This is a genomic window from Asprobacillus argus (assembly GCF_032248395.1).
Lineage (GTDB): Bacteria > Bacteroidota > Bacteroidia > Flavobacteriales > Flavobacteriaceae > Polaribacter > Polaribacter argus.
On sequence record NZ_JAVTTO010000003.1, the window covers coordinates 288,356 to 403,698 of the forward strand.

Here is a 115,343-nt window from a genome sequence, read left to right on the forward strand (position 1 = left end):
CTATGGCGCTGCCTGGTAATTATAAGGTTACATTAACTGTTGGTGATGCCACTACCTCTCAGAATTTCACTATTCTCAAAAATCCAATTTCTGAAGCTTCTTTTGCTGATACAAAAGCTCAGTTTGATTTTATCAATGAGATCAATAAAAAAATGACTGAAATTCATACGGCTTTGGAGAATGTCAAAAAAGTGAGGTCTCAGGTAAAAGCACTTAAAAAGTCTATCAAGGATAAAAAGAAGCATAAAGCTATGCTAGATTATGCTAGTGCGTTGGTAAAAGACATGACGAAAGTGGAGGAGACATTATACCAGACTAAAAGTAAGAGTAATCAAGATCCTTTAAATTTTCCAATACGTTTGAACAACAAATTAGGGCATTTGAATTCTCTAACCAGAATTGGAAACTATGCTCCTACGCAACAGGCTATTGATTTTAAAAATGCAATTACCAAAGACATAGACAAAGAGCTTGCAAAATTATATGCCATGTTCGATGTCCGCGTAAAGGAACTTAATAAAAAAGTAAAAGAGAGTCAGATCGATCTGATTCAATTAGATTAATAAAAATAGCTTGCAAGAATATTTATAATGTCAGTTCGAGCGGAGTCGAGAACTTTTAAAGTTTTGGGTTTCGACAACATCTCGACTCCGCTCGATGTGACATCCTATTTATTTGGTATTCTTATTGGCAATAAATATTCCGTAAATGATACTGGCTACAATCTTGGTAGCAAAGAAACGCTTCCATAGTCCGTTGTTAAAGTTTGTATCTGCCACGCCTTCCCAGTTAAAGGAAATTACATCTTGAAAACTATAGATCAGTAACGAAACAAAACTAATGGCGATTAAAAAAACAACCCCTACTTTAATTGCATTGATCCAAAAAGATCCTTTTTTAATTTTATCTGTAAATGTCATTATTTCAATTTTTCGTTGTTGTGATGACGATCGTGATCGCGTTTGGTTTTAATATCTAATTTTTTCTCAAAAGATTCCTGTAAGTTCACACCTGTTTGATTTGCTAAACATAACACCACAAACAATACATCTGCCAGTTCCTCCCCTAAATCTTTGCCTTTATCAGATTCCTTTTCGCTTTGCTCTCCATAACGACGCGCTATAATTCTGGCCACTTCTCCAACCTCCTCAGTTAGCTGCGCCATATTGGTCAATTCATTAAAATAACGGACGCCATGGTTTTGGATCCACTCGTCTACCTGTTGTTGTGCGTTTTGTATGTTCATCTGAGTAGTGTTCGTTTTAACAATGTAAAAATACCAAAGTTATTTGTTTTGTTTCTTCAATGTTTTGGTTTAATTTTAGAATTCCTTATAACCTCATTTATGTTACGAAAAATAACTGCTGCACTTGTCATATTGGTCTTCTTCTTCAATTGTAAAAATGCTCCCAAAAAAGAAACAACTCCTGAAAAGCCTATCTACGTTTCTTCTGACGCTGGAAAAAAGTGGAATGTATTCGGAGTAGCCATTACTGGAAAGATCTTAAGTGAAGAGACGGATGGTGCCTATACGGTAATTATGACAGAAACCCCTCCGGCTGGTGGACCGCCAAAACATGTTCATAAACATGAGGACGAATTATTTTATGTCTTAAAAGGAACTTATGAATTCTATTGCGGAGACCAAACCATGACGGCTAAAAAAGGAGATATGGTGCGCTTACCTAAAGGAATTCCACATCATTTTAAAAATATAGATTCTATAACCGGAATTACCATGAATACCATTACTCCTGGGGGCTTTGAACATTTCTTTGATGATATTGCAGCCATTGCTAAAAAACGAAAACCAACACGACAGGAAATAGATTCTATTGCCAATACCTATGGGATGCGTTTTTTAAAGAATTAAAACGCAACATATCATTATTATTACTTTATGCTTATCGTGTAGAGATGCCCAATGATTATCTAACGAAAAAGATGATGTAGTTATCGAAATATATCTTTTGATCTCTACAATAGTGTTAAAACCTAAAAGGTACGACATAACTTCTTTTTCATAGGTTATTTCAAATCTATTAAAAAGTTCTGAATAACCCATTCATTCAATTGGTTATCGAAGATAAAAATGTTAAGTTTGGATAAACCAACGTTATGCACAATAGCAAAAAGAATTAAGCGTTAAAAAAAATTAAAGAAACTGTATAATGAAAAAAGCAATTTTACTATTTACCATTTTATTATCAATTCTAAGCAGTTGTAATAAAGATGATAATAACAATCCAGAGGAATGTTACTCAAATACTAATGCACAGACTATAGTTCATGACGGTCTCAACAGAGAATATGTGCTTTATATACCTAGTTCTTACGATGGTGCTACAGCAGTACCACTGATGTTCAATTTCCACGGGTTTGGTGGTAGTGCCAGTGACTATATGCTTGAGGCTGACATGCGCTCATTAGCGGAAACAGACACTTTTATATTAGTTTATCCACAAGGTAGTTGTCTAGATGGTTCTTCTCATTGGAATGCTTGCCCAACGGGTAATGGCAACAAAAGTAATGCTGATGATTTTGGATTTGTAGAAGCAATGATTAATGAAATTTCTTCTCAGCACAATGTTGATCTTGAACGAGTTTATGCCGCTGGCTATTCCAACGGAGGCATGATGGCATATGGGCTTGCCAATTACAAAAGTGATTTAATTGCTGCAGTGGCATCCGTTTCTGGATCTATGCTAGATTGTACTGGACCTACCAGTCATCCTATGCCGGTAATACATCTTCATGGAACTTCTGATGGCGTTCTCCCCTATAACGGGAGTAGTGACTGGAGCTCTGCCCAAAGCACGTTGGACCATTGGATTAATTTCAATAATACAGTTTTAACCCCAACCGTAACAATTAACAACAATATTGAACATTATGTTTATGATCAAGGAGATAGCTTAGTTTCTGTTGAGCATTACAAATATATTGGTGGAGACCATGTTTGGTTTAGCCCAACTTTTCAAGGGCAGAACACATCTGAATTGGTTTGGGATTTTGTGTCACGATATGACATAAATGGATTGAGATAAAGAAAAAAAGTGCATAACAATGTATATAAAAAATAGGCGAAACAGTAGTAAATTCAAGGCTATTGGCTCGTGTCAAACTAATTGCTTAACCAAAAGTTTCTTGCTTCGTAATCGCTTACTTTTCATATACTAAACGTTAGCGGTAATTTGAGCCCAAATCAAAATGAGAGAACAAATATCAGTTGATAAAGCAATCACTAGAGGACATTTAATGATAAATCTTCCTGTAATGATTATTATGTTTGGTACTCCAGGAGTTTCAATGTATTTGTTTAGTGAAAAATTAATTCCAAACTGGAGTATTGGAATTAGTTTTTTTCTTGGATTTGGACTTGCTTGGGCCTATTGGAGTTACGCAATTACTAAATGGCGAATTTGGGCATTTGAAAACGTTAGAAACGTCCACGAATTGAAAAAAAAAGCTATTGAACAAGGTTTAGTCTGGAAAGACAATAGTTGGTTTAATAAAACGGAAATAAAAACCGCCTCTGACCAACAAAAATGGACTGAGTTAGAGAAAAAGTTTGAAAAAAAAGATATTTTTAAAGAAGACCGCTCCGTTCCAAGTCAATCTATTATTTATTATTCTAAAATTAAAAATACATATGAGTTTCTCTTAATGCTTTTATGTCTAGTTGGTGGACTATATTTATTGATAAAACCCGACAGTTATATTTTGGGAACATTACTAACCTTAGTTGGAGGATATTTCGGATTTAAAGAATTAAAACAAGTTCTTGACACTAATCCCCAGATAAATCTAGACAATAATGGAATTAAAACTATCAACACCGAATTCAAAAGTTGGAGTGAAATAAAAAATGAAGAAGTTTTAATGGAAGGTACTGGAAAAAGTAGAGAGTTTTACTTAATTTATGATTACAATGAAGGATTTGAAAAATTAAAAATCGACGATTTTAACATAAGTCCTAAAAAATTAGAAAATTTAATACGAACATATAGAATAAGAAATAATAAAAACTACCGCTAACACCGTATATAATTTATTGCTAGTTCTAGCTTACTTACGAAAATCCTCGCGGATTTTCTATTCAGTTTTTATTTGCTAAATTATGTGCTTAACCTCGCAACAAACCATATACAAACACGTAACGAAACTACTTTTTCAACAAGCTTAAAAACTCATTTCTCTCGATCTCTCTAGCTCCTAAACTGGCTAAGTGATCGTTATATATTTGACAATCGATCAACTCGTATCTACCCGACCATACTAAATAGACAAAGGCTATTTTTGAGGCATTAGATACTTTGGAGAACATACTCTCTCCGCAAAATACATTTCCAATTTGCAGGCCATATAAGCCTCCTACGAGTTCATCATCTTTCCATATCTCAACAGACTTGGCATGTCCGAGTTTGTGTAATGCTATATAAGCAGTTTCCATCTCATCTGTGATCCAGGTACCAAAATCATCTTTTCGTTCTATATGTTTGCATGCATGTATAACTTCCTCAAAAGCGGTGTTCTCGGTAATCGTAAACGCTTTTTTACGAATGGCTTGATGCAATGATTTAGACACTTTAAGTTCATCAGGAAACAGTACCATTCGCTTCTCTGGACAATACCAAATAATTGGCTCTCCTTCTGAATACCAAGGGAAGATGCCCTTTTGATAAGCGTATAGTAATCGCTCTGGAGATAGATCTCCTCCTAAGGCAATAATTCCTTCAGGAGATGCTAATTCATAGGGTGGGAATTCAATTTTTTCGGTCAGCCACATCATACGGTAAAGATACTATCATTCATATAAAAATGATTTTGTTTTCTCTCTTCATTTTGTCTTAAAAAACCAACAAGCCCGTAATATAAATGATACTCCCAACGACCATGGCAATTAAGGTATACGGGAGTATTTCCTTGGCTTTTAATTTGGTAATACCCAATAAAGGTAACGCCCAAAATGGTTGTAACATATTGGTAATTTGATCTCCATAGGCCAATGCCATAATTGCTTTAGGTAACGGGACTCCTAGTTGCAAAGCAGATTCTACTACAATCGGTCCTTGTACCACCCATTGCCCACCACCACTGGGCACAAATATATTTACCAAACCTGCACTAAAAAATGTAAATATAGGCAATGTAGTTGCGGTTGATACTGACACAAAGAAGTCTGAAATTTGCGTAACCATTCCCGAGCTGCTCATAATACCCATAATCCCGAAGTACAAAGGAAACTGAATGAGTATTCCAGAAATATCCGAGATAGATTCTCCTACAGCATTTGTAAATTTCTTAAAGCTTCCGTGTAATAATAACCCCAGTCCTAACATGAAAAAATTGATCAGGTTAGGTGTGATCTTTAATGATCTGATATCATCAAAATATCGAAATCCGAAGGTTACTAAAATGAGTATTCCAAATCCAATGGTCAAAATCTTGGAGCTATCTAATTTATCTGCTTTGGTTGACTTTTCTTCTTCAATCTCCATCTGATATTCTGGCAGATCAATTTTTGTCGGGCTTGCAATCTTTCCTAAAAAGAAAAACAACCCCGTAATTGCGATTACTACCACAGCAAAGACAACCAGGTTCCACCAACTAAAAACAGTTTGACTATAGTCAATAACGCTTGGAATTTGATTCAGTATTTCTGGGGAAGAAACCTCCTTCATGATTCCGGCAATATGTCCATCTTCATTGATCTTGATCGGTGCCGACCCAGAGATCCCTCCGTGCCATACCATTAAACCCATATAGCCAGCTGCTCCAATTATTGGATAGTTCAACTGGATATTATTTCGCTGTGCATGTTCTGCTACTTTTCTGGCTAAAAGTGCTCCAAAGATCAACCCTAAACCCCAGTTAAAAAATGCCACTAGCATCGTAGTACATGCTACAATAGCCGCTGCACTTGAGGTAGTATTACAGTATTGTGTTACTTTGAGAATAGCATTACTAATAGGTTTACTCAACACTAAAACATGTCCTAAAACAAGTATCAACATCATTTGGTACGCAAAGACCAATAATGAATTTGACCAAATTCCCTGTTCCCAAAAACGGAATACATCAATAGTATACGCTCCTAAACCTACATCCATAGGTCTTGTGAATAACAAAGCAAGTACAATAGTTACGAGTGTTAGAAGAATTGCTATCGTAAAAGGTGATGGCAAATAGTTCTTAAAAACATTCTCTATTGCTTTGGTGATTCTCATTCTTTAGACGCGTCTCCTATATTGGTTTTAAAGTTTGCTATCTGCTGTTCTAGAACAGTGTCAATTCTAGCACTGTCCGTATTATATTTTAAATCAATTGCATTCTTTTCTGGAAATTGTTCTATCATCACGGTAGTAGATGGAAAAGCAAAATCTACACCTAATTCTTTCGCTAATTTTACAATAGCCATATGAATTTGATGCCTTGACTTCTGTTCTGTAGCCCATGCTAAATCTTTCAAGTACATATTCATCATAATCAACAATGCGGAATCTCCAAAGCCATTGAATTCGACAATATAGTTATCTGACTTAGTATCTGGATGGGCAAGTATAATTTCACGAACTCCTTTTACAAATGCCTCAATTAACTCTGGAGGGGTATCATAACGAATTCCCAATTGGGTATTATATCTTCTATATAAACGCAATCCGCTATTATTAATAACCATCTCAGATAGTTTACTATTAGGAATCTGATAAATTGACGTATCCGCAGCTCTTACTCTGGTAGACCTAAATCCTACTTCTTCTACAGTACCTACTACTTCACCTGCTTGTACCCAATCACCAATATGAAATGGTTTATCGGTAAAAATCATGACTGTACCTATCAAGTTCTTCACTGTATCCTGAGAGGCAAAAGCAATGGCTAAACCTCCGATAGAAGCACCGGCGATCACCGCCGTTGGGTTTACACCAAAAAGTGTAATGATTTTTAGTACACCAACAACTACAATTAAACCGGTTAAAAAGTTTCCTAAAATAGGTACTAACTGGTCATCTAATTTACTATCTGTTGTTTCTGTAAAAGCCTCATATAAAATAACTAACACCTTCGCTAATTTCAAGAATACATAGATCCAAAAAACAGTGGCCGCGATGTTAATAGAGAGTAAGAACCATTTATTCACTTCTAAACTGAACTGTAATGATGGAAAAATTTTATCCACTAAAGCTAAGGCCACTAATAAACTTATTGGGTGTGCTAATTTTTTTAGTGCCTTATTAATGGAAGGCGCATGTTCCTTAATGAATCGATACAATATCCTTTGTAAAATAAAGAAGGCTATTCTTCTTGCGATATAATAGATCAATATGGTTAACAATAATAACACGATCAATGCAGCATATTGCCAAACTTCGACTCCTAAGAATTTCTTATGCCCATAGCCAGGAATGACCTCTTGAATTCGATCTATATACCAAGGAAAAACGGCTTCATATAGCATATCTATTTTATCTACAGTTTCCGCCGAATAGTACCAATAATTCCCTCGTTTTTCAACCGAGATCAGTGGCATTCTTTCTGGAAAAAGCACATATTTATAAAACTTGCTATATCCTATAGTATCGTTATAGTCAGGATTATTGGGGATTTTGTTAAAATCTATTTGAAGTCCTTTTCCATCTAATACTCTCTTTATTTTAATCGCTGTAGCGATCGCTTCTTTTTCTGAAAGCCCATATATGGTCTTTGCGGATTTCTCTGGTTGATAACTATCCTGTTGCAAATAGTAAATATGTGTATAGATAGTAGCATTAGGATTGTCAAGATTAACGCTATCCTTTACTTGAGCTACTGTACTTAATGAAAATAAGAACGCTAGTAGAAATATTTTTCTCATTGGTCAAATGTTAAAAATGTATTAAAAACAATTGTCAAATTTAAACCTTTTCTGAGTACTTCGGTCTTAAAAGCATTAATAAATAACACATTAAACCTTCAGAAAATGAAAAAATTAGCATCACTATTAGTACTTGTTTTTGCTTTTACCATGACTGCTCAGGCACAAAAAAAGTATAAGAAGAAACATAAAGAGAAAATGACTGCAGAGCAACAAGCGAATTTAGCAGTAAAGAAAATGGCTTTGGCTTTAGAATTAAGTGCATCGCAACAACGTCAAGTAAAGCCTTTAATATTAGCTCAGGTTAACGACAGAAGAGCTGCATATGAAAAAATGAAAAAGCACCGTGAAGAAAAGAAAGAACTTTCTGCGGATGAGCGTTATAAATTAGCGAATGCAAAATTAGATAACCAACTTGCTTTTCAGAGAAAAATGAAATCTATCTTAAATGAAGCTCAATTTGAGAAGTTTAAGAAAATGAAAAAAGGTAGAAAGATGAAAAGAGGAAAGGCTATGAAGCGTAAAAAAATGATGAAAAAGCACAAGGAACACAAAGAACGAAAAGAAAAGAAAGAAGAATAGTTGAGTTGATTAATGTAGAAAGCTCGGTCCTTATTTAAAGGGTCGGGCTTTTACTTTTTAAACCAACTTGAATATTCTACATAATTATTAGCGATCCTATCTATTTCTCCTGATATCAACTCTTGAGAAATATCCTTTACTTTTTTGGCAGGAACTCCTGCATATATACTTCCACTTTCTACGCGGGTGTTTTTTGTTACTACGGCTCCGGCCGCGATAATCGAGTTGCTTTCCACAACACAATCATCCATAATAATACTACCCATTCCTACCAATACATTATCTTGAATAGTACATCCGTGTACAATTGCATTATGACCTATAGATACGTTATTACCAATTGTAGTTGGTGATTTTTGATAGGTGGCATGGATTACTGCTCCATCCTGAATGTTTACCTTATTCCCAATTTTTATATAATGGACATCTCCTCTAATTACCGCATTGAACCACACACTGCATTGTTCTCCTATGGTTACGTCTCCAACGATTACTGCATTTTCGGCTATATAACAGTCTTCTGCTATTTGTGGATGTTTTCCGTTTACCGGCTTAATTACTTTCATGTATGTTTATTTAAAATAAGATAAGAGTCTTCCTTTTTTGGAAGAAGATACTAGAATTTCCTTTCCGTTTGATACTACAACACTCCCTCCTTTTCCTTTTTTGTATTTGGTAACGGCGTTGATATTGACCAAGTAGGATTTATGGATTCGAGCAAAAGGATACTCACTTAAAACATCCTCAAAATACTTCAAGGTTTTACTCACCAGTTTTTTAGAATTCGCTAGATGGATCTCTGTATAATTATCATCTGCTTTGCAAAAAACAATATCATTCACATCTAACACTTCAAAACCATCTTGTTGTGGAATCGTAATCTTTCCTTCCGCAGAAGTAATATTTGGTTTCAATATTTTATGTTCCAAATCATTTTCTTTTTCTTTAATTTCTGTCACATGATTCACTGCCTTTATCAACTCATCAATAGAGATGGGCTTCAGCAGATAGTAAGAGGCGTGGCTATTCAATGCTTCAATAGCATAATGATCATAGGCCGTAACAAAAACGGTTTCAAAAGTTCTGTCTTCTACTTTTTCCAATAGGTCAAAAGCATTCCCAAAAGGCATCTCTACATCTAGAAAAACCAAATCCAATTCATGTTTTTGAATCAATTCATAAGCCTCTTCGATATTGCTTGCTTCTCCTTTTAAGATTACATTGGGGCAATACTTCCCGATATAATTTCTCAGTATTTCACGGCTTACCGCCTCATCTTCGACAATAATTGCATTAATTTTCATAGCTAGTTTTTTCTTAGTAATAGTTCTACTTTAGTTCCTTCTCCGGTATCAAACAGATCACTTACCTGTACGGAAATTCTGTCTTCGTACATATCGTTTAGAATGGCTACTCTATTTTTAATGGTGCTCATTCCTTTCGACTTTTGTTTTAGTTGATTCTTTGTTTTTAACGCCATTGATTTCTTTCTTCCTACACCGTCATCTTGAATACAGATTTGTACCGTATCCACATCTTTTTGAGAAATATTGATCGACAGCTTTCCCATTTCTTTTTTATAGCGTAATCCATGCCAGATCGCATTTTCAATATATGGTTGTAACAGCATTGGTGGGATTGAAAATTGATCTAAATCTATTTCTTTGTCAACATCAACGGTATAGTTAAACTTATCTTTAAATCGATTGTGCTCTAGCTTTACATACAACTCTAATAATTCAATCTCTTTGGATAACGGAATAAAATCTTCATCCGAATTTTCCAATACGGAACGCATTAATACTGAAAACTCTGATAAGTATCTATTTGCGTTACGCTCGTCGTTCACCGCGATAAAACTATTCACAGAATTCAAGGCATTAAAGATAAAATGCGGATTCATTTGAGAACGCATGGACTTTAGAGCCAATAAGTTATTCGCCAGTTTCTGCTGTCTATTACTTCTGAATAACAAGGAAGCAACGGTGACTAAACCAATGAGGCCCGCTATTAAACTATAGATAAGGATCAACTGATTTCGATTGCGTTCTTCACTTAGCTGCTGATCCTTGTATGCCAGATCTATTTTGGTACTTTTAAAGGCTTTATCCTTTTCTAAACTAGCGATCCGGTTTTGATTGTCCGCAATTTTCCGGGCAAACCGTTTGGCCTGCGCAATCTCCTGCTCCTTCCTTATATATGCCTTGTCTACGAGTGCCACATAGTCTTGATAACTTTTTAAAGCTTTATCATAATCTCCAACGGTGGCAAAGGTTTCTGACAATTTACGGGTAGCATCTTTCTTTATTTCTAAGTTATCTGGTCGTCCTGGGTTGTTAATACTGTTTTGTAAATACGGAATGGCCTTTTGATAGTCTTCCTTTTGCGTATAGGCCCTTCCTATTTTATAGTTTAATGATTGAGGAGTGATCGTATTCGCACTTGATGAAAATGTGAGCAAAGAATCTTGCTGGGAAATTTCCAATCCATCAAAACTTATGAACCCTTCTAGGTTCGATAATTTTTGTTGTTTAGTAACAGCGCCATTAAAAATAGGGCGATCATTTGCGTCATAATCAATGGATATGGAATCTTTTTCTAAAATATCATTTAATGTAATCTTTCTGAGCTGAATTTCGTCATCAAATTGGCTATTGGAGTTATAAAAATCCGCAACTTTATCCTGTACTTTTAAGGATCGTTTTAAATTCTCTGTTTTTGCCGAGTTAATAGAGTTTGTAAAAGACTTCTTTGCTTGAATCAGATTTCCTTCTGCTCCATATACCTCTCCTATTTTGGAGTTCAAGTCCGTAATCTTAGATTTAATATCGTTATCTGTCGCTATTTTTAACCCTTTTTGATAACTCTCTTTAGATTTTGGATATTCTTTTAATCCAAAAAATGCGTCCCCTAAACCTTCATAGGTCAGAATGCTTTCATATTTGGTTAGTTTCTTATTTAGAACTTCGTCAAACGTTGTTTCCGCCAGTGTATAGTTTTTAGAAACCACATAGGTTTGTCCCAATAAGATATTTGTATTAGCGCTGTACTTATAATTTAAGGAGTTTACGTAATTGGCAATAGCTAAATCATACTGCTTCCAATAGAAATAAATATTTCCAAGAGTGGTATAGGTTGCGGCATTCCGATTATTAGTTTCTTTTTCTGCCAAAATATCTTCAATAAAAGAAAGGCTTTTATCTATATTCTTTTCCTTATAATACTTCGCAGAATCAAGATTTACATTATACTCATCAACCTTAGGTTCCTCGCTAACGCTCATTCTAAAATAGCTCTTTTCAACTCGCTTATTTCCCTTTCTAGATCTTCTATTTCCATAAAACTCTTTAACCTCCACCTTAATATCCTCATCGTTTTTTATCGTGTAGAAAACTGTTTCAAAATCCGGATGCACTATCACTAATTCATCCCCTCTTCTAGCTGTTATTCGATAGGTACCAAAATTCGGGCGGTAACGGAATAACTCACCATTTATAGTTACTTCAGCATTTTCAATAGGTTTTTGAGTGTTCTTATCTATAACCTTTAAAGAAACCTCAAAAGGCCTATTGTACTGTCTAGTTTCTTGAGATATTCCAAACCGAAGTCCTATGAGAATGAATAATACGGATATGTAAATCTTTTTTGCCATACTTTAAATATGAATGTAAACATACACACAAAAACGCATTCAAAAAAACCCGTTTACTAGCCAAACCCACCTTTTCACACTCCAAAATCCCACTTTACTAAAAAGTAGGTCCTGTTTACTCACTCAAATGTTCCATTCACTCATTCCCCATTTTTTTTAAACAAAGTTGGCCCTAGAATTGTAGTAGCTAAAGCCAACAACATTAAAACACATGAAAATGAAAAAAGCAATCTTACTTTTATTTGTACTTACCAGCTCTATTGGTTTTAGTCAACACAGTAACAATTCAACACTGAACAAACCTTATATAGAGGTGACTGGAAAAGCTGAAAAAGAGATCGTTCCAGATGAGATCTACATTAGCATCACCCTTAAAGAGCGCATGGCGCGAAGTAAAAAAGTAACCATTCAACAACAAGAGAGTGATCTTAAAAAACAATTGGCGGTGATCGGTATTCCTATCGAAAATCTATCTATTTCTGATGTCAATGCAACTATTTTAAAAACGGGTTGGTTTTCGAAAGATATTCTTGCCACGGCTAATTATACACTTAAAGTGAATGACGCTTCAAAGCTTAAAAAAGTATTTGAAACATTCAAAAAATCGAAAGTACATCGATCTCATATTAAAAAAGTAAGTCACTCGGATATTATCAACCTAAAGAAACAGAACAGAATAGCCGCGATTAAGGCCGCTAAAGAAAAAGCAGACTATCTATTGACAGCCGTTGGAGAAAAAGTAGGAAGGCCTATGTTAGTAAATGAAAACACCTATCATAATGGTATCGGAAGAAACCTAAATGTGTCGAATGTCTATGCTAAAGCGGAAGGGTTCTATAATGATCGCGCCAAAGACAAAGCTCCTGTTCAATTTGAAAAAATAAAGATTGTTTCTACGATCTATGTAAAATTTGAAATTAAATAAAACCAAACTTTTAATCGTCTGTAACATTAAAAAATAAACATCATGAAAACATTCCCATTAAAAGTAACCATTACAGCATTGATCCTATTTCTGCAAGTAGGATACGCTGCAAATCCTACGAAGGAAGATCCTATTAAAAAAGAAACCATCAAAGTGGCTTTGCTACTAGATACCAGTAACAGTATGGATGGGTTGATCAAACAAGCAAAATCACAATTATGGTCTATTGTAAATGAACTATCCTTTGCCAAATATGGTATGCGAAAACCAGATCTGGAAATCGCATTATACGAATATGGCAACTCAGGATTACCAGTTCGGGAAGGATACATAAGACAAGTCCTACAATTTAGTAGTGACTTAGATGACATCTCTGAAAAATTATTCTCTTTAACCACCAATGGAGGTAACGAGTTTTGTGGGCAAGTGATCCAGACGTCTTTAAAAGAATTGGATTGGGGGAAGAATGAGAATGACCTTCGATTTATTTTTATCGCCGGAAACGAGCCATTCACACAAGGAAAAATAAACTATAAAGATGCGATTACCGATGCAAAGGAAAAAGACATTATTATCAATACTATTTTCTGTGGTGAATACAATAACGGCATTTCTGGAAAGTGGAAAGATGGAGCAGATCTTGGTGGGGGTGATTATATGACCATCAATCAAGATAAAACAGTAGTGCATATTGTTACGCCTTATGATGATAAGATCATTATTCTAAACAAAAAATTAAATAAGACCTATATCTACTTCGGAACAAGAGGATATGACAAATACGCGAATCAATCCGTGCAAGATGGTAATGCTATGAAAGTATCTAAAGAAGTGAGCGTAAAAAGAGCTGTAAGTAAGGGCAGTAGAATGTATAAAAATTCAGGCTGGGATCTTGTAGATGCTGATGATGCTAAAAAAGTCGATTATGAAAAGTTAGACAAGAAAACCTTACCAAAGCATTTAAAGAACAAGTCTGCGAATGAGATCAAATTATATGTACAAGAGCAGTCTAAAAAAAGGAAAGATATTAAGGCGAAAATTCAGGAATTGAATAAAAAACGTACTGCATATATCGCCAAAAAAAATAAGGAAAACATGAAAAAGGATGAGTTAGAAAGCGTGCTTATTAAAGCAATTAAGAAGCAAGCAAAACGTAAAAACTACTCATGGTAGCGATTTGTTAGTTGGTTGATTTACCCGCGAGAGCATGCTATGGTTCTTGCGGGTTTTATTTTACCAGCAGACGCTGCCCAATAGATAATGTATTACTCTTTAAACCGTTCATCTCCTTAATGAGGGCTACTGAAATATTAAACTTCTTAGAAATGGAGTATAAGGTATCTCCTTTTTTCACTTGATAGTAATCCGGAATTTGTTTCTTTAGTTTCGGCTCCTTTTTTGGCTTCTTCTTTTCATCTTTTACAAACCTGGCCATATCTCTCTTTTTCAATTTATCAAATTCATACAATTTATAATCTTGTATGATCTTGATTAATTTTTTAGGATACTTTTTATCCGTAGCATATCCTGCTTTTTTTAAACCTCTTGCCCAACCTTTATAATCTGTTTTTCTTAGTTTAAATAATGAAGCATACCGTTTTCTTCCCGATAAAAACTTTGAATGATCTTTATAAGATGTCTGCACATATCTGTACTTCCTGAAGCATTCTCCTTTTTCATCATCATCATGATATACACGCTCACCTTTCCAACCTCTATGGCATTTTATTCCAAAATGATTCTTGGATTTTAAAGCTAACTGACTTCTTCCATTCCCAGATTCCAAGATACCCTGTGCTAAGGTAATACTAGCCGGAATCTTATACTCGATCATTTCCAATACCGCTATGGGTGCATACTCTCGAATATATTTTAATGTATGTCGATTTAGCTTTTTATTTCCTTTTTCAAGCTTCCTAACATGTTGTATTTGCTTTACAGATGGTAACTTCTTTGGTTTGGGCTCATTTACTACTACCCCAGGCTTTCTTTTTTTCTGTGTAGTTCTTCTACTCGAGCTACAGCTTGCCAAAAATGCCAATAACAAAACCGATATGATAATTCTTAACTTCATGAATTGATCTGTAATTCTTTATTTTTCTTTGCCAACATTGTATTAAATCCTTCAATACCTTGCAGACCTCCTGTGTGGATCATCAATATACTACTTCCTTCTGAAAACTGACCTTTTTTAATCATATCTACAACCCCAAACACCATTTTTCCAGTGTATATTGGATCTAAAGGAATGCCTGTTGCATCTTTAAATTGATTCATAAAATGAATTAATGACGGCTCATATTTTGCATATCCTCCAAAATGATAATCGGTTTGCAATTCCCAGGTGTTATTGTCACCGACGTATTGCTGAATTTCCTTTGTCAAAAAATCACCTTTCAATGCTGGAAATCCGATCACCTTCTGATCTTCATTCGTACTTCTTATCACTCCAGAAATAGTCCCAGCTGTTCCCACACAACAACAAATATAATCAAACGACGCATCTTCATTTGTTAAAATTTCTTCGCATCCTTTTATCGCCAAGTCATTGGTTCCTCCCTCAGGAATCAAGTAAAAATCTCCATGTTTTTCTTTCATACTCTTTATGAAAGCACTTTCTTCTTTATTTCGATATGCTTCTCTAGAAATAAAATCAAAATGCATTCCATTTTCACAAGCCTCACGCAAGGTGGCATTTGAGCGCATTGTTTCTTTTACATCTCTACCCAATTCTTCGCCTCTAATAATACCGATCGTTTTTAATCCATATAGTTTACCTGCCACTGCGGTGGCAGCTATATGATTGGAATAGGCGCCTCCGAATGTAAGGATGGTTTTCACCCCTCGATTCTTAGCTTCTAGTATATTGTATTTTAGTTTTCTGAATTTGTTCCCTGAAACGAATGTGTGGATTTCATCTTCTCGCTTCATGAATACCTCTATGTTCTTTTCTCGAAGCGTAGGCAAGAGGACTTGCTGATTTCTAGTATGTATGTCAGCAAAAAACATCGTTAAGAGTATGCGGTTACTTTTCCTTCAATTTCTTCCCACTGCTCCATTAGGGCATCTATCTTGTCTTTTTTACTTTGATAGGTATCAAAAAAATCAGGTTTAGAAGATACTTCTTCATAGTTTTCTGCCAGAGCAATATCTATATCGGCAATTTCTGATTCCAAATCGGAGATCTGACTTTCGATCTTAGAGAGCTTATTCTGCAATTTTCTCAGTTCTTTTTCTTGTTCTTTTGAAAGTCGATATGCATCCTTTTTGGAAGTTGATTTTTCTGCTTTTACTACGGTTCTTTTCTCTGCTTCGCGTAAGTTTTCCATTTTGTGCTGCTCTAAGAAGTAATCAATATCTCCTAAATACTCTTTGATTACTTTGTCCTTAAAGCCGTACACCGTATTTGTTAAACCTTGTAAAAATTCTCTATCATGCGATACTAAAATAAGCGTACCATTAAACTTTTGAAGTGCTTTCTTAAGTACATTTTTAGAAGCAATATCCAAATGGTTTGTAGGCTCATCCATGATCAATACATTGAATGGAGATAACAACAATTTACATAGAGCCAATCTATTTCGTTCTCCTCCAGACAACACTTTCGCTTTCTTATCAACTGCTTCTCCTCCAAATAAAAATGCTCCCAGCATATCCCTAACGCGCATGCGGTTCGAATCTGTAGCCGCATCCTCCATAATTTCTAAAACCGTTTTCTCTGGCGGAAGATACTCGGATTGATTCTGTGCGAAATACCCGATCTCTACATTATGCCCTAACTTCAAATCACCTTGAAATGGAATCTCGCCAACTATCATTTTAGCAAGTGTAGATTTCCCTTGTCCATTTTGTCCCACAAAGGCTATTCTACTATTTCGTTCAATCAATAAATCTACATTTTCCAGCACATGGTTATCCTCATAACTTTTAGATAAATTTTCTGCCTCCACAATAATCTTTCCTGGATCTCTTGAGATGGCAAAACGAACATTCATTGTGGCATTATCTTCTGCATCCACTTCAATTCTTTCTACCTTATCTAGTTTCTTAATCAGCGATTGCGCCATGGAGGCCTTATTTGCTTTGGCTCTAAACTTGTCTATTAGTTGCTGCGTTTGCTTGATCTCCTTTTCTTGATTCTTCTGTGCCTGTAACTGCTTTTCTTTAATCTCAGCTCTCAGCTTTAAGAATTCTGTGTATGGTTTTTTATAATCGTAAATCTGGCCAAGGGAAATTTCAATAGTTCTATTGGTAACATTATTCAAAAACATCTTATCGTGAGAAACCAATACTACAGCTCCTGCATAGGATTTTAAAAAGTTCTCTAACCAAATAATAGATTCTATATCCAGGTGGTTCGTCGGCTCATCCAGCAGTAAAATATCATTGTTTTGCAATAATAACTTCGCCAACTCTATACGCATACGCCATCCTCCAGAAAATGTATCGGTAAGTTTATCAAAGTCTTTACGCTGAAAACCTAATCCTTGTAATATTTTCTCTGTATCGCCCTGATAATTATATCCACCTAATAATTCATAGCGTTCCGTTAATTCGGTTAGGTCAACAATAAGTTGGCTATACGCCTCACTTTCATAATCTGTTCTTGTTGCCAACTGCTCATTAATAGAAGCTAGTTTTCCTTCAATTTCTATAATTTCTTCAAAAGCTTGATATGCTTCCTCAAGTATAGTTCTCCCTTGTATAAAATCAATATCCTGTCTTAGAAAACCTATACTAATATCTTTATCAAAGGCCATGGTACCGCCACTGCTATCAATATCTTTTGACAACACTTTTAACAAGGTGGATTTCCCAGCCCCGTTTTTACCTATCAATCCAATTCTATCACCTTTATTTAGCTTAAAAGTGATTCCAGAGAACAAATCTGTTCCTGCAAAGGAAACCGTTAAATTGTGGACGTTTACCATTAAAAATTCGTAATTTTGTTGTGTGCAAATCTAGGCAAAAAAATACATTATCTCATGTTTAAAAAAGGGACAAAAATCTATAGTATTGCAAATAACAAATGTCCAAAATGTCACGAGGGAAGCTTCTTTCTGCATGGATTCACGTTCATTCCAAATAAGATTACGAAAATTCATAAAAACTGTCCTCATTGCGACCTAAAGTATATGATAGAACCCTCGTTCTTTTACGGAGCGATGTACGTAAACTATGGTATTACAGTTGGACTTTCTATTATTACTTTTTTGATTGCAAAATTGGTTTTTGATGTGACGTTGCTGCAAAGTTTTGCTGCTATTTTGATTGCACTAATAGTATTGGCTCCTTTGAACTTACGATTATCCAGAATTCTTTGGATCAATATGTTTGTTTCCTATCAAGAAGAAAAATAACCCTATTCAAATCTTTTGATATCGATTTCCAAATCTAAAGGTTGCTTATGCTCTATATGAGCATATAAATTGGCAGCCACAGTTGGCGCAATCATTACTCCTCTTGTTCCTAGGCCATTAAGCACGGCTATCCTTGCATTCTTTGGATGTATTCCTATCATAGGCCTTCGATCCTTCACCGTTGGACGAATACCAGCAGTTTGATCTATTATTGTGTAGGGTACGGTAATCACATTCTTGAGTTTCTCAATAAGTTCTATTTTACCTTCTTCAGATGGGACACCTGTCTTATCTTTCCAATTAAATGTTGCCCCCACCTTATAATGATCATCACCTAAAGGCAACACAAATAATGTAGATTTTAATAAGAAATCAATCTTAAGTTCTGGTGCATGAATGGTAATGAGTTCGCCTTTTGCCTCGTTTAACGGTAAATAATTAAAATATGGGTTGTGCACAATTCCATAGCCTTCAGTAAAAACAATATGATACGCTATTGCATCTCCATACTCAACTCCATCATCTGTATTGCTTATTTTATCATACTGGAACCGTTGATACCTAATTTGATCTGCTTCTTCTAAATATTTTCTATATGCTGTAACCAATGTATGCGTATCAATTCTTCCAGTTTCGAGCACTTCTCCAAAGCCAAAACTACCCACAATACCAGGTATTGTCCCTTTTGATATTTTTGCGTTCATATATTGAGATAGCCCTGGTTTATCCGAAGCTGCAAACCAATTGTTTTGATCTTCAATAGACTTAAAGGCTTTCTTGGTTTTAAACTTTCTATCGATCTGAACATGTAACTTCTCTTCTAAAGACTTATAGAAAGGCAGTGCCAATTGAAGTTGCGCTTCTGCATTCCATACTGGAGTGAATCGCTTTAAAATGACTGGATTGTAGACTCCACCAGCAACTAGTGAAGAGGTTTGTGAATCATCTTCGTAGACTATGAATGTTTTGCCATTCTTAGATAATTGCTCGGCAAAGGCAATTCCCGCGAGTCCCAATCCTACAATAATATAATCCACTTTCGTTCGATTCATATGTCAAAAATACTAGATTCCAATAAAAAAGCGCTTGCAAATGCAAACGCTTTTTTTTATCATTTTTAGAAATTAGATGGATTAGTAATTCCACATATCCATTTCTTTATTTCTAATATTGTCTTTTATTTTCTGAGCTTCCAATAACTGGAATAACGAATTCCCTCTGATATAATCTGAGATCTTTCTATTTCCATAAATATTTTCTTCTCTAACAATTACAGAGTTAAATCGTCTAGCGTTCAATAAGTGATCGTATGAGATCGGATTTGAAGCATTCTTAGGATTAAATACCTTAGCATCGTGTAATACCTCTCTTGCCGTTGGGTAAAAGATCCAGAACAACTCGTATAACTCATCGTCGTCAATTTCTTGAACACCTAAGGTTAATACATCTTTACCCATTGGAGCTAGCCCTAGTAAACGATACTTTAATTCTCCACCTCTTTTATCAAAATACCACATTCCTTTGATCATATATGCTTCAATATCTCTCGTTTGGATATTAAATGTATCTACATAATCTCCGTTTTGTCTGGTATTTACCAACTTCTCCTTGATATCTTTTTCAGTAACTTTAGAGGTAAAGAAAGAATCAGAATATACATCTTTGATCTTTCCGCTCTTAATTCCTTTTAATAAAGTATCAAATAAAGAACGTCTATCCGTAGAAATATTAGCAGTATCAATTGGGAAGTAATATGGTAAATTGATTTTTTGATTCAAATCCACATATTCCCATACTACCTTAGACCATAAGATATCTCTATCATCGATATATCCATATGCTAAAGGTGCATCATTATCCGCCGCTTTTCTTTCTTTGGATTTTTTCCCAATTTCATCCACCGACTTTGCATTTAATAAATTAGCCTGTGCGCTTACATAACCAGTGGTTAGTAAGGCTACAATTGCGATATATATATGCTTCTTCATACTACTAAACTTTATACTTCTAATTCGTAATTTCTATACTTACAGGTAATACTCTCTTTAATTGATAACTCGAATTACCTCTAATTGTTGCTTTGATATCAAAAATAGTGATTACATCACCTCTTCTTGCCTTTGCCAAAGCAGCCTTAGCTCTTGCATTTAATTTTGTTCCAGTCACTTTTACTGCTAACTGACCCGGTACTTTTACCGTAAATCCTTGAACATCTAACTGTAGGTCGAATACGAAATCTGGTAAACCAGCACCAATGGGCGTGTTTCCTAAACTTGATTTTGGCATTCTTACCACTCCGAAATCCCCACGAACAGTTCCCATTGCCGCAGGAATATCTTTAATTCTAAACTTCTTTCTAGACGTAACTGTCTTTGTAGGACTTATTTTACCATTAACAACTATTTCTACTTCATTTTGAGTATTACTCGGTCTCATGATATATTTACCAACTCCTGTCTTTCTCAATCCAGTTGCATTTGCTGTGATGTCTTTATCTCCAACACCTGGTAATGAGATAGAAATCGGGTTATCTAGGCCACGATATACTACATTCATTTTATCCGCAGAAATAACCGCTTCGTCAGGTTGAGCAATTACAGAATATTTACTGGTAAAATCAACTGGAACTTCCTTGTTATCTTGCATGAACGTAATGGTTCCTTTTATAGTTCTTTCACCAATGTTTCCAGCCGGCATATCTAACATTACCTGCCCATTTTGAACATTATTTGTAATATCCCTATTCCCTAATGTAACTTTCGTTGGAACCAGTGTAGCATCATATCTACCTAACACCACTTGCCCTGTAACACGTTCTCCAGCAAAATAAGCGGTCTTATCTAAACGTACAATACCTTCATAATTGGTCAAAGAAACTTCGCTTTCAAGTTGACCTCCCAATAAGCTCGTATAGATCTCGGCTTCTGTATTTTTCACATCTCCTTGGATTTGCGTCATATTTGCCAAAGAGGTGATCATCGGCATTCCTTCATACCTACTCTTTAACCAAGGGATATCTGGTGAACCTTCTTCTCTAGCAGATTCTGGGTCTGTATTAAATCGTTTATTAATATTTGTAATTAAATCTTGAGAAGCACCCGAACCTAAAATCGCTAGAACTTGTGTTCTATAATCATTGATTTCCTTTACAAATCGTTCTCCTTCTGGAGTGAATTTATCTCCTTTAAAGAACATTTCATCTAATCTGTCGCCATTACTCATGGACTCATAGTTCTTCTTATCTTCTTCAGCAGTATCTAATAGAAGTGAATCCTTTAACGCTTCCATATACTGAAATAATCCATCTGACAACGTATGTATTTGTTGTGCCTTTGTATTTAGATCCGCAAACTTTTCTGGTTGATCTGAAGCTTTTGTATTTAAAGATGATAAGATATGGTCGATATTTACATTATTCGATCTATTTGCATCTTCAATTTTTTCTTTCATAAAGCCAAAAGACGATAATACCTTTTTATCCATCTGCATTGCAAGCATCGCAATAAAGATCAGATACATCAGGTTGATCATCTTCTGCCTTGGGGATAGTTTTCCTCCTGCCATAATAATTAGTTTTTTACGTTATTAATTTATTTAACTAATTATTTGCTTGACATTGCAGATAACATACCACCATATACTCCATTTAACGAAGATAAGTTTGTTGCTAAAGATTCCATTTGTTCTTTTAATCTTTCTGAGTTCTCAATCATAGTATTGTTAACCTCAGCTTGCTTGTTCGCATTTTCCATTTGTACCTGATACAAACCGTTTAACGATTCCATTTGAACAGCTGCCAACGACATTTGCTCATTGTATTTATTTGTAGAAGAAATAGACTCAGATGCTGCTGATAATCCTTCCGCTGCTCCCTGGAAGTTTTTCATGCTTGTACCTAAACTTTCCATTAAACCAGCATCAATATTTGCTTCTTGTAATAAATTATCTAATTTTTGAGCTAATAGCCCTTGTGCATCAGTCGGTTCAGAATCGCCATCTAACCCTCCTAATTCAGGATATACTTTTGTCCAGTCTAAATCCTCATCTACTGGTTCAAATGCCGAAATAAAGAAAACGACTGCTTCTACAGCCATACCAATTGTTAACATTAATCCCCCTGTTAAAGGACCAATAGACATATGTTGGATTTTAAATAATGCTCCAAGGATTACAATTGCGGCACCGATTCCGTATGCCATATTAAATAATTTCTTTGTTGATTTTGATTGTGCCATAATTAAGTTTTAATTCAGGAGTTTATAATTATTATTTGTTTTTACCTAAGTAGCTTTGTACAGTTCTAAAGCCAATATAACTTCTGGCTGTATCTGCATATTCGAAGTCTCTTGAGCCAACCTCAAGGAAATAAGCTACGTCTTTCCATGAACCACCTCGAATGATTTTTCTCTTGTTTTTAGTGTCTTCTACATTTGGATTCATTGTAGATCCTAAGTAGTATGAAGAAGGATTGTAAGCAGTATTTGTCCATTCTGATACGTTTCCTGCCATATTATACAAGCCGTAGTCATTAGCGTTGTATGATTTTGCTTCTACTGTATATAATGCACCGTCTACCGCATAATTACCTCTAACTGGTTTAAAGTTTGCCAAGAAACATCCTCTATCGCTAGTAGTACTCGGACCTCCCCAAGGGTATTTAGCGAATTCAAGACCGCCTCTGGCTGCATATTCCCACTCTGCTTCGGTAGGAAGTCTGAAAGAAGGTACTGGTAATGTTCTCTTTCTACCTCTAATTCTATCGTTTTTATATTTTGTTCTCCAGTTACAGAAAGCTTTTGCTTGGTACCAATTTACACCTACCACAGGATAATCTCCATATGCTTGGTGATAAAAATAGTCCTGGTGCATTGGATCGTTGTATGAGTAATTAAAGTCTCTAACCCATACCGTTGTATCTGGATATACATTTAACAATTCTGCTTTTAAGAAGTCTTTTCTATCTCCTCCATGCTTTGCAGCCGCTGTACCATCAAACCAGAAATATCTGTAATTCAAATGTTTCTTATTGAAAATTCTGATACCGTTAGAAGATTCTTCTTTTTTGATATATAAAGAATCCATTACCTCTACATAGTCTACATCAGGATATTCAGAAGGCTCCCAAATGATATCGTTCTCCCAACTTAATGGGCGAACAGAATCGTATCCTACTTCGTAATAGTTCTCAAACATATATTTATCATATGCATTTGCTCCTGTAGTGTCAATCACTTTAAAAGCAAAATCATGAATTCCGCCAGAAGGCAAAGAATCACCCGCTGATACAAATTCAGATTGTAGTGCTAATTTTGTTCTTACAATAGAGTCTCTAACCCAAAACACAAATTGCTTATATTCTGAATTTGTGATTTCAGTTTCGTCCATGTAATAAGATTTAACAGTAACGGTTCGTGCCGGGGCATCCATCGTTCCTATAATATCCTCATCTTGCTTACCCATTGTAAAAGAACCTCCAGGAATCAGGGTCATTCCGTATGGTTTTTCTGTAAACCATTGTCCTTTTGTTTTAATACCTACCAGTTCTCCTCTATCATTAGATCCACAACTGTAAATAAGTATTAGTAATAAAGTATATAATGCTGCTTTCTTCATATTATTATTAAATCTTCCAAAAAAAAGTTCGTAAACCTATCATTTTTTTTGCTAAAATACAATCAATCTAGGAGTATTTTTAGACAAAGTTTTTTCTATCTTTAAATTAAATCATTTTTCTCATCGCTGAGAACCACCTTTCTGGTATTTTTTCATTCATCGTTTCCAAGTAATCTTGGTATGTACATGGTATTAACGCATGTCTTTTGTATTTATTATCTTTTATCAAATTAATCTCCATCCACCATCTTCCTGTTTTGTCACTTTTATAAAAGTTTATAGGCTCGTCATTTTCTAATAGAACTGTGAATTTCTGATAATTATCTTTAGTGCAATAAGGATAATCTTTCGCTCTCACATTTACGCCTTCAATAAAATACCAGATCATCTGAGCTATCAAATGAGCAGTTTGGTGATTTCTGTCATGTCTAGAGTTGTACTCGTAAATACCGAACGATGAAACTTTATCGCTTATACCGGCATATCTAGAAATAGCACAAACTTCCTCTCCATAAAAACCATTTGGTGACACATTATTATTGGCGGGTGCCTCACTTTGCCTGACACTTCCAATATCAATACTTACGATATCAGCATCTCTAAAAACGGGTTCAACCACTTCTAAATTCTTCGCTTCTCCCAACCTATATAGATCAAAATGAAGGCTCTTTAGAAGCGCTATCTCTTCTTGAGAATTAAAATAAGTCTGATATCCTATATTACTGTAATTGAATAAGTTATTTGGTTCCTGCATAATAATCTTGCTCAAATAACTTTTAGAAGAAAGCGCATCATCTAAAGCTCCCAAATCGAACATACTATCCACGGCCACTAAATTCACTGTTTGCTCCAGATCATCATATGCTCTATAATTAGCAAAAGTCAGATCCTGGCCTCCACCAATGATAATCGGAATGATATTCTTCTTTAAAAGTGATGTGGTAACTTCTTTTACTGCAAAATGGGTATCGGATGTAGCATTTCCTTTTTTAATGTTTCCAAGATCCGCTATAGTCGTTGACCAATTCCCTAAAAAAAGTTGATACAAATGTTTTCGAATAAAGTGTAAATCCTTTCCGCTCCCCAAATTGTCTTCTGCATTTCTATCTTCTTCTACTCCAAAAATCGCAATGCGAACATCGTCTAGTTCGGGTTCCAAATTATTGGCCGAGTGGGCAATTATAGTACTTCCTATAGTTTGAGAATTCAACAACACAGAATGCGCTATCGTAGCATCGTCAACAGGAGTTAGAAAATCAAAATTCATTCAGGAAGAATTTATAGTCGCAAAGTACTTAAATATTATTTCTTTTTAGCTACTTTTTTCTTTGTAGTTTTCTTTTTTGGTGTTTTTGCTTCAATCATTTTAACGGCTTCCTCCTTAGAAAGCTTTTCGATATCTGTAGTCTTAGGTAATTCTATCTTGATCTTTCCCTTTAGGACATGAAATCTTCCCCAACGGGCTTTTTCCACTCTAATACCAACATCTTCCCAATTGTGAATCAGTTTTTCTCTTTCTTTCTGCAATTTATCTTCAATTAATTGCTCTAGGTCCGCTTGGCTTAAATTGTCAAAATCATATTTCTTGTTCACATTAATGAACATTCCATTCCACTTTATAAATGGACCGAATCTACCTACACCTTTCTGAATACCCATTCCCTGATAGTTTCCTATAGGAGCATCTGCTTTTCGTTTTGCTTCTATTAGCTCGATAGCTCTATTCATATCTACCGACATCGGATTCTCTCCTTTATCTAGAGAAATAAATTTACCATCAAACTTTATATAAGGACCAAATCTACCATTGGCAACAATCACCTCTAAAGATTCATATTCTCCTACTGTTTTAGGTAGCTGAAAAAGATCTAAAGCTTCTTCAAACGTGATACTATTCATTGTTTGTTCTCCTTGCAAACTGGCAAACTTAGGCTTTTCTTCATCCGAAGCTTCCCCTATTTGTACCATCGCACCATATCTTCCTAAACGAACGTATACGTTCTTTCCACTCTCCGGGTCGATTCCTAATAATCGTTCTCCTTTTGCTCTTTCAGCATTGGCCGCTACATCTTCTACCGTTGGATGAAAATCTTGATAAAACTCTTTTATCATGGCTGTCCAATCTTCTTTCCCATCTGCAATTTCATCAAACTCACTCTCTACTTTAGCGGTAAAACCAAAATCTAGAATATTAGAAAAATTCGCTACCAAGAAATCATTTACAATGTTTCCAATATCGGTTGGCACTAACTTTCCTTTATCCGAACCAACTCTTTCAGTAAGCATGTTTGAACTCAACTCATTATTAGCCAATGTAAGCTGCTCATAATGTCTTTCTTTACCTTCAATGGTTCCTTTTTCAATATATTCTCTTCGCTGAATGGTGGATATCGTAGGTGCATACGTAGATGGTCTACCAATTCCAAGCTCTTCCAATCTTTTAACCAGAGAAGCTTCCGTAAACCTATAGGGTGGTTTCGAAAACCTTTGTGTTGCAGTTATAAAACTATTGTGCACAGATTCTCCTTCATGCATAGCAGGTAACATTCCCGCTTGCTCATCCTCCTCATTGTCTGTTCCTTCTAAATATACTTTTAAGAAACCTTCAAAAGTAATTACCTCTCCATTCGCAGTGAACAACTTCTCGTTCTTGTTATTCTCTATCTTAACAACAGTTCTTTCCAACTGTGCATCGCTCATTTGAGATGCTATTGTTCTTTTCCATATTAATGCATATAACCTATCCTGATCATAATCTACAGAAACAGCGTTTCTCTCTAAATTGGTCGGTCTTATCGCCTCGTGTGCTTCTTGAGCTCCTTTAGATTTTGTAGAAAAATTTCTAGGCTTACTATATTCAGAACCATAGGCAGAAGTAATCGCATCTTGTGCCGAATTTTTAGCATCCTCTGACAAGTTTACGCTGTCAGTTCTCATATATGTGATCAATCCTGCTTCATACAAGCGCTGTGCCATCAACATAGTTTTAGCTACTGGAAAACCTAATTTTCTGGAGGCTTCTTGCTGTAAGGTAGACGTGGTAAATGGTGCTGCGGGTGTCTTTTTGGCTGGCTTTTTTTGAAGCTCAGCAATTTTATGTTCTGCGTTGATACAAGATTTTAAAAACAACTCTGCAGTTTCTTTATCCTTAAAATTGCTTGCTAACTTAGCTTTGAATTTTTTACCATTTGCATTGGTGAACTCCGCGTCCACTCTATAAGATGCTTCCGTATTAAAATTTTCTATTGCTCGTTCTCTTTCCACAATAAGGCGGACTGCTACAGACTGAACTCTTCCTGCGGATAAACCTCCTTTCACTTTTCTCCATAACACAGGCGATAATTCATATCCCACCAATCTATCCAAAACTCTACGAGCTTGCTGTGCATTAACCAAGTTGTAATTGATATCTCTAGGATTTTCAACCGCCTTTAGGATTGCTTTCTTTGTGATCTCGTGAAAAACAATACGTTTTGTGTTTTCTGCAGTAAGCTTTAACTGTTCCGCTAAGTGCCATGCAATTGCCTCTCCTTCACGATCCTCATCACTTGCTAGCCAAACCATTTCTGCCTTTTTTGCTAGATCTTTTAACTTCTTAACCACCGCTTTTTTATCGGTAGATACTATATATTTAGGTTTAAAATCCCCATCTACACTTACCCCTAACTCTTTAGAGGGCAAGTCTGCAATATGCCCAAAACTTGACTCAACTTGAAAATCTTTCCCAAGAAATTTCTCTATTGTTTTTGCTTTCGCAGGTGACTCAACAATCACTAAATTCTTTGCCATATATCGTTTCAATTATCTCTATATACACCATATCATACATGATGTTTAAGGATTGCAAAAGTAGTTAGTTTTTTTTTATTAACTTTTTTAATGTTGATTTTAGATTCTATTTTAACAAAACATTACACCCTAATTTTCTGCCAATTTGTCATAATTTTTGATTTTTGGTTGTATCTTTGTACATCATTTTTTGAGTATGGAACAGATCGAAAAAATTATAGACGAGAAGATACAAGGCCAAGCCCTTGTTACTGATAATAAAAAAGAGAACACTAAAAAACTCTTTATAGAAAGCTATGGATGTCAAATGAATATGAATGACAGTGAAATTGTAGCTTCCATTTTAGCAAAAGAAGGATTTAATACTACGCAAAACCTTGAAGATGCAGACCTGGTATTAGTTAATACATGTTCAATTCGAGAGAAAGCAGAAACTACGGTTCGAAATAGATTGAGAAAATACAACGCTGTAAAAAAGATCAATCCAACTATGAAAGTAGGGGTTCTTGGCTGCATGGCTGAACGCCTGAAAGAGAAATTTCTTGAAGAGGAAAAAATTGTAGATCTGGTTGTTGGACCAGATGCATATAGAGACTTACCTAACCTTATAGAGGAGGTAGATGCTGGTAGAGATGCCGTAAATGTAATCTTATCTAAAGATGAAACCTATGGTGATGTATCTCCAGTACGCTTAAATAATAATGGAGTGTCAGCATTTGTATCTATTACTAGAGGGTGTGATAATATGTGTACTTTTTGTGTTGTCCCTTTTACCCGAGGAAGAGAGCGTAGTAGAGATCCTAAAAGTATTATCGAAGAGGTTCGCGAAATGCAAGAAAAAAATTTCAAAGAGATCACATTGTTAGGACAGAATGTTGATAGCTACTTGTGGTATGGAGGAGGTTTGAAAAAAGACTTCAAAAAAGCTTCAGAAATGGCACAAGCGACAGCTGTCGATTTCGCTCAATTGTTAGATCTGTGCGCCATTGAATTTCCCAAAATGCGCTTTCGCTTTTCTACATCGAATCCTCAGGACATGAGCTTAGATGTTATTCATACTATGGCGAAACATAAAAATATTTGTAAGTATATACATTTACCTGTTCAAAGCGGAAGTAATACAATGCTGAAAGCCATGAACAGACAACATACACGAGAAGAGTATATGGAACTGGTAGATAATATCTTTCGAATTATCCCTGAAATGGCATTATCTCAAGATATGATTGCTGGATTTTGCGGAGAAACGGAGGAAGATCATCAAGATACTTTAGCGTTGATGGAACATGTAAAATATGACTTTGGCTTTATGTTCGCTTATTCAGAAAGACCAGGAACATTGGCTGCTAAAAAAATGGAAGATAATGTTCCGCATGCCACTAAAAAAAGACGCTTGCAAGAACTCATTGATTTACAATTAAAACACAGCTTATACAGAACACAACAGCATTTAGGGAAGACAGAAGAAGTTTTAATTGAAGGTACCTCTAAAAAAGATCCGAATAAATGGAAAGGAAGAAACACCCAAAATACAGTAATTGTATTTCCTAAGGAACATTATAAATTGGGTGACTTTGTAAATGTAAAAGTTGAAGACTGCACCTCAGCAACATTAATTGGAACTGCGGTAGATTATTCAGATAATAACTAGACTATGGAAAATTTACAGGCAATAAAACAACGTTTCGGGATCATTGGTAACGATCTACTCTTAAATCGTGCTATTGAAAAATCAATTCGCGTGGCACCTACAGACATTTCTGTATTAGTTGCAGGAGAAAGTGGAGTTGGTAAGGAAAGTATCCCTAAGATCATTCACCAATTATCACACAGAAAACATGCAAAATATATTGCAGTAAACTGTGGAGCTATCCCAGAAGGAACGATTGATAGTGAACTGTTTGGTCATGAGAAAGGCTCCTTTACGGGAGCCACACAAGACAGAAAAGGATATTTTGAAGTAGCTGATGGCGGAACTATTTTTTTGGATGAGGTAGGAGAACTTCCACTGACAACTCAGGTTCGTTTATTGCGTGTTCTAGAAAATGGTGAGTTTATAAAGGTAGGATCTTCTAAAGTTCAGAAGACAGATGTACGTATCGTTGCAGCGACCAATGTAAATATGCAAGAGGCAATTGCTAAAGAAAAGTTCAGAGAAGACTTATATTATAGACTTAGCACTATTGAGATTCATTTACCTGCATTGAGAGATCGTAAAGATGACATTCACCTTTTATTCAGGAAATTTGCGGCAGATTTTGCTCAAAAATATAGAATGCCTACGATTCGATTAGAAGAAAATGCTGCGAATCTTTTATTAAACTATCGTTTTCCAGGGAACATCCGACAACTCCGAAATATAGCAGAACAAATCTCCGTTGTGGAAGAGAACAGAATGATTTCTGCCGAAAAACTGAGTCAATACCTACCGAACCACCAAGGAAATTTACCAGCCGTCATAGGTGGAACTGGTGCAAGTAATGATTTTGCTACCGAACGAGATATCATGTATAAGATACTATTCGACATGCGAAATGACATCAACGATCTCAAGAAGCTTACGTTGGATATCATGCAGAATGGGAATATTGAAAAGGTGCAAGAGGAAAATCATCAGTTATTAGAGAAAATATATGAGGAGCAAACAAAAGAAAGTGCTCCGGTAGAGGTTCTTCAAATACCAAGTGTACCAAATACACAGAGCAATTATGATTTTGTCGAGACTATAGAAGAGCAAGAAAGTCTTTCTTTACAGGATAAAGAGATCGAAATGATTAAAAAATCTTTAGAAAAAAACAATAACAAAAGAAAATTGGCTGCAAAGGAATTAGGGATTTCGGAACGAACTTTGTACAGAAAAATCAAACAGTACGATCTATAACCTGTATATTTCGATGCAATTTTCTATCTTTCGATTTCATTGCTGCATAGAGAATCATTGGAAGCAACAAAACATTTTGACTTTAATATGAAAAAACAACTTTTAATAGCACTACTTATTATCTCAACTTTAGGTTTGGTTGGTTGTGGAGCATATTCTTTTACTGGAGGTAACGTTGGCGATGCTAAAACAATTCAAGTAGATTATTTCCCAAATCAAGCAGCACTTGTAGAACCGCAACTAAGCCCTTTATTTACACAAGAGTTACAAGATCTTTTTATTCGTCAGACGAGCTTGAGCTTAGTCCCAAGTGGTGGAGATATGCGTTTTGAAGGAGAGATCACAGGATATCGTGTCAATCCTATGAGTGCAACCTCTCAACAAACGGCTGCTCAAAATAGGTTGACCATTTCAATAAATGTTCGTTTTTTTAACAGATTAAAACCTGATGATGACTTTGAAAAGCAGTTTTCTTTTTACTCAGATTTTGCTGCGGATGCACAATTGACGGGAAGTGTACTAGATGCTGCTCTCGAAGAAATTATAGACAGACTTACTCAAGATATATTTAATTCCTCTGTTGGGAAATGGTAATAACACCTCAAGAATACATATCAATTCTAAAAAATCCTGAAACACTTGAAGTAGATCAGCTACAAGGAGTAAAATCTATTGTAGAATCGTACCCTTATTTTCAATCTGCTCGCGCTATCTATTTGAAAGGTTTAAAAGATCAGGATAGCTATAAGTATAACAGCGAGCTCAAAGTAACTGCTGCCTATACTAATGACAGAACATTGCTTTTTGATTTTATTACCTCTAAAGCTTTTGATCCTCAAAACAACATTCATAATGCTATTCAGCAAAAATTATTGTCAGAGCAACCTAAGGAGGTTCCTATTGAAAAGGAACTAGAACTTGGAAAACCTTTGACCTTTGCTAAAACAGAGACGCATTCATTCAATCAATGGCTTCAGCTTTCCGTTAAAAAACCTATTGTCAGAGGCGTTTCGAATACTAAAGAAACTGTAGTTGATAAAGAATCTATTATAGATCGGTTTATTAAAAGCAATCCAAAAATTTCACCTGCGAAAAAAGGAGAGGAAATCGACATATCAATACCAAAAAATAGCTCTGATTCTTCTTTAATGACAGAAACATTAGCTAGAGTCTATTTAGAGCAAAAAAAATATGATAGTGCCATTAAAGCTTATAAGATTTTAAGTTTGAAATATCCAGAAAAAAGTGGTTTCTTTGCAGACCAAATTAAAAGAGTAAAAAATTTACAAAAATATAGATCATGAGTTATACGGCATTTTTAATATTAATCATTATCGTTGCGATTGCTTTAATATTAATTGTTATGGTACAGAACCCAAAAGGTGGAGGATTATCTTCTTCTTTTGGAGGTGGAGGAGCACAATCTTTAGGTGGTGTTCAGAGCACAAATAATTTCCTAGACAGAACAACTTGGACATTGGCTATTGCTATGTTTGCATTAATTTTATTGGCAAACTTCGCTATTCCAAGAGTCAATAGTAATACAACAAACATTGATAGCAAAATAGACGGAATAGAGAATACAACAACTCCAACAACGCCTCCAGCTACGAATGACTCATTACCTAAGTAATTAGAGAACGAACAATATTTGAATGCCAACGTAAATGACACGTTGGCATTTTTTTTACAACTCCTTTCAAAGAATAAAACAGTACTTTGAAAAAATGTCAGTTTTCGCGCAATGGCATAGTTTCTGACTACTTTTTACAAGAAAATTTAAAATAAATACTCAAAATTTATATACAATGGGAATACACATTAAACCTCTTGCAGATAGAGTTCTTGTAGAACCTGCACCAGCCGAAACTACAACAGCTTCAGGAATCATTATTCCAGACAATGCTAAAGAAAAACCGCAACGCGGAACTGTTGTAGCTATTGGCACTGGAAAAAAAGACGAGCCTTTAACCGTGAAAGTTGGAGATACAGTGTTGTACGGGAAATATGGTGGTACCGAATTAAAATTTGAAGGAAAAGATTATTTAATGATGCGTGAAAGCGACATCATGGCAATTGTTTAATTTTTAAACGAATAAAAAACTAACAAAATGGCAAAAGATATAAAATTTGATATTGAAGCACGCGATGGATTAAAACGTGGTGTAGACGCATTGGCAAACGCTGTAAAAGTAACACTAGGGCCTAAAGGAAGAAATGTGATCATTTCCAAGTCTTTCGGAGCACCGAATGTAACCAAAGATGGTGTTTCTGTTGCTAAAGAGGTAGAGCTAGAAGATGAGCTTGAGAACATGGGAGCACAAATGGTAAAAGAAGTAGCTTCTAAAACCAATGATCTTGCAGGAGATGGAACTACAACAGCTACCGTATTAGCACAAGCTATTGTAAAAGAAGGATTAAAGAATGTAGCCGCTGGCGCAAATCCAATGGATCTTAAAAGAGGAATTGACAAAGCTGTTTCGGCAATTGTAGCCGACTTAAACAAACAATCTAAAGAAGTAGGTAACTCTTCTGAAAAGATTCAACAAGTAGCTGCTATATCCTCTAACAATGACAATACGATTGGAGACCTAATCGCAACTGCTTTTGGTAAGGTAGGTAAAGAAGGTGTTATCACCGTAGAAGAAGCAAAAGGAATGGACACCTATGTGGATGTTGTTGAAGGAATGCAATTCGACAGAGGGTATTTATCTCCATACTTCGTAACGGATGCTGACAAAATGGTTGCAGATCTAGAGAATCCATATATTTTATTATTTGATAAAAAAATCTCTAATTTACAAGAGATTCTTCCAATATTAGAACCCGTTGCACAATCTAGCAGACCCCTATTGATTATTGCAGAAGATGTAGATGGTCAGGCACTAGCTACATTGGTGGTAAACAAATTACGTGGCGGATTAAAGATTGCCGCTGTAAAAGCTCCAGGTTTTGGAGATAGAAGAAAAGCCATGTTAGAAGATATTGCCATCTTAACTGGAGGAACAGTGATCTCAGAAGAAAGAGGGTTTACCTTAGAAAATGCAACTTTAGATCTTTTAGGAACTGCCGAAACAGTAACCATAGATAAGGATAACACTACCATTGTAAATGGATCAGGAAATGCTGATGCTATTAAGGCAAGAGTAAACCAAATCAAAGCACAGATAGAAACGACTACTTCTGACTATGATAGAGAAAAATTACAAGAGCGTTTAGCAAAATTAGCTGGCGGTGTTGCTGTATTATATGTAGGTGCTGCCTCTGAAGTAGAAATGAAAGAAAAGAAAGATAGAGTAGACGATGCATTACATGCAACCAGAGCTGCTGTAGAGGAAGGAATCGTTGCTGGTGGTGGAGTTGCCTTAGTTAGAGCTAAAAAAATGTTAGAGAAAATAACAACAGATAATTTAGACGAAACCACAGGAGTTCAAATTGTGAACAAAGCTATTGAATCTCCTTTAAGAACTATTGTTGAGAATGCTGGTGGAGAAGGATCCGTGGTAATAAACAAAGTTCTAGAAGGGAAAAAAGACTTTGGATACGATGCAAAATCTGATCAATATGTAGACATGTTGGAGGCGGGAATTATCGACCCTAAGAAAGTAACAAGAGTTGCGCTTGAGAATGCAGCTTCTGTTGCGGGTATGATTTTAACTACGGAATGTGCATTAGTAGACATTAAAGAAGATGCGCCTGCAGCGGCTATGCCTCCAATGGGTGGAGGAATGCCAGGAATGATGTAATTTCTTGTATAGTATATGTATAAAAACCTCGGAAATTTCCGAGGTTTTTATTTTGGAATAGTTTTTGTATCTTAAAATCAAGAAAAAACTAAAACTATGAAACTAAAACTAACCGCCCTAACTTTTGCATGCGTCCTTATTTCATTGACTTCTCTGGCTCAAAAGAACTTAGCAAAAATTGACTCCAGCTATGTCAACTATTTTCAGGACACACGAGAAACGCCATATCTACATCTAAATAAGACGTCATTTTTAAGTGGTGAAGAAATATGGTTCAGCGCATATGTAATAGAACAAAACTCGCAAAGACCACATCCTACTACTTCCAATTTATATATATCCATATTCGATGCTTCTGGCAATCTAAAAGATCAACAACTTGTTCATGTTAAAAAAGGATTGGGGTATGGTAGCATCAATATAGATTCAACTTTTACCAAGGATCACTATTATTTAAAAGCCTCTACTAAATGGATGAAAAATTTTAAGGAAGACCAGTCTTTTTCTCAAAAAATCAAAATCGTCTCGTCTCCTAAAAAGAAAATAACAGAAAGCACAAAGTCTGAAAAGGACTATTTCGAATTCAAACTTTTTCCAGAAGGCGGGCATTTAGTTGCGAACACAATAAATAATGTAGGGATCTTGATCAAAAACGCGAATAACAAGGGTCAAAAAATTCAAAAAGGTGTAATTAAAGATGAACAGGGAAATATTCTTAAAACGTTTATAACCAATCATCTTGGTTTTGGAAAAGTTAAACTTTTTTTTAGTGAAAATAGTACATATACATTCGAAGCCACACTTGAAAATGGTTCTATTGTATTCGCAAAAACACCCAAAATATCTTCTCAAGGAATCTCTTTACAAGTAGAGAACAATGAATCAAAACAATTGAAAATCAATATCGGCACCAATGAAAATACTTTAAAAAGGATAGCAGGAAAAAAATATACTGTAGTAGTACATAATACAAGAACTTACCTGAAATACGCACTCCCCATTAACAGCAGCATGACCAATTATTCGCTCTTATTAAGAAAAGAGCAATTACCGAAGGGCATGAACATCATTACTGTATTTAATGAACAAAGCATCCCTCTTGTGGAGCGTCTTATTTTTATTAATGATGATACGCTATACAGCAACGTCTCAATTGACAAAACCTTTTATGGTAAAGATTCTATTAACATCAGTTTTGAAAATAAATCTAGTGAAAGTGTCTTTTTAAGTGCTTCTTTTTTACCTCACGAAACAAAGGCTTATAACCCGAAACACTCCATTAGGACTGCTATCTTATTAAAACCATATATTAAAGGTGATATCGAAAATTTCCAATATTACTTTCTTAAAAATGACAGAAAAAGACGTGTAGACCTAGATCTATTATTGTTAACTCAAGGATGGAGTAAGTATAGTTGGGATCACATTTTTAATGCACCTCCTAAACTATATAACCCTTTCGAATACGGTATAGATATTACAACAAACGTTAATAAACGATTAAATAAAAAACAAACTGTATTGATGTATTCTCCTGAGAATAAGCTCGTAAGAGAAATCAAGAACCTTGAGAGTTCCTACATTTTAAAAAATTCGTTCATCAAGAAAAATTCTATTATCAATTTTGCTTTAAAATCAAAAACGGGGCTATTCAAAATTACACCTGTAATGTCTTATTCGAATAGTTCTTTATCCGATTCCTTTGCACCTAGCACTACTTTTCTTGAGAAAAGTGAATTAGAGATTTCAAACTTTAAAGATTTGTCTAAGGATATTGAGGTATTAGATGAAGTCGTGGTTAAGGCTGCCAAAAAAAGAGAATATGAAAATGATGCGTATGGATTAAATACAATGTTGTTAGGAATCAAAATGGAGAACCTTATCATCTCTTCAGGAGAAACTGTTTTTGACTTTTTAAGACTTAGAGGATATAACATATACACGACAGTAAATGGCAATGTTGTAATAGGCGCAAGAGGCATTTCTAACTTAGGTTCGAGAGGTCTAGGGGCCCAATCCAGCGGAGACGAAAACTTTGCCCCTGCGGAACAAGAAGAGGAAAATCTATTTAAGACAGGTGTTAGAGTTTTTCTAAATGGAGAAGAGGTATCACAAAATTTATGGATAGTCGAAAACATCTATCTAAACACTGTTAAGGAGATATTCTACGGAAGAAATCATGACAATAGAAGTTCAGAACAGGTACATATCTTTACATTATCTCCGTTAGAGTACGATGTTAGACGTGCAGAATATACCAAAGTAAAGCTACCAATTGGTTTTGCAGTAGAAAAGAAATACTATAGTCCCAAATACCCAACTTTTTTCGATGACACTTATAAAAATTATGGAGCAATTTTCTGGAAACCCAACGTTGTTATAAAAGAAAGTTCGAAAACTAGTATTACTGTTCCAACTCATTTACAAGATGCCTTCAACATATATATCGAAGGAGTTTCTGAGTCAGGTAAATTGATCTCTATAAAAAAGACCATTGAGCTTAAAAATTAGGTTCTAGTTATAAATAATAGGATTGGGGTAAAACAACGCCAAAGCAAACCAATAACTGTTAAACGATTTTGTTACTTTTAGCTTTTGGCCAGCTCTAGGGCCTTCTATTGCCTCTCCGGTAATTAACCATTTATTACCTTCGTTATCAGTAAAGAATGAGCCCGATCCATTAAAATTGTATGTAAATGTTAAATTATTTTGTGAAGTATTTAACTCAAATGAATTAATAATATGTTCATTTCCTACCACCAAAACATTTTTCCCTCCAAAACCATCTTTCACTGCTTTTCCCCCTACAAACTTATCGAAGGTATATGCTTTAGATAGGTTACTAATTAAAACCGCATGCACACGTTGCTTATTTGGCAGAGCAGGATTCAACGGGTCGAGTGGAAATAGGAAAAAATCCTGATCTGTTCTGTATGGTCCGTAAGGGTAACTATTATAATTTCTATTTAAATTTTGTTCATTCGCCAATACCTTGGTATTGGGATACATTGTTTTCCAGGTATCCCAATTTGTTTCTAAAATTTCTTGATTTCTTGGCACCTCTCCAATAGACTCACCGTTGACACACTCTAACGTCAATTGAGACCAATTACTTTCTGTCAAACGATCGTATAATATTAAATTAGTATTGTATAACAGTCCAGAAACACCAAAGGTGGTCTCTATACCTCCTACTTTTGATTCCCACGAAAAAGCAGATCCTGTTAAAGGACAATAATTCAAAGTGAATTTCTCCCCTCCAATTTCATCATTTACTACTTCATGCCAGTCCAATATTCTATGCGGATATGCTCGTGCTTCACCTCCTTTTATTATCCCTATAACCAAATCATTGGGCAGCATATATGTATTTACTACTGGGTTATTTGCTTCGAAAAAAATAGGAGCATCAATAGAAGGAATACCATCTCTTCCCGGACCACCATCTATTACTTTATTCACAGGTATTGACCAAAAATTTGTGTTATTCCCTCCACCGGAATTGCCTCCGCCTGAATTGCCTCCACCGGCTGTTCCATCATCACTTCCTCCAGAGGAGCAAGCATAAATGGTAAGCAATGCCATTAAATAATATGTGAGTCTTGTTTTCATATTGTGTTGTTTATTTGGAGTCCTCTTTTCTTCGATAATTGAATCGAGACCCCAGTACTTATTCGATATGTAGGTGTTAGTTGTGTTCCTCTCACATTGGCATATAAAGGGACTTCTAACCTCGTTGTAAAGAGTATCTGAGGAGTTAGGTTTATTGAAAAATCTGGAATCAAAAAGACCCAATTCCCGCCTGTACTCGTAATTTCATTTCCATCGATCATATCTCTTTTAACATCTCTAAACTTAAACGATATGCTTGGCACAACAATCTGTTTGAACAAAAGAAATTGATCTGATACACTTAAAAAAGCTTGAAATTCATTTCCAAACTTATACTTACTGGAACCTAAATACTCATTGTTAGTTCCAGTAGATCTATACGTTAATCGAGTAGAGAAATTCATAGATTGCCTAAAGCTAAATCGCTTAGAAAAAGAGGTGATATAAATAATGTCTAACGCATTACTTCCTGGCTGCAAATCAGCATTCAACGTGATTCCTGCATCATTCTTATTCGTCGTAGATCCAATCGGCAGCTTAGCTCCCGCACCCACAGATATCTCATAGTCGGATTTATTAACAATTCTGTACCTTCCAAGAACAATCGCATCACCTATCCCAGATGTTTGATCCAAATTTGAATTACCAAATTGTGTTATATTTCTCCGTTGATTTACCCATGTAAATAAACCTTCTACAGAAAGATTATCAGAGATGCTATAACCTAGGTTTACCAGAACAGAATGTGTGATACGAAGCCTAGAATCATCATTTAGAGATTCCCTTCCGTCGTTCAACGTATTAAGATTATTGTAATCGTAAAACATTCCGATTTGCCAGGTCCCTTTTTCCAAAATAGGAAGCCCTATATTATTAGACAAAGGCACTCCTCCGGAGCAACAAGTTTGTGAGGTTGCGTAGGTAATGCTCAAAAGCATAAAGAATAATACCAGTCTAATTTTCATTGTCTTCAAATATCCTATTTGAACGTCGTAATTATCAATTAATCCTTACAAAAAAGAAAGCCTTAAGTTAAACTTAAGGCTCTCATAATGATTAATGTTTGTGTTCCTTTTCGGAATGATCATGCTCTTTCTTCTTAGTAACTTTTCGCAAGTTCATGTGACAAACTGGACATTTACCTTCCTCTTTATAGGTTTTGCCTTTTTCACAATCCATAGGGCATTGATACACCTCTTTTTGGCTTAACTCCACCTTCTCATGTTTCTCTTCTTTCTTTTCTGTCTTACAAGAAATAGATACCCCCACAAAAACTATCAATACAATGGCAACTATATATTTTTTCATTGCTTCTCGTTTTTATGGTTATCAACTACTTTCTTATCTCGATACTTACAGCAAGGATCAATACTGTTGTATACATGATCTTTGGCGCGTATACCCTTCGTGTCATGTCCAACAGCAGCAATATTCTTCTGAATCGTCTTTACATCTGTTTTGCGTTCATCAATAATCAACGAAAGCATATGCGTCTTCACATTCCATAGAGCAAACTTTACACCTTTGGTATTTAATGCTGCTTTTTCTATTCTTTTCTTGCACATCATGCAAACACCATCCACTTCAATAGATACTTTCGCATTCTTTCTTTTCTTCTGTGCTTCTGCCGAGAGACAGATCATTAAAAATGATAATATAAAAATTGTTTTTTTCATCGTTAATCTAATTTAAATCGTAATCCTGTGTAAAACATTCTCCCAAAAATCGGCCCATAAACAATTGTTGTATCGAAATGATTTCCAAAAGGATCATCGTTAGCTAAAATAGGGCTTTTTTGCCTAAAATTTGTCAGATTCTCTCCTCCAATATACACTTCAAATTGTTTCGAAAACACTTTGGTAACCTGTGCATTTAACAAACTATAACCTTCAGAGTTCTCTGAAAGTTGATATGGAACCGGGTTACTTGATGTATCTGGTAATCTTTGTGATCCAATATGATTGTACGTTATATCAAATTTCCATTGCTTATCTTCTTCTTTTTTGTCTGTTTCATAAGACATGTTTGCAAAAAATCGATCTTTTGGCGTTAATGGTTTTATCAATTTCCCTGACTGATAATCAGTTGCAATATCATAATATTTATAGGCCAAACGAATGTTTAAACTTTCTGCTAATTTGTAATTTACTTCAGTTTGAAAACTATTTGCATAGCTTTTTCCATTCAAGTTATAGAAGGAAATTTCTTGAGGATTTTCCCAATCTACCACCACTTGATTTTGGAAATTGGTTCTGTAAAAATCAAATGTAATATCTCCTTTTTTATCGAACAACATAAAACCTTGGAGATATGAAACTCCATAATTCCAAGCTACTTCGGGATCTAATCCATAGATTTTCCCATTAGAAGATTGAATGTTTATTTGCCTAGAGCTGCCAAATAATTGTTGATTTTCCGCAAAGATATTAGCGCTTCTTCGTCCTTGACCGATAGAAGCTCTAAATACTCCTCTTTCCCATGGCACATAACGAACATGTAACCTTGGTGTAACAAAAGTACCTAGTAAATTATGACTGTCTACTCTGATTCCCGCGGTCAAACTAAAATCATCTGAATTATCATATGCATATTCGAAAAAGGCACCAACGGAATTCTCATTTCTACGATACATATTTAGATTTACCAACTCTTCATAGGAATCATGAGTAAAACTAATTCCCGTAGAAAATTTACTTCGGGTATCTCCAATAATGGAATTAAAAAGCAAGTTGGAATATATACTTTGATGTTTAATATCATATACATTCAACCCAAAATATGAATCCTGTTCGTGATTGCTATAGGCAAACTGAAACCCAAAACTCTGGAAGGGTAATTCAGGAAAAACATATCCTAGTTTTGATGAAAAGTCAAACCTTTTAGTATGAATCTCACTTCCCCAAAAGTTTGTAGTTCCCTTATCAGTTTCTGGATTAAAATCTAATTCTCCTGTTTGCTTTTCATCATCCATATATCTGAAATTGATAAAACTTACCCATCCTTTTTCAGGATCCGTATATTGCCAACGGTTCATCACATTAATTTGTTGCATTAACGGAAAATCAAGAAACCCATCACTATTATTGTCAAACTTTTCACCTCTATAATTACCATGTATATACACACCTGTCTGCCATTTTTTAGATACTCTTTGGTTAAAATGTGTATTCAATTCTAATCTACCTCCTAAAGAACCATAGGCATTCAAGAAAAATTTCTTATCCGTAAATGGTTTTACTAGTTCTGCATTTATTTGTCCAGAAATACTTTCGTATCCATTAATAACACTTCCTGCTCCTTTAGTAATCTGAATACTCTCTACCCAAGTACCTGGTGTAAATGTTAAACCATACACTTGAGCCGCACCGCGTATAGAGGGAATATTCTCCTGCGAGATTAAAAGATAAGGACTCTTAAGTCCCAACATTTGAATCTGTCTTGTTCCTGTTAGTGCGTCAGAAAAGTTAACATCAATTGACGGGTTTGTTTCAAAACTCTCCGCAAGATTACAACAGGCAGCTTTGAGAAGTTCATCACTATTAACAGTAAATACATTTGCCGTCTGAATAAAAGATTTTTGCGTTGCTTTCTTCTTGCTTGAGATCTTAATCTCATCTAGTTCATTTTCAGGGGTCAAAAAATGATGTATCGGTTTTAAACTCGCTATAGTTAACGTGTCCGTTTTATAGCCCACATAACTTATCACCAACTTTTTATACGTAGGTTTATACGGAATTTCAAACCACCCTTTTTCATTGGTTGTACTTCCTACTGTGGTATTTAACCAATAGACGTTTACACCGAAAACACCTAAATTATCTTTAGGGTTACTCCTATCCATAATCATCCCCTTAAATGTTTGCTGTGAGAATGATTGTATTGAAATCAGCAATAGTATGCTGATTATTATTTTTTTCATTGTTGAATTTAATTTTAATTTATAACATGACTTTTTCCATCTAAAAAAGATGAATGTTTTACGTTAAAATTAAAATCAGATCAGAAAAGTTTGGTGCAATACCTGAATATCGTCATCGACATCCGGAGGCGGAGGTTCGGAAAGAATCTTGTTAATGATTATCCGTTCCTCGAAAGAATTAATATAAGAAACCGCAAAATAAACTACCGCAGCGAATTCCTTTGTGTTGAATTTAAATGTTATCGTTTTATCTAAAACCTCTGGTTCTATAATTTCTACAACATCTTTGCAGCAATCCTTTTTTATAGTTTGTTCATCTTCACAGTCATCTTCAGCAGGCATCATTCCGCAAGCACTCGACTTTCCAAAATAAGAGACGTCTACCAATGTTGAACCACAAAAATGTGACGTAATTGCATAAGAGTTAGACACTACTAATATCATTAATGCCAAAAAGATAGCTTGTATTTTGAGATAAACTTGCTTCATTTATTGATGCAAAGTTACTACATGATTTTTAAATAGAATTGTTAAAGTTTATGAATTCCGAAGTTTTTGATAGTAAAATGCTGGTAAAAGCAACAATAAAAACAGTGGTTGAATTATAAATCTTCTCACATAAAAAGGAAATAAATACCCGGATCTAAATTCATCTCTCAATTGTAAAACGAATACAAAAATCAAAATCATAAAAGCGATCATTAACAGAGATCCTGTGAATTTCACATGTTTCTTTTTTTTGAATAGGAGATAGATTATAGCAATAGTGATCAATGAATTCAATGTATACCTAAAGAGCATATCGACCACCAAATGCCAGGTATCAATCTCTGGCATTGTTTTATATAAATAATCGTTTTGGAAATAAACAATTAACGGGTCATAAAACAAGTCCATCTCATATGCTCGTATCAAAAAAAGCAATACGAGTAATACAACAATCAACGCTATTCTAACTGGTCTTGTCATTTTTTATAATTAGAAAATTTATGAACCCATAATACCCACAGCAAGAACGTAAACCCATATATGATCAATGGAAAAATAACATTATGAAGTAAAATCTGGTTATCAGGATACTTGTGCAGCATAATAGTCAAGAACGCTATCCTTAAGATATTAATTATATATATAAGCACACTACCAACAATAGCATACAGTATCGTAGCTTTAAGTGTTCCTGGAAAGGCTATAATAAAAGCAATAAATAAAATAATAATGCTAATCGAATTGCATCCTTCTATTACTCTGGCTGTATACTGCCCATCTACAATTAATTTCACGGACATTTCCTCTTCGTGCTGCATGTTTGCAACGTTATACCCAAAAAAACTCAAGACATCTTCTGTTTGTTCGGCCACCTTTGTAGTAATAGGAGCGCAAACAAATACATCACCTTTTTTTTGTGTTTTTTGTAAGTAAAGTGAATAAAAAACGAATAGTATAAAATAACTAGCAAAAAATTTAAGTAAAAAAAGAATGACCTTTCTTTGTTTCATTGATGAGTAATTTTAATTTATTTTTGCAATCTTATTTTTTGCTGCTTACTTAACAAATATAAAAAAATATGAGCATAGATAATTTAAAAACTCAGGTAAATCAAATCATTATTTCAGATTCAAGTAAAGAAGTTAAGCTTCAAAATATTTGTGATCTGCTAGAGAATACTGTCTCTTATTATGACTGGGTGGGTTTTTATTTTAAAAACGGAAATAAAGAAGAGCTTAAATTGGCTCAATATACGGGAGAACCTACAGAACACACGATCATTCCTTTTGGAAAAGGGATTTGTGGTCAAGTAGCCGTCAGTAACGAAAACTTTGTTGTACAGGATGTCTCTTCTCAAGACAACTATATTTCTTGTGGTTGGAAAGTGAAATCCGAAATTGTAATTCCAATTTTTGTAAACGACGAAAATATTGGACAAATTGACATTGATTCTCACAGCGTGAACCCTTTTACAGAAAAGGATGAAGAGCTTCTTGAGTATATTTGTGATAGAGTTTCTACAATCCTATAGTGCTTTCTGATCTTTTTGCGTTTTTTGGATATGTAAAAAAAAATCCCTTTATTTGTTTCAATCTTTTTAAACCCCCTATAATGAAAAGAACTAGACAACCTATTGGCTTGTTTATAAACAGGCTGCTTACGCTTAAAAAATCCAAAAACAATTTGAAGAGTTACAAGAATTACACCTCAATGGTGGATAATTTTTTGTCTAGAATGCAAGCAGAATAAGGATATTTTCATATCCTTATTTTAGCTTGGATTTAAATTGTTTTAACAATTCACATTTAGTAGATTTGTGTGCTTAACAACACAACATATGAGCAACACAAAAACTATTAAATCTGCATTGATTTCTGTCTTTCACAAAGACGGATTGGAGCCTATTGTGAAAAAACTGAAGGAATTAAATGTTAGCATTTACTCCACAGGAGGTACAGAAAAATTCATTACCGATCTTGGCATTGATGTAATTCCTGTCGAAGACGTGACTTCATACCCTTCAATCTTAGGAGGGCGTGTTAAAACGTTACATCCTAAAGTATTTGGCGGAATATTAAACAGACAAGATCATGAAGGCGATATTGCCGAAATGGAAGCGTTTCAAATTCCACAATTAGATCTTGTAATTGTAGATTTATATCCTTTTGAAAAAACGGTAGCTTCAGGTGCCGATGAACAAGATATTGTAGAGAAAATTGATATTGGCGGCATCTCTTTAATACGAGCGGCGGCAAAAAACTTTAAAGATACTTTTATTGTTTCTTCTATGGATCAGTACGATTCGTTTTTAACATTGATCTCAGAAAACAAAGGGAAAAGTTCAATATCTGATAGAAAAAAGTTTGCAGCCAAAGCGTTCAATATTTCTTCTCATTATGATACCGCTATTTTTAATTATTTTAATGAAGACGAGGTCGTATTCAAAGCAAGTGAAATGACATCAAAGACCTTACGATATGGAGAGAACCCTCATCAAAAAGGATATTTCTTTGGAGATTTAGAGGCAATGTTTGACAAATTACATGGTAAGGAGTTAAGCTATAATAACTTGCTAGATGTTGATGCTGCGGTGAATTTGATGAATGAGTTTGCAGGTGAAGCGCCTACGTTTGCTATTTTAAAACATAATAATGCTTGCGGTTTTGCGCAAAGAGATACTATTCACCAAGCATATGTGGATGCTCTAGCTGGCGATCCTGTTTCTGCTTTTGGAGGAATCCTTATTGCCAACGGAAATATTGATAAAATAACTGCCGAAGAGATTCATTCTCTATTTTGTGAAGTAGTAATTGCTCCATCATTTGATGATGACGCTTTAACAATCTTAAAAGGCAAGAAGAATAGAATTATTTTGATTCAAAAAGAAGTTGAATTACCAAATCAAATAGTGCGTACTTCTTTAAATGGCTTGTTAGTTCAAGATAAAGATGGTAAAACCGATAGTATTGAAGATTTATCATATGCCACACAAAATAAACCGACAGAAAAAGAGTTAGAAGATTTAATCTTTGCCTCTAAAATCTGTAAGCATACCAAATCTAATACGATCGTTTTGGCTAAAAACAAGCAGCTTTGTGCAAGCGGAACAGGACAAACCAGTAGAGTTGATGCCCTAAGACAAGCAATAGAAAAAGCGACTAATTTTGGTTTTGATCTAAACGGAGCAGTCATGGCTAGCGATGCTTTTTTCCCGTTCCCTGACTGTGTAGAGATTGCGGATAATGCAGGAGTAAAAAGTGTGATTCAGCCAGGTGGATCTATTAAAGATCAATTAAGCATAGATTACTGTAATTCAAATAGTTTATCTATGGTATTTACAGGAACAAGACATTTTAAACATTAATTTATTAATTGTATTTTAAACAAGTAATTTTAGTAGATTTGTAAGAATACACAATACACAAAGAATATTTTATGGGTTTTTTCGATTTTATGACGGAAGATATCGCGATCGATCTAGGAACTGCAAATACGTTAATTATACATAACGGAAAAGTAGTGATAGACAGTCCTTCAATTGTGGCAAGAAATCGAATGACCGGGAAAATTATTGCAACAGGTAAAGAAGCCAGTTTAATGCAAGGAAAAACGCATGAGAACATTAAAACCATCAGACCTTTAAAAGATGGTGTTATTGCAGATTTTCAAGCATCGGAAGAAATGATCAAGGAATTTGTAAAGAAGATTCCCGCAATCAAGAAAAAATTCTTCCCACCTGCCTTAAGAATGGTAATATGTATTCCTTCTGGAATTACTGAAGTTGAAAAACGTGCCGTTAAAGATTCTGCAACGCATATGAATGCTAAGGAGATCTACCTGATCTACGAACCTATGGCTGCGGCTATCGGAGTTGGAATTGATATTATGGAGCCAAAAGGAAATATGATCATTGATATCGGTGGCGGTACCACAGAAATTGCTGTAATTGCGTTAGCAGGTATTGTATATGACCAATCCGTAAAGGTAGCTGGAGATCTTTTTACCAATGATATTATGTATTATATGCGAACACAGCATAACCTGTATGTAGGTGAATCTACGGCTGAAAAAGTAAAAATAAATATTGGCGCTGCCACTGAAGACTTAGATACTCCTCCAGAAGACATGTTAGTTCAAGGAAGAGACCTTTTAAGTGGTAAACCCAAACAAGTACAGGTGTCTTTTAGAGAAATTGCAAAAGCTTTGGATAAATCCATTCTTAGAATTGAAGATGCCGTTATGGAGACCTTATCAAAAACTCCTCCAGAGTTGGCTGCAGATATTTATAATACTGGTATTTATCTTGCAGGTGGAGGCTCTATGCTCAGAGGTCTTGACAAAAGACTTTCACGTAAAACCGATTTGCCAGTTTACGTTGCAGAAGATCCTTTAAGAGCTGTAGTACGAGGTACAGGTATTGCATTAAAAGAGCTAGACAAATACAAAAGTGTTTTAATGAAATAGCCTTAAAACTCGTTTTGTCTTATGCAGCAACTTATCTATTTTATCCAGAAGTATAAATACTTTCTATTTTTTCTTCTACTAGAATTCGTTGCACTCTTTTTCACGATAAACAATCATTCTTTTCATAAAAGTAAATTTATAAGTTCTGCAAACTCTTTAACTGGAGGTTTGTATGAAAAGGCCAGTGAATTTTCAGAGTACTTAGATCTCAAAACAACAAATGAAGGGTTGGCAAAAGAAAATACACGTTTAAAAAATGAGCTTGAAAAAATCAAGAATAGTGTTGATTCAACTGTTACTTCTACTGTTAACGATTCAACAGTATATTATCAAAAATATACATACACATTAGCCAAGGCTATTAATAACAAGTTTAGCGCTACTTTTAATTTTTTAACCTTAAATAAAGGAGAAAAAGACGGAATTAAAGTGGAAATGGCAGTTACCAATGACAAAGGTATCATTGGAATTACCGATCAAGTATCTGGTAACTATACGCGCGTTCGTTCTATCTTGAATAAAAATAGTAGTATCAATGCTCGAGTAAAAGGTGATAGCATCTATTTCGGGAATTTAAAATGGGATGGTAAAGACATTCGAATTTTGCAATTAGAGAATATTCCAAGACAGGCTGTTGTAAAGGTCGGAGATACCGTTATAACAGGAGGGAAATCGACCATTTTCCCAGAAGGTGTTTTAATAGGTACCGTGAGCAACATTAACGCTGCGAATTCAACAACTTCTAGCACCATCAATGTTCTACTTTTTAATGATATGAAGAATATTAGGCATGTCTATGTGATTTCAAACCTTGACAAAGACGAAATAAGAACTGTAGAAAACAACAACAATGAATAGAATTTATTTGATTATTGGGTTGGTTCTACTCTTGTTTTTCCAAGTGTTTATTTTGAACAATATTAACTTTTTAGGATATATAAATCCCTACCTATACGTGTTATTTGTTTTTGTTTTCCCGGTAAGTAAGAATAGATTCCCTTTACTTTTTATGGCCTTTTTATATGGTTTGCTTGTAGATCTATTTTCAGATTCAGGAGGGATCCATGCTTTTTCTTTGCTCTTTGTTGCGTATATAAGGATCCTATTAATAAAGACCATCTTTCAAAAATCAGATACAGATTTATCCCTTTTTAAACTTAAATCCGAGTCTTTTGGAAAAGTTTTTAACTATGTGGTAATTTTAACAGTTATACATCACTTTATATTGTTTTCTTTAGCTAATTTTAGTTTCCAGAATTTTTCTGGTGTACTTTTGAATACGCTTTTTTCTAGCGTTTTTACGTTGATATTGTATTTTTTTGGAACCTTTATTTTTAGTAAAAAATCTCAATGAAAAGGAGTTTTTTGTTATACTTTTTAATTACTAGTATTGGCCTACTTTTTATAGGAAGGCTTTTTCAGCTGCAGTTATTACAAAATTCTTCCGATCAGGTAACACAAAATTCATCTGTAAAAATTATTTTTGACTATCCCGAACGTGGATACATTTATGACAGAAACGGCAAGTTACTTGTTGCCAACCAGTTGTCTTATGATGTAATGGTGGTGCCTAATGAAGTAAAACCACTAGATACTCTTGAATTTTGTTCCTTACTTAAGATTGACACAGCGTACTTCAAGAAAAAGTATCGAAGAGCTCGAAGATATTCTCCTTGGCTGCCTTCCGTTTTTCTCAAGCAGCTAGCAAAAGAAGATTTTGCTTATCTACAGGAAAAATTACACAAGTTCAAAGGATTTTATATTCAAAAAAGAATTATCAGAGATTACCCTATTAAGTCTGCTGCTAATGTTCTAGGGTATATAAGTGAGGTTAACGAAGAGATCGCCAAAAAGAATGATTACTATCAACAAGGTGAACTTATCGGTGCTTGGGGTGTAGAAAAACAATATGAAAAAGTACTACGTGGCATCAAAGGCAAGAAGCATTTGCAAAGAGACCGTCTTAATAAAATCATTGGTCCTTACAGAAACGGGATATACGATTCTCTTCCTGAAAATGGAAAAGATGTTACATTGACTATCGATAGTGAATTGCAACAATATGCCGAGTTTTTAATGAAGGGAAAACGTGGTGGAATTGTAGCAATTGAACCAAATACGGGCGAAATACTTGCGCTAGTAACTGCTCCGAGTTATGACCCAAACATGATGGTGGGTAGAAAACGTTCAAGGAATTCTGTACTCCTTTTTGGAGATACTATTAATAATCCAACCTACGATCGAGGCTTACAAGCAATCTATCCTCCTGGATCGCCATTCAAATTATTAAATGCATTGATTGGATTACAAGAAGGTGTCATTAACGAACAAACACCTTTTTACTGCTATCATGGATATAGATATGGCAGAAAAAAAGACGACATTATGGGCTGTCATTGTGAAATATATGGAAAGCCCATTCGTTTGCACACGGCCATATCTAAATCTTGTAATAGCTATTTTGCCAACACCTACAAACGTATCGTAGAAAAAGATAATGACCCAGAAAATGGACTTACCAATTGGAGCAATCATGTCAAAAGTTTTGGTCTAGGAAACTATTTAGGTTACGACCTCCCTTCTGGTCAGAAAGGGTTGATTCCGAATGGAAAATATTACAATAAGATGTATCGATATAAGTGGAATGCTTCTACTAATATCTCTAATGCCATAGGTCAAGGAGAAATTTCTACAACTCCAATACAATTGGCAAATGTTACTGCGGCCATTGCAAATAGAGGCTTCTTCTACACCCCTCATATTGTTAAGAAAGTTGGTAATCAAGCAATGAAAGATTCGGTCTATTCTGTCAAGAAAATGACCTCTATAGCGCCAAGGTATTTTAAGCCAATTATAGATGGCATGGAAGAGGTTTTTGAGACAGGAACTGCTAAATGGGTAAAAATAGAAGGTGTTGAGATTTGCGGAAAGACAGGTACTGCTGAGAATTCTGCAAAGGTTAATGGCGTCATGGAACAACAACCAGATCATTCGATTTTAGTTGCGTTCGCTCCAAAAGAAAATCCAAAGATTGCCATTGCTGTTTTCATCGAAAATGGAGGGTTTGGATCTCAAATCGCTGCCCCGATTACAAGTCTTATGATAGAAAAATACTTGTTTAAAAAAGTAAAAAGAAAATGGATCGAAGATTATATCTTAAAAAAAGATCTCTATCCTATATATAACCGACAACTTACAAAAGAGCAGATCGTTGAGAGCGGAACGGAATAATATTTTTTATGGTATAGATTGGACATTGATCATTGTCTATATGTTGCTGGTCAGTTTTGGCTGGATGAATATTTATGCTGCCTCTTCTGATAATGACTCTGAGTTATTTGATTTTTCTACAAAATATGGAAAGCAATTATTGTGGATATTATTAAGTATTCCTCTAATCATAATTACACTTTTTTTTAATTCAAAGTTTTACGAAAAGTTTGCCAGTATATTCTATATGGTTTCATTGGTGAGTCTGGTAGGTTTATTCCTTTTTGGAAAAAATATCAATGGGGCTACTTCTTGGTATAATTTTGGCGGCGCAAGCCTACAACCTTCCGAGTTTGCCAAGGCTTTTACTGCGCTTGCTGTTGCCAAATTAATGAGTGATCGAAAATATAATTTAGGGCTACTTAAAAATCAGATCAAGGCTTTTATTATTATTTTCCTCCCAGCTATTTTAATTGTTTTACAACCAGATGCTGGATCGGCACTAATATACCTGTCCTTCTTCTTTGTTTTAAATAGAGAAGGACTAACATTAGCATATCTTATAGCGGGTATTTCTGCGATCGTACTTTTTATTTTAACTCTGGTTATTGCTCCCTGGTTACTTACGCTAATTCTTTTCTCCATAATTACATTATTTGTACTCTATGCCCTTTATAAGAATAGTCGTTTTTTACGGTTTAACTGGATAAAAGTTCTTGGACTTTATACCGTTATTGGTGCATTTATCTTTAGTTCAAGTGTTATTTACAATGATGTCTTTGAGCAACATCATAGAGATCGATTTGAAATTTTATTAGGAAAGACATCCGACACTCAAAGAATTGGGTATAACACCAATCAATCTATTCAGACTATTAGTTCGGGAGGCTTAGCCGGTAAAGGATTTCTAAAAGGAGATAAAACGCAAGGTGATTTCGTACCAGAGCAGCATACAGATTACATTTTTAGCGTTGTTGGTGAAGAATGGGGTTTTTTGGGAAGTACCTTGGTAATAGTTCTGTTTATGATTCTTCTCTATCGAATAATCTACCTTGCGGAAACTCACAACAATAAGTTCGGTAGAATCTATGGATACGGACTAGCATCCATTCTTTTTTTCCATCTCATTGTTAATGTGGGAATGGTTATTGGGTTACTGCCGACAGTAGGGATACCACTTCCTTTTTTCAGTTATGGCGGCTCTTCGTTATGGGGCTTTACGCTATTGCTCTTCATCTTTATTAAATTAGATGCTCATAAGAACTACGATTGGTAATTGCACCTACCAATAGGCATAAAAAAAGCGCTCTGAAAAAATCAGAGCGCTTTTTTAAATATATTTAACTATTAAAATCTTACAATGCAGCCACGTGCTTTGTTAATTTAGACTTTAAATTTGCAGCTTTATTCTTATGAATAACATTGTTCTTAGCTAATTTATCTAACATAGATACAACGTTTCCTAACATTCCTTCAGCTTCCTTCTTATCTTCAGTAGCACGTAAATCTCTTACAGCATTACGAGTCGTCTTATGCTGATACTTATTACGTAATCTCTTCGATTCGTTACTTCTAATTCTTTTTAATGCAGACTTATGATTTGCCATGTCTTTATATTTGTTTATTAAAACTTTGTAGTCCGTACGGGAATCGAACCCGTGTTACCAGGATGAAAACCTGGCGTCCTAACCCCTAGACGAACGGACCATTAACAATTTCAAGATAAATAATCCCTCGATTGCGGATGCAAATATACAACGTTTTTAAAATTCTACAATATTTTTTTAAAAAAATTAATATGCTTTCGCAAATAACACCCTTTTCCCTGATTTACTGCCCGTTAAAACGCATTTTCCTTCTTCTTGTTTGGCATCATTTGGGATACATCTTATCGTTGCTTTGGTTAATTCCTTGATCTTATCTTCCGTTTCTATCGTCCCGTCCCAATGTGCAGATACAAATCCTCCTTTATTTTCAATCACCTCTTTAAACTCTTCAAAAGAATCTACTTCAGTAATATGATCGTCTCTATATGCCACAGATCTTTCAAATAAATTTGTCTGAATCTCTTCTAATAATTCTAAAATATAATCAGATAAACCATCTTGGGAGACTGTTTGTTTTTCTAATGTATCTCTTCTAGCTACTTCAACAGTATTATTTTCAAGATCTCTATTTCCTACAGCGACTCTTACCGGCACTCCCTTTAGTTCATATTCGGCAAACTTTGCACCTGGTCTCAATGTATCTCTATGATCAAACTTTACAGAAACCCCCTTAGCATGTAGTTCCTTGACTAGTACGTCTACTTTTTCCGAGATCATATTTAATTGTTCTTCTCCTTTATATATAGGAACAATCGCAACTTGAATAGGTGCTAGCCTTGGAGGTAATACTAATCCAAAGTCATCTGAATGCGTCATGATTAACCCTCCTATAAGTCTCGTTGAAACTCCCCATGAAGTAGCCCAAACATATTCTTGTTTTCCTTCTTTAGACGTATATTTTACGTCAAATGCTTTCGCAAAGTTTTGCCCTAAAAAGTGAGATGTTCCTGCTTGTAACGCTTTTCCATCTTGCATCAAGGCTTCAATGGTATATGTTTCTAATGCCCCGGCAAAACGTTCGCTTTCAGATTTAGCTCCCTTGATAACTGGCATTGCCATAAACTTTTCTGCAAACTCAGCATACACTTCTTGCATTTGCTTTGATTCTTCTATTGCTTCAGCTTCCGTTGTATGTGCAGTATGTCCTTCTTGCCATAAAAACTCAGCTGTACGAAGAAACAAACGTGTACGCATTTCCCAACGCACTACATTCGCCCATTGATTGATTAATAATGGTAAATCTCTATGAGATTGAATCCACCCTTTATAGGTATTCCAAATGATAGCTTCTGAAGTTGGTCTTACAATTAATTCTTCTTCCAGTTTCGCCTCAGGGTCTACCCTTAACTTTCCTTGGTTATCAGGATCGTTTTGCAATCTATAATGTGTAACAACAGCGCATTCTTTAGCAAATCCTTCAGCGTTTTTTTCTTCAGCTTCAAATAAACTTTTTGGAACAAACAAGGGAAAATAAGCATTCACATGCCCCGTCTCTTTAAACATTCTATCCAACTCCTTTTGCATATTCTCCCAAATAGCAAAACCATAAGGTTTAATAACCATACAGCCTCTCACCGCAGAATTTTCTGCTAAATCAGCTTTGATGATTAACTCATTATACCATTTAGAATAATCTTCTGCTCTCTTTGTTAATTTCTTACTCATATAAATTATCTATAATCTTTATCTGTTTTCCTCTTTTATATGGAAACTTATAAATCCTCGCAAAATTAGCATAAAAAGATGAGTGCATTAACAAAGATTCAAAATTTTATTACCCTGTAAATGCTAAACTTACGATCTATTATTGAACTTTGGCACAACTATTGTGTAGTGTAGTATAGTGAAATTTATGTTAAATTTGTTTCACTAGCTAATAGTAATCATTCAAAATCATTTAGTTATGCGACCCAACATTACTCTACTCAAAAGCACAAAGTTTTTAGTCTATACTCTTTTAGTGAGTTTTCTAGCATCATGTGGCACCTACAAATCTGCCTATGATGATGGAATCTATGCTTCCAAAGAAAAGGAGACAGGAACCAAAGTAGTTGTTGTTGGTTCAAAAGAGCATAAAGAACATGAAGAAAATTATTTCACGTCTGAGGTAGATAGACTGGACCGCGTAAACGGAACAGATATCTTAACAGATATTGATAGTTATACTTCGTTACAGGATGAAGATGATCTATTAGTTGAGAGTGACACTTTGGAGTATACAGAAAATGCTGGATCTTGGGATTCTGGAAGTAATGCTACTGTGATAGTAGTCAATAACAGAGGATTCTATGGTGATTATTGGTGGAACTGGAGATGGAACCGTTGGAATAGATGGAACCGTTGGGGTTATGGATGGAATGCATGGGGTTGGAATACCTATGGATTTGGAGGGTTCTATGATATTTACTGGAACCAGGGGTTTTATGGTGGATTTTACGATCCTTTCTGCCCTCCATACTATAGATATTATGCTCCCTTTAGAGGAAGTAGATACTTTAACAATGGTTATTTTAGGTATGGAAGAAGAGGAAATTACCTTGCTAGCAATACCAGAAGGTATAATACATCTAGAAGAAACTTTACAGCGAACACAAGAAGAGGGTTCTCAACACGAAGAAGTACTTCAACTATTAGAAGAAGTAACGGTGTAAGAACGAGAACTAATTCTATAAGGTCTAATACCAGACCTAGACGAAGCACCTATACAAAGCCAAGAACACGTACTAGAAATACATATACAAAACCTAGAACAAGAACACGTACTAGGAACTATACGAAGCCCAGAACGAGAACAAGAAGTTCTTATACAAAGCCAAGAACGCGCACTAGAACAAGAGCATCTGCTCCATCTAGAACTAGATCACGATCTTCTTCAACAAGAAGTTCTTCAAGAAGCAGAAGCACTAGTCGCAGTAGAGGGAAAAGAGGTTAAAAATACTTTACATATAAATAGGTTAAGTCTTTATTTTAGGTAAAGGCTTAACAACCTACCAATAACATTAAACATTTTACAGATGAAAAAAATTACATTCATCTTAGCCTTAGTTGCAACAAATCTAGGGTTGAGCGCTCAATCTTTGGGCTATGAAGATCTATCTATTTTATTTTCTCAAGACGAACGAAACGGCACAGCAAGGTTCGTTGCAATGGGAGGAGCTTTTGGAGCATTAGGAGGAGATGTTTCTGCGATCAATATTAATCCAGCCGGGCTGACGATTTTTAGCCATAGCAGTTTATCCGCTTCTTTAGGTACAAGAAATACCGATTATAGAACTAATTACTATGGCAACAGCAACACCACCAATCAGGACTATTTTACATTGGCAAATGCTGGTGCTGTACTGGTCTATGAGGATTTCAACAATTCCGATTGGACAAAATTTGCGATGGGTTTCAATTACAGAATTAAAGCGGACTTCGAAAATACATTTCTTGCTTCAGGAAATAGCGGATTTGCTTCATTCGACTCATACCCTCTAGATACCAACAATCCTGCTTTAGTATATGATGTCGCAGAAAATCAAACATATAACAACAATTATACAGGAGATATTGCTGAGTATAACTTTGCTATTGCAGCACAACACAAAGATAATTTGAACATCGGAGCTTCTGTAAACACCTACAATCTTAGGTTTAATCAACGCTCTACTTTACAAGAAACAAATAATGACGGTAATGGAAATGCTTTATATGCAGATTTCTATCAAGAAGCTTTTACAACCGCAACTGGATTCTCATTAAGTGCAGGTTTCCTCTACAGAGCAAACGACTATTTCAGATTTGGAGCGTCTTACCAAAGTCCAACTTGGTATACCGAGATTATTGAAGAAACCAATATTGTAAACAATGACGGTTTTTTCGGAGATACACAAATTGAAGTAAGTAATGACAATGTAATTTATGACAACACAGCTGGAGGGTTTCTTCCTGCGCAAGGATTCGTATACAAATTGAGGACTCCTAGTAAATTTACTGCAAGTGCAGCCATTGTTTTTGGAAAAGTTGGATTGATCAGTTTTGATTATACAGCAAGAAATTATCAAAACCTAAATCTATCTGGAGCTAATTTTTCAGTTGAAAACCAATTTTTTCAGAACCAATTGAGAAACACCAATAGTTTTAATGTTGGTGCTGAGTGGCGATTTAATGAACTAAGTCTTCGCGGTGGATATATGTACCAAGAAAGTCCAGATGCCAATGCGATCGACTCTGACAATTTAAAAAGATACTCTTTAGGTGCTGGGTATTCTTTTGGAGATTTTAAATTAGATTTTGCATATAGTAATGATAATAGAACTGGCTTATATAATTTCTACCCTCAGTTCAATCAAGTGAACGCTGCAGACATAGAAATTGACAACAGACGGATTACTGCTACCTTAACAATTAGTTTGTAAGAATAAGACGACTTAAAAAAATCCTGATTCTCAGAATTTTTTTATGCTATAAAACATATAACTACATTCAGTTTTTTACGCTAATTTTGCAATTCTATTTTATATACTATAAAGAATGAGCACAATTAGCTTACATATAGAAGAAACTAATAATCCGTCAATTATAAAATTTGTTAGTTCTCACATCCTAATTAATGGAGGTAGTTATGAGTTTAACAATATTGACGAAGCAAAGAATTCTTCATTAGCACAACAATTATTTTATTTGCCTTTTGTTAAAAAGGTATATATCACAGCGAATTTCATCGCTATCCAAAGATTCGACATTGTAGAATGGAGCGATGTTCAAGAAGAAGTAAAGGAACAAATAACAGTATACTTAGCGTCAGGAAACAATGTAGTTAACGAAGTTTCGGACAGCAAAAAAGAGGCTATTGAAGTATATGCCGAAGTAACTCCAAATCCATCTGTAATGAAGTTTGGAACCAACAAATCATTGACTACTGCAGATGTTGAGTATAAAAATATCGATGAGGCAAGTGCTTCTTCTCCTTTGGCTGCATCCTTGTTTAATTTTCCTTTTGTAAAAGAAGTATTCATTTCAGATAATTATGTATCTATATCCAAGTACGACATGGTCGAATGGAATGATGTGTATCCAGAGTTAAGAACCTTTATTAGAAATTATCTTCAGGAAAATAAGACGATTATTAAAGAATTACCTAAAGAGGATAAACAAACTTCACCTGAAGTTGAAACTCCTGCTGCAAAGCTAGAAGGTACTCCTGGAAAAATTGTTGATATTTTAAATGAATATATTAAACCGGCAGTGGCTTCTGATGGTGGAAATATCGCGTTCAAATCATATAATGAAGATAGCAAAGTGGTAAGCGTCATTTTACAAGGTGCTTGCAGTGGTTGTCCATCTTCTACTGTTACCCTTAAGAATGGAATTGAAACGATGTTAAAAGAGATGTTACCAAATCAGGTTAACGAAGTCGTAGCTATTAACGGATAACTCCATACCATGTCTAAAACCATTAAACCATATAAAGACTCAGAGCTAGGAAAAAAAGAACAGGTAGCTCAAATGTTCGATAACATTTCCGAAAATTATGACGGTCTAAATCGTGTTATTTCCTTTGGAATTGATGTTAAATGGCGAAAAAAAGTGGTCAAACTAGTTTCTAAAAACAATCCAAAAACCATTTTAGACATTGCCACTGGTACTGGAGATTTAGCTATCATGATGGCTTCTCTAAAACCTGAGAAGATTATAGGATTAGATATTTCTGAGGGAATGTTAGAGGTTGGAAAACAAAAGATTCATCACGCGAAGCTGTCAAACACTATTGAGATGGTAGTTGGTGATTCTGAGAATATGCCTTTTGATGACGATACATTTGACGCAATTACTGTTTCTTTTGGCGTTCGAAATTTTGCAAACCTGGACAAAGGCTTAACCGAAATAAAGAGAGTTTTAAAGCCTGGTGGAACTTTAGTGATATTAGAAACCTCTAACCCTACTAGATTTCCATATAAGCAAGGATATAAAATACACACTTCACTAATTTTACCCTTAGTAGGAAAACTATTCTCTAAAGATAAGGTGGCATATTCCTATCTATCGGAATCCGCAAATTCTTTTCCTTTTGGGAAGGATTTTGACAATATTTTACAAAAAAATGGGTTTATTAATACCAAGCACACTCCAGTGACATTCGGAGTTGCAACAATTTATTCTGCAACGAAAAAATAATGAACAAGAAATTTTTAGCTTTTAGTTTTTGTATGCTATTCATTTTTTCTGGTTTTTCACAAACGGAAAAAGTGCAATATTTACCTGATTTTGATAAAAAATTGTATCATTTTGGATTTTACTTAGGTCTGAACAAGAATGATTTCAAAGTAGACCTTCAACCCAGCACCATACTAAATCCAGATATTAGAGTACAACCCACTACCGGTTTTAATGTAGGTTTGATTGCAGACCTTCGTTTACACAAGAATATAAATCTTCGATTTGAGCCTGGTTTAATTAGCAACTCCAAAACCATTACGTTTAATCATTTAACAGGTGCTAGAGACAGCGTTAGAGAAATTGGATCTACGTACTTACATTTACCTTTGATTTTTAAGTTTAGCACCAATAGATATAATAATATGAGGCCATACTTGCTTGCAGGTATTTCATATGATTATAACTTCTCGAGCAATCAGAAAAATGCTGACGATAATTTTAGTGGAGAGTTCAGAATGAAAACCAGCAACTTTATGTATGAACTAGGTATTGGTGTAGATTTTTACCTGTATTTTTTCAAATTCTCACCTTCAATACGTGGTGTATTTGCCTTAAATAATGAGATTGTGAGAGACAATGCTTCAAACGGACCTAGTCCATGGACGAGCCCAGTTAATTTCTTAGGCACCCGAGGAATTTTTATCAATTTTGCTTTTGAGTAACTTATCTTCTAAACTCGCTTAATAAAATAGCTGTCGCAGTTGCCACATTTAAACTCTCTGTCTGCTGGACATCACCAAACCTTGGTATTGTTAAAATATGATTTGATACGTTTCGGATTTCTTCTGAAATACCGTTCGCTTCATTACCCATCACTAAAATTCCCGTTTTCGGCAACTTTGATGTATATACGTTTTCACCTTCCATATCGGCAATAAAAATGGGAAGATTGGTTTCTTTTAAAAATACATCAAGATCTACATAGTTCATGGATATTCTTGTTAATGATCCCATGCTAGCCTGAACTACTTTCGAGTTGTAACAATCAACTGTATCATTAGAACAGATAATCTGAGTTACTCCAAACCAATCACATAAACGTATAATAGTTCCTAAATTTCCAGGATCGTTAATTGCATCCAGGGCCAAAATCAATCCTGAAGATTTTGATTCGTGAGCCTCTGGAATCATGAAAACTGCCAATACTTTATTTGGCGTTATCAAATGACTAATTTTTTTAAGTTCAACCTCAGAAATTGGAACGACATTTGCATGGTCTTCGTAGGATGTATCTGTAGTAAATAATAAATGTAACTGAAAAGAAGACTGTAAAAACTCTTGAACGACTTTTACACCTTCAACAACAAACATTTTATGTTTCTGTCGATACTTTTTTTGTCGCAAACTAGTTATAAGTTTGGTATGATTTTTAGATAAACTCATTTTATCAGGATAAACTGTTCAAAAATAGTATTTTTGAACCTGTATAGCGAATGCTTTTCATGAAAAAACTCTTTCTCTTTTTTTTGATGTTGATTTACTTAACATCATGTAATTCGGTTAAACGTGTTCCGGAAAAGGAGCACCTATTAACTAAGAACACAGTCCATGTTAATGGAAAAAAGACTCAAGATGAAACACTTAATTCTTTAATCCTACAAAAGCCCAACAACAAAACATTTGGTCTACCATTATCGCTATACTTCTATAATCTTGGTGACCCTAACAAGCCTCAAACTCCATCTGAATGGGCATTGAAAAAACCAAAAACATACAATTTCATAAAAGGAATTTTCTCAGAAAAACAAAGTATCGCGTATGCTAATTCCATGATTGGTATAAATAATTGGTTTCTAAAAAGCGGACAAGCGCCAACCATAATTGATGACATTAAACTAAGAAAAACGGTAACTAACCTTAAAGCTTTTTATAAAACCCAGGGGTTTTTTAAGGCTTCCGTTACTTCTAGAATAGACACATTTGGCAATAAAAAAGGAAGTATCGATTATTTTATCAATACCGGAAATGCTACTTTTTTAGACACCATCAACTATAAAATTGCGTCAAAGGTATTAGACTCTATTTATCAAAAAGAAAAGGATAAGACTTTTTTGAAATCAGGAGATCAGTATAACAATGAAAGCTTCATTAAAGAGGCAAGTAGGATTATTAAGTTATTTAGAAACAATGGTATTTATCATTTCTCTGAGAACTACTTAGGTTTCTATGACCTAGATTCTACTAATGCCAATTACAAGACAAATGTAGATCTTGTAATTAATGGTCAAAGAATTGTTAGAGAAAATGGTGTTCAAGTACTCAAGCCTTTTAAGATACAGAAGCTTCGGAATGTGAATGTCTTTACAGATTATAGTTTTGCCAAACGATCAGATCCATATACAGATATCGTAGATTATGACGGATATCGATTTATAGGACATAGCAAGGTAAAATATAATCCCAAATATTTGGCTCAGTCGTTATTTGTGCAACCTGGAGATGTGTATAAAGACACATTACGGAACCTCACCCGAAAGCACTTGCGGTCTTTAAAAAACTTCAAATCTATTACTATACAATATGACACAGTTGCTAATTCTGATGATCAACTAGATGTAAATATTTTTTTAACACCTATAGAAAAATATACCTTAGGATTAGAAACAGAACTAACACATTCAAACATTAGAGATTTAGGAGTATCAGGGAAGTTTTCAATTATTAACAGAAATACGTTTAAAGGTGCCGAGATCTTTAAGCTTTCCTTTTTAGGCTCCTTTTTTAATGCTTCTCAAGACGCCAATAAAAGCAACAATTTCTTTAACTCATGGGAAATTGGAGCCGATGTATCTTTAGAGGTACCAAGATTTCTAGCTCCTTTCGGACTTAACAAATTGGTTCCAAAAAGAATGAATCCGAGAACGATGTTTTCTCTAGGAACAAGTCTTCAGAAAAATATTGGATTAGACAGACAAACGGTAACCGCATTTATTGACTATCGCTGGCGATATACACCCACAAAAACCATACAACTAGAAATTTTTAATACCCAGTATATCCGAAACCTGAATATTAGCAACTATTTTGATGTATATAATTCTGAGTATAACAAATTAAACGATGTTGCCAAAGTATATTATAACGACCCAACATATGAGCTTGTTAGACCGGATGAACCTGTGAGTTTTATGCAAACTGTCTTTGGAGACGCCAGCTTTCAAAGTGCGAATCCTCTTTTGTATCAAGATAATTTGAATGCGCTAGATCGTTATAACATTATTACTTCAGACTTCCTGATTCCGACCATTGCTTATTCGTATACATATAATAATCAAACAGACTTCAGAGACAATGACTTTTCGTTTTTCAAAATTCGATTGGCAAATTCTGGGAATATTATGGGTTTATTCAGCGGTAGCACAAATTCAAATAACAAAAAGACTGTTTTTAAAATTCCTTTAGCACAGTACTTTAAAACGGACATCGAATATAAAAAGTTCTGGGATACAAATAACAATTCTGTTTTTGGTATTAGAGCCTTCCTGGGAGCTATTTTTCCTTATGACAATTCTGAGATTCCTTTTACAAAAAGTTATTTTGCGGGAGGTTCAAATGATATCAGAGCTTGGCAAACGTACGACTTAGGGCCTGGGAGTAGAGCCTCAGGATTAGAATATAATATTGGGAGTTTAAAATTTCTAACCAGTGCAGAATATCGATTTGATTTATTAGGCAGTCTCAAAGGAGCATTCTTCGTAGATGCAGGTAATATTTGGGATATTACAAACTCAATTTTCGCAAATGAAGATGCGAAATTTTCCAATTTAAACTCATTAAAAGATATTGCTGTTGGCTCAGGTTTTGGAGTCCGTTATGACTTTAGTTTTTTGGTATTACGTTTAGATCTTGGATTTAAAATGCACGAACCTTATTTAAACGGGAACAGGTGGTTTAGAAATTATAATTTTTCCAATGCCGTTTATAATATTGGAATTAACTACCCTTTTTAAGGGTTTATCTCCATCATCTTCCTATAACGTTTTCGTATATTATCTGCACTTTGAATTCTCAAAATCCCCTTTTTTTATATAAAATTTGATTACTTTTGAAGCCTTAATCCGAACTTAAAAAATTAACAAAATGGGTCACAATATAAAACCAGGAGTTGCAACTGGTAAAGAAGTACAAGCTATTTTCAAATTAGCTAAAGAAAAGAACTTTGCCTTGCCTGCTGTAAACGTAGTAGGCTCAAATACGATAAATGCAGTCTTAGAAACTGCCAAAGAATTAAATGCTCCAGTGATTATTCAATTTTCCAATGGAGGTGCCCATTTTAATGCTGGAAAAGGCCTTTCAAATGAAGGTCAAAAAGCGGCTATTGCAGGAGCAACAGCAGGAGCAAAACATATACATCTGATGGCAGAGGCGTATGGTGTTCCCGTAATTCTACATACGGATCACTGTGCTAAAAAATTACTTCCATGGATCGATGGATTATTAGATGCCAGTGAGCAATTCTATAAAGAAACAGGAAAACCGTTATATAGTTCTCATATGATAGATCTATCTGAAGAACCTATAGAAGAAAATATTGAAATTTGTAAGACCTATTTAGCAAGAATGAGTAAAATGGGAATGACCTTAGAAATTGAATTAGGGATTACCGGAGGTGAGGAAGATGGTGTTGATAATTCGGACGTAGATGTTTCGAAATTATACACACAGCCGGAAGAAGTAGCGTATGCATATGAAGAACTTATGAAGGTAAGCGATCAATTTACCGTTGCAGCCGCTTTTGGTAACGTTCATGGTGTGTATAAACCAGGAAACGTCAAACTAACACCAAAAATTCTAAAGAACTCTCAAGAGTATGTTTCAAAAAAGTTCAATGTTCCTCATAATACTATTGACTTTGTGTTTCATGGTGGATCTGGATCTACCTTAGATGAAATCAGGGAGTCTATAGGATATGGCGTCATTAAAATGAACATTGACACCGACCTTCAATTCGCTTTTAATGAAGGGATTAGAGATTATATGAATTCAAAAATTGAGTATTTAAGAACTCAAATTGGGAATCCAGATGGCTCCGATCAACCTAATAAAAAGCATTACGATCCACGAAAGTGGTTACGAGAAGGGGAACTTACATTTAAGGATCGATTGAAAAAAGCATTCGAAGATTTAAATAATGTAAATACTTTATAATACATTTGATTCATTAAATAAGATATTATGGCTTGGTTTAAGAGAAAAGATAAAGGAATACAAACGCCAACGGAAAATAAGAAAGATACTCCTAAAGGATTATGGTATAAAACTCCAAGTGGAAAGATTATAGATACCGAAGAATTAAAGACTAACTTATATGTTAGTCCGGAAGATGGATATCATGTACGAATAGGTAGTAGAGAATACTTCGAATTATTATTTGACGATAATAAGTTTGAAGAATTGAATGAAAAACTAACATCAAAGGATCCTCTGAAATTTGAGGATACAAAAAAATATCCGGATAGATTAAAAGCAGCTCAAGAAAAAACCAAATTAAATGATGCGGTTAGAACAGCCGTTGGTAAATCTAATGGTAAAGATATTGTTATTGCTGCTATGGATTTCGCTTTTATTGGTGGATCAATGGGAAGTGTTGTTGGTGAAAAGATCGCACGTGCAATTGACCATTCAATTAAAAACAATATTCCCTTTTTAATGATTTCTAAATCTGGAGGAGCAAGAATGATGGAAGCATCTTTATCATTAATGCAGTTAGTAAAGACTTCTGCAAAATTAGCGCAATTGGCAGAGGCTAAAATACCTTACATTTCTTTATGTACAGACCCAACAACAGGGGGAACCACCGCATCTTTTGCCATGCTAGGAGACATTAATATTGCAGAACCTAACGCCTTAATAGCTTTTGCTGGACCTAGAGTTGTAAAGGACACTACAGGTAAGGAATTACCAGAAGGATTTCAACGATCTGAATTTGTACTAGAACACGGTTTCTTAGATGGTATTTACGAAAGAAAGGATTTAAAAAAGCAAATAAACTTATACATTGACCTGATTCAGAATAATCCGGTAAGAAATTAAGGCTCAGAAGCTTATTCTAGTTTAAAAATAGTTGTATATTTGCAGCTTCGATGAAAAATTCATTGATGTACATAAAAATCATTTAAATAATATTGGCATGTATTTAACAAAAGAAGTTAAAGAAACAATCTTCGAAAAACACGGTAAAGGAAAAACTGATACCGGTTCTTCAGAAGGACAAATTGCGTTATTCACGCACAGAATTAACCATTTAACAGAACACTTAAAGAACAATCGTAAAGATTTTAACACGGAGCGTTCATTAGTTAAATTGGTAGGTAAGCGTAGAAGTTTACTAGATTATCTTAAAAAGACTGATATCACAAGATATCGTGCGATAATTAAAGAATTAGGAATTAGAAAATAATCCCTACACAAAAGAGGCGGCTTTAGGCTGCCTCTTTTTATTTTAAAAAGTAATTATTACTTCCATTGGAGCAACACACAACAACACAACACAGAACAATTTAAGTAATCAATTTGAAGTATTAATTTATGATTCCAAAAGTATTTAACGAGGTTATAGACCTTGGAGATGGAAGAACCATCACATTAGAAACAGGAAAGTTAGCTAAACAAGCTCACGGTTCTGTTGTTGTACAAATGGGGAAAGCAATGTTATTATGTACTGTCGTTTCTAACTACAAACAATCTGACGTTGACTTTTTACCATTAACAGTAGATTATAGAGAAAAATTTGCTGCTGCAGGTCGTTACCCAGGAGGTTTCTTTAAAAGAGAAGCAAGGCCAAGTGACGGAGAAGTATTAACCATGCGTTTAGTTGATCGTGTATTACGTCCATTATTCCCAAAAGATTATCATGCGGAAACTCAGGTAATGATTCAGTTAATGTCTCATGATGAAGATGTAATGCCAGATGCTTTAGCAGGTTTAGCAGCATCAACTGCTATTCAGTTAAGTGATTTCCCTTTTGAATGCCCTATTTCTGAAGCACGTGTTGCCAGAGTAAATGGAGCGTTTGTTATCAATCCAAGTAGAGCCCAATTAGCGGAGTCTGACATAGACATGATGATTGGTGCTTCTGCAGATTCAGTAATGATGGTTGAAGGTGAAATGGATGAGATTTCTGAAGAAGAAATGGCGGACGCAATTAAGTTTGCACACGAATCTATTAAAGTACAAATTGCAGCTCAAGTACGTTTAGCAGAAGCATTTGGAAAAAAAGAAGTTCGTGAATATGAAACTGCTGAGCAAAATGAAGAGTTAGCGAAAAAAATACATGACTTAGCTTATGACAAATGTTATGCAATTGCAAAACAAGGTACGTCAAAAGCTGAACGTGGTGCCGCTTTTGCAGAAGTAAAAGAAGAAGTTAAAGCTACTTTTTCCGAAGAAGAATTAGATGAGTTCGGCGGATTAGTTTCTAAATATTACAGTAAAGCTGAAAAAGAAGCTGTTCGTGAGTTAACATTGAGCGAAGGAATTCGTTTAGATGGACGTAAAACAGATGAGATCAGACCAATTTGGTGTGAGGTAGATTATTTACCATCTACACATGGTTCATCAATCTTTACTCGTGGAGAAACACAAGCTTTGGCAACAGTTACTTTAGGAACTTCTAGAGAAGCTAACAAAATAGATATGCCATCGTATGAAGGTGAAGAAACGTTCTATTTACATTATAATTTCCCTCCTTTTTGTACTGGAGAAGCGCGCCCTTTAAGAGGGACATCTCGTCGTGAGGTTGGGCATGGTAATTTAGCACAACGTGGTTTAAAAGGAATGATTCCTGAAGATTGTCCTTATACAGTTAGAGTTGTTTCTGAAGTATTAGAATCTAATGGTTCTTCTTCTATGGCAACCGTTTGTGCTGGTACAATGGCATTAATGGACGCAGGTGTACAAATGACAAGGCCAGTTTCTGGTATTGCAATGGGATTAATTTCTGACGGAGATCGTTACGCTGTATTGTCTGATATTTTAGGTGATGAAGATCATTTAGGTGATATGGACTTTAAGGTAACTGGTACTGCAGACGGAATTACAGCTTGTCAAATGGATATTAAGATCAAAGGATTAAGTTACGAGATCTTAGTGAATGCATTAAAACAAGCTCGTGATGGTCGTTTACATATCTTAGAAAAGTTAACAGACACAATCACTGCTCCTAATGTTGAAGTAAAAGCGCATGCACCTAAAATGGTGACTAGAGTGATTCCTAATGATTTAATTGGAGCATTTATTGGACCTGGAGGAAAGCACATTCAAGAGTTACAGAAAGAAACAGAGACTACTATTGTTATCAATGAAGACCCTGTTACTGAAGAAGGAATTGTTGAAATTCTAGGTACAAGTCCAGAAGGAATTGAAGCTGTTATTGCTCGTATCGAGTCTATGATGTTTAAACCTGAAAAAGGAAAAGTATATGAGGTAAAAGTAATCAAAATGTTAGATTTTGGTGCTGTAGTTGAATATATTGAAGCTCCTGGAAATGAGGTTTTATTGCATGTTAGTGAATTAGCTTGGGAACGTACAGATAAAGTAAGTGATGTTGTGAATATGGGAGATGTATTCGACGTGAAATACTTTGGTCTAGACCCAAGAACTCGTAAAGAAAAAGTTTCTAGGAAAGCCATTTTACCAAAGCCAGAAGGTTTTGTAGAAAGACCTCCTAGAGATAATAACAGAGGTCGTGATAATCGCGGTAGAGACAATAGAAATAGAGACAATCGTAATAGAGATAATCGAAGAGACGATAGAAGACCAAAACAAGATAAAAAAGAAGAATAAAATTTTCTTTTCATCATATTAAAATCGCCAAAAATTTTTGGCGATTTTTTTATTTATATACATACTATCTACATTAGTTTTATTTTCTTTGTGAGTCACAATGAAAATTCAACGAATCACATATTTATCTTTAGGATCTAACTTAAACAATAAGTTAGAAAACTTGCAACAGGCCGTTGAATTAATCCACAAAAGAATTGGAAGTATTCAAAAGATATCTTCTGTATATAAGTCCGCATCTTTAGGGTTTGAAGGGAACGACTTCTTTAATATCTGTCTAAAAGTTTCTACATATTTAAACCCTGAAACATTGCTACAATCAACATTGGAGATTGAGGAAGAATTAGGCAGAAGGAGATCAGAAACAACGGCATATACAGATCGAACTATCGATATAGATATATTACTCTTTGATGATGAAATTATTTTCTCGAGACAACTGACGGTTCCACACCCTAGAATGTTAGAGCGTCAATTTGTATTAGTTCCATTAGAAGAAATTGCAAAACACACAATTCACCCTATTGCTAAAAAACAAATTACTTCCTGCTTAAAGGATTGTTTAGACTCTTCAGAAATAACCGTTATCTCCGAAAGCTTAACAAGACCCATTCCAATATCTGAAAAGTATAATTATATCGCTATAGAAGGAAATATAGGAGCTGGTAAAACATCGTTGTCTAAATTAATTTCAGATGATTTCAACGCTCGATTGGTATTAGAAAGATTTGCTGACAACCCTTTTCTTCCAAAATTCTATGAAGATAAAGAGCGTTTTGCCTTCCCGTTGGAAATGAGTTTTTTAGCGGATAGATACCAACAACTTTCGGACGATTTAGCACAGTTCGACCTTTTTAAAAATTTTGTAGTTTCTGATTACTACATTTTTAAATCACTCATATTTGCACAAGTAACACTTCCAAATGATGAGTACGCTTTGTACAGAAAGATGTTTGATCTAATGTATAAAGAGATAACAAAACCTGATCTATACGTGTATTTATATCAGAATACAGATCGCCTTTTAATGAATATCAAAAAAAGAGGGCGAGAATATGAACAAAACATTGAAGCAGAATACTTGCAAAAAATACATGATGGATATACTCGTTTTATTAAAACAGAGCAGAGTTTAAATATTCTTATCATTGATGTGTCTGAGCTGGATTTTGTCAACGAAAAGTCAGATTATGAAAACATCATTCATAAAATTGAAAACTATTAACATTTTTTTAGTATTTTTGAGTGCTATAATTATTCCCCCAATAAGTTAGATTTAGTTTTAATGGTTACCATGAGGAGAATTTTTTTAGTCGTTTTATTTACAACGTTTCTTTCCGTTGATGCCTTTGGGCAATTTACCACTGATGAATACACATATAGAAAAAGTATAAATTTAGACAATAGTAACACTTGGGCTGTGGGTGCTGGATTCAGCAACTTCATTATGCACGGGGATTTGCGCTCTATTGGAACAGGAGAACTCGGGAATTTTTGGAATTTTGGAGGCTACGCCTATGTAGACAAAATGTTTAACCCTTTATTAGGATTAGAATTTAGAGTTAACTATTCTAAAATATCAGGTGGTGCTCAGTATTTTTCTAATATCTATAGTGTCCTATATGTTCCTAATACAGTGATTGATGATCGCTTGTTCTTTGAAGGAACTGCATATGGAGCAGAATTAAATCTGATCTTTAGCTTTACTAACTTATATGTAACGAATGCTACCAAATGGCATTCTGCAGGATATTTTGGTGTTGGGTATCATCAATATGACTCACAATTATTCAGAAAAGAGCTAGATGGTACAAATACACCTTTGGTCGATTTTGGATTCAACCCTGCCAGGAATAGTGTAAATCAAGCGAGCTCGATTTATTTATCGGCTCAATTGGGTATCAAACGTAGAATTAGTAAACGAGTAGATCTTGAATTTAGAACAGGAATATATTTCAATTATGAAGATCATTTAGATGCTACTATCTCTAACAAACAGGATTGGGAAACCTTCTTTGTATCAAGTGTAGGGCTTACGGTAAAACTTGGTAAAAGAAAGGTATTTACTATATGGGGAGATACTCCGAAGACAACTACAAACAAGTTCAAAATTGTTGATACGGATGGTGACGGAGTTATGGATCAATTAGATATTGAACCTAACACACCAAAAGGAGTTAAAGTATATGGTAATGGACAAGCAGTCGATGCAGATGCAGATGGCTTACCAGATTATAAAGATGAATGTCCTCTAAAACCTGGACCTATCGAGAATAAAGGATGTCCTATATTGAAAGATTCTGACAATGACGGGATTTTTGACCATGAAGACCTATGCCCTAATGAGCCAGGTCCTAAAGAAACTAAAGGGTGTCCTGAAAAACCAAAAGAAGAGCCCAAGAAAAATAATATCATAAAAAATATCAGTAATCTTTCTGCTAATATTTATTTCGCTACCGGCAAGTTCTTTATTACGGCCGACTCGAAAGTAGTTTTAGACAAGATTGCAAAACTAATGATTGAAATCCCTGAAGTTGACTTCAAAATAGAAGGACACACGGATAATAGGGATAAAGCTAAGTATAATTTATATTTATCTCAAAAAAGAGCAGATGCCGTTAGAAAATACCTCATGAGAAATGGTGTTAATGGTAAACGCTTATCATTTAAGGGCTATGGAGAGTCAAGACCTAGATATAGTAATGAAACTCCTGATGGAAGACAATTAAACAGAAGAGTTGAGATAAACCCAATTTCTGAAAATGACACCTTAGATACTCCGGTTAAAGTTAATGAAAACGATAACGGTAATAAGTATGTTGTGAAAAAAGGGGACACATTATTTTCTATTTCTAAGAAATATGGTATCTCAGTAGAAGCCCTTAAAAGACTTAATAATCTAAAGGATAATAGTTTAGTTATTGGACAAGAATTAATTGTGTCAGAATAAAAAAAGGGAGCTTATAAGCTCCCTTTTTTATTAATTCACGAAAGTTCCTCGCACCTCAATAGAAACATCTATTTCTAAATCGACTTGTGAAGCAAAATTATTTTCGAAAGAAAAAGTAATTTGACCTTCTTCCTGTAATATTGATGCAATCGTACTTATTAATCCCGAATCACTAATTTGAATTGTTGTTCCCGAGCTCACGTCAAAATTAGGCAATACCATATCACCAATCTTAATGGTTGCAGTGGATACGTCTATCGACACATCATTAATTGCATATGATACATTAATAACATCTATGAGTTCTAGATTGTTAAGATGTTCGTTAAAAAATGGGGAAGATGCTAGCTTTAGATTAACATTCTTACTTGTAAAAACATTCCCGGCATTTTGTTGTACCGTTGAAATTACAATCTTTTCCGATAAGCTATTATTTGAATAATAAACAGCTCCAGCATTATTGCTTTGACTACAAGAAATAAATAGTATTGAAAAAAGTGCGAGCGCACTAAAGACTTTTAGCGTTTTCATTATAGGGGGTTTAGGGGTTAAAAACGAGCTAAAAGTAATAAAAAGCTTTCAAAGAACAATGGAAAATCAAAAAAGGAACCTCTGTTACTTCTTATTAAGTTCTAGTTTTTCCGCAAAATAATCACAAAAATCTCGCATTGTGGCACTCATTTTATCGTCGTTAGTCGCTCGTTCAAAGGTGTCAGCCATAGATACCAATGTTTGGTGAAAAAATTGCTTCATTTCATCTACTGGCATATCTTTTGTCCAAAGATCCATTCGTAATGTATCTTTCTGAATATGATCCCATACAGATATCATAATCGCCTTAGAAGTAGCGGAATCTACGCCTCCGTCCTTAGCTGACCAGGAGATATCTTCTGGTATTCTATTCTCATCTAATCCTACTGTAAAGTTTATTTTAGAAGTGTGCTTCGCCATTATCTGTTCGGTTTATATTTTGATCTTAAAAATAAGTCTTGTGGTTTTATTTGTAATAATTCTTGCAAGGTTACATCATTATTCTTCATAAATGACCTAACTATTTGCCATCCCATAAATACGCCAATTCTACCTGGGGATAAGTTATCCTGCGATAAGTAGAACTTAGAAAAAGGTGCATTATCTAAGAATTGCTTATTTAATTTAGTGTCTGTGCTGTATAATAAATTCTTACCTAAAAAGTATTTCCACACTTGCTCTTCATTGTCTGCTGCCCATTCATACTTATCTCTAGGGTACCCTATTTTTTCCCTATCGGAAACTGTTGGTAAATACCTATCTAATACATACATTTTTTTTCCTTCTTCGATCATTTTGCCCAAAAAGCTACGATCGTTAGCATGCGGAGACAACTGTCTAGAAACAATCTTTTCTGCAACATCAACTACAATATGATCTTCTGTATTATTTTCTCTGATATACCTTGGATAATCCCCATAAAAAGGGTGCTCACTCCCTAGATAACAATCGAGTGAGATAATCAAAGAGGCTTTATTGTAGATAATTCTATAATCATAATCAATATTACTAATAACAGTTGTTATCTTAGGCACTACAAAGCTTTTATTATAGTATTTTATATGTTTAAACAACGAGGTTAATTGTTCTTCCAGAGATTCTAGGCTTACATATTTTTTAAGCGTTTCTTGGTATAATTCTCTCTCATCTCTATCCGATATCTTTTTTAACCAAAGGGAGTCTGACGTATTTGCCGGAAAAAACATGGGGTACTTTTCTTTTGTGTCACTTAAAGTTTTCTTCGTAGTGTTATAGAAATCCACCTCGAATCTTTGTACACCTATTTCCACATTTATATGGGAAACATCTACAACTGAAACCGTCTCATTTTTACATGAAAACAGCAGTGTGATCATAAAAAAAATTGCCATATAACTTCGCATCTGCTTTTGTATCTTAGCTCTAGTTTTTAAAACGTCAAAAATACTAAATTAGTTTGTCAATGGATACCCAAAAGGTTATAGATTATATTGTAAATTGGTTAAAAGAATACGCAACCAACGCAAATGTCAAGGGTTTTGTAATAGGTATATCTGGCGGAATCGATTCTGCTGTAACTTCTACATTATGTGCGAAAACGGGGTTCCCAACATTGTGCTTGGAAATGCCCATTCACCAAGCAAGAAATCAGGTTAGCAGGGCTCTAAATCATATAAAATGGTTAGAGAAAAATTATGAAAAGACGACTTCTTTAAGTGTAGATCTAACACCGGTATTCGATAGTTTACTAACTTCCTTGCCTCCTGTAGACAATGAGGAAAGTAGGTTTATGGCCTTAGCAAATACACGAGCAAGATTACGAATGACCACGTTGTATTATTTTGCTGGATTAGAAGGGCGTTTAGTTGCTGGAACTGGTAATAAAGTAGAAGATTTTGGTGTTGGTTTTTACACGAAGTATGGTGATGGTGGGGTTGATCTTAGTCCTATTGCGGATCTGATGAAATCCGAAGTCTATGAAATAGCCAAACACCTTGGTGTGAATCAAGAAATACAGATTGCGGCACCTACAGATGGTTTATGGGGAGACAATCGAACTGATGAAGATCAAATAGGTGCATCATACGATGAGTTAGAGTGGGCAATGAGCATGCAGGACCTTAACAAATCTGCAGATGATTTTTTCGGACGTCAAAAACAAGTATATGAAATTTATATTCGTCTCAATAAAATGAATCAGCATAAAATGTTGCCTATTCCAATATGTAAAATTCCGGGAGGCTTAGGCTTAAAATAGCCTTGCACTAAAGAGCATTTTTTTCACTTTCATTCTTGCTCTTTTTCTTTGGCACTTAGATATTTCCAATGGGATAAATAGCATAAGTACCATGGCTTTCGCCAAAGTTAGGATCTTTTTCATGACTCTAAGGGTATTTAATTATACAAATTTACTACAATTAACCAAGATGAGAAGTCATATCCGTCTTTGTAACAAGCCGCCACAATTTCTAATCAATTAGTAGTATTGTTTCTACAACACACTAATATAACAAAATACAAGCATTTTTCCCTACACTACTCTAAGCAATTTTTCGTACAATTTTTTCTTTAAACCAATATAACTATTGATCAATTCCAAGTCGATTATTTCCGCTTTTTGCTCTTGGGTATCTTTAATAAGGTCCTTGATTTTCTTATCTATCAAGACTCTCCTTAAGTTTAAAATTGAATCGGTAACCAATTTTGGTAAAATTTCCTTTGCTTCAGTAACAAAGATATTTTTTCGTTCCCAATCACTTAAAGCATACTTCTCATCATCCATTAAAATTTCGGTGACCATGGATGTTATCTCTTTATTCTCATGGTTGATAAAATAATCTGTCTCTATTTTATCTGCTTGATTAAGCTGATGAATGATGTCGTAATAGATTGCTTTAAACAGTGAGTTCGTAAACTCAATCTCATCATCTTGTAAATTCAAGTATAATTCTTTAGAAATCTGATTCGTATATTTTTCCTTTTCCAAACTAATATTTCCTTCCTCATCTTCAGCCTCTATCCAATCTACAAAATCAGCCTCATTATTCCCATACAACAACAAAATCCTAATTATCTCTCTCTCCAATAGATATAGCGAATCTATCTCTTCAAGCTGTTCCTTTTGTCTTTTAACAACCTCGAAAGATTTTTGTTTTTCGTAATGTTTTTTTGCTTCTTCTTTACTGGTTTTCGAAACCAATTGAGCAAGCTCACTAAACAGTACTCTTTCCGATATTTCCATGATTCTGGCACATTCCTGAACATACACCTCTCTTTGAATGCTGTCAGGAATTTTGGAAATACTAGATACTATGTCACGTATTAGTCCTGCTTTTTTGACCGGGTCATTCTGAGCACTCTCCATCAATAGAGACACTTTAAAATTGATGAAATCCTGAGCATTATTAGCCAAGTATTCTTTTAATTCTGAATCAGAATGAGATTTCGCGAAACTATCTGGGTCTTCCCCTTCAGGAAAAGTAACTACTTTTACGTTCATTCCTTGTTCGAGGATTAAATCTATTCCTCGAATGGAAGCTCTAATCCCTGCTGCATCTCCATCAAATAGCACAGTTATATTCTTGGTTAATCTATTTACTAGCCTAATTTGATCGGATGTTAGTGCTGTACCAGACGAAGCTACTACATTCTCTATATTAGATTGGTGAAATGAAATAACATCTGTATACCCTTCTACCAAGAAGCAATTGTCTTGTTTAGCTATTTCTTTTTTGGCATGATAAATCCCATACAGAATCTTACTTTTATGGTAAATATCACTTTCTGGAGAGTTCAGATATTTAGCCGCTTTTTTATCATTGGTTAAGATACGACCTCCAAACCCCAAGATTCTACCCGACATACTATGTATTGGAAACAACACACGACCTTTAAAACGATCGAATTGCTTATTCTCTTTAACAATAGTTAGTCCTGTTTTTTCTAGGTACTTGAGGTCATACCCTTTTTTTAAAGCTTGTTTTGTAAAAGCATCCCATTCATCTATCGCATACCCTAATTCAAACTTTGAGATGGTCTCTTCCCTAAATCCTCTTTCTTTAAAATAACTTAGTCCGATTGCTTTTCCTTGATCGGAATTTAAAAGGATATCATGAAAATAATCTTTAGCAAATTTTGAAACTAAGAACATACTCTCGCGCTCGTTGAGCTGTTCTTTTTGCTCATCTGTTTGCTCCGTTTCCTCAATTTCAATATTGTACTTTTTAGCAAGGTATCTTATGGCTTCAGGATATGAGTAGTGCTCATGTTCCATTAAAAAGGATACAGAATTACCTCCTTTTCCTGTGCTGAAATCCTTCCATATTTGCTTTACCGGAGACACCATAAAAGAAGGTGTTTTTTCGTCCGTAAAGGGGCTTAATCCTTTAAAATTACTTCCTGCTTTTTTTAGTTGCACAAACTCACCAATAACCTCCTCTACTCGAGCGGTTTCGAAAACACGATCTATGGTAGTTCTGCTAATCATAAAATTAAGATGCAGCTCTTAATTTTTTCAATGTAGTTTTGGTCAATTTTGCTTCTGCATATTCCTTGGTTACAACAAATTCCTTTTCATCTGAACTTGGTAATTCAAACATTGCATCTGTAAAAATTGCCTCACATAAAGAGCGAAGACCACGAGCTCCTAGCTTATATTCGACTGCTTTATCTACAATATACTGCAAAGCTTCGTCATTGATAGTAAATCTCACTTCGTCCATCTCAAACAACTTTGCATACTGCTTGATAATTGAATTTTTAGGCTCCGTTAGGATAGCTCTTAGTGTTTTAGCGTCTAATGGATTCATGTAACTCAATACAGGCAAGCGTCCTATAATTTCTGGAATCAACCCAAACGATTTTAAGTCAGACGGAATAATGTATTGTAACAAGTTTTCTTCATCTATCTTATCCTCATCTATTGAAGCGCTATATCCAACTGCCTGCATATTCAAACGCTTACTGATAATTCTATCTATTCCAGAAAAAGCTCCTCCTGCAATAAATAATATGTTTTTTGTGTTGACTTCAATAAATTTTTGCTCCGGATGCTTTCTACCTCCTTTAGGTGCAACATTTACAACTGCTCCTTCTAACAACTTTAACAATGCTTGCTGCACCCCTTCCCCGGAAACATCTCTGGTAATAGAAGGGTTATCTCCTTTTCTAGCAATCTTATCGATCTCATCTATAAAAACTATACCTCGTTCTGCTTTCTCCAGGTCATAATCAGCGGCCTGTAACAAACGACTTAATATACTTTCTACATCTTCCCCCACGTAACCTGCCTGTGTTAATACTGTAGCATCAACAATTGAAAACGGAACATTCAACATTTTAGCAATACTTCTTGCGATTAACGTTTTTCCTGTTCCGGTCTCCCCTACAAGGACAATATTACTTTTTTCGATCTCTACGTCATTTTCATCATCCTTTGTCTGAAGCAACCTCTTATAGTGGTTATAAACCGCGACAGACATTGCTCTTTTCGTTTCCTCTTGACCAATTACATATTGGTCCAAAAATTCTTTGATCTCAAGAGGTTTCTTTAATATTAGTTCTTTGCTAAGACTTCCTGTTTTAGCATCTGCTATTTCTTCCTCTACAATGCCATGCGCCTGTTCTATACATTTATCGCATATATGAGCGTCCAAACCAGCGATCAGAAGATCTGTCTCTGCTTTTTTTCGCCCACAAAACGAACATTCTAAATTTTCTTCTTTTGACATTACGTTAGTTTTTGATTATTTTCTTGTTAAGACCTCATCAATCATTCCATATTCTTTAGCTTCCGTTGCGGTCATCCAATAGTCTCTATCTGAGTCTTCGTGAATTTGATCAAATGTCTTTCCGCTATGCTTTGCAAGAATTTCGTATAACTCATTTTTAATCTTCAAGGTCTCTTTAACAGCAATTTCCATATCCGATACCTGTCCTTGTGTACCGCTCATTGGCTGGTGGATCATGATTCTTGAATGTGGTAAAGCTGAACGCTTACCTTTCTCTCCTGCACACATTAGTACTGCTCCCATTGAAGCTGCCATTCCCGTGCATATTGTCGCTACATTTGGCTTTATAAACTGCATGGTGTCATAAATACCCAAACCGGCATAAACACCTCCTCCAGGGGAATTGATATAAATAGAGATATCCTTAGAAGCATCTAAACTTTCTAAAAACAATAATTGTGCTTGAATAATATTGGCTACTTGATCATTAACACCCGTTCCTAAAAAGATAATTCTATCCATCATTAACCTCGAAAAAACATCCATCTGTGTAATATTCATTTGGCGTTCTTCCATGATATAGGGTGTTAAACTACTCGTTAACTGATTGTAGTAAACACTACTTATTCCATGATGTTTGGTGGCATATTTTTCGAATTCCTTTCCGTGATCCATTCTATATTTTTTAAATTTTTATAACCGTAAAGATACTAATATCTCGTAACTATAGAAAGCAAAAAACTCCTCTATCTATAGAGGAGTTTTATACTATAAGTTATAAAGCCTTATTTATAGACTTCTTTTACAAAGTTTTCATACGTAACTTCCTTCGTTTTAAAAGACATGTTTTCTTTGTAAAACGTCAATAGTTTTTGAGATAGTAATTGATCTTGCAATCTTTTCGCCTCCTCTTGATTTGCCAAGATTCGATTTGCAATATCTTCCAGTTCTTTCTCTTCTGGGTTCATATTTCCAAACTGTGCCATTTGGGTTTTAATAAATCCTTTTGCGTACTCCTTTAGTTCAGCATAATCCAATTTAATCTCATGATCTCTTAAGATTTTCTCTTGAATTAACTGATATCTTAATCCTTTTTCAGACTTGGTATATTCTTCTGAAGCCTCTTCTGCTGTAAGTTCTTTTTCTCCTGCCGTAGCAATCCATTTTTGCAAGAACTCAACTGGAAGATCAAACTTTGTATTCTCAATTAAATGCTCTGTTACTGCATTTAATAATTGTTGATCTGCTTGTTGTAAGAATTGCTTTTCCGCATCTTCTTTAATCTTATCTCTTAACTCGGTAACCGTTTTTACGCTACCATCAGCAAACAACTTATCGAACAATTCTTGGTCAAGATCTGCCAATTCAATAGAGGTAATTTCTTCGATGGTAAAAGATATCTTTATTTCTAGTCCATGTGCATCATCATGATCAATCCCTAAAGCTCCGATCAGTTTATGATCATCTACAAATAATCCTTTTGTTTTTAATTCTAGAACATCACCAACTTTTTTACCAACAAACTTCTTTAAGTTCACTTTTCCTTTAATATCTTTTAAAGAAACAGTCGATTTTTTATTGATTTCCTTTTCTTCACTTACAAAAGTACCAGTAACATTAGCTTCTTCAGTTACTTCTTCTAATGTTGACATTTTACCATAACGAGATTGTAAATTCTCAACCTCTTTATCTATTAGAGAGTCCTCTGCAACGATGTTGTATTGAGTAACCTTCTTTTTAGACGTTAGATTTACATCAAACTCAGGTGCTAAACCTAATTCGAATTCAAAAGAAAAGGTCTCAGTATCCCAAGAAAAATCATCTTGTACCTTAGGTAATGGATTTCCAAGAATATCTAGTTTTTCTTCAACTAAAAATTTACTTAAAGATTCTTGAAGTAATTTATTTACTTCATCGATCATTACCGATTTTCCATACTGCTTTTTAACCATCCCCATTGGCACATGTCCTTTTCTAAAGCCTGGAATGTTTGCCTTTCTTCTGTAGTCATTTAATACTTCCGTTACTTTTTCTTGATAATCTTCTGCAACGATATCTACTTTGACAACTGCATTTAATGCATCTACATTTTCTTTTGTAATATTCATTATTTAAAATCTAATTCTGTAAAAATTGGGTGCAAAATTACGGCTTTTTATCAAACCTGCAAAGGTTTAAAGCGTTCTATTTCAGTAATTTTAATTAATCTTAGGTAGGGTTTTCAGGAGTTTCCGAAGCCTTTTTTTCCAGTTCTGCTTGAAATTCTTCCATTACTGGTTTTACCGTACTGTCTGGAATATCAGCTACTTTAATATACATTAAACCATCTACAGCATTGTTAAACTTAGGATCTACATTAAAAGCTACTAATCTGGCGTTCTGTTTTACATATTTTTTAATAAGCACAGGAATTCTAAGTGCTCCTGGTTCAATTTCATCAATTACTTTATCAAATTTTTGCATATCTGCCTTTGCAGCATCAAATACAAAATCCTTATCAGCATCTTTCAACGAAACCTTAAATTCCTTTTTAGGTCGAATGTATTGGGCCACATAGGGATCATAGTAATGCGATTTCATAAATTCAATCATCAAAGATTTAGAAAATTCCGAGAATTGATTGCTAATACTCACTCCACCCATTAGATATTTATGTTCAGGATACCTCAATGTTACATGCACAATCCCCTTCCATAGCAAGAATAAAGGCATTGGTTTTTGTTGATATTCATTAATTATAAATGCTCGACCCATTTCTATAGTACTCTCCATCATAGAATACAATTCTGGCTCAAATCGAAACAGTGTATGAATATAGAACCCTGTAATACCGTATTTTTTATAGATATCTTTTCCTAGACCCATTCTATATGCTCCTACCAGTTTGTTAGCAACACGATCCCACAAAAACAAATGATGATAATACTTATCAAATTTATCTAAATCGATGGCATTATTAGTACCCTCTCCAACATCTCTAAAAGTAACCTCTCTTAATCTTCCTATCTCGTGCAAAAGGTTAGGGATCTCTTTTGCCTGTGCAAAAAAGACCTCGTAATTTTTACTTTCCAATAGCCTACCTTCTCCATTTCTAAGATTATCTACTTCCTTTATCAATGAACCAACACTTTTCTGTGAGGTAATCTTTTTGGGAGGTTTTGGAATTTTTAAATTCTGCGTAGATAATATCTTTTGCCCTGTTTTTTCGAAAGGGTTCGCTAGCATGTAGGTTTTTTTACGGAGAAAATTAGAAAAAGCTGGTATCTCTTCGTATTGGTTTTGATCTGTTACTGAAATAGGTTTTCCAATCCTTACCTTTATCACTCTGTTCTTCTGAGACAATAATTCTGAAGGCAATTTTGCCGTTCGTAACGTGTCATTCATCCTAGAAAGCATATAAAACAGCTTACTATTTTTCGCATGGAAATAGATTGGAACAACAGGAACATGGGCTTTTTTAATAAGCTTTACAGCTCCCTCTTCCCAAGGTTTGTCTACCATTAACTTTCCATCTTTATAGGTAGAAACTTCTCCAGCCGGAAATATTCCAAGTGGGTATCCTTCACTTAAATGTTGCAATGCATTCTTAATTCCCACTATACTTGATTTTGCGTCCTTATGATTTTCAAAAGGGTTTACGGGCATCACGTATGGTTTTAGTGGATCTATCTTGTGTAATAAAAAATTTCCGATGATCTTGAAATCGGATCGATGTTCTAATAAAAGTTTCAACAATAAAATACCGTCGATTCCTCCAAGTGGATGATTAGAAACCGTAATAAAGGAGCCTGATTTAGGAATACGTCTTAAGTCTTCTTCAGGAATTTCAAATTCAATCTCAAATTCTTGCAGCAATGAATTTAAGAATTCTGAATCCTTTTTATTTTTATGCTTGTTATAAACTCTATTAATCGTTGAGATACGCAATATCTTTAATAGAATCCATCCTATGAATGTTCCAAGGAAACCGAATTTATCGACCTTTAATACTTTAGATATATCTTTAGATGTAACTAAACTCATTCGTGGGATTTTGTCATAAATACAAACATACTTAAAAAATAGAAACGTTCTCTCATTTATTCCCTGATTGTAATCTGCAAGGTTTCTTTATTTATCTGAGTGAGTAAAGAAACGCCTCTCTTTAATATGGCCTTTCTTGATTCTTCGTTAAAATGTCGAATTGTAAAAAGACTAAGACCTTCCGTATAATCTATCTTATATAACGACTGCATTTCCTCCAAAAAGTGACGAAACTTATTAAAATTATCTTCAACGCATACTGAAAAGCTAATTGCCGAATTTTGGATCAGATTCACTTTTAACTGATACTCTGCAAGTCTCTTAAAAATATGACTGATATTATTCTCGACCATAAAAGAGAAGTCTAATGATGAAATAGACACTAGTATTTGGTTTTTCTTTACAATAAAACAAGGAATTTCGGGATAAATAGATTTTCCCTTACTCACCGTTGTTCCAGGTTTCTCATAATTAACAAAGGACCTTACGTGCAATGGAATTTCCAGATTCTGTAAAGGTTTAATTGTTTTAGGATGTATTACAGAAGCTCCATAAAAAGCCATTTCAATCGCCTCCTCGTATGAAATTTGCTCTAGTAAAGTAGTATCGTCAAACGCTCTAGGGTCGGCATTCAAGACTCCATCTACATCTTTCCAAATAGTGACACTTTCAGCACCTAAACAATACGCAAAGATTCCAGCTGTAAAGTCAGACCCTTCTCTTCCAAGAGTGGTCGTATTGGTTCCATCACTACTAATAAAACCCTGAACTATGTTTAACTCGTCCTTTTTAATAGACTGATTAATATTTTTCTTTGTTGTTTCCCAATCCACTTTGGCGGCACGGAACGTATTATTCGTTCTTATCAAATCTCTGACATCTAACCAATTATTTCCAATTCCAATTTCAGAGAAATATGCACTTACTATAGTTGTTGAAATTAACTCTCCAAAACAAACTATTTGATCATAAATAAAATCGTAGTCTTTGCTTTTATTTTGCGCAAAAAATGCCGACAGTTTTCCAAAAAGCATGGTTACTTTTTCATGTATAGAATGATCTCTTGCAAATAATTCGTAAGCAATACTAGTATGAAATTTCAATACATATTCCAATGCATCTTCTAGCCCATTATCTTTAATGTATGCATGTACTACTTTTTCAAAGGCATTGGTCATCTTTCCCATTGCTGAGATAACGACCAGTACATTGTTAGTGCCTTCGTTCCTCAGTACATCAGCCACATTTTGTATGCTCTTAGCATCTTTTACCGATGCTCCTCCAAACTTAAAAACTCTCATTTAGTTTTTTATAAACTTTTTCAACCCTTTTTCTTTCATATGGACGACTCTCCATTCTTTTAAGATAGTCGCCCCAGTGCTTTCATAAAAATCAACTGCATTTTTATTCCAATCCAGCACTTCCCAAGTTACTCTTTTTACTCCTAATCTATTGGCATATTCTAAAAGCGTAGTATATAAAGCTTTTCCAACCCCTGTTCCTCTACTAGCCTTTGTTACAATTAGATCTTCTAAATGAATGATTCTACCCACCCAGGTAGAATAACGTTCATAAAACAAGGCCATGCCTACAATTACATTTTCATTTTCAGCTACATAGACTTTGAATGCAGGTTTTTCCGAAAAACCTGATTCTTTTAAATCTTCAACACTTACTTCAACTGCATCTGGTTCTTTTTCAAAAACAGCTAATTCTGTTATGAGTCGATGTACATCAACCATGTCTTCTTTTACAGCTAGTCTAATTGTGTAATCCATTTTATAAAATTAAGTTCAAATATAAAATAAACTACTGTACCCTTTTAAGAAATAGTTAACGAAATCGTTGTCGTAAAGCAAAAAAGATGTGATATTTGTACCACAAAATTTCTGTAGGCATTATGGCAAAAACTAATCAAACTTTAGGTGAATTTATTATTGAGAATCAGTCTTCATTTAAATACACTTCTGGCGAGTTATCGAGGCTTATTAATTCAATACGGCTGGCTGCCAAAGTAGTGAATCACGAAGTAAACAAGGCAGGTTTGGTAGACATTATTGGTGCCGCAGGAGACACAAATATACAGGGAGAAGATCAGCAAAAATTGGATGTTTATGCCAATGAAAAGTTTATCCAAACGTTAACTAACAGAAATATTGTTTGTGGTATTGCTAGTGAAGAGGAAGATGATTTTATTACTATCAACAGTCAAGATGAAAATCATCAAAACAAATATGTGGTATTAATAGATCCTTTAGATGGTTCTTCAAATATTGATGTAAATGTATCTGTGGGAACTATTTTCTCCGTGTATAGAAGGGTAACACCAGTAGGTACTCCTGTGCAATTAGAAGATTTTTTACAAAAAGGGAATCAACAGGTAGCTGCAGGATATATTGTCTATGGAACTTCTACTATGTTGGTATATACTACAGGACATGGTGTAAATGGTTTTACGTTAAATCCTGCTATTGGAAGTTACTATTTATCACATCCAAACATGCAATTTCCTGAAGACGGAAATATCTATTCTGTAAATGAGGGAAATTATATTCACTTTCCGCAAGGAATAAAAAACTATATCAAATATTGTCAGGAAGAAGAAGGAAATAGGCCTTATACCAGTAGATATATTGGTTCTTTAGTTTCTGATTTTCATAGAAATATGATCAAAGGAGGCATCTATATGTATCCTAAAAGTTCCAAAAACTCAAACGGAAAACTACGATTATTATACGAATGTAACCCTATGGCATTTCTAGCTGAGCAGGCTAATGGAAAGGCCAGCGATGGGTATACTCGAATCATGGACATAGAACCAACGGAATTGCATCAGCGTGTACCATTTATTTGTGGAAGTAAAAATATGGTAGAAAAAGCTGAAGAGTTTATGAAAAATTCTCAATAAAGAAATATTCTTTTACCAAACAGGTGTAGTATGTAAGTTAACACTTGTTAACAAATTTTAACCCTATTTCTTGTCGTAAAACGTTTAGTTTGTTTGATTTAAACAACTAACTAGTTATGACACCTAAAAGAAGCACACTATACCATCGCTTACTAATACTTTCTTTTCTCTTCATTTCTTTCAATCTTTTTTCTCAAGGTCAAAAACTTGTCAAAATAGATGAGCAAATTATAGCCTCTATAAAAAAAGATGTTTGGATTCCTTTTATGGAGTCTTACAGAGAATTAAATACTGATAAATTAGTATCTCTTCATTCTTCGAATATCACAAGAGTTTCCGTTGATCTAAATAAAATAGAATTCGGAGAAGACTATTTAAAGAACCTGGGAAAGCTATTTCAACAAATTAAGAAAATGAATATAGATATTGATATTAAGTTTTCTATTATTTCTTCTGCCACTAGTGAAAACATGGTCTATCAAACCGGGTATTACGTATTTAGCACTAAGGCAAAAGAAGAAAAATCATTTAAACCAATGGGCTATTCCTCCTTTAATGTTATGATAACCAAAGAAAATGGTACATGGAAGATATCTTCGGATACAGACAAAAAAGCCAAACTTACTCATGAAGAGTTTTTAAAGTCCGGAACCATTTATGCATTAGACTAAATTCATCTTGGGGTTTTAGCTTTTATAACTTCTAATTATAGTAGTATAAATTATCAAATCGTTAGCTACTTGTACACCCTTTTTTTTATGGTTAAATTTGTGTGATTTAAAAAAGAAGATTAACCTTAAAACAGATACATATGGCTTTTGAATTACCAGAATTAGGCTATGCATACGATGCATTAGAACCAAATATAGATGCAAGAACTATGGAAATACACCATGGTAAACATCACAACGGATATACAACTAAATTAAACGGAGCGATCGCAGGAACTGATCTTGAAGGAAAATCTATTGAAGATATTCTAGGGAACTTGGATATGAGTAATGGAGCAGTTCGTAATAATGGTGGAGGTTTCTACAACCATTCTTTGTTTTGGTCAGTAATGAACCCAAATGACAAGGGGAGATTATCTGGAGAATTAAAAGATGCTATTGACGCAGCTTTCGGTTCTTTTGATGCTTTTAAAGATGCCTTTTCTAAAGCTGCTGCAACGCAGTTTGGTTCTGGATGGGCATGGTTGTGTGTGCATCCCGGAGGGAAAGTAGAAGTATGCTCAACTCCTAATCAAGATAATCCGTTAATGCCTGGCGTGACTTGCGGCGGAACACCAATTTTGGGTATTGACGTTTGGGAACATGCATATTACTTAAACTATCAAAACAGACGTCCAGATTATATTGAAGCATTTTTCAATGTAATTAACTGGAATGAAGTTGAAAGCAGGTATGCTGCTGGAAAATAAGTACAACTCTTACAACAATAAAAACCGAAGTATGTTGATTGATACTTCGGTTTTTTTATTAAAATTGTTCTAATACTTCAATTCGTTTCTTAATCGGTGGATGCGTAGCAAAAGCGTTATTAAAAAATGTAGTAAAAGAATTCCTATCCTTCTTTTTCGTCGGATGATCAATAAACATTTGAGCGACCGCTTCTTTTTTAACAGCTTCAATCCATGGATCTTCAGATACTTTCTTCAATGCGCTTGCTAAAGCGAGTGGTTTTTTAGTCATTTCGGCTGCGCCTGCATCTGCTAAATATTCTCGTTTTCTAGATAATGCAAATCGAAAGAATGATGATAGCACCATTCCTATAACCGCCAAAACCATAATAATGATAAGGGCTCTCCCGTCTTTTTTACCGTCACTTTTCCCTCCTCCATAAATCAGCATTCTAAAAACCGCTTCCGTTAAAAAAGCAAAAATCCCTACAAAGATGATCGATATAATCAATAATCGAACGTCCCGATTGATAATATGAGTCAGCTCATGCGCAATTACACCTTCTAATTCATCATCATCTAATTTGTCTATAATACCTCTGGAAAGTGTTACAGCGAACGTTTTATCACTTAAACCACTGGCATACGCATTTAATGAGCTATCTTCTATAACAAATACTTTTGGCATTTTCATACCTCTAGAAATACACAAGTTCTCTACTAAATTATAAACTCTTTTGTTATTCTTTCGTTCTAACGGTTTTGCTCCAGTAGCGCGTTGAACAATTGCTGAATGAGAAAACCAAGCTATTAAAAACCAAATACCGACAACTATTGTTACCACGGGAACCGTACGAAGAAAGTTGCTATTAATAGCATGCATACTAACTTCTGTACCTTCTTCAGCTGTTGAAAAACTAAAAATGAAAAAGAATAGCCATACCAGTCCTAGCATTAACAATGGAAAGGCAATAAGTAGTGCTATAGATTTTACATTGTTACTACTTATTTGAGATTGTAACCCAACGTACTTCATGAATTAAAAACTAACCTTGGGTGCTTTATCGAGTGCTGCTCTTTCTACTGTACCAACATCAAACATGGTTTCTTTTTTGAACGAGAACATTCCGGCAATAACATTTGAAGGAAAAGTTTGAACGGCATTATTATACTCCTTAGTAGCAGAGTTAAAGAATCTCCTAACTGCTGATAGTTTATTCTCTACATCCGAGATCTCTTCCTGCAACTGTGTAAAATTACTACTGGCTTTAAGATCTGGATACGCTTCAACAGCAATATTTAGTCCGCTTAAAGCAGTAGATAATTGATTTTCCGCTGCTATTTTCTCATTAATCGTAGATGCATTTAAGGCTCCTGCTCTCGCAGCGGTAATATTGGTTAACACTTTTTCCTCGTGTTTCATATAACCTTTTACCGTATCTACTAACTGTGGTATTAAATCGTGGCGTTGCTTCAATTGCACGTCGATATCTGCAAATGCATTTTCTCGATTATTACGAAGTTTAACAAGTCTATTATAAAGTGATACTAGCATTAATAGGACTACGACTACAACTGCTATAACGATAATTGTTGATGTTGACATAACAAATTTTGTTTTGATTCCCTCAAATATAGTTGATTATTTAATGGTAATCAAGTTAAAACTAATATGCTCTTTTATCACTTCCTTCATAAAAGTTAATGAAGGCTTCGTTAACCACTCTATGTCCTCCATCAGTTGGATAATCCCCAGTAAAGTACCAGTCTCCCAAATTATCTGGACACGCCTTGTGCAAGTTATCAACAGACTGATAAATGACTTCTACATCTGCCTTAATTTCCTTTGTTTTTAGCATTTGAGCAATTTTAGCTGAGACTTCTTCTCTAGAGAAAGGTGCGTATATTTCTTTTACATAATTCACAATTGAATTATCATCCTGACCTCTTTGACTAATCGCCTTTTTATAGACCTCATCCACAATATGGTACTGATCGGTTTCCCTTAACAATTCTAACGCTGCTTTAAATGCAATAAAATCACCAATTCTTGCCATATCAATTCCATAGCAATCTGGATAACGAATTTGAGGTGCAGAAGAAACCACTACGATTTTCTTTGGGTTTAAACGATCTAGAATCTTTATAATACTCTTCTTTAACGTAGTTCCTCTTACAATACTATCGTCAATAATAACCAAATTATCAGTAGATTGTACTACTCCATAGGTCACGTCATATACATGTGCAACAAGGTCGTCTCTACTATTGTCGTCCGCAATAAATGTTCTCAGTTTCGCATCTTTAATCGCAATTTTTTCAAAACGAGGTCTTTCAGATAAAATCTCTGTTACTTTTTGAGCGGATAATGATTTTCCCCCTGCGAGTATTTTCGCTGTTTTTTGCTCGTTCAATACATCTTCTGCTGCCTCGGTCATTCCATAGAACGAAGTTTCAGCCGTGTTTGGAATAAACGAAAACACCGTGTTAGAAATATCATGATTTATAGATTCCAAAACTTGAGGAAAAACATATTTTCCTAAGTTCTTACGTTCTTCATAGATACTTGCGTCACTTCCTCTAGAAAAATAAATGCGTTCAAATGAACATGATTTTTTCTCTCTTTGCTCTAGAACAGGTTGAATGGAACTACTTCCGTTTTTCTTAATGATCAACGCGTGTCCTCTATCCAACTCTTTTACATCCTGTAAATCAACATTAAATACCGTTTGAATCACTGGTCTTTCCGAAGCCACTACCACCACCTCTTCATCTTCATAATAATATGTAGGTCTAATCCCAGAAGGATCTCTTAAAACGAAAGCATCTCCATGACCCAATAAACCTGCCATAGCATAGCCACCATCCCAATTCTTGGAAGACCTTTGTAAGATCCTTTGTAAGTCTAAATGCTCCTCTATATATGGTGACGCTTCTAATTTGGACATCCCTTTTTCCTTTGCTTGTAGGTATAGATCTGCAACTTCTTCTTCCAAAAAGTGTCCTATTTTCTCCATAACTGTTACCGTATCTGTAAACTCTTTAGGATGCTGACCCAACTCAATCAATTCTTCGAGCAATTGCATAGAGTTGGTCATGTTAAAGTTTCCAGCTACGATTAAGTTTTGATGTTTCCAGTTGCTTTGACGTAGAAAAGGATGAACGCTTTCCATGCTATTTTTTCCAAAGGTTCCGTAGCGAACATGTCCTAAGAACAAATTCCCTATATAAGGCATGTGCTCTTCTTGCCAAGCTACATCATCTAATTTATTAGGGTTCTTTTCGAAAACTCCATTTAATCTATCATTGATCTTTTTAAATACATGTTGAATAGGTTGCGATTTGTTCGAACGGACCCTGCTTATGTAACGACTCCCTGGCTTAACATTGAATTTCACACTCGCTAAACCTGCCCCATCCTGACCTCTATTATGTTGTTTCTCCATAAGAAGATACATTTTATTTAGCCCATAAAAAGCAGTTCCGTATTTGTCCTTATAAAATTGTAATGGCTTTTTTAATCGTACCATTGCAATACCACATTCGTGTTTTAGAGCATCACTCATTTAGTTGTATTCTTTATTATTTGTAATAAAAAATCCGCACGGTTAGGTGCGGATTTCATTTATGATAGTTCAATATCAAATTGCGTTAATTCTTTAAAAGCTCTTAGGCGCTCTTGCACCTCGTCACTCTGCAGTGCTTCCATTCGTTGTGTTCCAAACTTCTCTACACAGAAAGAAGCTAAATTAGAACCATAAATAATTGCATTCTTCATATTTTCAAAAGAAACATCTTCTGTTTTCGCTAAATATCCACAGAAACCTCCTGCAAATGTGTCTCCTGCTCCAGTGGGGTCAAAAACTTCGGCCAATGGTAATGCAGGCGCATAAAACATTTTTCCTTCATTAAATAACAAAGCTCCATGTTCTCCTTTCTTGATTACTACATATTTAGGCCCCATGTCATGAATCTTTTTAGCAGCATTCACTAATGAATACTCTCCACTCAATTGCCTTGCCTCCTCATCATTAATAGTGATCACATCCACACGTTTTAGTACTTCATGTAAGTCATTCAAAGCTATATCCATCCAAAAATTCATGGTATCTAACACCACCAACTTAGGTTGTTCATTCATTTGATCTAACACAGAAGCTTGTGTTAAAGGGTGTAAATTACCTAACATTACAATCTCGGAGCTTTTAAAACCCTCAGGTACAATAGGTTCAAAATTTTCCAAAACATTTAGTTCAGTAATCAATGTATCTCGAGAGTTCATATCGTTATGATATTTACCGCTCCAGAAAAATGTTTTGCCCTCTTTTATGATTTCAACTCCATCAGTATTTATTCCTCGATCATTCATCATATCCAAGTAAGATTGTGGAAAATCTCCTCCAACTACTGATACAACTCCAGTTTGTACTCCAAATTGAGATGCTGCAAGTCCAACAAAAGTCCCTGAACCACCTAAAATCTTATCCGTCTTTCCAAAAGGAGTTTCAATAGCATCAAAAGCAACGGTTCCAACCGCTAATAATTTACCCATTTCTTGTTTTTTTACCGTAATTTTGCAACGAATTGCAATACCGTTTTAAAGGTGCAAAAATAAGTTTTAAAAATGACAATTAAAGAAATACAAGAAGAAATTGTTGATGAGTTTTTGATGTTCGATGACTGGATGGAGCGTTACGAGTATATCATAGAGTTGGGTAAATCTTTACCTTTAATCCATGAACAATACAAATTGGATGAAAATTTGATTAAAGGGTGCCAATCTAAGGTATGGTTGCATTCAGAAATAGAAAACGATAAACTTATTTTTACTGCGGACAGCGATGCCATTCTTACTAAAGGAATTGTTGCCTTGTTGTTACGGGTCTATTCTGACCAGTCTCCTAAAGATATTGTCGCTGCAAACAATGATTTTATTGATAGAATTGGTTTGCAAGAACACCTTTCTCCTACCAGAGCTAATGGGTTAGTTTCTATGCTTAAACAAATTAAACTATACGCCATAGCGCGACAAGCTAATACGACGAATTAGTCGTATCTTTGCATCTCATAATTTTTGAACACATGACAGAAGAGGTAATACAAGAAATAGGAGACAAGATCGTTCGCGTTTTGAAAACAATTTACGATCCTGAAATCCCAGTTGATATTTATGAGCTAGGGTTAATCTATGATGTTTTTGTAAATGAAGATAATGATGCAAAAATATTAATGACCTTAACCTCTCCGAATTGCCCAGTAGCCGAAACTTTGCCCGTTGAGGTAGAGGAAAAAGTGAAATCATTAAAAGAGATTAACAATGCCGAGGTAGAAATCACATTTGATCCAACTTGGACTCAGGAAATGATGAGTGAAGAAGCAAAGTTAGAATTAGGAATGTTATAACATGGCAGAAGAGATCATTAATAGAATAGCTAGTAGTCCATTGATTAATATTGATCTTGAGGAATTCTATCCTGAGGGAAAAAGAATTCTTTTCGATATAAAGGATTGGCTATTTGAAGGGATTATCTTAAAAGAAAAAGATTTTCGGGCATATGTAAAGGAACATAATTGGTCTCAATATCAAGATTCTTATGTGGCACTTACCTGTTCTGAAGATGCTATTGTCCCTTCTTGGGCATACCTATTGATCAGCGCCGAGTTAAGTAAGCATGCCAAAGTAGTGGTAGTTGGCGATTTAACCTTGCTAGAAACTACTATTTTTCATACTGTAATTGAGGAATTAGATGTTGCAGAATATGAAAATAAGCCTATCATTATTAAAGGTTGTGCGGATAAACCTATTCCTCCATCAGCATTTTCCTTCTTAATAAAAAGACTTCAACCGATCGCAAAGACCATCATGTATGGAGAAGCTTGCTCCACAGTTCCTTTATTTAAGGCAAAAAAGTAACTGAAAAAGTGACTTATTGCCTATTTAATTGTCTAAACTAAATGTGTACTTTTGCACACATTAAAAAATAAATTTTATCAAAATGAAAAAAGGGGCACTTATACTATTATTATTTGTTGGTCTTACAACAGTAGCTCAGGAACAAAAACAAGATTCTATTTCTAACTGGAAAAAAGCAGGAACTTTTACTTTTTTGTTTAATCAATCGTCATTTTCTAACTGGATTGCTGGAGGAGAGAATGCTGTTTCCGGTACTTTAGGTGTTAATTACGATTTTAATTATGCTAAAGATAATTGGACTTGGGATAATAAGATCATTACCAAATATGGTATTAGTAATATTAGCGGAACAGGAACTAGAAAAACAGATGACTTTTTTGAATTTAATTCATTAGTTGGAAAGAAAAAGTCGGAATTTTGGTCGTATTCATTCTTTTTGAATATTAGATCACAATTTACGGCAGGGTATGACTATACAACAACACCTAAAACAGAAACATCTTCGTTTTTCGCTCCAGGTTATATAACATTTGGTCCAGGTATGGTCTATAAAAAGTCAGATAATTTTAGAGCAAACTTTGCACCGTTAACATCAAAAATGACATTTGTCAGCAATCAGTTTGCGGGTCAATATGGCACAGATCCAGGAAAGACTTCCCGTTATGAGCTTGGTTTTTATACTTCTGTATATTACAAAACCTCTTTAATGGAAAACGTGACTATGGAAAATATTTTTAATGCATATGCTAACTATTTAGAGGATCCACAAAATATTGACATTAATTATCAATTAAATTTCGTGATGCAGATCAATAAATATCTTTCTACAAACTTAAGCTTTCATACAATTATTGATGATAATGCTTCAAGCAGAACACAGTTTAAAGAAGTATTTGGTTTAGGTGTAAACTACATCTTTTAGAAACTAGTAACAACTCATTGAAAAACCATAAGAGATGCTTCTTTTATGGTTTTCTTTTTTTGGTATCTTTATCATCACAACAACTACTATGACACTACTTATCATATTTGCTACACTTTCGATTTTCTTTTCGTTTTTATGCTCCATTTTAGAAGCCGTTCTATTAAGTGTTACACCCACCTTTATTAATGTAAAGAAAAAGGAAGGAAAAGCATTTGCTTCGCAACTAGAAATTTTAAAGAATGATGTAGATAAACCTTTAATAGCCATTCTTACTTTAAATACTGTTGCTCATACGGTAGGTGCTATATTAGTAGGTGTTCAGGCAGAACAACTACCGTACAAGATTGATCTTTTCGGAATGAATATCGTTGGAATTGTTTCGGCCATTATGACGATACTTATTTTAGTAGTATCTGAAATTATTCCTAAAACGATTGGTGCTACACATTGGAAAAAATTAGCTGGGTTTTCGACGTCTGTATTATCTATTCTCATCTTTGTTTTTAAGTGGACCGGGATCTTATGGATACTACAACTTTTTACGAAGATTTTTGGAAAGGGAGGTCATGGCAGCGTACTGAGTAGGGAAGATTTTACTGCAATGGCTGATATTGCTGAACAGGAAGGCGTTTTTCAAGAATCGGAAAGTAAGGTCATTAAAAATCTACTCAACTTTAAAGAGGTATTGGTTCGTGATATTATGACACCAAGAAGCGTATTAAAAACAGCAAATGAAGAACAGACCATTCAAGAGTTTTTTGACGAAAATCCAATGCTTCGATTTTCAAGAATTCCTATGTATGCAGAACAATCGGATAATATCACCGGTTATTTTCTAAAGGATCAATTATTAGAAGCAATCATTAAGGGAAATGGAGATCAACCTCTGAAGAACATTAAGCGCACAATTCTGGTAACAAAGCGAAGTTTACCTATTCCTAATTTATTTGAACAGTTAATCGATCAACGAGAACATATTGCATTGGTCGTTGACGAATATGGATCGGTAAGCGGTTTAGTAACCCAGGAGGACATGATTGAAACCTTATTAGGATTAGAGATCATGGATGAAAGTGATAATATAGAAGATTTACAATTATTGGCTAGAAAAAGTTGGGAGCGACGTGCAAAACGCTTAGGCATTATTGATGACGAACTGAAAGAATAAAAGAGTTCTCTCGAACTCTTTTATTATAATTCAGTCTTCTCTCTTAGACAATTCTCCCAAACGGAAAAATCCTTATTTCACAACTATTTTTTTTACTAAATTTCTTCTGTTGTTAGAAACGTTGACCAAATAAATACCCGTTGAGAAATCATTCAAGTCTACCGTCATCTTATTCGAAGTCATTTTAGTTTTCTTAACCAATACACCAATAATATTGTAAATAGCCACACGGCTTTCTCCTTTTAAATTATTTAAGGTGATGGTGAATCTTTTATTTTTTGTAGGATTAGGACTTAACGTAACTGCGCTTGACGGAAGTTGTTGATTTTGATTTAGAGCATCGAGATAAGGAGTGGTATTCCCTTCTATATTTGATAGTAGAAAAAGCACATTGATCTTACTTCCATCTTTCACAAAAATCAACCTACTACTTTCATTCCCAGCATGTAATGCCAGAGACACAAAAAACAGTACGATAAAAAGAAAGCGTAGTTTTCTAGCCATTGAAGTTAGTTAGTTAATGTTTAATACATAAATTAAACATGTAAGAAGAAGAAAACCCTACCCTAAAAACGTAAAGTTTTGGAAAAAAGTAACAGAATATTAACGGTTATCACCCTTCATATTCATAATACAAAAAGTCGTTATAAGGAAAACGTTGTATGTGAATCTTCTTTACTTCTTCGTACGTTTTATCCTTAAAGGCTTCTAAGTTGTCTCTATTGAGCGCTGAAATAAATATGGATTCTTTTTGAAGATCATTCATCCAAGTTCTCTTCCAATCGTCTAGCGTATAATGCGCTTTAGTTCTTTCCGTAACCAGGTCATCTTCATCGATAGTTTCATGCGTATACGCATCAATTTTATTGAAGACCATAATCGTAGGTTTATCTGCACTATCGATCTCATCTAAAATTTTATTTACAGAAGCAATATGGTCTTCAAAATTTGGATGGGATATATCTACCACATGTAATAATAAATCTGCTTCGCGCACCTCGTCTAAAGTGGACTTAAAGGATTCAACTAACTGAGTTGGTAATTTTCTTATAAAACCAACGGTATCCGTCATTAAAAATGGAATATTCTTGATCACCACTTTTCTAACAGTTGTATCTAGCGTTGCAAAGAGTTTATTCTCTGCAAATACATCGCTTTTACTAACCACATTCATCAATGTAGATTTTCCTACATTCGTATACCCAACAAGCGCCACACGAACCATCTTACCACGATTCTTTCGTTGTACGGCCATTTGTTTATCTATGGTCACCAATTTCTTTTTCAGCAAGGCAATCTTATCTCGAATAATACGTCTATCTGTTTCAATCTCTGTTTCACCAGGCCCACGCATTCCGATCCCCCCTTTTTGCTTGTCGAGGTGCGTCCATAAACGTGTTAATCTTGGCAACAAATACTGATGTTGAGCTAATTCAACTTGCGTTTTTGCAGAACTAGTTTGTGCTCTTTGTGCAAAAATATCAAGGATAAGATTCGTTCTATCTAAGATCTTACAATCTAAGATTTTTTCAATATTTCTTAATTGTGCTGGTGATAGTTCATCATCAAAAATGGCAGTACCAATGCCATGACTTTCAATATAAGCCTTTACGTCTTCCAGCTTTCCTGCGCCTAAAAACGTTTTAGGATTGGGCCTTTCTAATTTTTGAACAAAGCGCTTTACCGCTACTCCACCTGCAGTTAAGGTTAAGAACTCCAGTTCATCCAAGAACTCCTGAGACTGTGCTTCGTCCTGATGTTGGGTAATTACACCTATTAATACGGCTTTTTCTGATATGGCTTCCTTCTGATCTATCATAGGCCGCAAAGGTATAAAGAAATCTAAATCTGACACATAAAAAAGCCTCAACATAGTTGAGGCTTTTCTTAATTCAAATAATCAATCAAAAAAGTACTCCTTATACTCTCTTTACTTTTAAAGGTAATTTGTATACTTTCATATAGTTTAAAGTACTTACCTTAATTTTTTTGTAGTTTAATTTTCTTTTTACATAAGAAACTAGACTTTGGTTCTTAGAATCTACACTTAAGACAACAATCTCATTCTTTCTGTTGATAATGAAACTCACTTGCGTATTTAAGCTAGTATCTAGGTTACGATCATAGTTTCCCAATAGTTTTACTACTTCAGTTCTTACTTCACTTCCTTTCTTTTTCAATTTGTCTTCATTGTTGGCAAATGTAGAGGTCACGCTCATTGCGAATACAAAAATTACTACAGTCAATTTTTTCATTTTTTTTGTTTTTAGGGTTTATTTATTTTTGATTTATTAACCGATGTAAAAATACATTCGAATCCAAGTATATCGATAGCAAAAGAAGTTAGTAAAAGTTTGTCTTTCCGTAAGAAAAATGGAAAATATGTTATTGTTTACATCAATTTCACATTGTCATATCGGCACTGGGAACGACATCTAATTGGAAGTAGTTTACTCCATTTTCACATTCGTTGAGAATACAACAATAGACATCTAGAAAAATCTAAAAAGTGTTGAAAAACAGTGTTAAACGAACGTTACTCTTCGTCCATTTTTTTCATTTTCCCCAACAAGGTTCTATCGTTCAAAACGTACTTTTTGTACTTTCCTTTTCGATATCTATGGTAAATAAACACGGGCATAAATATGAAGGAGAAAAAGAAAACAGCCAGCCCCATTACAATTTGCGCTTTCTCATGCTCTGTGTTCAAAAGATAAATACCGATTGCTATCCAAACGATAAATATGATAAAGAGTATTTTACTAAGAGTTTTCATATAATCCTTTCTGAGTTTCCATGCAAAAATAGCTAAGATGTTGTTACCTCAATCAACTTATTTCGATAAGCCGTCAATAATTTTGATTTTGAAATAAATCCAATATATTTTTTATCCTTGATCACGGGAAGATTCCATGCACCACTACCTTTAAACTTTTCCATAATCTTTTCCATTGGATCGTTATAGAAAATAATATCCGGAGCAGACTTCATAAACTCAGAAACCTTTGTTGTATCATATAATTTTTGATCAAACATAACGGGGCGCACATCATCTAATAATACAATCCCTAAAAACTGTTCTTTCTCATCTAGTACCGGAAACAAATTTCTATTCGACTTAGAAACCCCTTCTTTTAACATCATTCGCAAGCTCATGTCTGGTTGTAAGGACACAAAATTAGTTTCTATGATCTTGTCAATGCGCATCATCATCAGCGCATTTTTATCTTTGTCGTTCGTTATCAACTCTCCTCGTTTTGCCAGCTCAGCGGTATAAATAGAATTGGACACAAAGTACTTGGTCAATCCATACGAAATTGTAGCTACTAACATCAATGGCACAAATAGATCATATCCACCAGTGATTTCAGCAATCAAAAATATCGCGGTTAAAGGTGCGTGCAATACCCCTGCCATCAATCCTGTCATTCCTATTAATGTAAAGTTAGATTCAGATACATCAAACCCGAATTGATTAATAATCTTGGCAAAAACATTTCCTAAAGCACTTCCCATAAATAGTGTCGGAATAAAAATTCCTCCAACTCCTCCTGCTGCGAAAGTTGTTGTCATCGCAATAGCTTTAAACACCACAATGATCAGCAACATGGAAATAACCATCCACACATTATCAAAATTAATGTCATATGGAATGTCCTTTAAAGCGGCGGCTGTATTACCGTTTAACAAATTATTGATCAATCCATATCCTTCCCCATATAAGGGTGGGATTAAATACAACATCAAACCAATAGCAACAGCGGCTATTCCAATTTTGGCGTAAGCATTGGAAAATCGATTGAAAAAGCTCGTAATAAAGAAATACATCTTAGAAAAATATACCGATGCAAAGCCTGTCCCAATTCCGAGCAACAGGTAAAAAGCAATATCTTTTACGCGCCACAAATCTTTCAATTCAAATCCAAATAACACATCGGTTCCAATAAAGAAATAAGAAGTGATTACCGCTGCAACAGAGGCTAGTAACAAAGGGACTAAGGAGGCAAAAACCAAATCCAAACTAAATATTTCAATAGCAAAAATGATAGCTGCAACGGGAGCTTTAAACATGGATGACATCGCTCCAGCAGTCGCGCAACCAATGAGCAACATCCTTGTTTTGGTGTTCATATGAAACAACTGTGCAACATTTGACCCTAAAGCTGCTCCAGTACTTACTGCTGGTCCTTGCAATCCTACGGATCCTCCAAAACCAGCTGTAATAGGTGCAGTTATCAACGAAGCAAACATTTTGTAACGCTCTATGATTCCGCTACGTTTTGAGATGGAATAGAGTGTTGTAGAAATGCCATGTCCAATTTCTTTTTTGATGAGGTATCTTTTGATGAGGTATACGAGCAATACACCGATAATTGGAAATATGAAATACAGTGAATAATGGTAATTTTTGATAATTCCATCTTCTAAAGTAGATTGAATAAAGAGTGTCAAATATTTTAAAACGGTTGTTCCTAGTCCTGCCAGAAATCCAACAATAATACTCAAAAGATAAACGAACTGACGCTCAGAAATATGCTTATATCTCCAAATAAGTATGCGGGTATAGATATTTCTTTTTTTCGTTGGCATTTTAATCGGCTGCTTTCAAAATATCAGTTCCTAAATATTTAGCATCCTTGTTCATATACCAAGCTCTTTTCTTTGGCATCTTTATATCATTGATGGTTTCCATTTCAGACAATAGGATATATTCACCATCGTTTTTAGATTCGTTATGATAAAATTGGTAGACTTCCATAGCATAGGTCTTTGGGTCAAAATAGAAGTACCAGATATCCTTACCAACTTCTTTTTTGTAGGTAGCCTTCAAGACTAAATATTCTTTTCCTTTGAATTTCTTCTTTGTAACCTTCGTATCAATAATAGTCCCAGGGTCTTTCAATTTCATCGGCAAACCATATAAATAAGTGTAGTAGTTTTTATACAATTCTGCGCGTTTACAACTTAACCTGTACTTCTTTTTTATGGAATCCGCGGGAGTTGCATCTCCATTAAATGTAATCAAACATTTTTCTTTATCCACAGTATATTCAGTGGTATTCTTCCCGCTTTTTGCTTTTACATAAAAGAACTCGTTTGGAAGATCGATTTTAATATTACTATCACGGTTTGGGTTGTTAGGTGTTTCCATGCTCACGTGCAGCTTTCCTGAAAATGTTTCCCATACTCCTTTCGGGTCATGAAATTGTATCGCTTTTTCTAATAATTCAGGCCCCGTTATGTTTTGCGAAAGGGAAATTGACGTCAAAAAAAATGCAAAAAGAAGTGTCGTTAATTTTTTCATAGGTTAAATGTAGAAAAAAAGAACCATTTATTTCATTTCGAAAGAAGCTTTAGAAAGCAATTGAGAAATCTAATTAGATAGGTATATTCTCCTTTTCATTTTGTCTTGACACAAAACGAAACAAAAAGTCAGGTCAATCCTTAGGAAATTACTTCGTATCAATCGCTTTCAGAATTTCATGCTTATTACTATGCAATGCACTTCTATTCTTTCGCTCATTATTTCTTAGGATTCACAAACGGAATTTATACCCAAGAACCTAACTAAAGGTTTAAATCTTTTATGGGGTATTCTTTAACTTAATACCTAACTCCTGTAATTGAACCTCATCAATAGTTGCAGGAGCATCGATCATTACATCTCTTCCTGAGTTATTCTTTGGAAAAGCAATGAAATCACGAATCGTTTCTTGTCCTCCTAAAATAGAAACCAATCTATCTAAACCAAATGCTATTCCTCCATGTGGAGGCGCTCCATATTGGAAAGCATCCATTAAGAATCCAAATTGCTCTTTTGCCTCTTCATCTGTAAATCCAAGGTGCTTAAACATGATCGCTTGTGTTTCTTTATCATGAATTCTGATAGAACCTCCACCAATCTCGTTTCCATTCAATACCAGATCATATGCATTTGCTTTTACAGATCCTGGGTCTGTATCCAATAATTCCAATTGCCCTGGCTTAGGTGATGTAAATGGATGATGCATAGCATGATAATGCCCTGTTTCTTCATCTAATTCTAACAATGGAAAATCTACTACCCATAAAGGAGCAAATTCATCTGCTCTACGCAAACCTAATCGTTCCGCCATTTCCATACGTAAGGCGCTTAATTGTGCTCTTACTTTATTGGTTTCTCCAGATAATACACAAATCAAATCTCCTGATTTTGCTCCAGTAGTTTCAGCCCATTTCGCTAAATCTTCCTGGTCGTAAAATTTATCTACAGATGATTTAAATGATCCATCCTCATTACATTTTACATATACCATTCCTAAAGCTCCCACTTGCGGACGTTTTACCCAATCAACCAGTTTATCAATTTCTTTTCTGGTATATGATGCTCCTCCTGGCACGGCAATTCCAACTACTAAATCTGCTTTATTAAATACATTGAATTCTTTATGCTGCGCAACAACATTCAATTCACCAAACTCCATCCCAAAACGAATGTCTGGTTTATCATTTCCATACAAACGCATGGCGTCATCAAACTGTATTCTAGGGAAGGAATTTACCTCAACTCCTTTGATCTCTTTTAACAAATGACGTGTTAATCCTTCAAACGTATTTAGAATATCTTCTTGTTCTACAAAGGCCATTTCGCAGTCAATCTGGGTAAATTCAGGTTGACGATCGGCACGCAGGTCTTCATCTCTAAAACATTTCACAATTTGGAAATACTTATCCACACCACCTATCATCAATAATTGTTTAAAGGTTTGTGGTGATTGTGGTAAGGCATAAAACTGACCTTCATTCATTCTACTAGGCACTAAGAAATCACGTGCTCCTTCCGGTGTAGATTTAATCAAGTAAGGTGTTTCTACATCAATAAACCCTTCATCCGATAAATATTTGCGAACTTCCATCGAAACTTTATGGCGGAACATTAAATTCTCTTTCACAGGATTTCTTCGGATGTCCAAATAACGATATTTCATTCTAATATCTTCTCCTCCATCTGTATCATCCTCAATGGTAAAAGGAGGCAATAATGCTTCATTCAGCACTTCTAGTTTTGTCACCAATACTTCTACATCACCCGTTTCCATATTAGGATTCTTAGATTGACGTTCAATAACAGTCCCAGTTACTTGAATCACAAACTCTCGTCCTAATTCTTTAGCCTTTTCAATAATATTCTTAGATGTTCTGTCCTCATCAAAGATCAATTGCGTGATTCCGTATCTATCTCTAAGATCAACCCAAATCATAAACCCTTTATCTCTCGATTTCTGCACCCATCCTGCTAAGGTTACTTCTGTATTTATATGTGAGGCTCTTAATTCGCCACAAGAATGACTTCTATACATCGTGTTTCTTTAATTGAGCTGCAAATTTAATCAAATCCTAAGAATAGTAACATATTTCGGATGGCATTTGTTCCCATAAAATCTTTGTAGATTTGTTATATGAATGAAGTAATTAATATTCAAGAAAAATTTGATCTATTCTCAGATCAATGGTCCCCTAAAAAAGTTGGAGAACTAAACGAGCAGCAAATCTTATTGGCAAAAATTCAAGGGGAATTTGTTTTTCATAAACACGATGATGAGGACGAATTATTTATGGTGATGAAAGGTCAGCTAACTCTAGAGTTAAGAGATAGAACGGTAATTGTAAATCCTGGAGAATTCTTTACGGTTCCTAAAGGGGTTGAGCATAAACCGATTGCCAAAGAAGAAACACATTTACTATTATTCGAGCCATTAAGCACCAAACATACTGGAGATGTTATGGCAGATATTACGGTTGAAACTTACGAAGAGATTTAAGATGTCTAAACTATACATTGTTCCTACACCCATTGGAAATTTAGAGGATATGACCTTTAGAGCGGTAACTGTTTTAAAGGAAGTAGATACTATCTTGGCAGAAGATACTCGTACGAGCGGAAAGCTCTTAAAGCATTTTGATATTACAACGCAAATGCAGAGTCATCATATGCACAATGAGCACAAAACAGTTGAGAGCATTATTAAAAGATTACAAGGCGGAGAATCTTTTGCCTTAATCTCTGACGCAGGTACACCTGCCATTTCAGACCCCGGTTTTTTACTCACGCGCGCATGTGTACAACACCAAATAGAGGTAGATTGTTTACCTGGAGCTACTGCTTTTGTTCCAGCTTTAGTGAATTCAGGATTACCTAATGATAAGTTTATTTTTGAAGGTTTTTTACCCGTTAAAAAAGGAAGGCAAACTCGTTTGCTTCTACTTGCTGAAGAAACCAGAACTATGATCTTTTATGAATCTCCACATAAATTGATAAAAACCTTGGGGCATTTTTCGGAATACTTTGGAGCTGACCGACAAGTTTCTGTTTCCAGAGAATTGACCAAGCTATTTGAGGAAACCATTCGTGGAACAGCTACCGAGGTTCTCGCGCATTACATAGCAAAGCCTCCAAAAGGTGAGATCGTGATCGTGGTAGAAGGCAAGAAGTAATGAATTCATTACCTTTAACCATCTAACAATCATACTTTCACACATGAAAAAGACTGTTGTTTTTCTTAGTATCATACTACCATCCTTTATCTGCTGTAATTTCAATCCAAGTGACAAACAATTATTGGAATGGAAAACTGAGATTGCTCAAACGGAAAAAGAATTTAACGATCTAGCGCAAAAAGAAGGTCTCGCAAAAGCCTTTGAAACCTACGCTGCCACAAATGGTGTTATCAATCGGAGAAGAAAAATCATTCAAGGAAAAAAAGCCATTGGTCAATGGTATCTAGAGAACCCTCGACCAGATCAAACATTAACTTGGAAACCTGATTTTGTAGACGTAAGTAAATCAGGAGATTTGGGGTATACGTATGGAACCGCTGTGTTTACAACAATTGATTCAGCTGGGACCAAAAAAGAGCGCAAAGGGAAATTTCACACGGTCTGGAAGCGTCAACCCAATGGAGATTGGAGATTTGTGTGGGACTAAAAACTATACTAAATGAAAACAAAAAACTTATTTCTAAGTATTTTGGCACTGCTTTTTCTCAGTGCTTGTCAAACCTCAGGCTCGTCTACATCAGGTTGGCAAAAGGTTTTTCAAAACGATGCGTCTGGAAATACACTTTTCGGTGATAAATCAACACTCATTGATGCTGTACGATTGGGATATCCGGTGAGAATAGGTTGGGGTAGTTCTCGTGTAGAGCATGTTGCCGATGCAGACTTCTTAACGATTTTTGAAGGTACCGAGGTGTTTGCACAAATCCGAACTATTGTAGGACAGGCTCCTCGAATTGACGGAGATTCGTTAAAAATACGCTTTAGAACTCAAAATCATTGGACCAAGATCTCTGGAACCAATGGGTATTCTACAGGTTTTATGACCAACTATTTCCAAGACTCCATCGTTGGAGGAAATGTAGATCGTTATACCGCTACAACATGGTATGTATTGTATCCAAGCAACGCTTCCGACATTGAGGCACGTCCTCTTTGGAGAGAAGGGGCTCCGAACTGGGAGCAGTGGGAAAATCGTAAGTAATGTTAGTTTTATAAGACTTATACCCTGTGAAAAAACTTCTGTCTGACATTAAAAACTGTACCGTTTGTTCGGAGTATTTAGCGCTCGGCCCGAGACCTGTAGTATCAGGAAATCCAAATGCCAAGATTGCTATTATCGGGCAAGCTCCAGGAACAAAAGTACACGCTTCCGGTATTCCATGGGATGATGCTAGTGGAAAACAGTTACGCAAATGGTTAGCGATTTCAAATGAAGATTTTTACAATGAAGAGCTCTTTGCAATTGTACCTATGGGATTCTGTTACCCTGGTAAAGGTTCAAGTGGTGATCTTCCTCCAAGAAAAGAATGCGCTCCATTATGGCACAAACCTCTTTTTGATATGATGCCAAAAATTGAGTTAATTATTTTGATTGGCATGTATGCTCAAAAATATTATTTAGGCGAACAAGCCAAACGCACATTAACAGAAACCGTGGATAATTATCCTGAGTATTTACCTCGCTATTTCGTATTGCCGCACCCATCTCCGAGAAACCGATTTTGGCTAAGCAAAAACCCTTGGTTTGAGCAAAATGTAATTCCGCAACTGCAACAAAAAATCAGGAACATTCTTACATAAAGGAGATCTCGCTTTTCACCTCTATTTGTTTACACAACTGCTCTATCTTTTCATACATAGAAGTGAAAAACAATTTTCTCTCTACCTCTGCATCTCCCGAAATTCTTTTAGAGAATTTTAATTTTTTATCAAAATGCTCTTCAATTTCTTCACAGGTTTTTTCGTCATCAATTCTAAGGTAGGATAATGAAGTATATGGAATTAATAGCGTTTTGATCTTTCGCGACTTAAATAAAACGGTATTATTCAGGTTGATCAACTTATTATAATACATTTTATACCTAAAGACTTGGTTACCATTCCATACACCATTAGCCGCTTGCTGTTCTATTTTTTCAATAACGCCTTTTAATTCTTTGCATAGTTGAACAGCTTCATCTTTTGTAATCATTTTTATCTCATAGAAATAATAGATTTGATACAAACTACTATCAATCGTAGTATCATTCCAAATCTCAGTTCCTTTTAGCCCCCTAAAAGCATTTTTAAAACAAATAGAGTCGTACACAAGATTAGAACTGGGGTTGAATTTCTGCAATGTGGTTTGACTTTGTCTAAATTCTCTATTTGTATGAATATTCATAAATGCATACAAACGAAATTTCGTATACAATGTATCGTGTGGCAAGTAATAAATAGGGATATCCTTGGCAGCGTATAGAAATTCTGGCTGTTTAAATTTTGAAAATATATCTACGGATTTAGTCACTAGCTTAAAGAAATCATCTAGCTTTTCTTTTGGTCCAACACTTCCTCTCTGTTTTAAAACCGATATGGTTTCCTCTTCATCCAAACCGTATAGGTTATTCAACGATATTTTGTAGTTCTTTGCTAGTTTCAAAGCCTCTTCAAAGGAAAGCGCGGTCTTCCCATTCAGTCTTCGATAGGAAGCGTCATAGCTAACATCTAATACATCCGCAATTTCTTCAATAAAAGATACATTATTAGGGAGTTTTTGTCTAATAATGCTAAATAGTTTTTCTTTCTCTATACTCATATGTTCCCAATAGAATTAATACTCTACTTTCAAATAACACAAAAAGAAAAAATGCCTTTTGCATTATTCGCTATCACTCATTTAATAAATAGCATTTTCTTTGCCTTAGAGACTTATTAAATTAAGGTGATTCGTTGGGGAACATCAATTTAGGAAGCAAGATCAAAGTCTTTTCTTGGCAGAGAAAAGGCTTTTTTCGTTCTTCAATATAGGTATTCTATTAATTACAGCAAAAACTTATTGATTGTTTTGCGGTATTCGCAAATCCATATACTTCATAACTTAGTATTTTTGAAAAACATTTAGGTAAAAGACTTGGGGGAAGTCTTTAATTTGATAAAAACCTTTCCTTTAAAAAGGAAAGGTTTTTTATGTACTCAATTTTAAAGTTTAGACATGTTTTCCTACTTCGAAACCATGTTTTCCAAGGTATTGATTTCCGCTTTCAATAGCATCACCTTCTAAACTAGTTCCCATAGAATCGTTCCATCTATTTAAATATCCAAATAAAGAAATTACTCCTAGCATTTCAACAATTTCTCCATCATCCCAATGCTCATGCAATCTTTTTTGAATTTCCTCACCAACCTGATTAGGGACTGAGCTGGCGGCTAACGAAAAATCAAGCGCGGCTCTTTCTGCCTCAGAAAAAGCAGGGTGAGTTCTATATTCCCAAATGTTGTCTAGTTGTTCTTGCTCCGCTCCATAACGTTCGGCAGCTCTTATGGCATGGGCCTGACAATATCTACATCCTGTTGAATTACTTGACACCCATGCAATCATCCTTTTTAAGGCAGAGGTTACTCTTCCTTCATTAGCCATAACTGCCTTATTCAGGTTAATAAAGGCTTTTGATATAGCGGGTCTTCGTTGCATTGTTAATACAGAATTTGGACAAAACCCTAAAGTTTCATTAAAAAATTCTGCTAATTCTTTGGTTTCTAAATCGTGTTCTGCTGATAAAGGAGTTACTAATGGCATTGTATAAATTTTCTTGTATTTGTAATTAAAAACGTAAAGCTACGTATTTATCTTTTATTTTCTTAACAGGCTAAAATGCCCTTTTCTTTCAACAGTAAGACCGTTTATATCTGTCAACTTTGTGGTAAACCAATAATCCGAAGAAGGTAATTGTTTTCCATTGTACGTCCCATTCCAGCCTGCACTGGTTGGCTCTACTCTAGCGACAAACTTTCCATATCTGTCGTAGATAAAAATATCTGACGAGGTGTAAAAATTTCTATCATATCCTGTTAAACTCCAAACATCATTCACCCCATCATTATTAGGTGTAAAGAACTGTGGATAGTCCAATACACTAAATTCGAACTGTATAACTCCACATCCATTTTTATCTCTAAGATAGAGTATATGTCTTCCTGGGGTTAAGTTTTCATAAAGCCTTTGATCAGAATAAGGTCCATTGCTATTGTCTATTGCAAACTCATATGCACCTGCTCCAAAAATAACACGTCCTACTTTTATAAAGTTATTCAACGTACTGTCATTAATGATTACGTCATTTATCGTAATTGTTGCTATTTCTGACGCTATTACATTAAATACTTTAGGCTCAGAAATACATCCTGCTATCGATGTTGCCTGCACACTATATCTTCCCGATACAGTTGCCGATATCGAGGCAGTATTTACTCCTAAATCTTCTCCGTTTATTTGCCATTGGTACGTATAATTTCCTTGAGGGTTCATAGCTTCAATAAGCACACTTCCCTGATCTAAGCATAAGGTATAAGCTTCTGATATATCAAAAGAAGGAATGGTACTATCTATGGTGACAGTGACAGGTGTTCTAGCTATTGATCCACAGCCAGAAACAATGGCTTCTACATAAAAGGTCGTATCTGTGTTTATGGAAGGTGTTATATATTCATTTCCAATAAAAATTGGAGCATTACTTAGTAAAGAATCATACCAATATACCTGTCCTTCTGACGCAAAAGCTCTAATCGTCGCGATTCCGTTATCACATATAATATCATTCTCTACACTAGTAATTGTCGGAGATTGAAATACTGTTGCTACTACAGGAGTTCTTGGCAGGTTCATACATCCATTGACAGAAACCGTTGCGTAATATGTTGTTGTCACAGATAAAACAGGTGTTGTGAAGACAGTTCCTGTTCCGACCAAATTTCCGCCAGTCATAGCATCATACCATAAAACAGTCCCTTCACTTTGTGTAGCGGTGAGATTGACGCTCCCCATTTGACAAACATCGGCATTTGTCGAGGTAAGTATTTGAGGGATATAAACACTTGTGCTTGCAGAAATACTTACAATTGGGTCTCCTGGCATTCCTCCGTATTCCACCACGTATCCTTTTGGTTGATATGGTCCCGAAGTATTTCCATCTATGTCCAAATCGTTCCAAGATCCAGGAAGCCCAACATTTGGATCTGTAACATGTGCATAATCTTCATCTCCCAAATTGTTAGGTTCAGATGGGTTATTATTCCAAAAAGCAAAATTTGGAGTAGTTCCATTAGCATCTCCGTTCCAAAAAATAGTTCCTGCTTCTGGACCTGTTACCCAGCGCCAAACACCTTCTTCAGCCGCATCACTACCTCCAATCCATCCTGCTCCAGCAGCTTGTTCCCCTGTTATTTGCGCTTCATCTTGAGAACCAATAGTGGCCAGATATCCTTGTAATCCGAAATAGGTTCTATTCTCTGCGGCTTGTCTTGCAGATTCCCAATCTATTCCCAAACTAGGTACATACTCATAAAAATGATTGGTCGATGGTAAAAAATTAGCCGCACCAATATTGAAAGAAAAGAACTTCTCTCCATCATTAAAGGCATTTCCAACAAAAACAACATCTCTAACTGCTGCCTGCAAATCTGTATATAATATTTGAGTACCACTTGCAGGTGTTAGCGAGAGCTTCCCTTCTGTAATACTCCAAGTTGCGGCAATGGTTGGATGATTTCCGGTCAGGATCAATCTATCTGCACTGGCAGTATAACCCGCCGAAATTTGAATGAAAAAAGCATCAATTCCTGTATCATCAGAATCAGTTATGGTGAAATTTGGTGCTATTTGTATCTGTTCTGAAGGGCAGTATGCTTGTCGTGCATTTGCCGTTATTACGGGCAAAGCATTGCTCTGCGCTATTGCATTCCCTACCATAAAAAAAAGCAACATGGTGATATAATTTTTATAAAAAGGAATCATTTTCGCAGAATACACTTTATAATTATTGGATTGTGGTTATTTTTGTAAAGATACAAATACGAACCATCAAATATATACTTAAATATGGCATCAAATACAGTAACAACCGTCTGGAAAGAAAACATGTTATTCGAGTCCGACAATCCAAGTGGACACACCTTAATGATGGATACTTCTCCTGAGCATGGAGGTGAGAATAAAGGTTTGGGTCCGAAGGCCATGATGCTCTCTTCTTTAGCAGGGTGTTCTGGGTTAGACGTAGTTTCTTTGCTAAAGAAAATGCGTGCCGAAGCTGATGACTTTAAGATGGTAGTAACGGGAGAATTAACAGAAGAACACCCAAAATATTATCACAAGGTACATGTTGAATATCATTTCTATGGACAAGACCTGAAAGAGGACAAGATAAATAAGGCAGTAGATTTATCCGTTGAAACCTACTGTGGTGTTATGGAAATGTTTCGTCAATTTGCAAATGTAACCACAGAAGTGTATCTTCATAAGCAATAAAGTATTGAGTTCTAATCAATATAAATTGCTATGCGTTGGACGTTAAAACCAGAACCTAATTCAGAAGTTGTACAAGAATTAGCAAGGTCTTTATCTATTGATAAAACTTTAGCTACATTATTGGCACAGCGCAATGTCTCAACTTTTGAAGAGGCAAAAAAATTCTTCAGACCAAGTCTTGAAGATCTTCAAGATCCTTTTTTAATGAAGGATATGAATAAGGCTGTTCAACGAATTGAAAAAGCTATAGAAAAAGGTGAATCCATTTTGGTCTATGGAGATTATGATGTAGATGGTACTACAGCAGTTTCATTGGTATCTTCCTATCTCAAATCTTTTTATAATAGGGTGGCTACGTACATTCCTGACAGGTATGAAGAAGGCTATGGCATTTCTTACAAAGGCATTGATTTTGCCTCAGATAATGATTTTTCTCTGATCATAGCATTAGATTGTGGTATTAAAGCCATAGATAAAGTGGCTTATGCTTCAAAAAAGAACATCGACTTTATTATTTGTGATCACCACAAACCAGGTAAAGAGATTCCAGCGGCAACAGCTGTGTTAAATCCGAAGCAAAAAGATTGTAAATATCCTTATGATGAATTATGTGGTTGCGGTGTAGGTTTTAAATTAATTACAGCGCTGGCGGCGTCAAGAAATCAAACTATTGACGATCTGATTCCATACTTAGACCTCGTAGCTACAGCAATTGCTGCTGACATTGTTCCGATGACAGGAGAAAATCGAGTTTTAGCGTATTTTGGTCTACAAGTAATTAATTCAAATCCAAGGAATGGGATCAATGCTATTATTCATCAATTAAATAAAAAAGTATTGACGATTACCGATGTGGTATTCGTGATTGCACCAAGGATTAACGCAGCTGGAAGAATGAAGCATGGCAATCATGCCGTTGAATTGCTAACAGAAGAAAATTTTGAAGCGGCCATTACGATCGCATCCTCTATAGAAAAGTACAATCTTGATCGCAAAGAGACGGATAAAAAAATAACACAAGAAGCGCTTTTGCAAATTCAAGAGAATAATGAAGAAGATCGATTTACTACGGTGGTTTTTCATGAAGATTGGCATAAAGGTGTTATCGGAATCGTTGCTTCTAGGTTGACAGAGACCTATTACAGACCTACATTAGTTTTTACCAAAAGCGGTGATACATTGGCTGCATCGGCACGATCTGTAAAAGGTTTTGATGTTTATAATGCATTGGAGCAGTGCTCCGAATTCATAGAACAATTTGGCGGACATAAATACGCCGCGGGCCTCACTTTACTACCAGAAAATTATCAATTTTTCAAAACTAAATTTGAAGAGGTAGTTACTAAAACTATTAACCCAGAATTACGAACTCCAGAAATTTTAATAGACGCAGAAATAGAACTTTCAGAAATTACACCAAAGTTCTTTAGGATCCTTCAACAAATGGCTCCTTTTGGACCCTTAAATATGAAGCCTGTTTTTAAAACTTCTTGTGTACGGGATAATGGTTATGGAAAACAAGTAGGTTCGGATAAAAGCCACTTGAAACTTAGTATTATTCAAGGATCTGATAGAAAAACTTATAATGCCATAGGGTTCGGATTAGGCAATAAACTGAGCCATATTCAAAATGATTTTGATATTGCTTTTTCACTTGACGAGAACGAATGGAATGGAGTGAAATCTATTCAATTAGTGCTAAAAGATTTGATCTAAATTTGAAAACCTTTTTAAATTTAGATTAATAATTCGGAATTTATTCTTGGTCGATGAAATTGTTTTTTCATTTTGTTTGTTTATATTTGACCTCAATAATTGAAAAAGAAAAAAGATTGCTAGTACTAATGTAGAAAAAATTGCTCATTTCTAAAGGCGTAATTGCTATTTCTTTCTTATTTAAAAACAAATTTTATGAAAAAAATATTCTTATTTTTTGTGGTAATTTTTGCGTGCGCAAATTTATACTCACAGAATTACAGTTATGTAAATGATGATAAAGGAACATCCCATGCATCTGAAAGTGAAGATGTTGAAAACATACAAGTTCCATTGTATACAATAACAATTGATGGCACAAATGTACCTATTTTTTTATCTTACAATAATAGAGGAAGAAAGGTTTCTGAAGTACCTAACTCTGTGGGCTTTAATTGGAGTTTACAAGCCGGTGGATTTGTAAGAAAAACAATTAATCATCTAGTAGATGAATCCGATAAGGGTTGGTTTTATAACGACACGAGAGGATCCTTTCAACCAGGGTTCTATAATTTTGCTTCACAAGCACAAGATTTATTTAAAAATACTGATGCCTCTCCTGATGTTTATAAAATGAGTATAAGTAATGGTGAATATCTAAATTTCCTTTTTGAAAGAAAATCAGCTATCTCGGGTGTATTAAGTCCACACATTATTAATAGTAGTGGCAACTTTTTTAATTCATCTATAAACGCCAAATTTAAAATCTATAATGTTGGGCAAAATGAAACATCAAACTATCAAACAGAAAATGATTCTGATTTAAAAGTTAAAAATACTGAGGGAGTTAATTACCTATTTAGAAAAGGCTTAAAGAGATCTCTCCCTTTTAATCTAAAAAAAGAATATGTTTACAACAGTCTTTTTTCCATAGATTCTGCAAATTACAAGAATTATTACTTGCATAAAATTGACACTGATTTTAATAAAGATAGTATCAAATTTGAATATTTAGACACTAAGATATTTAAATTTATTCCTCACTCTAAAGCCACCATGAGGCAAACAAATTCTAATCCTCAAACTCCTCCGGCTCCAACTGACGCAATAGTAATGGAAGGGTATTATGAAGATATTTCTGTTGAGGATATTTCTAGAAAAGAAATTTCAAAAATCATTACAAAAAATGAAACTGTCACTTTCCTATATAAAACAATTGATTACAACACCGATTTTTCTAGTCTAGGAATACCAGGGGGTTACAACATAGATAAGTTTAAATATCAAAAAATAAAGTTGCTAGATGAGATTCTAATTCACGACCATAACGGTAACTATATTTCTGGTTTTAAGTTTTTTTATACTGAAAGGCAACCTGGACAAGATCAAAATTTATATGAGGGAGACTTTAGAATAAAGTATATTTTGAAATATGGAAAGAATCGTAAAGACAGTTATGTCTTCAAAAAATTTAATTATTACGGAGAACCATACTACACTCCAACAATTTCAAAAGCACGAGATGTTTTTGGATATCCTAACGGGAAATTTCAAAATGATCAGATTAGCAATTATTTAATTACTAGGCAGCAACTAGACGTAGATAGACTGCCAAACCTACAATACCTAAAAATGGGAATGTTAAAATCTATAACAAACCAAATGGGAGGTGTAACTGAATATGTTTACAAAGAAAATACATCTGGCAACAATTATTATGGAGGTCTTATTGTAGAAGAACTAAACACTTATGACAATACAACGAACTTAATCGGGAAAATTCAATACACCTATGAAGAACCAGAAGGTTTTGGGCTTCCTGTTTATGATAACACCTATCCCCCAACAAACACATATGCGGAAGGTTATTTTGATGCTCGTTTGATGGATTATGAATGGCAGACCTACTTTATAAAAGTTGACCCTCAAGTTTATTATAATTCATTAAGTTACCTTACTTCATTTAATGTTTATAGTAGCCCGCAGGCATTTTTAAAGAATACACCTGCTTCTGACAATCTTATATCTGCAAATAATTTTCAAACGTATAATCAGCAAAAATCTGGAAGTTTTTATAAAAAGATTACAAAGACAAGGATAAATGTAAATACGAACACATCAGACAAAGGATATACAATTAGCTATTATAGGCCCTCTTTGACTTCCTTATACCTAGATAAAAATATAGAAAGTACTGCAACCTTTAATGCTTCTAATATTAAAGTAAAAGAGGTAAAGTATAATTATGAACTCGCTTTTTTAGGAATCATTGAAGCTTTTGAATTTGACAATGTACATATGCAAGCTAATTTTGCTAATATTAACTTGTATAATTATGTAATAAAAGATGCGCCTATATACAAAATAGTGGATGTTCTAAAAAGCACTGAAGAAGTAGATTATGATCATTCTGGCAGCTCGACAACTCATAAAAAAACAGAGTATACCTATTTAAATGAGAGTTCCGGAATTACTGAAAACATCGATTATAATAAGTTAAAAGTTATTACAGAATTATTCAACAATGTTCCTTTTAAAAAAACAGAGAATAAATATCTTTCCGAATATCAAAATGCTACGCATTTAGATAACTTAGTTAACAAAAACCCTATAATTGAGGAAACTAATTGGGTTAAGAACTCAGGCCTCTGGAAGTTAGAATCAGCAGTAACAAGCACATACTTATCGGATGGGAAAATAAAAAAGTCAGGAACTATTCGAGGTAATAAAATCTCGAATACATTTTATGATGAAAACACATTTACCCCTAGTTATTTTGATGTAAATGAAAATTTAATTTCACTAGCAACAGAAGATGAAGTTGAGTTTTTTTTCGATGAAGATGGTAATTTAGTTTGTGAGAAAAACCTTGTCTCTTCTGTGAGTAGGATTTACCAAAGAAGTGACGAATATAATGGATTGTATGTGGATGCAATTTTAACTACTACAGAAGATTACAACCCTCTTGTAAAAAAATTCTTAAAAAAGAGTTTTGAGAACCCGAATGAATCCAATGTCGTTTATTTTAACAAGGCTTTCTCTGGAGATTATGTATACAATGGATCTAGCATTAACCTTGGAACGTTTCCTTCTAATACTTTGGTTAGTTATTGGGAATATTATAACGGAGAATGGAATTATAAAACGATATCGCATAATGGAGGTTTATTAACCATAAATAAGTCTTCTAGTGCACTTTATATAGACGAAGTTAGAGTTAAACCAGCTTCATCATATATGGAATCATATACTGTCATTCCTTTAATTGGTTTTTCGAGTGAATTGAATAATAGAGGGGATGGAAATAGAATTGAATATGATCTATTTGGAAGAACACTTTACCTATTGGATAAAGATTATAATGTATTGAAGGAATACAGGAAGAATTATATAACTATTGATACAACCAACTAAATATATTGCTATGTTTAAAAAACTTATTTTATTATCGTTTATTTTTATTTCGCTAAACGCGTACTCACAAACAGATATTGTCAATATGGACCCCGTAGCCAGGGCTCAATATTTAGATAGTAGTGACTTATATACTTATGATGCTAGTGGAATGTTTTGGTATAAATGGTATACACACGTCAATTCAGGTGGACAAAATGTTACTGAGAGAATTCTAATATATAAATTTATTAAAGATAATGATGGGGACAATTTTGGAAACCCAAATCAGTATATAGCAGTATTACCCTCAGAAAACATTCTCTACCTGCCTACAGTCCATCAAAAAAATGTTTATGATTCTGAAACAGTTAGTTTTCTATATTCTTTAGAATATAAAATATCAACATTCAACTATAGTGCTACTAACTGGGTTAGACCTTACAGAACCGACAGTTTTATTAACGGTTCTCAAACATATTATATTGGTCGTTCTAATGTTTATGATTGTAATGATTTCTTGTATGGTCTCAAAATTAAATTTTCTCAGTTTTATGGAGATTTAGATGGAGATGGGCATGGAAATAAAGATATTAAGCTTGTATACCCTACACTATGCCCTGCACCTGGAGCAGTTTCAAATGACAATGATTGTAACGACAATGATGCTAACGTTGGATCTCAATCAGTTGCGTGGTATGTAGATAACGATGGAGATGGGTATGGAGATCCAAATTCACCAACAATATTTACCTGTACCAATCCAGGAGGTTATGTTACCAATGCTAATGATTGCGATGATAATGATGCACGATATAATAATGAGCAAATTACATGGTATGCAGATTTTGATCATGATGGGTTTGGAGACAAAAACAATACAATTGTAGCGGCATGTCCTCCTGCAAATTATATAACAAATTGTTATTTTGATGACTGTCCTACCCAAACTGGTACTAGAGGTAATGGTTGCTCTCAAATATTTTATGATTTTGATAATGCGAATCAAAACTATTCGTATGATAGAGTATATCTAAAAGCTTTTTCCCCTGATAATCTTACGTCAGCTACATCGGATGATGTAATAGAGCAAATTGCTTATCAAGATGGTAAAAGCAGAATAAAACAAATAAATAAGATTAGGTTTACTTCTTCAGGAAAAGATTTAATTACACATAGTGAATATGACGGAAATGGAGAAAAAACGAAGACATTTTTGCCTTTTACCAGTACTTCTAATATTGGTCAATTTAAATCTACAGCCAAAGTAAGTACGCTTAATTACTACAACACGTCAACCTATGATAATACAACAAATCCATATATTGAGATATTAACTGAGAATTCTCCTTTACGCAGAGTTTTAGAAAATGCAGCTCCCGGAAATAGCTGGGTTTTAAATGAAAGTTCAGACTCAGATCGTACGGTAAAATACTCTTATGAAGCAAACACTACTAATGATGCTGTAAAACAATATTCAGTAATCTATACGAATGATAATATTGAACTTCCACAAATTATCCCTGGTCGCTTTCCTTACGCAGCAAATCTGCTAATAAAAAAAACAGTCAAAGATGAAAACTGGCAACCAAACCAAACTTTTGCAAAAGAGCACACAACAGAAACGTATACAGACAAAAATGGAAGGCTCATTTTAGAAAGGAAGTATAGAAGAGATTTGGTACATGATACATATTACGTTTATGATGAATTTGGGAACTTAACATTTGTAATTACCCCTGAAGCTTCCATTTTGAGCGGAATAGACCAATTAACTTTAGATGGGTTAGTTTATCAATACAAATATGATCGAAAAAATCGATTGATCGAGTCGAAAGATCCAGGCAAAACAAAGCAATATGTCATCTATGATAATCTCGATAGACATATTTTAATTCAAGACGGAGTGCAAAGTGATGACGATATGTGGTCTTTTACCAAGTATGATGCGTTTGGAAGAATAGCTTTTACTGGTCTTCAGGAAAATACGCAAGGCCTTTCTAGATTGGATCTTCAGAATCTAGAAGCTTCTAGAAATAGTTTGTATGAAAGTATGACAAGTACCAGTCAAAATTTAGAAGGCACAAATATTTATTATACCAATACTAGTTTGCCGAACGGTGATTATGAAATCTTAAATATTAATTACTATGACACTTATGTAGATCTACCTCCTGGCCTAGGAACTACTATAACAACTTCATATGGGGAGGCATCTAGCACAAATACGTTAGGTCTGCCTACTGTTACCAAGACTAGAGTGTTAAATACTGAGAACTGGATATATACTGTAATATATTATGATGCCAAAGGAAGAGCCATTTATGTGCATAAATACAATGAGTATTTACAAACCACTAATATTATTGAGCCAAAGCTTGATTATATTGGCAAAAAGTTAGAGACTAAAAAAACTCACAAAAAAAGTGGGAATTCTGATATTATTACTTTAACAACTTTTACTTACGACAAGCAAGTAAGACTTCTAGAGTCTACTCAAAAAGTAAATAGTCAAATTCCCGAAAGAATTGTTAAAAATAATTATAACGACTTAGGCCATTTAGAGAGCAAACTTATTGGAAATGGGACTCAAAGTGGATATACAGATGTTTCTAGTGGGTTATCGATTTCAAATGATATCATTACTAAAAATAGCGGAAGTGGTTGGGATACAGGACTAGCTACTTCAGGGGATTTTTCTGGGAATGGCTATGTAGAATTTAGCATAAATCAAACCAATAGATATGCGATGATTGGTCTTTCAGATAGCAATCAAAATGCACATTATAATACCATTGATTATGCTATTTACATTTGGTCAGAAAATAGAATCAAAGTTTATGAAAATGGAAATGATAGAGGCCATAAAACATTTTATGAGTATGGTGATAAATTGAGAGTGGAAAGAATAGGGAATCAGATTCACTATAAGAAAAACGGAGAGACATTTTATATATCTCAAACACTTTCGGCTGGTACGTTACTAGGTGATTTAAGTATTGCTTCTCTTACCATGCAAATAAAAGATTTTCGTATTGTAGATAATAGTGAAGGATTACAGAATGTAGATTATAAATACAATGTTAGAGGGTGGCTTACAGATATTAATGATGTGAATAATATAGGGTCCGATTTATTTAATTTTAAGATTAACTATAATACAAAAGACATTTCTTCTTCAGGAGGTTTTACCTCCCTTTATAATGGAAATATATC

At 34.7% G+C, this 115,343-nt stretch carries 106 protein-coding genes and 1 tRNA gene (2 of these 107 running past the window's edge); 53 read left to right on the forward strand and 54 right to left on the reverse strand.

Features of this window, described 5'->3' with window-relative positions:
* Window positions 1-563 carry the final stretch of a WD40/YVTN/BNR-like repeat-containing protein gene (locus tag RQM59_RS08715; protein WP_349241718.1) on the forward strand. It extends 2,545 nt beyond the left edge of the window, so the window shows 563 of its 3,108 coding nt (coding positions 2,546-3,108); its start codon lies off the left edge, out of view; the stop codon is at window positions 561-563.
* A 108-nt stretch (window positions 564-671) separates the two neighbouring features.
* Here RQM59_RS08715 and RQM59_RS08720 read toward each other — a convergent pair whose 3' ends face one another.
* Both RQM59_RS08720 and RQM59_RS08725 read right to left on the reverse strand, forming a co-directional pair.
* On the reverse strand, window positions 672-920 hold the full coding sequence (locus RQM59_RS08720; protein ID WP_349241719.1) for a hypothetical protein: 249 nt from the start codon (window positions 918-920) through the stop codon (window positions 672-674).
* Window positions 920-1,246 (reverse strand): nucleotide pyrophosphohydrolase, encoded by a 327-nt coding sequence (locus RQM59_RS08725; RefSeq protein WP_349241720.1) that lies wholly within the window; start codon window positions 1,244-1,246, stop codon window positions 920-922. Before RQM59_RS08725 ends, RQM59_RS08720 begins: the two co-directional genes overlap by 1 nt.
* Before the next feature lie 99 nt (window positions 1,247-1,345).
* Between RQM59_RS08725 and RQM59_RS08730 the strand changes: the two genes are divergently transcribed.
* The 3 genes from RQM59_RS08730 to RQM59_RS08740 all read left to right on the forward strand — a co-directional run bounded on the left by RQM59_RS08730 (window position 1,346) and on the right by RQM59_RS08740 (window position 4,038).
* Window positions 1,346-1,873 carry a cupin domain-containing protein gene (locus tag RQM59_RS08730; protein WP_349241721.1) on the forward strand — a complete coding sequence of 176 codons (528 nt, stop codon included), beginning with the start codon at window positions 1,346-1,348 and terminating at the stop codon, window positions 1,871-1,873.
* A gap of 298 nt (window positions 1,874-2,171) precedes the next feature.
* Window positions 2,172-3,047 carry an extracellular catalytic domain type 1 short-chain-length polyhydroxyalkanoate depolymerase gene (locus RQM59_RS08735; protein WP_349241722.1) on the forward strand — a complete coding sequence of 292 codons (876 nt, stop codon included), beginning with the start codon at window positions 2,172-2,174 and terminating at the stop codon, window positions 3,045-3,047.
* A gap of 163 nt (window positions 3,048-3,210) precedes the next feature.
* A complete protein-coding gene (locus RQM59_RS08740; RefSeq protein ID WP_349241723.1) occupies window positions 3,211-4,038 on the forward strand; it encodes a hypothetical protein in 828 nt (275 codons plus the stop codon).
* Window positions 4,039-4,165: 127 nt separating this feature from the next.
* Here RQM59_RS08740 and aat read toward each other — a convergent pair whose 3' ends face one another.
* The 3 genes from aat to RQM59_RS08755 are packed head-to-tail and all read right to left on the reverse strand — an operon-like array spanning window position 4,166 to window position 7,858.
* Window positions 4,166-4,792 carry a leucyl/phenylalanyl-tRNA--protein transferase gene (aat, locus tag RQM59_RS08745; RefSeq protein WP_349241724.1) on the reverse strand — a complete coding sequence of 209 codons (627 nt, stop codon included), beginning with the start codon at window positions 4,790-4,792 and terminating at the stop codon, window positions 4,166-4,168.
* Between the two features lie 58 nt (window positions 4,793-4,850).
* Window positions 4,851-6,230 carry a short-chain fatty acid transporter gene (locus tag RQM59_RS08750; RefSeq protein WP_349241725.1) on the reverse strand — a complete coding sequence of 460 codons (1,380 nt, stop codon included), beginning with the start codon at window positions 6,228-6,230 and terminating at the stop codon, window positions 4,851-4,853.
* The gene (locus RQM59_RS08755; RefSeq protein ID WP_349241726.1) at window positions 6,227-7,858 is read right to left on the reverse strand and encodes a mechanosensitive ion channel family protein; all 1,632 of its coding nucleotides are present in this window, start codon (window positions 7,856-7,858) and stop codon (window positions 6,227-6,229) included. Before RQM59_RS08755 ends, RQM59_RS08750 begins: the two co-directional genes overlap by 4 nt.
* Window positions 7,859-7,963: 105 nt before the next feature.
* Between RQM59_RS08755 and RQM59_RS08760 the strand changes: the two genes are divergently transcribed.
* Window positions 7,964-8,440, forward strand: a complete 477-nt coding sequence (locus RQM59_RS08760; protein WP_349241727.1) for a hypothetical protein — start codon at window positions 7,964-7,966, stop codon at window positions 8,438-8,440.
* 50 nt (window positions 8,441-8,490) lie between these two features.
* Here RQM59_RS08760 and RQM59_RS08765 read toward each other — a convergent pair whose 3' ends face one another.
* Genes RQM59_RS08765 through RQM59_RS08775 form a run of 3 tightly spaced genes read right to left on the reverse strand, consistent with a single transcriptional unit; the run spans window position 8,491 to window position 12,092 of the window.
* Window positions 8,491-9,006 (reverse strand): gamma carbonic anhydrase family protein, encoded by a 516-nt coding sequence (locus RQM59_RS08765; protein WP_349241728.1) that lies wholly within the window; start codon window positions 9,004-9,006, stop codon window positions 8,491-8,493.
* Window positions 9,007-9,012: 6 nt separating this feature from the next.
* The gene (locus tag RQM59_RS08770; protein ID WP_349241729.1) at window positions 9,013-9,744 is read right to left on the reverse strand and encodes a LytR/AlgR family response regulator transcription factor; all 732 of its coding nucleotides are present in this window, start codon (window positions 9,742-9,744) and stop codon (window positions 9,013-9,015) included.
* 2 nt (window positions 9,745-9,746) lie between these two features.
* A complete protein-coding gene (locus tag RQM59_RS08775) occupies window positions 9,747-12,092 on the reverse strand; it encodes a histidine kinase (protein ID WP_349241730.1) in 2,346 nt (781 codons plus the stop codon).
* 217 nt (window positions 12,093-12,309) lie between these two features.
* Here RQM59_RS08775 and RQM59_RS08780 point away from each other — a divergent pair, with 217 nt between their 5' ends.
* Together RQM59_RS08780 and RQM59_RS08785 are read left to right on the forward strand one after the other, a co-directional pair.
* The gene (locus RQM59_RS08780; RefSeq protein WP_349241731.1) at window positions 12,310-13,017 is read left to right on the forward strand and encodes an SIMPL domain-containing protein; all 708 of its coding nucleotides are present in this window, start codon (window positions 12,310-12,312) and stop codon (window positions 13,015-13,017) included.
* A gap of 42 nt (window positions 13,018-13,059) precedes the next feature.
* Window positions 13,060-14,190, forward strand: coding sequence for a vWA domain-containing protein (locus RQM59_RS08785; RefSeq protein ID WP_349241732.1), 1,131 nt, complete (start codon window positions 13,060-13,062; stop codon window positions 14,188-14,190).
* 55 nt (window positions 14,191-14,245) lie between these two features.
* Here RQM59_RS08785 and RQM59_RS08790 read toward each other — a convergent pair whose 3' ends face one another.
* The 3 genes from RQM59_RS08790 to RQM59_RS08800 are packed head-to-tail and all read right to left on the reverse strand — an operon-like array spanning window position 14,246 to window position 17,948.
* Window positions 14,246-15,091, reverse strand: coding sequence for a glucosaminidase domain-containing protein (locus RQM59_RS08790; protein ID WP_349241733.1), 846 nt, complete (start codon window positions 15,089-15,091; stop codon window positions 14,246-14,248).
* On the reverse strand, window positions 15,088-16,026 hold the full coding sequence (locus RQM59_RS08795) for a 1-aminocyclopropane-1-carboxylate deaminase/D-cysteine desulfhydrase (RefSeq protein WP_349241734.1): 939 nt from the start codon (window positions 16,024-16,026) through the stop codon (window positions 15,088-15,090). Before RQM59_RS08795 ends, RQM59_RS08790 begins: the two co-directional genes overlap by 4 nt.
* A 2-nt stretch (window positions 16,027-16,028) precedes the next feature.
* Complete coding sequence (locus RQM59_RS08800) at window positions 16,029-17,948, reverse strand: ABC-F family ATP-binding cassette domain-containing protein (protein WP_349241735.1); 1,920 nt, start codon at window positions 17,946-17,948, stop codon at window positions 16,029-16,031.
* Window positions 17,949-18,002: 54 nt separating this feature from the next.
* Here RQM59_RS08800 and RQM59_RS08805 point away from each other — a divergent pair, with 54 nt between their 5' ends.
* A complete protein-coding gene (locus RQM59_RS08805; RefSeq protein WP_349241736.1) occupies window positions 18,003-18,377 on the forward strand; it encodes a DUF983 domain-containing protein in 375 nt (124 codons plus the stop codon).
* A 2-nt stretch (window positions 18,378-18,379) separates the two neighbouring features.
* Here the strand turns inward: RQM59_RS08805 and RQM59_RS08810 are convergent, their stop codons facing one another.
* The 7 genes from RQM59_RS08810 to topA all read right to left on the reverse strand — a co-directional run bounded on the left by RQM59_RS08810 (window position 18,380) and on the right by topA (window position 27,779).
* Window positions 18,380-19,429: an NAD(P)/FAD-dependent oxidoreductase gene (locus RQM59_RS08810; RefSeq protein ID WP_349241737.1), complete on the reverse strand. Its 1,050-nt coding sequence runs from the start codon at window positions 19,427-19,429 to the stop codon at window positions 18,380-18,382.
* Window positions 19,430-19,510: 81 nt separating this feature from the next.
* A complete protein-coding gene (porN, locus tag RQM59_RS08815) occupies window positions 19,511-20,365 on the reverse strand; it encodes a type IX secretion system ring subunit PorN/GldN (RefSeq protein WP_349241738.1) in 855 nt (284 codons plus the stop codon).
* Window positions 20,366-20,384: 19 nt separating this feature from the next.
* Window positions 20,385-21,941 (reverse strand): type IX secretion system motor protein PorM/GldM, encoded by a 1,557-nt coding sequence (gene porM / locus RQM59_RS08820; RefSeq protein ID WP_349241739.1) that lies wholly within the window; start codon window positions 21,939-21,941, stop codon window positions 20,385-20,387.
* Window positions 21,942-21,979: 38 nt separating this feature from the next.
* Window positions 21,980-22,612 (reverse strand): type IX secretion system motor protein PorL/GldL, encoded by a 633-nt coding sequence (porL, locus tag RQM59_RS08825; RefSeq protein ID WP_349241740.1) that lies wholly within the window; start codon window positions 22,610-22,612, stop codon window positions 21,980-21,982.
* A gap of 31 nt (window positions 22,613-22,643) precedes the next feature.
* Window positions 22,644-23,990 carry a T9SS ring complex lipoprotein PorK/GldK gene (porK, locus tag RQM59_RS08830; protein ID WP_349241741.1) on the reverse strand — a complete coding sequence of 449 codons (1,347 nt, stop codon included), beginning with the start codon at window positions 23,988-23,990 and terminating at the stop codon, window positions 22,644-22,646.
* Between the two features lie 106 nt (window positions 23,991-24,096).
* Window positions 24,097-25,257: a formimidoylglutamase gene (locus RQM59_RS08835; RefSeq protein ID WP_349241742.1), complete on the reverse strand. Its 1,161-nt coding sequence runs from the start codon at window positions 25,255-25,257 to the stop codon at window positions 24,097-24,099.
* A gap of 35 nt (window positions 25,258-25,292) precedes the next feature.
* A complete protein-coding gene (topA, locus tag RQM59_RS08840) occupies window positions 25,293-27,779 on the reverse strand; it encodes a type I DNA topoisomerase (protein WP_349241743.1) in 2,487 nt (828 codons plus the stop codon).
* Window positions 27,780-27,975: 196 nt separating this feature from the next.
* On the opposite strand from topA, the gene miaB reads away from it, so the two are divergent.
* The 8 genes from miaB (at window position 27,976) to RQM59_RS08880 (ending at window position 36,917) form a co-directional block, all read left to right on the forward strand.
* The gene (gene miaB, locus RQM59_RS08845) at window positions 27,976-29,430 is read left to right on the forward strand and encodes a tRNA (N6-isopentenyl adenosine(37)-C2)-methylthiotransferase MiaB (RefSeq protein WP_349241744.1); all 1,455 of its coding nucleotides are present in this window, start codon (window positions 27,976-27,978) and stop codon (window positions 29,428-29,430) included.
* Window positions 29,431-29,433: 3 nt separating this feature from the next.
* Window positions 29,434-30,660 carry a sigma-54 interaction domain-containing protein gene (locus RQM59_RS08850; protein ID WP_349241745.1) on the forward strand — a complete coding sequence of 409 codons (1,227 nt, stop codon included), beginning with the start codon at window positions 29,434-29,436 and terminating at the stop codon, window positions 30,658-30,660.
* Between the two features lie 87 nt (window positions 30,661-30,747).
* Window positions 30,748-31,254: an LptE family protein gene (locus tag RQM59_RS08855; RefSeq protein ID WP_349241746.1), complete on the forward strand. Its 507-nt coding sequence runs from the start codon at window positions 30,748-30,750 to the stop codon at window positions 31,252-31,254.
* The gene (locus RQM59_RS08860) at window positions 31,248-31,964 is read left to right on the forward strand and encodes a DUF8458 domain-containing protein (RefSeq protein WP_349241747.1); all 717 of its coding nucleotides are present in this window, start codon (window positions 31,248-31,250) and stop codon (window positions 31,962-31,964) included. Before RQM59_RS08855 ends, RQM59_RS08860 begins: the two co-directional genes overlap by 7 nt.
* Window positions 31,961-32,293, forward strand: coding sequence for a preprotein translocase subunit SecG (secG, locus tag RQM59_RS08865; protein WP_349241748.1), 333 nt, complete (start codon window positions 31,961-31,963; stop codon window positions 32,291-32,293). Before RQM59_RS08860 ends, secG begins: the two co-directional genes overlap by 4 nt.
* A gap of 175 nt (window positions 32,294-32,468) precedes the next feature.
* The gene (locus RQM59_RS08870) at window positions 32,469-32,744 is read left to right on the forward strand and encodes a co-chaperone GroES (protein ID WP_349241749.1); all 276 of its coding nucleotides are present in this window, start codon (window positions 32,469-32,471) and stop codon (window positions 32,742-32,744) included.
* A 27-nt stretch (window positions 32,745-32,771) separates the two neighbouring features.
* Entirely contained in the window at window positions 32,772-34,406 is a 1,635-nt protein-coding gene (gene groL, locus RQM59_RS08875) for a chaperonin GroEL (RefSeq protein ID WP_349241750.1), read from the forward strand.
* Between the two features lie 96 nt (window positions 34,407-34,502).
* Window positions 34,503-36,917 (forward strand): hypothetical protein, encoded by a 2,415-nt coding sequence (locus RQM59_RS08880; RefSeq protein ID WP_349241751.1) that lies wholly within the window; start codon window positions 34,503-34,505, stop codon window positions 36,915-36,917.
* A 3-nt stretch (window positions 36,918-36,920) separates the two neighbouring features.
* Here the strand turns inward: RQM59_RS08880 and RQM59_RS08885 are convergent, their stop codons facing one another.
* The 8 genes from RQM59_RS08885 to xrtF form a co-directional block, all read right to left on the reverse strand.
* Complete coding sequence (locus RQM59_RS08885; RefSeq protein ID WP_349241752.1) at window positions 36,921-38,018, reverse strand: DUF3179 domain-containing protein; 1,098 nt, start codon at window positions 38,016-38,018, stop codon at window positions 36,921-36,923.
* Entirely contained in the window at window positions 38,015-38,983 is a 969-nt protein-coding gene (locus RQM59_RS08890) for a TonB-dependent receptor (RefSeq protein ID WP_349241753.1), read from the reverse strand. Before RQM59_RS08890 ends, RQM59_RS08885 begins: the two co-directional genes overlap by 4 nt.
* Window positions 38,984-39,074: 91 nt before the next feature.
* Complete coding sequence (locus tag RQM59_RS08895; RefSeq protein ID WP_349241754.1) at window positions 39,075-39,326, reverse strand: heavy metal-binding domain-containing protein; 252 nt, start codon at window positions 39,324-39,326, stop codon at window positions 39,075-39,077.
* Complete coding sequence (locus RQM59_RS08900; protein WP_349241755.1) at window positions 39,323-39,694, reverse strand: heavy-metal-associated domain-containing protein; 372 nt, start codon at window positions 39,692-39,694, stop codon at window positions 39,323-39,325. Before RQM59_RS08900 ends, RQM59_RS08895 begins: the two co-directional genes overlap by 4 nt.
* 2 nt (window positions 39,695-39,696) lie before the next feature.
* Entirely contained in the window at window positions 39,697-41,937 is a 2,241-nt protein-coding gene (locus RQM59_RS08905) for a TonB-dependent receptor (RefSeq protein ID WP_349241756.1), read from the reverse strand.
* Window positions 41,938-42,012: 75 nt separating this feature from the next.
* Window positions 42,013-42,426 carry an HYC_CC_PP family protein gene (locus tag RQM59_RS08910; protein WP_349241757.1) on the reverse strand — a complete coding sequence of 138 codons (414 nt, stop codon included), beginning with the start codon at window positions 42,424-42,426 and terminating at the stop codon, window positions 42,013-42,015.
* Window positions 42,427-42,474: 48 nt separating this feature from the next.
* Window positions 42,475-42,906: an exosortase F system-associated membrane protein gene (locus tag RQM59_RS08915; RefSeq protein ID WP_349241758.1), complete on the reverse strand. Its 432-nt coding sequence runs from the start codon at window positions 42,904-42,906 to the stop codon at window positions 42,475-42,477.
* Window positions 42,903-43,436, reverse strand: a complete 534-nt coding sequence (gene xrtF, locus RQM59_RS08920) for an exosortase family protein XrtF (protein WP_349241759.1) — start codon at window positions 43,434-43,436, stop codon at window positions 42,903-42,905. The genes RQM59_RS08915 and xrtF overlap by 4 nt, the downstream gene beginning before the upstream one ends.
* 68 nt (window positions 43,437-43,504) lie before the next feature.
* Between xrtF and RQM59_RS08925 the strand changes: the two genes are divergently transcribed.
* The 7 genes from RQM59_RS08925 to rodA all read left to right on the forward strand — a co-directional run bounded on the left by RQM59_RS08925 (window position 43,505) and on the right by rodA (window position 51,376).
* Window positions 43,505-43,957 (forward strand): GAF domain-containing protein, encoded by a 453-nt coding sequence (locus RQM59_RS08925; RefSeq protein WP_349241760.1) that lies wholly within the window; start codon window positions 43,505-43,507, stop codon window positions 43,955-43,957.
* Window positions 43,958-44,263: 306 nt separating this feature from the next.
* On the forward strand, window positions 44,264-45,790 hold the full coding sequence (gene purH, locus RQM59_RS08930; protein ID WP_349241761.1) for a bifunctional phosphoribosylaminoimidazolecarboxamide formyltransferase/IMP cyclohydrolase: 1,527 nt from the start codon (window positions 44,264-44,266) through the stop codon (window positions 45,788-45,790).
* Between the two features lie 71 nt (window positions 45,791-45,861).
* Window positions 45,862-46,890: a rod shape-determining protein gene (locus RQM59_RS08935; RefSeq protein WP_349241762.1), complete on the forward strand. Its 1,029-nt coding sequence runs from the start codon at window positions 45,862-45,864 to the stop codon at window positions 46,888-46,890.
* A gap of 21 nt (window positions 46,891-46,911) precedes the next feature.
* A complete protein-coding gene (mreC, locus tag RQM59_RS08940; RefSeq protein ID WP_349241763.1) occupies window positions 46,912-47,748 on the forward strand; it encodes a rod shape-determining protein MreC in 837 nt (278 codons plus the stop codon).
* Window positions 47,741-48,244 carry a rod shape-determining protein MreD gene (mreD, locus tag RQM59_RS08945; RefSeq protein WP_349241764.1) on the forward strand — a complete coding sequence of 168 codons (504 nt, stop codon included), beginning with the start codon at window positions 47,741-47,743 and terminating at the stop codon, window positions 48,242-48,244. Before mreC ends, mreD begins: the two co-directional genes overlap by 8 nt.
* On the forward strand, window positions 48,241-50,121 hold the full coding sequence (mrdA, locus tag RQM59_RS08950; RefSeq protein ID WP_349241765.1) for a penicillin-binding protein 2: 1,881 nt from the start codon (window positions 48,241-48,243) through the stop codon (window positions 50,119-50,121). The genes mreD and mrdA overlap by 4 nt, the downstream gene beginning before the upstream one ends.
* The gene (gene rodA / locus RQM59_RS08955; RefSeq protein WP_349241766.1) at window positions 50,102-51,376 is read left to right on the forward strand and encodes a rod shape-determining protein RodA; all 1,275 of its coding nucleotides are present in this window, start codon (window positions 50,102-50,104) and stop codon (window positions 51,374-51,376) included. Before mrdA ends, rodA begins: the two co-directional genes overlap by 20 nt.
* 79 nt (window positions 51,377-51,455) lie before the next feature.
* Here the strand turns inward: rodA and rpsT are convergent, their stop codons facing one another.
* The 3 genes from rpsT to proS form a co-directional block, all read right to left on the reverse strand.
* Window positions 51,456-51,707: a 30S ribosomal protein S20 gene (rpsT, locus tag RQM59_RS08960; protein WP_349241767.1), complete on the reverse strand. Its 252-nt coding sequence runs from the start codon at window positions 51,705-51,707 to the stop codon at window positions 51,456-51,458.
* A 28-nt stretch (window positions 51,708-51,735) separates the two neighbouring features.
* Window positions 51,736-51,807: transfer RNA gene (locus RQM59_RS08965), tRNA-Glu, on the reverse strand.
* A gap of 86 nt (window positions 51,808-51,893) precedes the next feature.
* Window positions 51,894-53,372, reverse strand: a complete 1,479-nt coding sequence (proS, locus tag RQM59_RS08970; protein WP_349241768.1) for a proline--tRNA ligase — start codon at window positions 53,370-53,372, stop codon at window positions 51,894-51,896.
* A 295-nt stretch (window positions 53,373-53,667) separates the two neighbouring features.
* On the opposite strand from proS, the gene RQM59_RS08975 reads away from it, so the two are divergent.
* The 5 genes from RQM59_RS08975 to porT all read left to right on the forward strand — a co-directional run bounded on the left by RQM59_RS08975 (window position 53,668) and on the right by porT (window position 58,570).
* Entirely contained in the window at window positions 53,668-54,639 is a 972-nt protein-coding gene (locus RQM59_RS08975) for a hypothetical protein (protein ID WP_349241769.1), read from the forward strand.
* Window positions 54,640-54,721: 82 nt separating this feature from the next.
* Complete coding sequence (locus tag RQM59_RS08980) at window positions 54,722-56,107, forward strand: OmpP1/FadL family transporter (protein WP_349241770.1); 1,386 nt, start codon at window positions 54,722-54,724, stop codon at window positions 56,105-56,107.
* Between the two features lie 115 nt (window positions 56,108-56,222).
* Window positions 56,223-57,125 carry a NifU family protein gene (locus RQM59_RS08985; protein ID WP_349241771.1) on the forward strand — a complete coding sequence of 301 codons (903 nt, stop codon included), beginning with the start codon at window positions 56,223-56,225 and terminating at the stop codon, window positions 57,123-57,125.
* Between the two features lie 9 nt (window positions 57,126-57,134).
* Window positions 57,135-57,866 carry a bifunctional demethylmenaquinone methyltransferase/2-methoxy-6-polyprenyl-1,4-benzoquinol methylase UbiE gene (ubiE, locus tag RQM59_RS08990; RefSeq protein WP_349241772.1) on the forward strand — a complete coding sequence of 244 codons (732 nt, stop codon included), beginning with the start codon at window positions 57,135-57,137 and terminating at the stop codon, window positions 57,864-57,866.
* Entirely contained in the window at window positions 57,866-58,570 is a 705-nt protein-coding gene (porT, locus tag RQM59_RS08995) for a type IX secretion/gliding motility protein PorT/SprT (protein ID WP_349241773.1), read from the forward strand. The genes ubiE and porT overlap by 1 nt, the downstream gene beginning before the upstream one ends.
* A gap of 1 nt (window position 58,571) precedes the next feature.
* On the opposite strand, the gene RQM59_RS09000 is transcribed toward porT, so the two are convergent.
* On the reverse strand, window positions 58,572-59,291 hold the full coding sequence (locus tag RQM59_RS09000; protein WP_349241774.1) for a TrmH family RNA methyltransferase: 720 nt from the start codon (window positions 59,289-59,291) through the stop codon (window positions 58,572-58,574).
* Between the two features lie 59 nt (window positions 59,292-59,350).
* Between RQM59_RS09000 and tamL the strand changes: the two genes are divergently transcribed.
* The 7 genes from tamL to RQM59_RS09035 all read left to right on the forward strand — a co-directional run bounded on the left by tamL (window position 59,351) and on the right by RQM59_RS09035 (window position 69,642).
* A complete protein-coding gene (gene tamL / locus RQM59_RS09005; protein ID WP_349241775.1) occupies window positions 59,351-61,858 on the forward strand; it encodes a translocation and assembly module lipoprotein TamL in 2,508 nt (835 codons plus the stop codon).
* Between the two features lie 130 nt (window positions 61,859-61,988).
* Window positions 61,989-63,056 (forward strand): class II fructose-bisphosphate aldolase, encoded by a 1,068-nt coding sequence (fbaA, locus tag RQM59_RS09010; protein ID WP_349241776.1) that lies wholly within the window; start codon window positions 61,989-61,991, stop codon window positions 63,054-63,056.
* Window positions 63,057-63,083: 27 nt separating this feature from the next.
* On the forward strand, window positions 63,084-63,941 hold the full coding sequence (accD, locus tag RQM59_RS09015; protein ID WP_349241777.1) for an acetyl-CoA carboxylase, carboxyltransferase subunit beta: 858 nt from the start codon (window positions 63,084-63,086) through the stop codon (window positions 63,939-63,941).
* A gap of 97 nt (window positions 63,942-64,038) precedes the next feature.
* On the forward strand, window positions 64,039-64,308 hold the full coding sequence (gene rpsO, locus RQM59_RS09020; protein ID WP_349241778.1) for a 30S ribosomal protein S15: 270 nt from the start codon (window positions 64,039-64,041) through the stop codon (window positions 64,306-64,308).
* Between the two features lie 128 nt (window positions 64,309-64,436).
* The gene (locus RQM59_RS09025) at window positions 64,437-66,692 is read left to right on the forward strand and encodes a polyribonucleotide nucleotidyltransferase (RefSeq protein WP_349241779.1); all 2,256 of its coding nucleotides are present in this window, start codon (window positions 64,437-64,439) and stop codon (window positions 66,690-66,692) included.
* Window positions 66,693-66,792: 100 nt separating this feature from the next.
* A complete protein-coding gene (folK, locus tag RQM59_RS09030; RefSeq protein WP_349241780.1) occupies window positions 66,793-67,917 on the forward strand; it encodes a 2-amino-4-hydroxy-6-hydroxymethyldihydropteridine diphosphokinase in 1,125 nt (374 codons plus the stop codon).
* Between the two features lie 69 nt (window positions 67,918-67,986).
* Window positions 67,987-69,642, forward strand: coding sequence for an OmpA family protein (locus RQM59_RS09035; RefSeq protein ID WP_349241781.1), 1,656 nt, complete (start codon window positions 67,987-67,989; stop codon window positions 69,640-69,642).
* 30 nt (window positions 69,643-69,672) lie between these two features.
* Here RQM59_RS09035 and RQM59_RS09040 read toward each other — a convergent pair whose 3' ends face one another.
* From RQM59_RS09040 to gldB, 3 genes are all read right to left on the reverse strand, one after another.
* On the reverse strand, window positions 69,673-70,173 hold the full coding sequence (locus tag RQM59_RS09040) for a hypothetical protein (protein WP_349241782.1): 501 nt from the start codon (window positions 70,171-70,173) through the stop codon (window positions 69,673-69,675).
* 84 nt (window positions 70,174-70,257) lie between these two features.
* Window positions 70,258-70,593, reverse strand: coding sequence for a gliding motility protein GldC (gene gldC, locus RQM59_RS09045; protein WP_349241783.1), 336 nt, complete (start codon window positions 70,591-70,593; stop codon window positions 70,258-70,260).
* Window positions 70,593-71,555 carry a gliding motility lipoprotein GldB gene (gene gldB / locus RQM59_RS09050; protein ID WP_489752642.1) on the reverse strand — a complete coding sequence of 321 codons (963 nt, stop codon included), beginning with the start codon at window positions 71,553-71,555 and terminating at the stop codon, window positions 70,593-70,595. Before gldB ends, gldC begins: the two co-directional genes overlap by 1 nt.
* Before the next feature lie 59 nt (window positions 71,556-71,614).
* On the opposite strand from gldB, the gene nadE reads away from it, so the two are divergent.
* Window positions 71,615-72,409: an NAD(+) synthase gene (nadE, locus tag RQM59_RS09055; RefSeq protein ID WP_349241785.1), complete on the forward strand. Its 795-nt coding sequence runs from the start codon at window positions 71,615-71,617 to the stop codon at window positions 72,407-72,409.
* 273 nt (window positions 72,410-72,682) lie between these two features.
* Here the strand turns inward: nadE and dnaG are convergent, their stop codons facing one another.
* From dnaG to RQM59_RS09090, 7 genes are all read right to left on the reverse strand, one after another.
* Window positions 72,683-74,638 carry a DNA primase gene (dnaG, locus tag RQM59_RS09060; protein ID WP_349241786.1) on the reverse strand — a complete coding sequence of 652 codons (1,956 nt, stop codon included), beginning with the start codon at window positions 74,636-74,638 and terminating at the stop codon, window positions 72,683-72,685.
* A gap of 4 nt (window positions 74,639-74,642) precedes the next feature.
* Window positions 74,643-75,881, reverse strand: coding sequence for an ATP-dependent Clp protease ATP-binding subunit ClpX (clpX, locus tag RQM59_RS09065; protein ID WP_349241787.1), 1,239 nt, complete (start codon window positions 75,879-75,881; stop codon window positions 74,643-74,645).
* Window positions 75,882-75,896: 15 nt separating this feature from the next.
* Window positions 75,897-76,556, reverse strand: a complete 660-nt coding sequence (clpP, locus tag RQM59_RS09070) for an ATP-dependent Clp endopeptidase proteolytic subunit ClpP (RefSeq protein ID WP_349241788.1) — start codon at window positions 76,554-76,556, stop codon at window positions 75,897-75,899.
* Window positions 76,557-76,666: 110 nt separating this feature from the next.
* The gene (gene tig / locus RQM59_RS09075) at window positions 76,667-77,989 is read right to left on the reverse strand and encodes a trigger factor (RefSeq protein WP_349241789.1); all 1,323 of its coding nucleotides are present in this window, start codon (window positions 77,987-77,989) and stop codon (window positions 76,667-76,669) included.
* A gap of 100 nt (window positions 77,990-78,089) precedes the next feature.
* Window positions 78,090-79,904, reverse strand: a complete 1,815-nt coding sequence (locus tag RQM59_RS09080) for a GNAT family N-acyltransferase (RefSeq protein WP_349241790.1) — start codon at window positions 79,902-79,904, stop codon at window positions 78,090-78,092.
* A 56-nt stretch (window positions 79,905-79,960) separates the two neighbouring features.
* Window positions 79,961-81,205, reverse strand: a complete 1,245-nt coding sequence (locus tag RQM59_RS09085; RefSeq protein WP_349241791.1) for an aspartate kinase — start codon at window positions 81,203-81,205, stop codon at window positions 79,961-79,963.
* Entirely contained in the window at window positions 81,206-81,682 is a 477-nt protein-coding gene (locus RQM59_RS09090) for a GNAT family N-acetyltransferase (RefSeq protein ID WP_349241792.1), read from the reverse strand.
* 122 nt (window positions 81,683-81,804) lie between these two features.
* On the opposite strand from RQM59_RS09090, the gene fbp reads away from it, so the two are divergent.
* The 3 genes from fbp to RQM59_RS09105 all read left to right on the forward strand — a co-directional run bounded on the left by fbp (window position 81,805) and on the right by RQM59_RS09105 (window position 84,232).
* A complete protein-coding gene (gene fbp / locus RQM59_RS09095; protein ID WP_349241793.1) occupies window positions 81,805-82,812 on the forward strand; it encodes a class 1 fructose-bisphosphatase in 1,008 nt (335 codons plus the stop codon).
* A gap of 116 nt (window positions 82,813-82,928) precedes the next feature.
* Complete coding sequence (locus tag RQM59_RS09100; RefSeq protein WP_349241794.1) at window positions 82,929-83,483, forward strand: hypothetical protein; 555 nt, start codon at window positions 82,929-82,931, stop codon at window positions 83,481-83,483.
* 140 nt (window positions 83,484-83,623) lie between these two features.
* Window positions 83,624-84,232 carry a superoxide dismutase gene (locus RQM59_RS09105; protein ID WP_349241795.1) on the forward strand — a complete coding sequence of 203 codons (609 nt, stop codon included), beginning with the start codon at window positions 83,624-83,626 and terminating at the stop codon, window positions 84,230-84,232.
* A 58-nt stretch (window positions 84,233-84,290) separates the two neighbouring features.
* On the opposite strand, the gene RQM59_RS09110 is transcribed toward RQM59_RS09105, so the two are convergent.
* The 4 genes from RQM59_RS09110 to RQM59_RS09125 all read right to left on the reverse strand — a co-directional run bounded on the left by RQM59_RS09110 (window position 84,291) and on the right by RQM59_RS09125 (window position 88,763).
* Window positions 84,291-85,247: a M48 family metallopeptidase gene (locus RQM59_RS09110; protein ID WP_349241796.1), complete on the reverse strand. Its 957-nt coding sequence runs from the start codon at window positions 85,245-85,247 to the stop codon at window positions 84,291-84,293.
* Window positions 85,248-85,250: 3 nt separating this feature from the next.
* Entirely contained in the window at window positions 85,251-85,817 is a 567-nt protein-coding gene (locus RQM59_RS09115; RefSeq protein ID WP_349241797.1) for a LemA family protein, read from the reverse strand.
* A 61-nt stretch (window positions 85,818-85,878) separates the two neighbouring features.
* Window positions 85,879-87,777, reverse strand: a complete 1,899-nt coding sequence (locus RQM59_RS09120; RefSeq protein ID WP_349241798.1) for an amidophosphoribosyltransferase — start codon at window positions 87,775-87,777, stop codon at window positions 85,879-85,881.
* Window positions 87,778-87,836: 59 nt separating this feature from the next.
* Entirely contained in the window at window positions 87,837-88,763 is a 927-nt protein-coding gene (locus tag RQM59_RS09125) for a PfkB family carbohydrate kinase (RefSeq protein ID WP_349241799.1), read from the reverse strand.
* Between the two features lie 72 nt (window positions 88,764-88,835).
* Between RQM59_RS09125 and RQM59_RS09130 the strand changes: the two genes are divergently transcribed.
* The 5 genes from RQM59_RS09130 (at window position 88,836) to RQM59_RS09150 (ending at window position 92,218) form a co-directional block, all read left to right on the forward strand.
* Window positions 88,836-89,261: a SufE family protein gene (locus tag RQM59_RS09130; RefSeq protein WP_349241800.1), complete on the forward strand. Its 426-nt coding sequence runs from the start codon at window positions 88,836-88,838 to the stop codon at window positions 89,259-89,261.
* Window positions 89,262-89,293: 32 nt separating this feature from the next.
* On the forward strand, window positions 89,294-89,614 hold the full coding sequence (locus RQM59_RS09135; RefSeq protein WP_349241801.1) for a DUF59 domain-containing protein: 321 nt from the start codon (window positions 89,294-89,296) through the stop codon (window positions 89,612-89,614).
* Window position 89,615: 1 nt separating this feature from the next.
* Entirely contained in the window at window positions 89,616-90,125 is a 510-nt protein-coding gene (locus RQM59_RS09140) for a DUF2480 family protein (protein ID WP_349241802.1), read from the forward strand.
* 82 nt (window positions 90,126-90,207) lie between these two features.
* Window positions 90,208-91,047, forward strand: coding sequence for a DUF3078 domain-containing protein (locus tag RQM59_RS09145; RefSeq protein ID WP_349241803.1), 840 nt, complete (start codon window positions 90,208-90,210; stop codon window positions 91,045-91,047).
* Between the two features lie 88 nt (window positions 91,048-91,135).
* The gene (locus RQM59_RS09150) at window positions 91,136-92,218 is read left to right on the forward strand and encodes a CNNM domain-containing protein (protein WP_349241804.1); all 1,083 of its coding nucleotides are present in this window, start codon (window positions 91,136-91,138) and stop codon (window positions 92,216-92,218) included.
* Between the two features lie 72 nt (window positions 92,219-92,290).
* On the opposite strand, the gene RQM59_RS09155 is transcribed toward RQM59_RS09150, so the two are convergent.
* The 7 genes from RQM59_RS09155 to aspS form a co-directional block, all read right to left on the reverse strand.
* On the reverse strand, window positions 92,291-92,722 hold the full coding sequence (locus RQM59_RS09155; protein ID WP_349241805.1) for a T9SS type A sorting domain-containing protein: 432 nt from the start codon (window positions 92,720-92,722) through the stop codon (window positions 92,291-92,293).
* 109 nt (window positions 92,723-92,831) lie between these two features.
* The gene (gene hflX, locus RQM59_RS09160) at window positions 92,832-94,037 is read right to left on the reverse strand and encodes a GTPase HflX (protein WP_349241806.1); all 1,206 of its coding nucleotides are present in this window, start codon (window positions 94,035-94,037) and stop codon (window positions 92,832-92,834) included.
* 100 nt (window positions 94,038-94,137) lie between these two features.
* Window positions 94,138-94,473 carry a hypothetical protein gene (locus RQM59_RS09165; RefSeq protein WP_349241807.1) on the reverse strand — a complete coding sequence of 112 codons (336 nt, stop codon included), beginning with the start codon at window positions 94,471-94,473 and terminating at the stop codon, window positions 94,138-94,140.
* 281 nt (window positions 94,474-94,754) lie between these two features.
* A complete protein-coding gene (locus RQM59_RS09170; RefSeq protein WP_349241808.1) occupies window positions 94,755-94,994 on the reverse strand; it encodes a hypothetical protein in 240 nt (79 codons plus the stop codon).
* A gap of 32 nt (window positions 94,995-95,026) precedes the next feature.
* Window positions 95,027-96,808 carry a chloride channel protein gene (locus RQM59_RS09175; protein WP_349241809.1) on the reverse strand — a complete coding sequence of 594 codons (1,782 nt, stop codon included), beginning with the start codon at window positions 96,806-96,808 and terminating at the stop codon, window positions 95,027-95,029.
* Window position 96,809: 1 nt separating this feature from the next.
* Complete coding sequence (locus RQM59_RS09180) at window positions 96,810-97,523, reverse strand: DUF6503 family protein (RefSeq protein ID WP_349241810.1); 714 nt, start codon at window positions 97,521-97,523, stop codon at window positions 96,810-96,812.
* Between the two features lie 280 nt (window positions 97,524-97,803).
* The gene (gene aspS, locus RQM59_RS09185; RefSeq protein WP_349241811.1) at window positions 97,804-99,558 is read right to left on the reverse strand and encodes an aspartate--tRNA ligase; all 1,755 of its coding nucleotides are present in this window, start codon (window positions 99,556-99,558) and stop codon (window positions 97,804-97,806) included.
* A gap of 99 nt (window positions 99,559-99,657) precedes the next feature.
* On the opposite strand from aspS, the gene RQM59_RS09190 reads away from it, so the two are divergent.
* Genes RQM59_RS09190 through RQM59_RS09210 form a run of 5 tightly spaced genes read left to right on the forward strand, consistent with a single transcriptional unit; the run spans window position 99,658 to window position 102,337 of the window.
* On the forward strand, window positions 99,658-100,020 hold the full coding sequence (locus RQM59_RS09190; protein ID WP_349241812.1) for a cupin domain-containing protein: 363 nt from the start codon (window positions 99,658-99,660) through the stop codon (window positions 100,018-100,020).
* A 1-nt stretch (window position 100,021) separates the two neighbouring features.
* Window positions 100,022-100,693, forward strand: a complete 672-nt coding sequence (gene rsmI, locus RQM59_RS09195) for a 16S rRNA (cytidine(1402)-2'-O)-methyltransferase (protein WP_349241813.1) — start codon at window positions 100,022-100,024, stop codon at window positions 100,691-100,693.
* A gap of 43 nt (window positions 100,694-100,736) precedes the next feature.
* Window positions 100,737-101,183, forward strand: a complete 447-nt coding sequence (locus tag RQM59_RS09200) for a YybH family protein (RefSeq protein ID WP_349241814.1) — start codon at window positions 100,737-100,739, stop codon at window positions 101,181-101,183.
* A 12-nt stretch (window positions 101,184-101,195) separates the two neighbouring features.
* Window positions 101,196-101,738 carry a hypothetical protein gene (locus RQM59_RS09205; RefSeq protein ID WP_349241815.1) on the forward strand — a complete coding sequence of 181 codons (543 nt, stop codon included), beginning with the start codon at window positions 101,196-101,198 and terminating at the stop codon, window positions 101,736-101,738.
* A gap of 26 nt (window positions 101,739-101,764) precedes the next feature.
* Window positions 101,765-102,337 (forward strand): uracil-DNA glycosylase family protein, encoded by a 573-nt coding sequence (locus tag RQM59_RS09210; RefSeq protein WP_349241816.1) that lies wholly within the window; start codon window positions 101,765-101,767, stop codon window positions 102,335-102,337.
* Here the strand turns inward: RQM59_RS09210 and RQM59_RS09215 are convergent.
* The 3 genes from RQM59_RS09215 to RQM59_RS09225 form a co-directional block, all read right to left on the reverse strand.
* Window positions 102,330-103,334 (reverse strand): helix-turn-helix domain-containing protein, encoded by a 1,005-nt coding sequence (locus RQM59_RS09215; RefSeq protein ID WP_349241817.1) that lies wholly within the window; start codon window positions 103,332-103,334, stop codon window positions 102,330-102,332. The genes RQM59_RS09210 and RQM59_RS09215 overlap by 8 nt on opposite strands.
* 390 nt (window positions 103,335-103,724) lie before the next feature.
* Window positions 103,725-104,315, reverse strand: coding sequence for a carboxymuconolactone decarboxylase family protein (locus tag RQM59_RS09220; protein WP_349241818.1), 591 nt, complete (start codon window positions 104,313-104,315; stop codon window positions 103,725-103,727).
* Between the two features lie 54 nt (window positions 104,316-104,369).
* Entirely contained in the window at window positions 104,370-106,499 is a 2,130-nt protein-coding gene (locus tag RQM59_RS09225) for an Ig-like domain-containing protein (protein WP_349241819.1), read from the reverse strand.
* 114 nt (window positions 106,500-106,613) lie between these two features.
* On the opposite strand from RQM59_RS09225, the gene RQM59_RS09230 reads away from it, so the two are divergent.
* From RQM59_RS09230 to RQM59_RS09245, 4 genes are all read left to right on the forward strand, one after another.
* Window positions 106,614-107,039, forward strand: coding sequence for an OsmC family protein (locus RQM59_RS09230; RefSeq protein WP_349241820.1), 426 nt, complete (start codon window positions 106,614-106,616; stop codon window positions 107,037-107,039).
* Window positions 107,040-107,069: 30 nt separating this feature from the next.
* Window positions 107,070-108,755 carry a single-stranded-DNA-specific exonuclease RecJ gene (gene recJ / locus RQM59_RS09235; RefSeq protein ID WP_349241821.1) on the forward strand — a complete coding sequence of 562 codons (1,686 nt, stop codon included), beginning with the start codon at window positions 107,070-107,072 and terminating at the stop codon, window positions 108,753-108,755.
* Window positions 108,756-108,950: 195 nt separating this feature from the next.
* A complete protein-coding gene (locus RQM59_RS09240) occupies window positions 108,951-112,148 on the forward strand; it encodes a hypothetical protein (RefSeq protein ID WP_349241822.1) in 3,198 nt (1,065 codons plus the stop codon).
* Window positions 112,149-112,158: 10 nt separating this feature from the next.
* Window positions 112,159-115,343 carry the 5' portion of a DUF6443 domain-containing protein gene (locus tag RQM59_RS09245; protein ID WP_349241823.1) on the forward strand. Its footprint extends 1,708 nt past the window's final position, so only the first 3,185 of its 4,893 coding nucleotides appear in the window; the start codon lies at window positions 112,159-112,161; its stop codon lies beyond the right edge, outside the window.

Excerpts from the sequence above, each read along its gene's own strand:
- RQM59_RS08720 (WP_349241719.1), bottom strand. The coding sequence starts at position 920 with ATGACATTTACAGATAAAATTAAAAAAGGATCTTTTTGGATCAATGCA.
- RQM59_RS08725 (WP_349241720.1), bottom strand. The coding sequence starts at position 1,246 with ATGAACATACAAAACGCACAACAACAGGTAGACGAGTGGATCCAAAAC.
- RQM59_RS08730 (WP_349241721.1), top strand. The coding sequence starts at position 1,346 with ATGTTACGAAAAATAACTGCTGCACTTGTCATATTGGTCTTCTTCTTC.
- RQM59_RS08735 (WP_349241722.1), top strand. The coding sequence starts at position 2,172 with ATGAAAAAAGCAATTTTACTATTTACCATTTTATTATCAATTCTAAGC.
- RQM59_RS08740 (WP_349241723.1), top strand. The coding sequence starts at position 3,211 with ATGAGAGAACAAATATCAGTTGATAAAGCAATCACTAGAGGACATTTA.
- aat (WP_349241724.1), bottom strand. The coding sequence starts at position 4,792 with ATGATGTGGCTGACCGAAAAAATTGAATTCCCACCCTATGAATTAGCA.
- RQM59_RS08750 (WP_349241725.1), bottom strand. The coding sequence starts at position 6,230 with ATGAGAATCACCAAAGCAATAGAGAATGTTTTTAAGAACTATTTGCCA.
- RQM59_RS08755 (WP_349241726.1), bottom strand. The coding sequence starts at position 7,858 with ATGAGAAAAATATTTCTACTAGCGTTCTTATTTTCATTAAGTACAGTA.
- RQM59_RS08760 (WP_349241727.1), top strand. The coding sequence starts at position 7,964 with ATGAAAAAATTAGCATCACTATTAGTACTTGTTTTTGCTTTTACCATG.
- RQM59_RS08765 (WP_349241728.1), bottom strand. The coding sequence starts at position 9,006 with ATGAAAGTAATTAAGCCGGTAAACGGAAAACATCCACAAATAGCAGAA.
- RQM59_RS08770 (WP_349241729.1), bottom strand. The coding sequence starts at position 9,744 with ATGAAAATTAATGCAATTATTGTCGAAGATGAGGCGGTAAGCCGTGAA.
- RQM59_RS08775 (WP_349241730.1), bottom strand. The coding sequence starts at position 12,092 with ATGGCAAAAAAGATTTACATATCCGTATTATTCATTCTCATAGGACTT.
- RQM59_RS08780 (WP_349241731.1), top strand. The coding sequence starts at position 12,310 with ATGAAAAAAGCAATCTTACTTTTATTTGTACTTACCAGCTCTATTGGT.
- RQM59_RS08785 (WP_349241732.1), top strand. The coding sequence starts at position 13,060 with ATGAAAACATTCCCATTAAAAGTAACCATTACAGCATTGATCCTATTT.
- RQM59_RS08790 (WP_349241733.1), bottom strand. The coding sequence starts at position 15,091 with ATGAAGTTAAGAATTATCATATCGGTTTTGTTATTGGCATTTTTGGCA.
- RQM59_RS08795 (WP_349241734.1), bottom strand. The coding sequence starts at position 16,026 with ATGTTTTTTGCTGACATACATACTAGAAATCAGCAAGTCCTCTTGCCT.
- RQM59_RS08800 (WP_349241735.1), bottom strand. The coding sequence starts at position 17,948 with ATGGTAAACGTCCACAATTTAACGGTTTCCTTTGCAGGAACAGATTTG.
- RQM59_RS08805 (WP_349241736.1), top strand. The coding sequence starts at position 18,003 with ATGTTTAAAAAAGGGACAAAAATCTATAGTATTGCAAATAACAAATGT.
- RQM59_RS08810 (WP_349241737.1), bottom strand. The coding sequence starts at position 19,429 with ATGAATCGAACGAAAGTGGATTATATTATTGTAGGATTGGGACTCGCG.
- porN (WP_349241738.1), bottom strand. The coding sequence starts at position 20,365 with ATGAAGAAGCATATATATATCGCAATTGTAGCCTTACTAACCACTGGT.
- porM (WP_349241739.1), bottom strand. The coding sequence starts at position 21,941 with ATGGCAGGAGGAAAACTATCCCCAAGGCAGAAGATGATCAACCTGATG.
- porL (WP_349241740.1), bottom strand. The coding sequence starts at position 22,612 with ATGGCACAATCAAAATCAACAAAGAAATTATTTAATATGGCATACGGA.
- porK (WP_349241741.1), bottom strand. The coding sequence starts at position 23,990 with ATGAAGAAAGCAGCATTATATACTTTATTACTAATACTTATTTACAGT.
- RQM59_RS08835 (WP_349241742.1), bottom strand. The coding sequence starts at position 25,257 with ATGAATTTTGATTTTCTAACTCCTGTTGACGATGCTACGATAGCGCAT.
- topA (WP_349241743.1), bottom strand. The coding sequence starts at position 27,779 with ATGGCAAAGAATTTAGTGATTGTTGAGTCACCTGCGAAAGCAAAAACA.
- miaB (WP_349241744.1), top strand. The coding sequence starts at position 27,976 with ATGGAACAGATCGAAAAAATTATAGACGAGAAGATACAAGGCCAAGCC.
- RQM59_RS08850 (WP_349241745.1), top strand. The coding sequence starts at position 29,434 with ATGGAAAATTTACAGGCAATAAAACAACGTTTCGGGATCATTGGTAAC.
- RQM59_RS08855 (WP_349241746.1), top strand. The coding sequence starts at position 30,748 with ATGAAAAAACAACTTTTAATAGCACTACTTATTATCTCAACTTTAGGT.
- RQM59_RS08860 (WP_349241747.1), top strand. The coding sequence starts at position 31,248 with ATGGTAATAACACCTCAAGAATACATATCAATTCTAAAAAATCCTGAA.
- secG (WP_349241748.1), top strand. The coding sequence starts at position 31,961 with ATGAGTTATACGGCATTTTTAATATTAATCATTATCGTTGCGATTGCT.
- RQM59_RS08870 (WP_349241749.1), top strand. The coding sequence starts at position 32,469 with ATGGGAATACACATTAAACCTCTTGCAGATAGAGTTCTTGTAGAACCT.
- groL (WP_349241750.1), top strand. The coding sequence starts at position 32,772 with ATGGCAAAAGATATAAAATTTGATATTGAAGCACGCGATGGATTAAAA.
- RQM59_RS08880 (WP_349241751.1), top strand. The coding sequence starts at position 34,503 with ATGAAACTAAAACTAACCGCCCTAACTTTTGCATGCGTCCTTATTTCA.
- RQM59_RS08885 (WP_349241752.1), bottom strand. The coding sequence starts at position 38,018 with ATGAAAACAAGACTCACATATTATTTAATGGCATTGCTTACCATTTAT.
- RQM59_RS08890 (WP_349241753.1), bottom strand. The coding sequence starts at position 38,983 with ATGAAAATTAGACTGGTATTATTCTTTATGCTTTTGAGCATTACCTAC.
- RQM59_RS08895 (WP_349241754.1), bottom strand. The coding sequence starts at position 39,326 with ATGAAAAAATATATAGTTGCCATTGTATTGATAGTTTTTGTGGGGGTA.
- RQM59_RS08900 (WP_349241755.1), bottom strand. The coding sequence starts at position 39,694 with ATGAAAAAAACAATTTTTATATTATCATTTTTAATGATCTGTCTCTCG.
- RQM59_RS08905 (WP_349241756.1), bottom strand. The coding sequence starts at position 41,937 with ATGAAAAAAATAATAATCAGCATACTATTGCTGATTTCAATACAATCA.
- RQM59_RS08910 (WP_349241757.1), bottom strand. The coding sequence starts at position 42,426 with ATGAAGCAAGTTTATCTCAAAATACAAGCTATCTTTTTGGCATTAATG.
- RQM59_RS08915 (WP_349241758.1), bottom strand. The coding sequence starts at position 42,906 with ATGACAAGACCAGTTAGAATAGCGTTGATTGTTGTATTACTCGTATTG.
- xrtF (WP_349241759.1), bottom strand. The coding sequence starts at position 43,436 with ATGAAACAAAGAAAGGTCATTCTTTTTTTACTTAAATTTTTTGCTAGT.
- RQM59_RS08925 (WP_349241760.1), top strand. The coding sequence starts at position 43,505 with ATGAGCATAGATAATTTAAAAACTCAGGTAAATCAAATCATTATTTCA.
- purH (WP_349241761.1), top strand. The coding sequence starts at position 44,264 with ATGAGCAACACAAAAACTATTAAATCTGCATTGATTTCTGTCTTTCAC.
- RQM59_RS08935 (WP_349241762.1), top strand. The coding sequence starts at position 45,862 with ATGGGTTTTTTCGATTTTATGACGGAAGATATCGCGATCGATCTAGGA.
- mreC (WP_349241763.1), top strand. The coding sequence starts at position 46,912 with ATGCAGCAACTTATCTATTTTATCCAGAAGTATAAATACTTTCTATTT.
- mreD (WP_349241764.1), top strand. The coding sequence starts at position 47,741 with ATGAATAGAATTTATTTGATTATTGGGTTGGTTCTACTCTTGTTTTTC.
- mrdA (WP_349241765.1), top strand. The coding sequence starts at position 48,241 with ATGAAAAGGAGTTTTTTGTTATACTTTTTAATTACTAGTATTGGCCTA.
- rpsT (WP_349241767.1), bottom strand. The coding sequence starts at position 51,707 with ATGGCAAATCATAAGTCTGCATTAAAAAGAATTAGAAGTAACGAATCG.
- proS (WP_349241768.1), bottom strand. The coding sequence starts at position 53,372 with ATGAGTAAGAAATTAACAAAGAGAGCAGAAGATTATTCTAAATGGTAT.
- RQM59_RS08980 (WP_349241770.1), top strand. The coding sequence starts at position 54,722 with ATGAAAAAAATTACATTCATCTTAGCCTTAGTTGCAACAAATCTAGGG.
- RQM59_RS08985 (WP_349241771.1), top strand. The coding sequence starts at position 56,223 with ATGAGCACAATTAGCTTACATATAGAAGAAACTAATAATCCGTCAATT.
- ubiE (WP_349241772.1), top strand. The coding sequence starts at position 57,135 with ATGTCTAAAACCATTAAACCATATAAAGACTCAGAGCTAGGAAAAAAA.
- porT (WP_349241773.1), top strand. The coding sequence starts at position 57,866 with ATGAACAAGAAATTTTTAGCTTTTAGTTTTTGTATGCTATTCATTTTT.
- RQM59_RS09000 (WP_349241774.1), bottom strand. The coding sequence starts at position 59,291 with ATGAGTTTATCTAAAAATCATACCAAACTTATAACTAGTTTGCGACAA.
- tamL (WP_349241775.1), top strand. The coding sequence starts at position 59,351 with ATGAAAAAACTCTTTCTCTTTTTTTTGATGTTGATTTACTTAACATCA.
- fbaA (WP_349241776.1), top strand. The coding sequence starts at position 61,989 with ATGGGTCACAATATAAAACCAGGAGTTGCAACTGGTAAAGAAGTACAA.
- accD (WP_349241777.1), top strand. The coding sequence starts at position 63,084 with ATGGCTTGGTTTAAGAGAAAAGATAAAGGAATACAAACGCCAACGGAA.
- rpsO (WP_349241778.1), top strand. The coding sequence starts at position 64,039 with ATGTATTTAACAAAAGAAGTTAAAGAAACAATCTTCGAAAAACACGGT.
- RQM59_RS09025 (WP_349241779.1), top strand. The coding sequence starts at position 64,437 with ATGATTCCAAAAGTATTTAACGAGGTTATAGACCTTGGAGATGGAAGA.
- folK (WP_349241780.1), top strand. The coding sequence starts at position 66,793 with ATGAAAATTCAACGAATCACATATTTATCTTTAGGATCTAACTTAAAC.
- RQM59_RS09035 (WP_349241781.1), top strand. The coding sequence starts at position 67,987 with ATGAGGAGAATTTTTTTAGTCGTTTTATTTACAACGTTTCTTTCCGTT.
- RQM59_RS09040 (WP_349241782.1), bottom strand. The coding sequence starts at position 70,173 with ATGAAAACGCTAAAAGTCTTTAGTGCGCTCGCACTTTTTTCAATACTA.
- gldC (WP_349241783.1), bottom strand. The coding sequence starts at position 70,593 with ATGGCGAAGCACACTTCTAAAATAAACTTTACAGTAGGATTAGATGAG.
- gldB (WP_489752642.1), bottom strand. The coding sequence starts at position 71,555 with ATGCGAAGTTATATGGCAATTTTTTTTATGATCACACTGCTGTTTTCA.
- nadE (WP_349241785.1), top strand. The coding sequence starts at position 71,615 with ATGGATACCCAAAAGGTTATAGATTATATTGTAAATTGGTTAAAAGAA.
- dnaG (WP_349241786.1), bottom strand. The coding sequence starts at position 74,638 with ATGATTAGCAGAACTACCATAGATCGTGTTTTCGAAACCGCTCGAGTA.
- clpX (WP_349241787.1), bottom strand. The coding sequence starts at position 75,881 with ATGTCAAAAGAAGAAAATTTAGAATGTTCGTTTTGTGGGCGAAAAAAA.
- clpP (WP_349241788.1), bottom strand. The coding sequence starts at position 76,556 with ATGGATCACGGAAAGGAATTCGAAAAATATGCCACCAAACATCATGGA.
- tig (WP_349241789.1), bottom strand. The coding sequence starts at position 77,989 with ATGAATATTACAAAAGAAAATGTAGATGCATTAAATGCAGTTGTCAAA.
- RQM59_RS09080 (WP_349241790.1), bottom strand. The coding sequence starts at position 79,904 with ATGAGTTTAGTTACATCTAAAGATATATCTAAAGTATTAAAGGTCGAT.
- RQM59_RS09085 (WP_349241791.1), bottom strand. The coding sequence starts at position 81,205 with ATGAGAGTTTTTAAGTTTGGAGGAGCATCGGTAAAAGATGCTAAGAGC.
- RQM59_RS09090 (WP_349241792.1), bottom strand. The coding sequence starts at position 81,682 with ATGGATTACACAATTAGACTAGCTGTAAAAGAAGACATGGTTGATGTA.
- fbp (WP_349241793.1), top strand. The coding sequence starts at position 81,805 with ATGGCAAAAACTAATCAAACTTTAGGTGAATTTATTATTGAGAATCAG.
- RQM59_RS09100 (WP_349241794.1), top strand. The coding sequence starts at position 82,929 with ATGACACCTAAAAGAAGCACACTATACCATCGCTTACTAATACTTTCT.
- RQM59_RS09105 (WP_349241795.1), top strand. The coding sequence starts at position 83,624 with ATGGCTTTTGAATTACCAGAATTAGGCTATGCATACGATGCATTAGAA.
- RQM59_RS09110 (WP_349241796.1), bottom strand. The coding sequence starts at position 85,247 with ATGAAGTACGTTGGGTTACAATCTCAAATAAGTAGTAACAATGTAAAA.
- RQM59_RS09115 (WP_349241797.1), bottom strand. The coding sequence starts at position 85,817 with ATGTCAACATCAACAATTATCGTTATAGCAGTTGTAGTCGTAGTCCTA.
- RQM59_RS09120 (WP_349241798.1), bottom strand. The coding sequence starts at position 87,777 with ATGAGTGATGCTCTAAAACACGAATGTGGTATTGCAATGGTACGATTA.
- RQM59_RS09125 (WP_349241799.1), bottom strand. The coding sequence starts at position 88,763 with ATGGGTAAATTATTAGCGGTTGGAACCGTTGCTTTTGATGCTATTGAA.
- RQM59_RS09130 (WP_349241800.1), top strand. The coding sequence starts at position 88,836 with ATGACAATTAAAGAAATACAAGAAGAAATTGTTGATGAGTTTTTGATG.
- RQM59_RS09135 (WP_349241801.1), top strand. The coding sequence starts at position 89,294 with ATGACAGAAGAGGTAATACAAGAAATAGGAGACAAGATCGTTCGCGTT.
- RQM59_RS09140 (WP_349241802.1), top strand. The coding sequence starts at position 89,616 with ATGGCAGAAGAGATCATTAATAGAATAGCTAGTAGTCCATTGATTAAT.
- RQM59_RS09145 (WP_349241803.1), top strand. The coding sequence starts at position 90,208 with ATGAAAAAAGGGGCACTTATACTATTATTATTTGTTGGTCTTACAACA.
- RQM59_RS09150 (WP_349241804.1), top strand. The coding sequence starts at position 91,136 with ATGACACTACTTATCATATTTGCTACACTTTCGATTTTCTTTTCGTTT.
- RQM59_RS09155 (WP_349241805.1), bottom strand. The coding sequence starts at position 92,722 with ATGGCTAGAAAACTACGCTTTCTTTTTATCGTACTGTTTTTTGTGTCT.
- hflX (WP_349241806.1), bottom strand. The coding sequence starts at position 94,037 with ATGATAGATCAGAAGGAAGCCATATCAGAAAAAGCCGTATTAATAGGT.
- RQM59_RS09165 (WP_349241807.1), bottom strand. The coding sequence starts at position 94,473 with ATGAAAAAATTGACTGTAGTAATTTTTGTATTCGCAATGAGCGTGACC.
- RQM59_RS09170 (WP_349241808.1), bottom strand. The coding sequence starts at position 94,994 with ATGAAAACTCTTAGTAAAATACTCTTTATCATATTTATCGTTTGGATA.
- RQM59_RS09175 (WP_349241809.1), bottom strand. The coding sequence starts at position 96,808 with ATGCCAACGAAAAAAAGAAATATCTATACCCGCATACTTATTTGGAGA.
- RQM59_RS09180 (WP_349241810.1), bottom strand. The coding sequence starts at position 97,523 with ATGAAAAAATTAACGACACTTCTTTTTGCATTTTTTTTGACGTCAATT.
- aspS (WP_349241811.1), bottom strand. The coding sequence starts at position 99,558 with ATGTATAGAAGTCATTCTTGTGGCGAATTAAGAGCCTCACATATAAAT.
- RQM59_RS09190 (WP_349241812.1), top strand. The coding sequence starts at position 99,658 with ATGAATGAAGTAATTAATATTCAAGAAAAATTTGATCTATTCTCAGAT.
- rsmI (WP_349241813.1), top strand. The coding sequence starts at position 100,022 with ATGTCTAAACTATACATTGTTCCTACACCCATTGGAAATTTAGAGGAT.
- RQM59_RS09200 (WP_349241814.1), top strand. The coding sequence starts at position 100,737 with ATGAAAAAGACTGTTGTTTTTCTTAGTATCATACTACCATCCTTTATC.
- RQM59_RS09205 (WP_349241815.1), top strand. The coding sequence starts at position 101,196 with ATGAAAACAAAAAACTTATTTCTAAGTATTTTGGCACTGCTTTTTCTC.
- RQM59_RS09215 (WP_349241817.1), bottom strand. The coding sequence starts at position 103,334 with ATGAGTATAGAGAAAGAAAAACTATTTAGCATTATTAGACAAAAACTC.
- RQM59_RS09220 (WP_349241818.1), bottom strand. The coding sequence starts at position 104,315 with ATGCCATTAGTAACTCCTTTATCAGCAGAACACGATTTAGAAACCAAA.
- RQM59_RS09225 (WP_349241819.1), bottom strand. The coding sequence starts at position 106,499 with ATGTTGCTTTTTTTTATGGTAGGGAATGCAATAGCGCAGAGCAATGCT.
- RQM59_RS09230 (WP_349241820.1), top strand. The coding sequence starts at position 106,614 with ATGGCATCAAATACAGTAACAACCGTCTGGAAAGAAAACATGTTATTC.
- recJ (WP_349241821.1), top strand. The coding sequence starts at position 107,070 with ATGCGTTGGACGTTAAAACCAGAACCTAATTCAGAAGTTGTACAAGAA.
- RQM59_RS09240 (WP_349241822.1), top strand. The coding sequence starts at position 108,951 with ATGAAAAAAATATTCTTATTTTTTGTGGTAATTTTTGCGTGCGCAAAT.